This is a genomic window from Sphingomonas horti (assembly GCF_009753715.1).
Lineage (GTDB): Bacteria > Pseudomonadota > Alphaproteobacteria > Sphingomonadales > Sphingomonadaceae > Sphingomonas_B > Sphingomonas_B horti.
This window is the reverse complement of sequence record NZ_WQMS01000016.1, coordinates 273846-384166: the sequence shown is the minus strand read 5'-3', so window position 1 is coordinate 384166 and position 110321 is coordinate 273846. Positions and strand designations below refer to the sequence as shown.

Annotated in this window: 115 protein-coding genes, 3 tRNA genes and 2 pseudogenes (2 of these 120 cut by a window edge); 75 read left to right on the top strand and 45 right to left on the bottom strand. The window is 67.8% G+C overall.

Going from position 1 to position 110321, the window contains the following annotated elements:
• On the bottom strand, positions 1 to 590 hold the start of the coding sequence (locus tag GON01_RS14755; RefSeq protein ID WP_157028108.1) for a sensor histidine kinase. The gene continues 796 nt to the left of window position 1, outside the view; only the first 590 of its 1386 coding nucleotides appear in the window; the start codon lies at positions 588 to 590; its stop codon lies beyond the left edge, outside the window.
• Between the two features lie 101 nt (positions 591 to 691).
• Here GON01_RS14755 and GON01_RS14750 point away from each other — a divergent pair, with 101 nt between their 5' ends.
• The 3 genes from GON01_RS14750 to GON01_RS14740 all read left to right on the top strand — a co-directional run bounded on the left by GON01_RS14750 (position 692) and on the right by GON01_RS14740 (position 3211).
• Positions 692 to 1936 carry a threonine ammonia-lyase gene (locus GON01_RS14750; RefSeq protein WP_157028107.1) on the top strand — a complete coding sequence of 415 codons (1245 nt, stop codon included), beginning with the start codon at positions 692 to 694 and terminating at the stop codon, positions 1934 to 1936.
• 98 nt (positions 1937 to 2034) lie between these two features.
• Positions 2035 to 2790 carry an arginyltransferase gene (locus GON01_RS14745; RefSeq protein WP_181600000.1) on the top strand — a complete coding sequence of 252 codons (756 nt, stop codon included), beginning with the start codon at positions 2035 to 2037 and terminating at the stop codon, positions 2788 to 2790.
• 202 nt (positions 2791 to 2992) lie between these two features.
• Positions 2993 to 3211 (top strand): hypothetical protein, encoded by a 219-nt coding sequence (locus GON01_RS14740; protein WP_157028105.1) that lies wholly within the window; start codon positions 2993 to 2995, stop codon positions 3209 to 3211.
• 92 nt (positions 3212 to 3303) lie between these two features.
• Here GON01_RS14740 and ctrA read toward each other — a convergent pair whose 3' ends face one another.
• Both ctrA and GON01_RS14730 read right to left on the bottom strand, forming a co-directional pair.
• On the bottom strand, positions 3304 to 4011 hold the full coding sequence (gene ctrA / locus GON01_RS14735) for a response regulator transcription factor CtrA (RefSeq protein WP_157028104.1): 708 nt from the start codon (positions 4009 to 4011) through the stop codon (positions 3304 to 3306).
• Between the two features lie 233 nt (positions 4012 to 4244).
• Positions 4245 to 4320 (bottom strand) — tRNA-Ala (locus GON01_RS14730).
• Between the two features lie 199 nt (positions 4321 to 4519).
• Here GON01_RS14730 and GON01_RS14725 point away from each other — a divergent pair.
• Positions 4520 to 5518, top strand: a complete 999-nt coding sequence (locus tag GON01_RS14725; RefSeq protein ID WP_157028103.1) for a DUF2171 domain-containing protein — start codon at positions 4520 to 4522, stop codon at positions 5516 to 5518.
• A gap of 86 nt (positions 5519 to 5604) precedes the next feature.
• Complete coding sequence (locus GON01_RS14720; RefSeq protein WP_157028102.1) at positions 5605 to 6594, top strand: NADP-dependent oxidoreductase; 990 nt, start codon at positions 5605 to 5607, stop codon at positions 6592 to 6594.
• A gap of 165 nt (positions 6595 to 6759) precedes the next feature.
• Here the strand turns inward: GON01_RS14720 and ypfJ are convergent, their stop codons facing one another.
• Positions 6760 to 7647, bottom strand: a complete 888-nt coding sequence (gene ypfJ / locus GON01_RS14715) for a KPN_02809 family neutral zinc metallopeptidase (protein ID WP_157028101.1) — start codon at positions 7645 to 7647, stop codon at positions 6760 to 6762.
• An 80-nt stretch (positions 7648 to 7727) separates the two neighbouring features.
• On the opposite strand from ypfJ, the gene GON01_RS14710 reads away from it, so the two are divergent.
• The 6 genes from GON01_RS14710 (at position 7728) to GON01_RS14685 (ending at position 14246) form a co-directional block, all read left to right on the top strand.
• Complete coding sequence (locus GON01_RS14710; RefSeq protein WP_157028100.1) at positions 7728 to 8861, top strand: DUF3734 domain-containing protein; 1134 nt, start codon at positions 7728 to 7730, stop codon at positions 8859 to 8861.
• 9 nt (positions 8862 to 8870) lie between these two features.
• A complete protein-coding gene (locus tag GON01_RS14705; protein ID WP_157028099.1) occupies positions 8871 to 9656 on the top strand; it encodes a 3-hydroxybutyrate dehydrogenase in 786 nt (261 codons plus the stop codon).
• A gap of 56 nt (positions 9657 to 9712) precedes the next feature.
• Positions 9713 to 10339: a DUF4893 domain-containing protein gene (locus GON01_RS14700; RefSeq protein ID WP_157028098.1), complete on the top strand. Its 627-nt coding sequence runs from the start codon at positions 9713 to 9715 to the stop codon at positions 10337 to 10339.
• Between the two features lie 121 nt (positions 10340 to 10460).
• A complete protein-coding gene (locus tag GON01_RS14695; RefSeq protein ID WP_309503330.1) occupies positions 10461 to 11777 on the top strand; it encodes an amidohydrolase in 1317 nt (438 codons plus the stop codon).
• A complete protein-coding gene (locus GON01_RS14690; protein WP_309503328.1) occupies positions 11774 to 12679 on the top strand; it encodes a crotonase/enoyl-CoA hydratase family protein in 906 nt (301 codons plus the stop codon). The genes GON01_RS14695 and GON01_RS14690 overlap by 4 nt, the downstream gene beginning before the upstream one ends.
• 100 nt (positions 12680 to 12779) lie before the next feature.
• Positions 12780 to 14246, top strand: coding sequence for an amino acid permease (locus GON01_RS14685; protein WP_157028097.1), 1467 nt, complete (start codon positions 12780 to 12782; stop codon positions 14244 to 14246).
• A gap of 6 nt (positions 14247 to 14252) precedes the next feature.
• Here GON01_RS14685 and GON01_RS14680 read toward each other — a convergent pair.
• Together GON01_RS14680 and GON01_RS14675 are read right to left on the bottom strand one after the other, a co-directional pair.
• Positions 14253 to 14327: transfer RNA gene (locus GON01_RS14680), tRNA-Gln, on the bottom strand.
• 56 nt (positions 14328 to 14383) lie between these two features.
• Positions 14384 to 15469 carry a branched-chain amino acid aminotransferase gene (locus tag GON01_RS14675; RefSeq protein ID WP_157028096.1) on the bottom strand — a complete coding sequence of 362 codons (1086 nt, stop codon included), beginning with the start codon at positions 15467 to 15469 and terminating at the stop codon, positions 14384 to 14386.
• Between the two features lie 41 nt (positions 15470 to 15510).
• Here GON01_RS14675 and GON01_RS14670 point away from each other — a divergent pair, with 41 nt between their 5' ends.
• A complete protein-coding gene (locus tag GON01_RS14670; protein ID WP_157028095.1) occupies positions 15511 to 15963 on the top strand; it encodes a MarR family transcriptional regulator in 453 nt (150 codons plus the stop codon).
• On the opposite strand, the gene GON01_RS14665 is transcribed toward GON01_RS14670, so the two are convergent.
• The gene (locus GON01_RS14665) at positions 15960 to 16772 is read right to left on the bottom strand and encodes a pyrroline-5-carboxylate reductase family protein (RefSeq protein ID WP_157028094.1); all 813 of its coding nucleotides are present in this window, start codon (positions 16770 to 16772) and stop codon (positions 15960 to 15962) included. The two genes, GON01_RS14670 and GON01_RS14665, sit on opposite strands and share 4 nt — an antisense overlap.
• 91 nt (positions 16773 to 16863) lie before the next feature.
• Here GON01_RS14665 and GON01_RS14660 point away from each other — a divergent pair, with 91 nt between their 5' ends.
• Positions 16864 to 18027: a GGDEF domain-containing protein gene (locus GON01_RS14660; protein WP_181599998.1), complete on the top strand. Its 1164-nt coding sequence runs from the start codon at positions 16864 to 16866 to the stop codon at positions 18025 to 18027.
• A gap of 25 nt (positions 18028 to 18052) precedes the next feature.
• Here GON01_RS14660 and GON01_RS14655 read toward each other — a convergent pair whose 3' ends face one another.
• The 4 genes from GON01_RS14655 to GON01_RS14640 all read right to left on the bottom strand — a co-directional run bounded on the left by GON01_RS14655 (position 18053) and on the right by GON01_RS14640 (position 19996).
• The gene (locus tag GON01_RS14655) at positions 18053 to 18565 is read right to left on the bottom strand and encodes a type III secretion system chaperone family protein (RefSeq protein ID WP_157028092.1); all 513 of its coding nucleotides are present in this window, start codon (positions 18563 to 18565) and stop codon (positions 18053 to 18055) included.
• A gap of 118 nt (positions 18566 to 18683) precedes the next feature.
• A complete protein-coding gene (locus GON01_RS14650; RefSeq protein WP_157028091.1) occupies positions 18684 to 18956 on the bottom strand; it encodes an accessory factor UbiK family protein in 273 nt (90 codons plus the stop codon).
• A gap of 12 nt (positions 18957 to 18968) precedes the next feature.
• A complete protein-coding gene (locus tag GON01_RS14645; RefSeq protein WP_181599997.1) occupies positions 18969 to 19523 on the bottom strand; it encodes a TspO/MBR family protein in 555 nt (184 codons plus the stop codon).
• Positions 19524 to 19591: 68 nt separating this feature from the next.
• Positions 19592 to 19996 (bottom strand): DUF2147 domain-containing protein, encoded by a 405-nt coding sequence (locus GON01_RS14640; protein WP_157028090.1) that lies wholly within the window; start codon positions 19994 to 19996, stop codon positions 19592 to 19594.
• A gap of 53 nt (positions 19997 to 20049) precedes the next feature.
• Here GON01_RS14640 and GON01_RS14635 point away from each other — a divergent pair, with 53 nt between their 5' ends.
• Positions 20050 to 21234: a parallel beta-helix domain-containing protein gene (locus tag GON01_RS14635; RefSeq protein ID WP_157028089.1), complete on the top strand. Its 1185-nt coding sequence runs from the start codon at positions 20050 to 20052 to the stop codon at positions 21232 to 21234.
• A complete protein-coding gene (locus GON01_RS14630) occupies positions 21231 to 22184 on the top strand; it encodes an SO2930 family diheme c-type cytochrome (RefSeq protein WP_309503324.1) in 954 nt (317 codons plus the stop codon). The genes GON01_RS14635 and GON01_RS14630 overlap by 4 nt, the downstream gene beginning before the upstream one ends.
• Here the strand turns inward: GON01_RS14630 and GON01_RS14625 are convergent.
• Positions 22181 to 22693: a CHAP domain-containing protein gene (locus GON01_RS14625; protein WP_157028088.1), complete on the bottom strand. Its 513-nt coding sequence runs from the start codon at positions 22691 to 22693 to the stop codon at positions 22181 to 22183. The genes GON01_RS14630 and GON01_RS14625 overlap by 4 nt on opposite strands.
• 186 nt (positions 22694 to 22879) lie before the next feature.
• On the opposite strand from GON01_RS14625, the gene GON01_RS14620 reads away from it, so the two are divergent.
• The gene (locus tag GON01_RS14620) at positions 22880 to 23803 is read left to right on the top strand and encodes a bifunctional riboflavin kinase/FAD synthetase (RefSeq protein WP_157028087.1); all 924 of its coding nucleotides are present in this window, start codon (positions 22880 to 22882) and stop codon (positions 23801 to 23803) included.
• Here GON01_RS14620 and GON01_RS14615 read toward each other — a convergent pair.
• Together GON01_RS14615 and GON01_RS14610 are read right to left on the bottom strand one after the other, a co-directional pair.
• Positions 23800 to 24438: a glutathione S-transferase family protein gene (locus GON01_RS14615; RefSeq protein ID WP_157028086.1), complete on the bottom strand. Its 639-nt coding sequence runs from the start codon at positions 24436 to 24438 to the stop codon at positions 23800 to 23802. The two genes, GON01_RS14620 and GON01_RS14615, sit on opposite strands and share 4 nt — an antisense overlap.
• A 105-nt stretch (positions 24439 to 24543) precedes the next feature.
• Positions 24544 to 25521, bottom strand: coding sequence for an NAD(P)H-quinone oxidoreductase (locus tag GON01_RS14610; RefSeq protein ID WP_157028085.1), 978 nt, complete (start codon positions 25519 to 25521; stop codon positions 24544 to 24546).
• A gap of 86 nt (positions 25522 to 25607) precedes the next feature.
• Between GON01_RS14610 and GON01_RS14605 the strand changes: the two genes are divergently transcribed.
• From GON01_RS14605 to GON01_RS14595, 3 genes are all read left to right on the top strand, one after another.
• A complete protein-coding gene (locus GON01_RS14605; protein ID WP_157028084.1) occupies positions 25608 to 25805 on the top strand; it encodes a DUF1192 domain-containing protein in 198 nt (65 codons plus the stop codon).
• A 136-nt stretch (positions 25806 to 25941) separates the two neighbouring features.
• Entirely contained in the window at positions 25942 to 28263 is a 2322-nt protein-coding gene (clpA, locus tag GON01_RS14600) for an ATP-dependent Clp protease ATP-binding subunit ClpA (protein WP_157028083.1), read from the top strand.
• A gap of 16 nt (positions 28264 to 28279) precedes the next feature.
• Positions 28280 to 28534, top strand: a complete 255-nt coding sequence (locus GON01_RS14595) for an AbrB/MazE/SpoVT family DNA-binding domain-containing protein (protein WP_198159864.1) — start codon at positions 28280 to 28282, stop codon at positions 28532 to 28534.
• Positions 28535 to 28596: 62 nt separating this feature from the next.
• Here the strand turns inward: GON01_RS14595 and GON01_RS14590 are convergent, their stop codons facing one another.
• Both GON01_RS14590 and aceA read right to left on the bottom strand, forming a co-directional pair.
• The gene (locus GON01_RS14590) at positions 28597 to 29874 is read right to left on the bottom strand and encodes an MFS transporter (RefSeq protein WP_157028081.1); all 1278 of its coding nucleotides are present in this window, start codon (positions 29872 to 29874) and stop codon (positions 28597 to 28599) included.
• Positions 29875 to 30044: 170 nt separating this feature from the next.
• A complete protein-coding gene (gene aceA, locus GON01_RS14585) occupies positions 30045 to 31325 on the bottom strand; it encodes an isocitrate lyase (RefSeq protein ID WP_157028080.1) in 1281 nt (426 codons plus the stop codon).
• A gap of 195 nt (positions 31326 to 31520) precedes the next feature.
• Here aceA and GON01_RS14580 point away from each other — a divergent pair, with 195 nt between their 5' ends.
• The 4 genes from GON01_RS14580 (at position 31521) to GON01_RS14565 (ending at position 35687) form a co-directional block, all read left to right on the top strand.
• Positions 31521 to 32900, top strand: coding sequence for a helix-turn-helix domain-containing protein (locus tag GON01_RS14580; protein ID WP_157028079.1), 1380 nt, complete (start codon positions 31521 to 31523; stop codon positions 32898 to 32900).
• 374 nt (positions 32901 to 33274) lie between these two features.
• Positions 33275 to 33877 (top strand): cytochrome b, encoded by a 603-nt coding sequence (locus GON01_RS14575; protein WP_157028078.1) that lies wholly within the window; start codon positions 33275 to 33277, stop codon positions 33875 to 33877.
• 124 nt (positions 33878 to 34001) lie between these two features.
• Positions 34002 to 34943 carry a YncE family protein gene (locus GON01_RS14570; protein WP_232328864.1) on the top strand — a complete coding sequence of 314 codons (942 nt, stop codon included), beginning with the start codon at positions 34002 to 34004 and terminating at the stop codon, positions 34941 to 34943.
• A gap of 39 nt (positions 34944 to 34982) precedes the next feature.
• A complete protein-coding gene (locus tag GON01_RS14565) occupies positions 34983 to 35687 on the top strand; it encodes an NYN domain-containing protein (protein ID WP_157028077.1) in 705 nt (234 codons plus the stop codon).
• A 13-nt stretch (positions 35688 to 35700) separates the two neighbouring features.
• Here GON01_RS14565 and GON01_RS14560 read toward each other — a convergent pair whose 3' ends face one another.
• The 3 genes from GON01_RS14560 to GON01_RS14550 form a co-directional block, all read right to left on the bottom strand.
• A complete protein-coding gene (locus tag GON01_RS14560; protein WP_157028076.1) occupies positions 35701 to 36285 on the bottom strand; it encodes a L,D-transpeptidase family protein in 585 nt (194 codons plus the stop codon).
• Positions 36272 to 36988, bottom strand: a complete 717-nt coding sequence (locus GON01_RS14555) for a PEPxxWA-CTERM sorting domain-containing protein (protein WP_232328863.1) — start codon at positions 36986 to 36988, stop codon at positions 36272 to 36274. Before GON01_RS14555 ends, GON01_RS14560 begins: the two co-directional genes overlap by 14 nt.
• 203 nt (positions 36989 to 37191) lie before the next feature.
• Positions 37192 to 37509: a UrcA family protein gene (locus GON01_RS14550; protein ID WP_157028074.1), complete on the bottom strand. Its 318-nt coding sequence runs from the start codon at positions 37507 to 37509 to the stop codon at positions 37192 to 37194.
• 87 nt (positions 37510 to 37596) lie between these two features.
• Between GON01_RS14550 and GON01_RS14545 the strand changes: the two genes are divergently transcribed.
• The 4 genes from GON01_RS14545 to GON01_RS14530 all read left to right on the top strand — a co-directional run bounded on the left by GON01_RS14545 (position 37597) and on the right by GON01_RS14530 (position 40531).
• The gene (locus GON01_RS14545; protein ID WP_232328862.1) at positions 37597 to 38562 is read left to right on the top strand and encodes a LysR family transcriptional regulator; all 966 of its coding nucleotides are present in this window, start codon (positions 37597 to 37599) and stop codon (positions 38560 to 38562) included.
• Between the two features lie 65 nt (positions 38563 to 38627).
• A complete protein-coding gene (locus tag GON01_RS14540) occupies positions 38628 to 39209 on the top strand; it encodes a sigma-70 family RNA polymerase sigma factor (RefSeq protein WP_157028073.1) in 582 nt (193 codons plus the stop codon).
• A complete protein-coding gene (locus tag GON01_RS14535) occupies positions 39206 to 39880 on the top strand; it encodes an anti-sigma factor (RefSeq protein WP_157028072.1) in 675 nt (224 codons plus the stop codon). Before GON01_RS14540 ends, GON01_RS14535 begins: the two co-directional genes overlap by 4 nt.
• 96 nt (positions 39881 to 39976) lie before the next feature.
• Positions 39977 to 40531 carry a fasciclin domain-containing protein gene (locus GON01_RS14530; protein ID WP_157028071.1) on the top strand — a complete coding sequence of 185 codons (555 nt, stop codon included), beginning with the start codon at positions 39977 to 39979 and terminating at the stop codon, positions 40529 to 40531.
• 72 nt (positions 40532 to 40603) lie between these two features.
• Here the strand turns inward: GON01_RS14530 and GON01_RS14525 are convergent, their stop codons facing one another.
• Complete coding sequence (locus GON01_RS14525; RefSeq protein ID WP_157028070.1) at positions 40604 to 41578, bottom strand: glycerophosphodiester phosphodiesterase; 975 nt, start codon at positions 41576 to 41578, stop codon at positions 40604 to 40606.
• 72 nt (positions 41579 to 41650) lie between these two features.
• Between GON01_RS14525 and GON01_RS14520 the strand changes: the two genes are divergently transcribed.
• From GON01_RS14520 to GON01_RS14505, 4 genes are all read left to right on the top strand, one after another.
• On the top strand, positions 41651 to 42832 hold the full coding sequence (locus tag GON01_RS14520; RefSeq protein ID WP_157028069.1) for a glycosyltransferase family 4 protein: 1182 nt from the start codon (positions 41651 to 41653) through the stop codon (positions 42830 to 42832).
• A 121-nt stretch (positions 42833 to 42953) separates the two neighbouring features.
• Positions 42954 to 45842 (top strand): isoleucine--tRNA ligase, encoded by a 2889-nt coding sequence (gene ileS, locus GON01_RS14515; RefSeq protein ID WP_157028068.1) that lies wholly within the window; start codon positions 42954 to 42956, stop codon positions 45840 to 45842.
• 105 nt (positions 45843 to 45947) lie between these two features.
• Positions 45948 to 46451, top strand: coding sequence for a signal peptidase II (gene lspA / locus GON01_RS14510; RefSeq protein ID WP_157028067.1), 504 nt, complete (start codon positions 45948 to 45950; stop codon positions 46449 to 46451).
• Positions 46444 to 46893, top strand: a complete 450-nt coding sequence (locus GON01_RS14505; RefSeq protein WP_157028066.1) for a DUF3035 domain-containing protein — start codon at positions 46444 to 46446, stop codon at positions 46891 to 46893. The genes lspA and GON01_RS14505 overlap by 8 nt, the downstream gene beginning before the upstream one ends.
• A 97-nt stretch (positions 46894 to 46990) precedes the next feature.
• On the opposite strand, the gene GON01_RS14500 is transcribed toward GON01_RS14505, so the two are convergent.
• Positions 46991 to 47557 carry an HNH endonuclease gene (locus GON01_RS14500; protein WP_157028065.1) on the bottom strand — a complete coding sequence of 189 codons (567 nt, stop codon included), beginning with the start codon at positions 47555 to 47557 and terminating at the stop codon, positions 46991 to 46993.
• Positions 47558 to 47653: 96 nt separating this feature from the next.
• On the opposite strand from GON01_RS14500, the gene gluQRS reads away from it, so the two are divergent.
• From gluQRS to GON01_RS14425, 15 genes are all read left to right on the top strand, one after another.
• On the top strand, positions 47654 to 48505 hold the full coding sequence (gene gluQRS / locus GON01_RS14495; protein ID WP_157028064.1) for a tRNA glutamyl-Q(34) synthetase GluQRS: 852 nt from the start codon (positions 47654 to 47656) through the stop codon (positions 48503 to 48505).
• 8 nt (positions 48506 to 48513) lie between these two features.
• On the top strand, positions 48514 to 48741 hold the full coding sequence (locus GON01_RS14490) for an HIG1 domain-containing protein (RefSeq protein WP_157028063.1): 228 nt from the start codon (positions 48514 to 48516) through the stop codon (positions 48739 to 48741).
• A gap of 139 nt (positions 48742 to 48880) precedes the next feature.
• The gene (locus tag GON01_RS14485) at positions 48881 to 49450 is read left to right on the top strand and encodes a cob(I)yrinic acid a,c-diamide adenosyltransferase (RefSeq protein WP_157028062.1); all 570 of its coding nucleotides are present in this window, start codon (positions 48881 to 48883) and stop codon (positions 49448 to 49450) included.
• Positions 49451 to 49493: 43 nt separating this feature from the next.
• Positions 49494 to 50738, top strand: coding sequence for an ergothioneine biosynthesis protein EgtB (egtB, locus tag GON01_RS14480; RefSeq protein ID WP_157028061.1), 1245 nt, complete (start codon positions 49494 to 49496; stop codon positions 50736 to 50738).
• The gene (egtD, locus tag GON01_RS14475) at positions 50735 to 51697 is read left to right on the top strand and encodes an L-histidine N(alpha)-methyltransferase (protein ID WP_309503317.1); all 963 of its coding nucleotides are present in this window, start codon (positions 50735 to 50737) and stop codon (positions 51695 to 51697) included. Before egtB ends, egtD begins: the two co-directional genes overlap by 4 nt.
• On the top strand, positions 51694 to 52668 hold the full coding sequence (locus GON01_RS14470) for a M15 family metallopeptidase (protein ID WP_157028060.1): 975 nt from the start codon (positions 51694 to 51696) through the stop codon (positions 52666 to 52668). The genes egtD and GON01_RS14470 overlap by 4 nt, the downstream gene beginning before the upstream one ends.
• A gap of 70 nt (positions 52669 to 52738) precedes the next feature.
• Positions 52739 to 53608, top strand: coding sequence for a 3-hydroxybutyryl-CoA dehydrogenase (locus tag GON01_RS14465; protein WP_157028059.1), 870 nt, complete (start codon positions 52739 to 52741; stop codon positions 53606 to 53608).
• A 221-nt stretch (positions 53609 to 53829) separates the two neighbouring features.
• Positions 53830 to 54237, top strand: coding sequence for an SUF system Fe-S cluster assembly regulator (locus tag GON01_RS14460; protein ID WP_157028058.1), 408 nt, complete (start codon positions 53830 to 53832; stop codon positions 54235 to 54237).
• Positions 54237 to 55706, top strand: coding sequence for a Fe-S cluster assembly protein SufB (gene sufB / locus GON01_RS14455; RefSeq protein WP_157028057.1), 1470 nt, complete (start codon positions 54237 to 54239; stop codon positions 55704 to 55706). The genes GON01_RS14460 and sufB overlap by 1 nt, the downstream gene beginning before the upstream one ends.
• The gene (locus GON01_RS14450; protein ID WP_157028056.1) at positions 55703 to 56056 is read left to right on the top strand and encodes a hypothetical protein; all 354 of its coding nucleotides are present in this window, start codon (positions 55703 to 55705) and stop codon (positions 56054 to 56056) included. Before sufB ends, GON01_RS14450 begins: the two co-directional genes overlap by 4 nt.
• On the top strand, positions 56056 to 56898 hold the full coding sequence (gene sufC / locus GON01_RS14445) for a Fe-S cluster assembly ATPase SufC (protein ID WP_157028055.1): 843 nt from the start codon (positions 56056 to 56058) through the stop codon (positions 56896 to 56898). Before GON01_RS14450 ends, sufC begins: the two co-directional genes overlap by 1 nt.
• 100 nt (positions 56899 to 56998) lie before the next feature.
• The gene (locus GON01_RS14440; protein ID WP_181599996.1) at positions 56999 to 58123 is read left to right on the top strand and encodes a SufD family Fe-S cluster assembly protein; all 1125 of its coding nucleotides are present in this window, start codon (positions 56999 to 57001) and stop codon (positions 58121 to 58123) included.
• A 50-nt stretch (positions 58124 to 58173) separates the two neighbouring features.
• A complete protein-coding gene (locus GON01_RS14435) occupies positions 58174 to 59403 on the top strand; it encodes a cysteine desulfurase (protein ID WP_157028054.1) in 1230 nt (409 codons plus the stop codon).
• The gene (locus GON01_RS14430; RefSeq protein WP_157028053.1) at positions 59400 to 59867 is read left to right on the top strand and encodes an SUF system Fe-S cluster assembly protein; all 468 of its coding nucleotides are present in this window, start codon (positions 59400 to 59402) and stop codon (positions 59865 to 59867) included. The genes GON01_RS14435 and GON01_RS14430 overlap by 4 nt, the downstream gene beginning before the upstream one ends.
• Complete coding sequence (locus GON01_RS14425) at positions 59867 to 60226, top strand: HesB/IscA family protein (RefSeq protein WP_157028052.1); 360 nt, start codon at positions 59867 to 59869, stop codon at positions 60224 to 60226. Before GON01_RS14430 ends, GON01_RS14425 begins: the two co-directional genes overlap by 1 nt.
• Positions 60227 to 60382: 156 nt before the next feature.
• On the opposite strand, the gene GON01_RS14420 is transcribed toward GON01_RS14425, so the two are convergent.
• Complete coding sequence (locus tag GON01_RS14420; protein WP_157028051.1) at positions 60383 to 62656, bottom strand: S8 family peptidase; 2274 nt, start codon at positions 62654 to 62656, stop codon at positions 60383 to 60385.
• A gap of 113 nt (positions 62657 to 62769) precedes the next feature.
• On the opposite strand from GON01_RS14420, the gene GON01_RS14415 reads away from it, so the two are divergent.
• Together GON01_RS14415 and dapD are read left to right on the top strand one after the other, a co-directional pair.
• Positions 62770 to 63441 carry a pyrimidine 5'-nucleotidase gene (locus GON01_RS14415; protein ID WP_157028050.1) on the top strand — a complete coding sequence of 224 codons (672 nt, stop codon included), beginning with the start codon at positions 62770 to 62772 and terminating at the stop codon, positions 63439 to 63441.
• Positions 63438 to 64286 carry a 2,3,4,5-tetrahydropyridine-2,6-dicarboxylate N-succinyltransferase gene (dapD, locus tag GON01_RS14410; protein ID WP_157028049.1) on the top strand — a complete coding sequence of 283 codons (849 nt, stop codon included), beginning with the start codon at positions 63438 to 63440 and terminating at the stop codon, positions 64284 to 64286. The genes GON01_RS14415 and dapD overlap by 4 nt, the downstream gene beginning before the upstream one ends.
• 141 nt (positions 64287 to 64427) lie before the next feature.
• Here the strand turns inward: dapD and GON01_RS14405 are convergent, their stop codons facing one another.
• The 3 genes from GON01_RS14405 to GON01_RS14395 form a co-directional block, all read right to left on the bottom strand.
• On the bottom strand, positions 64428 to 64571 hold the full coding sequence (locus GON01_RS14405) for a hypothetical protein (protein WP_157028048.1): 144 nt from the start codon (positions 64569 to 64571) through the stop codon (positions 64428 to 64430).
• 343 nt (positions 64572 to 64914) lie between these two features.
• Complete coding sequence (locus GON01_RS14400; RefSeq protein ID WP_157028047.1) at positions 64915 to 65679, bottom strand: LytR/AlgR family response regulator transcription factor; 765 nt, start codon at positions 65677 to 65679, stop codon at positions 64915 to 64917.
• Positions 65680 to 65731: 52 nt separating this feature from the next.
• Positions 65732 to 66859: a sensor histidine kinase gene (locus GON01_RS14395; protein WP_157028046.1), complete on the bottom strand. Its 1128-nt coding sequence runs from the start codon at positions 66857 to 66859 to the stop codon at positions 65732 to 65734.
• A 286-nt stretch (positions 66860 to 67145) separates the two neighbouring features.
• On the opposite strand from GON01_RS14395, the gene GON01_RS14390 reads away from it, so the two are divergent.
• Positions 67146 to 69197, top strand: coding sequence for a M13 family metallopeptidase (locus GON01_RS14390; RefSeq protein WP_157028045.1), 2052 nt, complete (start codon positions 67146 to 67148; stop codon positions 69195 to 69197).
• 3 nt (positions 69198 to 69200) lie between these two features.
• Here the strand turns inward: GON01_RS14390 and GON01_RS14385 are convergent, their stop codons facing one another.
• Both GON01_RS14385 and GON01_RS14380 read right to left on the bottom strand, forming a co-directional pair.
• Positions 69201 to 70430: a threonine synthase gene (locus tag GON01_RS14385; protein ID WP_181599993.1), complete on the bottom strand. Its 1230-nt coding sequence runs from the start codon at positions 70428 to 70430 to the stop codon at positions 69201 to 69203.
• Positions 70431 to 70470: 40 nt separating this feature from the next.
• Positions 70471 to 71409 carry a DUF5996 family protein gene (locus GON01_RS14380; RefSeq protein WP_157028044.1) on the bottom strand — a complete coding sequence of 313 codons (939 nt, stop codon included), beginning with the start codon at positions 71407 to 71409 and terminating at the stop codon, positions 70471 to 70473.
• 80 nt (positions 71410 to 71489) lie between these two features.
• On the opposite strand from GON01_RS14380, the gene GON01_RS14375 reads away from it, so the two are divergent.
• Positions 71490 to 71563 (top strand) — tRNA-Gly (locus GON01_RS14375).
• 5 nt (positions 71564 to 71568) lie between these two features.
• On the opposite strand, the gene GON01_RS14370 is transcribed toward GON01_RS14375, so the two are convergent.
• The 3 genes from GON01_RS14370 to GON01_RS14360 are packed head-to-tail and all read right to left on the bottom strand — an operon-like array spanning position 71569 to position 74354.
• Entirely contained in the window at positions 71569 to 72402 is an 834-nt protein-coding gene (locus tag GON01_RS14370; RefSeq protein ID WP_157028043.1) for a PhzF family phenazine biosynthesis protein, read from the bottom strand.
• Between the two features lie 16 nt (positions 72403 to 72418).
• Positions 72419 to 73588 carry a glycosyltransferase gene (locus GON01_RS14365; protein WP_157028042.1) on the bottom strand — a complete coding sequence of 390 codons (1170 nt, stop codon included), beginning with the start codon at positions 73586 to 73588 and terminating at the stop codon, positions 72419 to 72421.
• A 4-nt stretch (positions 73589 to 73592) separates the two neighbouring features.
• A complete protein-coding gene (locus tag GON01_RS14360; protein WP_157028041.1) occupies positions 73593 to 74354 on the bottom strand; it encodes a competence/damage-inducible protein A in 762 nt (253 codons plus the stop codon).
• 87 nt (positions 74355 to 74441) lie between these two features.
• Between GON01_RS14360 and GON01_RS14355 the strand changes: the two genes are divergently transcribed.
• The 3 genes from GON01_RS14355 to GON01_RS14345 all read left to right on the top strand — a co-directional run bounded on the left by GON01_RS14355 (position 74442) and on the right by GON01_RS14345 (position 78553).
• A complete protein-coding gene (locus GON01_RS14355; protein WP_232328860.1) occupies positions 74442 to 75512 on the top strand; it encodes a DUF5694 domain-containing protein in 1071 nt (356 codons plus the stop codon).
• A 24-nt stretch (positions 75513 to 75536) separates the two neighbouring features.
• A complete protein-coding gene (map, locus tag GON01_RS14350; protein WP_157028040.1) occupies positions 75537 to 76358 on the top strand; it encodes a type I methionyl aminopeptidase in 822 nt (273 codons plus the stop codon).
• Between the two features lie 71 nt (positions 76359 to 76429).
• Positions 76430 to 78553: a PQQ-dependent dehydrogenase, methanol/ethanol family gene (locus tag GON01_RS14345; protein ID WP_232328859.1), complete on the top strand. Its 2124-nt coding sequence runs from the start codon at positions 76430 to 76432 to the stop codon at positions 78551 to 78553.
• Between the two features lie 4 nt (positions 78554 to 78557).
• On the opposite strand, the gene GON01_RS14340 is transcribed toward GON01_RS14345, so the two are convergent.
• Both GON01_RS14340 and GON01_RS14335 read right to left on the bottom strand, forming a co-directional pair.
• Entirely contained in the window at positions 78558 to 81734 is a 3177-nt protein-coding gene (locus tag GON01_RS14340) for an error-prone DNA polymerase (protein WP_157028038.1), read from the bottom strand.
• A gap of 59 nt (positions 81735 to 81793) precedes the next feature.
• Positions 81794 to 83293, bottom strand: a complete 1500-nt coding sequence (locus GON01_RS14335; protein WP_157028037.1) for a flavin-containing monooxygenase — start codon at positions 83291 to 83293, stop codon at positions 81794 to 81796.
• Between the two features lie 367 nt (positions 83294 to 83660).
• Between GON01_RS14335 and GON01_RS14330 the strand changes: the two genes are divergently transcribed.
• The 3 genes from GON01_RS14330 to murA all read left to right on the top strand — a co-directional run bounded on the left by GON01_RS14330 (position 83661) and on the right by murA (position 85991).
• Positions 83661 to 84122: a phasin family protein gene (locus tag GON01_RS14330; protein WP_232328858.1), complete on the top strand. Its 462-nt coding sequence runs from the start codon at positions 83661 to 83663 to the stop codon at positions 84120 to 84122.
• Between the two features lie 179 nt (positions 84123 to 84301).
• Positions 84302 to 84649, top strand: coding sequence for an ATP-dependent Clp protease adapter ClpS (gene clpS, locus GON01_RS14325; RefSeq protein ID WP_232328857.1), 348 nt, complete (start codon positions 84302 to 84304; stop codon positions 84647 to 84649).
• Between the two features lie 58 nt (positions 84650 to 84707).
• Positions 84708 to 85991: a UDP-N-acetylglucosamine 1-carboxyvinyltransferase gene (murA, locus tag GON01_RS14320; protein WP_157028034.1), complete on the top strand. Its 1284-nt coding sequence runs from the start codon at positions 84708 to 84710 to the stop codon at positions 85989 to 85991.
• Here the strand turns inward: murA and rnk are convergent, their stop codons facing one another.
• The 4 genes from rnk to GON01_RS14300 all read right to left on the bottom strand — a co-directional run bounded on the left by rnk (position 85992) and on the right by GON01_RS14300 (position 92281).
• Positions 85992 to 86405: a nucleoside diphosphate kinase regulator gene (gene rnk, locus GON01_RS14315; RefSeq protein WP_157028033.1), complete on the bottom strand. Its 414-nt coding sequence runs from the start codon at positions 86403 to 86405 to the stop codon at positions 85992 to 85994. It abuts the gene before it with no gap.
• Positions 86406 to 86579: 174 nt separating this feature from the next.
• Positions 86580 to 87839 (bottom strand): DUF445 domain-containing protein, encoded by a 1260-nt coding sequence (locus GON01_RS14310; protein WP_232328856.1) that lies wholly within the window; start codon positions 87837 to 87839, stop codon positions 86580 to 86582.
• A gap of 155 nt (positions 87840 to 87994) precedes the next feature.
• Positions 87995 to 91084, bottom strand: coding sequence for an efflux RND transporter permease subunit (locus tag GON01_RS14305; protein WP_157028032.1), 3090 nt, complete (start codon positions 91082 to 91084; stop codon positions 87995 to 87997).
• A gap of 12 nt (positions 91085 to 91096) precedes the next feature.
• Complete coding sequence (locus GON01_RS14300; protein WP_157028031.1) at positions 91097 to 92281, bottom strand: efflux RND transporter periplasmic adaptor subunit; 1185 nt, start codon at positions 92279 to 92281, stop codon at positions 91097 to 91099.
• 230 nt (positions 92282 to 92511) lie between these two features.
• Between GON01_RS14300 and GON01_RS14295 the strand changes: the two genes are divergently transcribed.
• A complete protein-coding gene (locus tag GON01_RS14295) occupies positions 92512 to 93231 on the top strand; it encodes an SIMPL domain-containing protein (protein WP_157028030.1) in 720 nt (239 codons plus the stop codon).
• A gap of 56 nt (positions 93232 to 93287) precedes the next feature.
• Here GON01_RS14295 and GON01_RS14290 read toward each other — a convergent pair whose 3' ends face one another.
• The gene (locus tag GON01_RS14290; RefSeq protein WP_157028029.1) at positions 93288 to 93545 is read right to left on the bottom strand and encodes a GlsB/YeaQ/YmgE family stress response membrane protein; all 258 of its coding nucleotides are present in this window, start codon (positions 93543 to 93545) and stop codon (positions 93288 to 93290) included.
• Positions 93546 to 93727: 182 nt separating this feature from the next.
• On the opposite strand from GON01_RS14290, the gene GON01_RS14285 reads away from it, so the two are divergent.
• Entirely contained in the window at positions 93728 to 94489 is a 762-nt protein-coding gene (locus GON01_RS14285) for a class II aldolase/adducin family protein (RefSeq protein WP_157028028.1), read from the top strand.
• Between the two features lie 2 nt (positions 94490 to 94491).
• Here the strand turns inward: GON01_RS14285 and GON01_RS14280 are convergent, their stop codons facing one another.
• Complete coding sequence (locus GON01_RS14280) at positions 94492 to 95292, bottom strand: DODA-type extradiol aromatic ring-opening family dioxygenase (protein WP_157028027.1); 801 nt, start codon at positions 95290 to 95292, stop codon at positions 94492 to 94494.
• 96 nt (positions 95293 to 95388) lie between these two features.
• On the opposite strand from GON01_RS14280, the gene GON01_RS14275 reads away from it, so the two are divergent.
• From GON01_RS14275 to GON01_RS14260, 4 genes are all read left to right on the top strand, one after another.
• Entirely contained in the window at positions 95389 to 95934 is a 546-nt protein-coding gene (locus tag GON01_RS14275; protein ID WP_157028026.1) for a (2Fe-2S)-binding protein, read from the top strand.
• 105 nt (positions 95935 to 96039) lie between these two features.
• Positions 96040 to 96864 (top strand): RcnB family protein, encoded by an 825-nt coding sequence (locus tag GON01_RS14270; protein ID WP_157028025.1) that lies wholly within the window; start codon positions 96040 to 96042, stop codon positions 96862 to 96864.
• Between the two features lie 63 nt (positions 96865 to 96927).
• Complete coding sequence (locus GON01_RS14265; protein WP_157028024.1) at positions 96928 to 97596, top strand: prolyl hydroxylase family protein; 669 nt, start codon at positions 96928 to 96930, stop codon at positions 97594 to 97596.
• Positions 97593 to 98018, top strand: coding sequence for a GFA family protein (locus tag GON01_RS14260; protein ID WP_157028023.1), 426 nt, complete (start codon positions 97593 to 97595; stop codon positions 98016 to 98018). The genes GON01_RS14265 and GON01_RS14260 overlap by 4 nt, the downstream gene beginning before the upstream one ends.
• A 3-nt stretch (positions 98019 to 98021) precedes the next feature.
• Here GON01_RS14260 and GON01_RS14255 read toward each other — a convergent pair whose 3' ends face one another.
• Entirely contained in the window at positions 98022 to 98504 is a 483-nt protein-coding gene (locus tag GON01_RS14255; RefSeq protein WP_157028022.1) for an SspB family protein, read from the bottom strand.
• 76 nt (positions 98505 to 98580) lie between these two features.
• On the opposite strand from GON01_RS14255, the gene hisB reads away from it, so the two are divergent.
• The 11 genes and pseudogenes from hisB to GON01_RS14200 all read left to right on the top strand — a co-directional run bounded on the left by hisB (position 98581) and on the right by GON01_RS14200 (position 104449).
• Entirely contained in the window at positions 98581 to 99168 is a 588-nt protein-coding gene (gene hisB / locus GON01_RS14250) for an imidazoleglycerol-phosphate dehydratase HisB (RefSeq protein ID WP_157028021.1), read from the top strand.
• Positions 99165 to 99485 (top strand): YciI family protein, encoded by a 321-nt coding sequence (locus GON01_RS14245; protein WP_309503305.1) that lies wholly within the window; start codon positions 99165 to 99167, stop codon positions 99483 to 99485. Before hisB ends, GON01_RS14245 begins: the two co-directional genes overlap by 4 nt.
• On the top strand, positions 99482 to 100087 hold the full coding sequence (gene hisH, locus GON01_RS14240) for an imidazole glycerol phosphate synthase subunit HisH (protein WP_157028020.1): 606 nt from the start codon (positions 99482 to 99484) through the stop codon (positions 100085 to 100087). Before GON01_RS14245 ends, hisH begins: the two co-directional genes overlap by 4 nt.
• A complete protein-coding gene (gene hisA / locus GON01_RS14235; RefSeq protein ID WP_157028019.1) occupies positions 100084 to 100800 on the top strand; it encodes a 1-(5-phosphoribosyl)-5-[(5-phosphoribosylamino)methylideneamino]imidazole-4-carboxamide isomerase in 717 nt (238 codons plus the stop codon). Before hisH ends, hisA begins: the two co-directional genes overlap by 4 nt.
• Complete coding sequence (hisF, locus tag GON01_RS14230; RefSeq protein WP_157028018.1) at positions 100797 to 101564, top strand: imidazole glycerol phosphate synthase subunit HisF; 768 nt, start codon at positions 100797 to 100799, stop codon at positions 101562 to 101564. The genes hisA and hisF overlap by 4 nt, the downstream gene beginning before the upstream one ends.
• Positions 101557 to 101901: a phosphoribosyl-ATP diphosphatase gene (locus GON01_RS14225; protein ID WP_157028017.1), complete on the top strand. Its 345-nt coding sequence runs from the start codon at positions 101557 to 101559 to the stop codon at positions 101899 to 101901. Before hisF ends, GON01_RS14225 begins: the two co-directional genes overlap by 8 nt.
• A gap of 1 nt (position 101902) precedes the next feature.
• Positions 101903 to 102100 carry a hypothetical protein gene (locus GON01_RS14220; protein WP_157028016.1) on the top strand — a complete coding sequence of 66 codons (198 nt, stop codon included), beginning with the start codon at positions 101903 to 101905 and terminating at the stop codon, positions 102098 to 102100.
• An 85-nt stretch (positions 102101 to 102185) separates the two neighbouring features.
• Positions 102186 to 102872, top strand: a complete 687-nt coding sequence (gene gmk / locus GON01_RS14215; RefSeq protein ID WP_157028015.1) for a guanylate kinase — start codon at positions 102186 to 102188, stop codon at positions 102870 to 102872.
• A 16-nt stretch (positions 102873 to 102888) separates the two neighbouring features.
• Positions 102889 to 103521: pseudogene (locus GON01_RS14210) on the top strand (UdgX family uracil-DNA binding protein); the annotation flags it as partial.
• Between the two features lie 23 nt (positions 103522 to 103544).
• Positions 103545 to 103808, top strand: a complete 264-nt coding sequence (locus GON01_RS14205; protein WP_157028014.1) for a DUF3297 family protein — start codon at positions 103545 to 103547, stop codon at positions 103806 to 103808.
• Positions 103809 to 103840: 32 nt separating this feature from the next.
• The gene (locus tag GON01_RS14200) at positions 103841 to 104449 is read left to right on the top strand and encodes a flavodoxin family protein (protein WP_157028013.1); all 609 of its coding nucleotides are present in this window, start codon (positions 103841 to 103843) and stop codon (positions 104447 to 104449) included.
• Here GON01_RS14200 and GON01_RS14195 read toward each other — a convergent pair.
• Together GON01_RS14195 and GON01_RS14190 are read right to left on the bottom strand one after the other, a co-directional pair.
• Positions 104431 to 105543 (bottom strand): TIGR03118 family protein, encoded by a 1113-nt coding sequence (locus GON01_RS14195; protein WP_181599991.1) that lies wholly within the window; start codon positions 105541 to 105543, stop codon positions 104431 to 104433. The genes GON01_RS14200 and GON01_RS14195 overlap by 19 nt on opposite strands.
• A 159-nt stretch (positions 105544 to 105702) precedes the next feature.
• On the bottom strand, positions 105703 to 107823 hold the full coding sequence (locus GON01_RS14190) for an AsmA family protein (protein ID WP_157028011.1): 2121 nt from the start codon (positions 107821 to 107823) through the stop codon (positions 105703 to 105705).
• A 148-nt stretch (positions 107824 to 107971) separates the two neighbouring features.
• On the opposite strand from GON01_RS14190, the gene rpmI reads away from it, so the two are divergent.
• Positions 107972 to 108175, top strand: a complete 204-nt coding sequence (gene rpmI, locus GON01_RS14185; RefSeq protein WP_046349202.1) for a 50S ribosomal protein L35 — start codon at positions 107972 to 107974, stop codon at positions 108173 to 108175.
• A gap of 12 nt (positions 108176 to 108187) precedes the next feature.
• Complete coding sequence (rplT, locus tag GON01_RS14180) at positions 108188 to 108565, top strand: 50S ribosomal protein L20 (protein ID WP_157028010.1); 378 nt, start codon at positions 108188 to 108190, stop codon at positions 108563 to 108565.
• A gap of 252 nt (positions 108566 to 108817) precedes the next feature.
• Here rplT and GON01_RS17465 read toward each other — a convergent pair.
• The 4 genes and pseudogenes from GON01_RS17465 to GON01_RS14160 form a co-directional block, all read right to left on the bottom strand.
• Positions 108818 to 108991 (bottom strand): annotated as a pseudogene (locus GON01_RS17465) (KTSC domain-containing protein); the annotation flags it as partial.
• 98 nt (positions 108992 to 109089) lie between these two features.
• Positions 109090 to 109773 (bottom strand): hypothetical protein, encoded by a 684-nt coding sequence (locus GON01_RS14170; protein ID WP_157028009.1) that lies wholly within the window; start codon positions 109771 to 109773, stop codon positions 109090 to 109092.
• A 99-nt stretch (positions 109774 to 109872) separates the two neighbouring features.
• Positions 109873 to 110163: a BrnA antitoxin family protein gene (locus GON01_RS14165; protein ID WP_157028008.1), complete on the bottom strand. Its 291-nt coding sequence runs from the start codon at positions 110161 to 110163 to the stop codon at positions 109873 to 109875.
• Positions 110147 to 110321, bottom strand: the 3' portion of a protein-coding gene (locus GON01_RS14160; RefSeq protein WP_157028007.1) for a BrnT family toxin. 98 nt of this gene lie beyond the right edge of the window; only the last 175 of its 273 coding nucleotides appear in the window; its start codon lies off the right edge, out of view; it ends in the stop codon at positions 110147 to 110149. Before GON01_RS14160 ends, GON01_RS14165 begins: the two co-directional genes overlap by 17 nt.

The following is a 110321-nucleotide window of genomic DNA, read 5'->3' as shown; positions in this document are numbered from 1 at the left end:
TCCGGATCGATTCGCGCGCGAAACTCGTCATAGGCGACGTCGCGCGTCTCGACGAAGCCGAGCAGCCGGTTGAGGTCGCTCGAATGGTGAATGCGGCCGGCGCGGATGTCATATTCCCAGACCGCCATGCGGCCGGCGTCCATCGCCAGACGTAGCCGGAGCTCGCTCGCGCGGAGCGCCTCCTCGACGGCCTTGCTGTGCGTGATGTCGATGCTGGCCGCGAGCACGCCGAACGGCGATCCGTCAGGCTTGCGGATGACCGAGACCGAATTGTCCACCCAGATGATCGACCCGTCGGGGCGCAAATAGCGTTTTTCGATCCGGTACGGCGTGCCGTCGCGCACCGCGGCCTCGAACAGCGGAACATTATCGGCCAGGTGATCGGGATGGGTGATCGACTGCATCGTGATCGCCAGCAGCTCGCTGCGGGAACGGCCGACCATCTCGCAGAAGCGGTCGTTGACGAGGGTGAAGCGGCCGGTCAGGTCGACTTGCGCCAGCCCCGCTGCCGTCTGCGCGAAAATCGCGGCGAGCTCCGCATCCTGCTCGGCAGCAGGCCAGCCCGGACGAGAATCAGCGGTCGACGCCATCGCTGCACTCACACTCTCATCCAGGGAGCGTATCCCAACCTGAACCGCCCCGCCAGCGCTGCGGGAATGACAGCGGCAAGGGCCGGAGCTAAGGGCCGACCATGGCCACCGCAGTTTCGCCCGCGCCCGACACGCTGCCCGTCAGCCTTGCCGACATCCAGACGGCTGCCGCGCGAATCGCCGGCTCAATCGTGCGCACGCCGACGCTGCACAGCCAGACCCTGTCGCAGATGACCGGCGCGCATGTGTGGCTGAAGTTCGAGAACCATCAATTCACCGCCGCCTACAAGGAGCGCGGCGCGCTCAACACGCTGCTGCAGCTGCCGCCCGAGGCGCGCGCGAAGGGCGTGATCGCGGCATCGGCCGGCAACCACGCCCAAGGGCTTGCCTATCATGGACACCGGCTGGGCATCCCGGTCACGATCGTGATGCCGAAGCCGACCCCGACCGTGAAGGTCACCCAGACCGAGAGCCACCAGGCGACCGTGATCCTGGAGGGCGAGACGTTCGACGCCGCCAATGCCCATGCGCGGCGGCTGGAGAAGGAGCGGGGCCTGACCTTCGTCCACCCGTTCGATCATCCCCACATCATTGCCGGCCAGGGCACCGTTGCGCTGGAGATGCTGGCCGACGCGCCGAACATCGACACGCTGCTGATCCCGATCGGCGGCGGCGGCCTGTTCTCGGGCGTGGGCACCGCCGCCCGCGCGCTGAAGCCCGGCATCGAGCTGGTCGGCGTCCAGGCCGAGCTCTACCCGTCGATGTACGCGGCGCTGAAACAGCTCGACATGGAATGCCAGGGCGACACGCTGGCGGAAGGCATCGCGGTCAAGCAGCCCGGGGCCTTAACGTCGCGCTTCGTGGCCGCGTTGGCCGACGACATCCTGCTGGTTTCCGAGCGCGACCTGGAAACGGCGGTCAGCCTGTTGCTGCAGATCGAGAAGACGGTCGTCGAAGGCGCCGGATCGGCCGGGCTGGCGGCGCTGCTGGCCCACCCCGACCGGTTCCGCGGGCGCGAAATCGGGATCGTGCTGTGCGGCGGCAATATCGACACCCGCCTGCTCGCCAACGTGCTGCTGCGCGACCTCGCCCGCTCGGGCCGGCTGGCGCGGCTGCGGGTGCGGCTGCAGGACCGCCCCGGCGCACTGTTCCACGTCGCGCGCATCTTCGACGAGCAGCAGGTCAACATCATCGAAGTCTATCACCAGCGGGTGTTCACCAGCCTGCCGGCCAAGGGGCTGATCACCGACATCGAGTGCGAGACTCGCGACCAGGCGCATCTCGACCGGCTGATAGAGGCGCTGCGCGCGGCGCACTACCAGGTCAGCATGGTCGAGCTCGCCTGACCGAAAAGAAAGTAAACAGGCTTTTCATTGAAGCTCCGGTGACGAATAAGCGTTCATGAGCAAGCGGGGACGCGATTCTCCGCTTGAGAGGGCCGGCCGTGAGCGCACCATTCCGCTTCCCGCGATTTTTCGTGACGAGCCCGAATCCATGCCCCTACCTACCGGGGAAATTCGAGCGGAAGGTGTTCACCGAGCTGAACGGCCCGCACGCCGCCGAGCTGAACGACGCGCTCAGCCGGATCGGCTTCCGGCGCAGCCAGAGCGTCGCCTACCGGCCGAGCTGCCCCGACTGCAACGCCTGCGTGTCAGTCCGCGTGGTCGCCGACGAATTCCGGCCCAGCTCCAGCCAGAAGCGTCTGCTGAAGCGGAACCGCGACCTGGAGGTGACGGCGTGCCGTCCCTGGTCGACCGACGAGCAATTCCAGCTGCTGCGCCGCTATCTCGCGTCGCGGCATCCCGGCGGCGGCATGTCCAACATGGACGAGATGGACTTTGCCGACATGGTCGAGCAGACCCCCGTCCACACTCACATCATCGAATATCGCGAGCCGCGCCAGGGCTTCGCCCCGGGGCGGCTGGTCGGCGCCTGCCTGACCGACCGCCAGGCCGACGGGCTGTCGATGATCTACAGCTTTTACGACGCCGAACATGCCGAGCGACCGGGCCTCGGCAATTTCATCATCATGGACCATATCCTGCGCGCGCGCGCGGCCGGGCTGCCTTACGTCTATCTCGGCTATTGGGTGCGCGGCTCCAAGCGGATGGCCTATAAGGCGCGCTTCACCCCGGTCGAGAAGCTCGCCGCCGAGGGGTGGGTTCGCTTCGAGCCCGAGCCGGCCGAACCCCTGTCCTGACGTCCGGCCCGCAACCGACGAGTTCCGTTCGGCACGGCCGTGGAACAGGATTCCGCATCGCGAGTTGATCTTCAGAGAAACGAGCCGGCTCCCATGATTCTGGTTAATGCCGGGAGAATGAGGGTTAATAGACTTTAGCTATATTCCAGCTGTGGTAAGTTGATGGCCTGTTAAGAGGCGCTCTCGCGTAGTGGAGGTGCTGATGCGTACGGCAACTGTTCATCCGATCGACCTTGCTCATCGCGGGTATCAGGTCGCCTATCATCCCGGAGAGACCAACCATTGCCCCGGTTGTGGGCACAGCAACTGGCTGATCGGCCGCGTCACTGCGCAGTGCGGCTTTTGCGGCACGGCGCTCGCGCTGGCGATGAGCGCCCCGGGCATGTCGCTGAACGACGACTATGTCGCGCTGGCCAGCTGACCGCACCGATACGAGCCCGTTCAGGTCGAGAAGACAAACAAAAGGCCGGCAGGTCGCCCTGCCGGCCTTTGCCGTTTCCCCGCCCGGAAATCTCACGCGGCCGCGGTGACCGGCGCCTGTTCTTCCTGCGGGTCGCGCAGCACATAGCCGCGGCCCCACACCGTCTCGATGTAATTGTCTCCGCCGCACGCCAGGCTCAGCTTCTTGCGCAGCTTGCAGATGAAGACGTCGATGATCTTCAGCTCGGGCTCGTCCATGCCGCCATAGAGGTGGTTCAGGAACATTTCCTTGGTGAGCGTGGTGCCCTTGCGGAGCGACAGCAGCTCCAGCATCGCATATTCCTTGCCGGTCAGGTGCACGCGGGCACCGTCGACCTCGACTGTCTTCGCGTCCAGGTTGACCGCGAGCTTGCCGGTGCGGATGACCGACTGCGAATGGCCCTTGGAGCGGCGCACGACCGCGTGGATGCGGGCGACCAGCTCGTCGCGGTGGAAAGGCTTGGTCACATAATCGTCGGCGCCGAAGCCGAACGAGCGGACCTTGGAATCCATTTCGCTGATCCCCGACAGGATCAGGACCGGCGTCTGGACCTTGGAGGTGCGGAGCTTCTTCAGCACGTCATAGCCGTGCATGTCCGGCAGGTTCAGGTCGAGAAGGATGATGTCGTAGTCATAGAGCTTGCCGAGATCGAGGCCTTCCTCGCCCAGGTCCGTCGAATAGACGTTCAACCCCTCGGCATTCAGCATCATCTCGATCGCTTTTGCGGTCGTCGGCTCGTCTTCGATCAGCAAAACGCGCATAACTGCGGCCCCTCGTCATGTTTGTGCGCGCGGCGACCCCGTGCGCGCCCAAGCGCCTCATTAACCAGTTAACCTTTGAGCTCCAAACGTTAATATCGAGTTAAGTCAGCGCGGTAGCTTTGGCGCGGCAGATCGGCTGCGAAACGTTGCCGATAAGCCACAGACAGCCAACGCGCGACGCCGCGCCCGGGTTCGTTCGTTTCGATCGGGAAGGCTGCCGCAGCAGGGGAAAATGGTGGAGCCGAGGGGGATCGAACCCCTGACCTCGTCATTGCGAACGACGCGCTCTCCCAGCTGAGCTACGGCCCCGCACCATGTCCTTGGCGCCGGCTGGCCGGCGCGAAGCAGGGCCCTTACTCGCGCCTCCCGCGCGATGCAACACGCTTCGTCGCATGGAGCGGGACGGATCGGAACCAAGCCGGGGCGGATGCGCTGATTCGGGCGGAAGGGCGCGGCGGCGCAGGTGCCGCCGCGGCTCATGTGCCTCAATCGAAAGGAGCATCCGGAAATGGCAGATCGGGACGACTATCGCGGCTATGGCAGCCCCAGCGACCGTTATTACGAAGGCCGCGAATATGGCCGGGGCGGCAGCGATCGCGACCGCGATTATGGCCGCCGCGACAATTGGCGCGGCAGCGACCATCGCCGCGACGACGACCGCGGCTTTTTCGAGCGCGCCGGCGACGAGATCCGCTCCTGGTTCAGCGACGACGACGATCGCGGTCGCGACCACCGCGACGACTGGCGTGGCGAGGACCGCAGCTATGGCCGGGCCAATGTGAAGCCGGCGATGCGTGACCGCGAGCGCGACTTCCGCCAGGACGCGAGCGAGCCCTGGGGCGGCGGCGACCGCGGCGGCTGGAGCAGCGACCGCGACTGGCGCGGGCGGCGCGAATCGAGCGGCGGCTATGAAGCGGCCGGCTCGCGCTACGGCGGCACGGGCGATTACCGCACGCGCGGCGGCCGCTACGAGGACCGCGGGGGCTATGGCGGCGGCCGGGCCGGCATGGGCAGCGGCGACTGGCGCGGCCAAGGCTCTTACCCGCATGACGATCATTATCGCGAATGGCGCCGCGAGCAGATGGACGCGCTCGATCGCGACTATGACGAGTATCGCCGCGAGAATCGCGACCGCTTCCACAACGAGTTCTCGAACTGGCGCAGCAATCGCCAGCAGCAGCGCTCCAGCATGCGCAACGTCCGCGAGCATATGGAAGTATGCGGATCGGATGGCGAGCATCTGGGCACGGTCGACAAGGTGGCAGGCGACCGCATCATCCTCACCAAGAGCGATCCGGCGGCGGGCGGCCATCACCACTCGATCCCCTGCTCCTGGATCCAGTCGGTCGACGACAAAGTGACGATCAACAAGACCGCAGACCAGGCCAAGGACCAGTGGCGCGACGAAGAGAACAGGCGGGCCCTGTTCGAAAGCGAGGATCAGCGCCGCGGCGAAGGCGCGCACATGCTGAACCGCAGCTTCTCGGGCACGTACGAAGACCGGTAATCTAAGCTCCTCCCCGAGCAAGCTCGGGGAGGATTTGTTTTGCGGCAGGCCCAGCCTAAGGTGTTCCCAAACACAAGGAGGACATCATGCGCGCCTGGGTGCTGAAATCGCGGCCGAAGGGGTTGCCGCAGACGAGCGACTTCGATCTCGTCGAACTGCCGGACCCGCCGCTGCAGGACGGGCAGCTGCGCGTGCGCAACCTGTGGCTGTCGGTCGACCCGTACATGCGCGGCCGCATGAACGACGTGAAGAGCTACGTCCCGCCATTTCAGCTCGGTGAGCCGATGACCGGCGGCGCTGTCGGCGAAGTGGTCGAGAGCCGCAATCCCGGCTTTGCGCCCGGCGACAAGGTGCTGCACATGGCCGGCTGGCGCGACACCGCGACGATCGGCGCTGAATCGATGCCGCAGAAGCTGCCGCCGGACATGGGCGTCTCCGATGACGTCTGGCTCCACAATCTGGGGCTGACCGGCGGCACCGCCTATTTCGGCCTGCTCCGCACCGCCGAGGCCAAGACGGGCGACATCGTCTTCGTCTCGGCCGCCGCCGGCGCGGTCGGGTCGGCAGTGGTGCAGATCGCCAAGCTGAAAGGCATGACCGTGATCGGCTCGGCCGGCGGCCCGGACAAGGTGGCCTTCGTCAAGGAGCTCGGCGCCGACGCCTGCATCGACTACAAGGCCGGCCCGGTGCTGCCGCAGCTGATGGAAGCGGCGCCCAACGGCATCGACGTCTATTTCGACAATGTCGGCGGCGAGCATCTGGATGCCGCCTTCGCGACGGCCCGCGAGCGCGCCCGCTTCGCGATCTGCGGCATGATCGACGTCTATAACGACGGCAAGCCGCAGGAACTCCGCTACATCATCCGCACGATCCCGACGCGCCTCACCATGCGCGGCTTCATCTGGACCGACTATTTCGCCGAGATCGGCACGTTCCAGCAGGAAATGGGCGCCTGGGTGACAGGCGGGAAGATCAAGGCACGGACCACCGTCCGCGAGGGGCTGGATTCCACGCTGGACGCGTTCCTGGGCCTCTTCAGCGGGGCCAATACCGGCAAGATGCTGGTGAAGCTATAATCCTCCCCTGCTTTGCAGGGGAGGGGGACCGCTCGCCAAAGGCGAGTGGTGGAGGGGCGTCCGCGCAAGCGGGCGATCAGCAGTCCTCCCCCGGCTCAAGGCCGCGGTGCGGCCCCTTCGCCGCGCTTCGCGCGGTCCCCCTCCCCGAGCAAGCTCGGAGAGGATTTAGATCGGGCCGCTGAACGTGTCGCATTGCGCGGGGTCGCCGGTCTGGATCCCCTTGCGCAGCCATGCCATCCGCTGCTCGGCCGTGCCGTGCGTGAAGCTTTCCGGCACCACCCGCCCCTGACTTGCCTGCTGGAGCACGTCATCGCCGATCTGGTGGGCGGCGCGCATCCCTTCCTCGACGTCGCCGGGCTCTAGCCGGTCCTTGTTCGCCGCCGCCCAGACGCCGGCATAGCAATCGGCCTGGAGCTCGACCCGCACCTGGATCGCATTGCCTTCCGCTTCGCCCGAGCGGGCCTGGAGTTCGTGCGCCTGTTCGAGCGTGCCCTGCAGGTCCTGGACGTGATGCCCGACCTCGTGCGCGATCACATAGGCCTGGGCGAAATCGCCGGCCGCGCCGAAGCGCTGCGACAGCTCGCGGTAGAAATCGGTGTCCAGATACACCTTCTTGTCGGTCGGGCAGTAGAACGGCCCCATCGCCGACTGTGCCGCCCCGCAGCCCGACTGGCCGCGGCCGGAATAGAAGATCAGCGTCGTCGGCGTGTAGCGGGCGCCCGATTGCTGGAAGATGCGGCCCCAAGTGTCCTCGGTACTGGCGAGCACCTGGCACGAAAAGCGGCTGGCTGCGTCGACCGAGCAGATCTGCGCCGCGGTCTTGCCGCCCGCCTGTTCCTGCGGAGAGATCGCCTGCTGGCCGCCGCCGCTGCCGAACAGCCCGAGCAGCCAGGCACCGATCAGCACCACCGCGACGCCGCCGATGCCGAAGCGGCTGCCGACCAGGCCGAGGATCAGCCCGAGGCCACCGCCTCCGCCAAACCCGCCGCCGCCGAAGCTCTGCCCGCGCTGGTCGCCGACATTGTCGCTGGTCCGGTAATCGTCGAGCCGCATGTCTTCTCCCTTCCCGCCGTCTCAATGATCGGCCGCGCAATCGGTTGCCCCTGCTTAGCCGGGAAGGTTACGGGAGCGATATGGCGGATGCGGAACCGAGTCGCAGGCGCACGGCAATGCCGTTGCCGGAGCAGGTCGCGCTGGTGTTGCAAGGCGGCGGCGCGCTCGGCTCCTACCAAGCGGGCGTCTATGAGGCGCTCGACGCGCAGGAGATCGAGATCGACCGGATCGCCGGCATCTCGATCGGGGCGGTCAACGCCGCAATCCTGGCCGGCAACCCGCCCGCGCGCCGCGTCGCGCGGTTGCGCGAGTTCTGGGAGCTGGTCACGAGCTGGCTGCCGAGCTTTCCGATCCCCGGCGACGATCACTGGCGCGAGCTGGTGCACGAATGGTCGGCGGCCTTTGTCGCAGTCACCGGCGTGCCGGGCTTCTTCGGCGCGCGATTCGTGCCGCCGATGTTCGCGGCGCCCGGGACACCGGGAGCGCTCAGCTTCTACGACAACTCGATCCTGGCGGAGACGCTCGAGAAGCTGATCGACTGGGAGCTGCTGAACACCGGGCCGGTTCACCTTTCGGTGGGCGCGGTCGAGATCGAGAGCGGCAATTTCCGCTATTTCTCCAACCGCAAGGAGCGGCTGGACGCGCGCCACATCATGGCCTCGGGCGCGCTGCCCCCCGGGCTGCCGCCGGTCGAGATCGACGGAAAGCTCTGGTGGGACGGCGGCATCGTCTCCAACACGCCGCTTTCCGACGTGCTCGACACCCAGACCGAGCCGATGCTGGTGTTCCAGGTCGACCTTTTCCCCGCCGCCGGCCCGGCCCCGCGCACGATCCTCGACGTGTTCGCGCGCGAGAAGGAGATCCGTTACTCCAGCCGCACGCGTCAGGTCAGCGACCAATTGATGAAGCTCCGCAAAGAGCGCGAGCTCGTCCGCCGAGTGCTTCGCAAGCTGCCGGCCGAGCTGAAAAACGATCCCGATGTGGAGGCGCTTCGGGCGCAGGCGGCCGAGCAGCCGGTCAATGTCGTCCAGCTGATCCACCGCGCTTCCGCCTGGGAAAGCGGCTCGCGCGATTACGAATTCTCCGCCCGTTCGATGATGGAGCATTGGACCGCGGGCCACGCCGCCGTCATGGAGACCATCGACCGGTCCGAGCTGCTCGCCCGCAACATCGTCGATGGCCGGACCGCCGCTTTCGACCTCACCCGCAAATAGGAGTTCCGTATGTTCCTCAAAGGCAAGACCGCGATCGTCACCGGTTCCACGTCCGGCATCGGCCTCGCCTATGCGAAGGCGCTGGCGGCCGAAGGCGCGGCGGTGATGATCAACGGCTTCGGCGACGCGCAGGCCATCGAGACCGAGCGCGCGAACCTGGCGGCGATCAGCGGCACCGAGGCGCGCTATTCGGCCGCCGACATGTCGAAGCCGGAGGAGATCGCGGCGATGGTCCACGACTGCGCCGAGTCGCTCGGCGGGCCGGACATCGTGATCAGCAATGCAGGCATCCAATATGTCTCGCCGGTCGACGAATTCCCGGTCGAGAAATGGGACGCGATCATCGCGATAAACCTGTCGTCGACCTTTCATCTGATGCGCGCGGCGATCCCGCACATGAAGACGAGGAAATGGGGGCGGATCATCTCGACGGCGTCCGCCCATTCGCTGGTCGCGAGCCCGAACAAGTCGGCCTATGTCGCGGCCAAGCACGGGATCGCGGGGCTGACCAAGACCGTCGCTCTGGAGACGGCGCCGCACGGCATCACCGTCAATTGCATCAGCCCCGGCTATGTCTGGACCCCGCTCGTCGAAAACCAGATCCCCGACACGATGCGCACCCGCGGGCTGACTCGCGAGCAGGTCGTGAACGACGTGCTGCTGGCGGCCCAGCCGACCAAGCAGTTCGTCCAGCCGGAACAGGTCGCCGCGCTGGCGCTGTTCCTGTGCCGCGACGAAGCGGCGCAGATCACCGGCGCCAATCTGTCGATGGACGGCGGCTGGACCGCGGCCTGATTTGAGCTGGCGCTCTCGCCCGTGTGCGGTAAGCTCGCGGGAAACGAGAGGGTCGCATGAACAAGGCTTGGCTGATCGCGGCGCTCACGCTGAGCGCCTGCGCGCATGATGAGCGAGTTGCCGCCGCCGCGCAGCCCGCACTGGACTGGCGGCGCGTCGCGACGCCGGCCGACCGCGAGCGCCTGAGCCGCTGGCGCATCGCCTTCGTCGAAGGACTGGCTCAGGCGCGAGCGAGCGGCCACGTGGCCGAAATCGCGCGCGAAGGCAAGCTGCTGGAGCCCGATGCCGGCATCGCCGACCCCCGGCCGCCAGCCGGCGACTATCGATGCCGCGTCATCAAGCTCGGCGCGAAGGGTGCGGGGGAGCTCGCCTATGTGACGTACCCCGCGTTCGACTGCCGCATCGCAGACGAAGGGGGCATTTCCAGCTTCCGCAAGCTGACCGGATCGCAGCGGCCGATCGGCATGATCCTGGACGGGGCGCAGAAGACGGTCTTCGTCGGCACGCTGGTGCTGGGGGACGAGAAGCGAGCGATCGATTATGGCCGCGACGCCGACCGCGACATGATCGGCGCCGTGGAAAGCCTGGGCGACGGGCGCTGGCGGCTGATCCTGCCCTATCCGCGCTACGAAAGCCTGATGGACGTGATCGAACTGGTGCCTGTCGGCAAGACGGGCTCTTAATCTCCGTTCGGCCCGGGCCTGTCGAAGGCCTCCCCTTGTTCTTTTGTTCAATGCCGGAAAGAAAGGGACAGCTTCGACTAGCTCAGCCCGAACCGGGTGAGTGGTCATTCTGGAGAATCTCGTGCGCGCCTTGATCCTGCTCCCCCTGCTCTTCGCCTCCCCTGCCCTGGCCCAGCCCGACAGCCTTCGCGCCGATATCGCCCGGGACATGCCCGGCCTGATCACCATCTACCGCGACCTGCACGCCAACCCGGAGCTGTCGGGGCAGGAGAAGCGGACCTCCGCCATCCTCGCGGCGGAAGCGAAGAAGGCCGGGTTCGAGGTGACCACCGGCGTCGGCGGCTATGGCGTCGTCGCGGTGATGAAGAACGGTCCCGGCCCGGTGGTGATGCTGCGCGCCGACATGGACGCGCTGCCGGTCGCCGAGCAGACCGGGCTCCCCTTTGCCAGCAAGGTCAAGGCGATCGGCATTGACGGACAGGAAACGCCGGTGATGCACGCCTGCGGCCACGACACGCACATGACTGCCTGGATCGAGACCGTGCGGCGCATGGCTGCGATGAAGGATCGCTGGTCGGGCACGTTGATCATGATCGGCCAGCCTGCCGAGGAGATAAATGCCGGCGCCTCGGCCATGCTGAAGGACGGGCTCTTCACCCGCTTTCCGAAGCCGCAATATGTCGTCGCCTTCCACGATTCCGCGTCCGGACCCGCGGGCACGATCGGCTACACGCCGGGCTATGCGATGGCCGCGGTCGATTCGGTTGATATCCTGGTGAAGGGCGTCGGCGGCCACGGCGCCGCCCCGGCCACGACCAAGGACCCGATCGTGCTTGCCGCGCGCATCGTCACCTCGCTGCAGACGCTCGCTGCCCGAGAGATCGACCCGCAGGACGCGGTGGTCGTCACGGTTGGCTCGATCCATGGCGGCAGCAAGCACAACATCATCCCGTTTGAAGTGAAAATGCAGCTGACCGTGCGCAGCTATTCGAAGGAAACGCGGGCGCACCTGCTGGACGGCATCAGGCGGATCGCGCGCGGCGAGGCGATCGCGGCGGGGATGCCCGAGGAACTGATGCCGGTCGTCTCCACCTTCGGCACGTCCGGCATTTCCACCTATAATGACGAGCCGCTGACCAACCGGCTGGGCGCGGCGTTCAAGGCGCGCTTCGGCGCGGAGCGGGTGAGCCAAGCGAAGCCGGTGATGGTCAGCGAGGACTTCCCCGAATATCGCGAGGTCGATCCCCAGCACATCCAGTCGACGATCTTCTGGGTCGGCGGCGTGCCGCAGGCGAAATGGCAGGAGGCGGGCGGCGACCCGGCGAAGCTGCCGTCGCTGCACAGCCCCTTCTGGGCGCCGGACGCGGAGGCAGTGATCGCCACCGGCGCCGAGGCGATGGTCACGGCCGCGATGGACCTGCTGAGCAAGAAGCCGTGAGCAGGTTCGAGACCATCCTGACCGAAGCTCAGGACGGCATTCTCACCATCACGCTCAACCGGCCCGATCGGCTGAACGCGTTCACGCCGCAGATGATGAAGGAGCTGATCGCCGCGTTCGACGAGGCCGATGCCGACGATGCGGTGCGCGCGGTGATCATGACCGGCGCGGGCCGCGCCTATTGCGCCGGCGCGGATCTGGGCGCGGGCGGCGCCACCTTCGACTATGCGAAGCGGCCCGACCGGCTGGAGCAAGGCTCCCCGGTTCGGGAGGACGGATCAGTCGACTATTCGCACCCCGGCGTCCGCGACGGCGGTGGCCGGCTGGCGCTCCGCATCTTCAACTCGAACAAGCCGGTGATCGGCGCGATCAACGGGCCGGCGGTCGGCATCGGCGTGACGATGACGCTGCCCTTCGACTTCCGCCTGGCGAGCGAGGCCGCGCGGTTCGGCTTTGTTTTCGCCAGGCGCGGCATCGTGCCCGAAGCGGCGTCGAGCTGGTTCCTGCCGCGGCTCGTCGGCATCTCGCAGGCGCTCGACTGGTGCTATTCGGCGCGCGTGTTCGACGCGGCCGAGGCACTGAAAGGCGGCCTGGTCCGCTCGCTGCACGCGCCCGAGGACCTGATCCCCGCCGCCCGCGCGCTCGCGCACGCGCTGACCGACCATAGCGCGCCGGTCTCGGTCGCGCTCACCCGGCAGATGATGTGGCGGATGTTGGGCGCGGAGCATCCGATGCTCGCGCACCGGCTGGACAGTCGCGGCATCTGGTCGCGCGGCCAGAGCGGCGATGCGCGCGAGGGCGTGCAGAGCTTTCTGGACAAGCGCGAGGCCACATTCCCGGACCGCGTGTCGGCGGACTTCCCGGATTTCGGGGACCTGCTCCACGATCCGGATTATCGTTGAACCGTCGTCCCGGGCTTGACCCGGGGCGCACCTTCCTTCTTCTCCCGTGCGGTCTAAAGAAGGTGGGTTCCGGCTTTCGCCGGGATGACGTGGAGGGGCGATGAGCAAGCTATTGCGCCGCAAGGCGATCGTGACCGGGGATGCGCAGCCGGCGGAGCACCGGCTCGCGCGCACGCTGTCCTGGCCGCACCTGGTCGCGCTGGGCGTCGGCGCGATCGTCGGCACCGGCATCCTGACGCTGATCGGCGTCGGCGCGGACCGCGCCGGGCCGGCAGTGCTGGTCAGCTTCGCCGTCGCCGGCGCGATCTGCGCCTGCGCTGCGCTGTGCTACGCCGAGATGGCGACGATGATCCCGGCGTCCGGCAGCGCCTATACCTACAGCTATTCGGTGCTGGGTGAAGTGTTCGCCTGGGTGGTCGGGTGGAGCCTGATCCTCGAATATTCGCTGGTCGTAGCCACGGTGGCGGTGGGCTGGTCCGGCTATGCGGTCGCGTTCCTGCACGGGCTCGGCATCCATCTGCCCGACGCGCTGACGCACGGGCCGGCGGCGGCGGGCAGCCTGATGGACGGGACCTTCCATCTGACCGCGAGCGGCGTGAACCTGCCCGCCATCTTCATTATCGCGGTAGTTGCCGGCCTGCTGATGCTCGGCACCAAGGAAAGCGCGACCGTGAATACGGCTCTGGTGGTGCTGAAGATCGTGACGCTGGCGCTGTTCGTCGCCGTCGCGCTGCCGCATTTCGACCCTGCCAACCTGAAGCCGTTCGCACCGCTCGGCTATGGCAGCGCGGCGGGGGCGGACGGCGTCAAATACGGCATGATGGGCGCCGCCGCGATCATCTTCTTCGCTTTTTACGGCTTCGACGCGATCTCGACCGCGGCCGAGGAAGCGAAAAACCCGGAGCGCGACCTTGCGATCGGCATCGTCGGATCGATGATCGCCTGCACCGCGATCTACATGATCGTGGCGGCGGCCGCCGTCGGCGCGCTCCATTATACCGCGTTCGCGAACAGCCCCGAGCCGCTGGCGCTGATCCTGCGCGGGATCGGCCAGCCGGGCGTCTCCACCATCGTCGCGGCCGCAGCGGCGATCGCGTTGCCGACGGTGCTGCTCGCCTTCCTTTACGGGCAGACGCGCATCTTCATGGTTATGGCGCGCGACGGCTTCCTGCCGACTGGCCTAGCCCGGGTTTCAAAGCGGGGCACGCCGGCGACGATCACGGCGGTAACGGCGGTGTTCGTCGCCTTCATCGCCGCAGTGACGCCCTTGGACCTGATCGCGTCGCTGGCGAACGCCGGCACGCTCTGCGCCTTCGTCGCCGTTGCCGTCTGCGTGCTGGTGATGCGGCGGCGCGACCCGGACCGGCGGCGTCCGTTCCGCACGCCGGCGGTGTGGATCATCGCGCCCGCCGCGATCCTCGGCTGCCTGTACCTGTTCACCAGCCTCCAGACGGTGACGCAGGAGAGCTTCTTCGTCTGGAACGGCATCGGGCTGCTGATCTATCTGACCTACGGCCTCGCCCGCAGCCGCGCCCAGGAACCGCACCTGGGCACGAGGTCGGCGTGAGCAGTCTGGCTGGGGCGGCAGGATTCGAACCTGCGAATGCCGGTACCAAAAACCGGTGCCTTACCACTTGGCGACGCCCCAGCAGGCGGGCGCCTCTATAGCGGCGGCTCGGGCGGGCGGAAGCCCTAAAAGCCCCGTCAGGCGACGCGCATCATCCAGCCGTGGGGGTCGGGCGCGCGGCCGAACTGGATGTCGGTCAGCTGACGGCGCAGGCTCTCGGTCAGCTGGCCGGGGCCGCCGCTGCCGATCGTCACGTCGAACCCCTCGCCTTTCACGCGACCGATCGGCGTCACGACCGCAGCAGTGCCGCAGGCGAACGCCTCGACCAGCCTGCCGCCCTTCGCGTCCTCCTGCCACTGGTCAATGCCGTAGGGCGCTTCCTCGACGCTCAACCCCTGGTCCCGGGCGAGCCGGATCAGCGAGTCGCGGGTGATGCCGGCGAGAATCGTGCCGCCCAGCGGCGGCGTGCGCAGCGTGCCGTCGGCAAAGACGAAGAAGATGTTCATGCCGCCCAGCTCCTCGACCCAGCGGCGCTCGACCGCGTCCAGGAACACGACCTGCTCGCAGCCTTGGCGGCCGGCCTCGGCCAGCGCGATCAGGCTGGCGGCGTAATTGCCGCCGCACTTGGCAGCCCCGGTGCCGCCCGGCGCCGCCCGGGTGTAGCTTTGCGAGGCCCAGAGCGAGATCGCCTTGACGCCGCCTTTCCAATAAGAGCCGACGGACGAAGCGATCACCGCGTAGATATATTCGGACGAGGGCTTCACCCCCAGGAACACTTCGCTCGCGAAAACGAACGGGCGCAGGTAGAGCGCGCCGTCGGAGATGCTCGGCACCCAATCCTTGTCGGTGCTGACCAGCGCCCGGACGGAATCGATGAAGACCTCCTCCGGCAGCTCGGGCATCGCCATCCGCTTCGCCGACTCGCGCAGGCGCCTTGCATTGGCGTCCGGGCGGAACAGCGCGACGGCCCCGTCCGGCTGGCGATACGCTTTCAATCCCTCGAAAATCTCCTGGGCATAATGGAGCACCGACGAGGCGGGATCGGTCGCGATCGGCTCGCGCGGCTGGATGCGCGCCGAATGCCAGCCCTGGCCTTCCGTGTAGCGCACCACCGCCATGTGGTCGGTAAAGACACGGCCGAAGCCGGGATCCGCGAGAAGCGCGTCGCGCTCGCCGGTTGCCAGCGGCGCGGCATTGGGATGGAACTCGAACGTCAGGCTCATGGCTCCCCTCGCAAACTTGCAGACCGCCTAGGGCGAATGGCATGGCAAGTGCAATGGCAAGCTTCCCGACTGCCCTGTTCCTGCGCGAAGCCGAAGTGCGGCGCGGGCTCGAGCTGATGTTCGACGCCCAGGCGGAGATCGCCCGCGCGATTCTGCCGATCCTGGCGGCGGCACGTCTCGGCCGTGCACACCAGCGGGCGCTCTACTTCATCGGCCGCCAGCCGGACCTGACGGTTGGCGCGCTGCTTCGGCGGCTCGGCGTCACCAAGCAGGCGCTGAACCGCGTGCTGAGCGAGTTGACCGCGCGCGGGCTGGTCGAGGTCCGCACCGGACGCGACGATCGCCGCCAGCGTCTGCTGCGCCTGACCGACGACGGCAAGGCGCTGGAGGCGGAGCTGTTCGAGGCGATGCGGGCGCGCATGGCCTCTGCCTACGCCCAGGCGGGGCAGCACGCGGTGGGCGGCTTCTGGACGGTGCTGGAAGGCCTGGCCTAGCGCGTTTCCGCCGCCATCTCGCGGCCGCGGCGATCGGCGGCGGCCAGCGTTCGGGTCAGCAGGTCGCGCAGCGCGGCGCCGTCGTCCAGCACGTCCAGCCCCTTGCGTGTCATGCCGCCGGGGCTCGCCACGCGATCGGCCAGCACCGCGGGGCTCTCGTCGGAACCGGCTGCCAGGCCCGCCGCGCCGTCGACCATCGCGGTCGCGAGCCGGAGGGCCTGATCCGCGGGCAGGCCGAGCGCCGTCCCCGCCGCAGCGACAGCGTCGATGAAGCGGAACAGGAACGCCGGACCGCAGCCGGCCAGCGCCGCCATCTGGCCGAACTGCTCCTCGTTCGCGGCCCATTCCACCAGGCCGAGCGGACGCATCAGCGCCTCCAGCTCCTTCTTGCGGCTGCCGACCTCACCATAAAGGGCGACGACGCCGCGGCCGAGGGCGACCGGCGTGTTGGGCATGGCGCGTACGACCGCGCCCGCCTTGGAAAATCGCGCGCTGAGGGTCGCCAGCTCGACGCCGGCAAGGATCGAGACCAGCATCGTCTCCCCGCCGATCGCCGCCGCCACCGAATCAGCGACCTCGCCCAGCTTTTGCGGCTTGACGCCGAGCAGAAGGACGCGCGGCGGCGCCTCGCCACGGGGCACTTGGCGCACCGTGCGCACGCCCTTGGCGGGCGACACGCCGCTCGGGCGGATGACCGTTACCCGCTCCGGCGGCAGCCCCGCGTCGAGCCAGCGTTTCAGCATCGCGCCCGCCATGTTGCCGCAGCCGACCAGCCAGATCGGCCCCAAATCCGAGAATTCCGCGTCCATGCGCTCCCGCCTATCGCGCCCGCGGCTCCTGCGCCGCAATTTTTTCATGGCCGCGGGTCAAGAAATCGGCCGCCCTGCCGTTTACCATCGCATGAGCGACGCTTCCTCCTCCGCACGCCTGGTTCCCGTCGACGGCATTCCGGGGCAGGACCGGCGGGCGAGTCCGCGCGACGATGCGCGGCAGCGCGGCAATCGCCTGACCCAGGCCGTCAAGAGCTGGTTCGGCGGTCGCGAAGAGGAAAGCAGCACGCCGGAAGCCGGCCGGCCGGAGCCGTCGATCTTCCAGCGGGTCGGCGCCTTCCTGCAGCAGAACCTGTTGGAGCCGACGCCTGCCCACTACGAGCTCGTCTATGGCTATATCCTCGAAACGGACCGGCGCCTCGTCGATGCCGTCGACCGGGCGATCATGCGCGAAGGGCTGCTGACCGCCGAGGCGGCCGAGCTGATCCTCGCGGAGGTGCGCACCGACATGTCGGCCGAGTTCCTCGCCAACCTGGTCGACAAGGCGCAGGCGGGGCTCAGCCAGATTGCCGGTCTCGCCAAACAGTCGGGCGCCGACGCCCAGGCCTATGGCCAGGCGCTCGAAAGCAAGGTCGCGGACCTGCAGGGCGGCGGCAGCGAGGAAGCGGTCAAGGCCCTGGTCCAGCTCACCAGCTCTATGATCGCGCGCACCAAGGCGGCCGAGCAGCAGCTCCGCGACGCCGGCAAGCAGATGACGCAGCTGCGCGGCAGCCTGGCCGAGGCGCGGCGGATCGCGGAGAGCGACGCGCTAACCGGCCTCGCCAACCGCCGTGCGTTCGAGAACAAGCTGCGCCGCGCGGTGCTGCAGGCACGCGAGACCGCCAAGCCGCTCGCCCTCGCCTTTTGCGACATCGACCATTTCAAGGTCATCAACGACACCCACGGCCACGACGTGGGCGACCGTATCCTGAAGTTCGTCGCCCAGCGGCTGGCTTCCGCTTCGGGCAATAATTGCTTCGTCGCCCGCCACGGCGGCGAGGAATTCGTGATGCTTTTCGAAGGCTCAAGCGCCGAGGCGGCCGGGCGAATAGTCAACGAAGTTCGCGCTGACCTGGAGGACCGCCGGCTCGTCGCCAAACAATCGGGCGAGCCGATCGGCCAGGTCAGCTTCTCGGCCGGCGTCGCCTCGCTCGGCCCCAAGGACAATGGCCGCCAGATGCTCCGCGCCGCGGACCAGGCCCTGTACCGCGCCAAGCGCGAAGGCCGGAACAGGGTGGTTGTTCTGGGAGAGTAACCCGCTTCCTAAGCGGGAGTGGACATCAAGCCTCGCCTTGCGTCTCGATCAGGGCGGCGGCGATCGCCTCGCGCGGGGTCTTGCCGCCCCACAGCACGAACTGGAACACCGGGTAATAGCGCTCGCATTCGTCGATCGCGGACTCGATCAGCGTCTCCGTCTGCGACAGCGACATGATCGGCTCGTCGCCTTCCAGGAGCGCCGCATGGCGGAACAGCACGATGCCGCTCGACGACCATAGCTCGAAATGGCCGATCCACAGCTGCTCGTTGACCAGCCCGATCGCCTCGTAGATGGCGGCGCGCTTGTCCTCGGCCACCTTGATATCGGGCAGCGCCAGGAACTGCAGCACGCGGTCCTCGTCCCGCCAGACGCCACGCAGCTCATACTCGGTCCAGCTGCCCTTGACGTTGGCGACGATCTCGTCGTCGGCCCCCCGTTCATAGGCCCAGCCGTGCGCGGAGAAGTAATTCTCCAGCATTTCGATCGGCGCGGCCGATTCACCTTCGGCTTCTTCGAAGTCTTCAAGCGTCATCATGGCCGTTCCCCGGTCGCGACCGTTTGTTGCGCTGCATGATCGCAGCGCGGAGTCTGCGCGACAAGCGGCCCGCTGTGGGCGAGTTCATAAAGCTGTGGATTGAAATGGGACAGGTTGTTCAAATCTTCGGCGGCTTCTTGGCCCCGCCGGTCCCCGCCGCCTCAAGCTTCTCCAGGCGCGCGCGCAGCGCATCCGCCTCGTCGCGCGCGGCGGCCGCCATCGCCTTCACCGCCTCGAACTCGTCGCGGCTGACGAAATCCATGCCGCCGATCCATTCGCGCATCCGCTCCTTCATCGACGCCTCGGCCTCGCGGCCCATTCCCGCAAAGGTGCCGGCAACGCCGTTCAGCATCTTCGCGAAATCGTCGAAAAAACGGTTCTCGGTCTGCATGGTCGCTCCTGATCAGTCGTCTATTTGGGTGCTGGATGCGCCGGGGACAAGCCGTTCCGCATCCGGGTTCATCCGTGCGACGTCATGATTGAGAGCGGCCGCGAAGCAGAGCCAGGCGACATAGGGTACCATCAGCCACCCCGCGACCGGCCTGACCTGAGCGAACACGACGGTGGCCGCCAGGGCAGCGACGATGATCCCGACGATCAGCCAGAAGGCTGCCGTGACCTGGTGCAGCGCGAAGAAGATCGGCGACCATGTCAGGTTCAGCCCCAATTGGAGCACGAACAGGGTGATTGCGAGCGCGCGCAGCCGGTTCCCGCGCGCATTGAGCACGATCGCGAACGCCAGACCCTGGAGAATGTAGAGCAAAGTCCAGGCGATGCCGAACACCGCGCCCGGCGGCATCGCCGCCGGCTTGTGCAGCACCGCGAACCAGCTGTTGTCGTATCCCGAACCCGCCAGCCGGCCCGACGCTATGCCGAGCAGCAGCACCAGCGGGATCGCGATGACCGCCCGCCGAAACAGCGAAAAACCGATTTGCGAACGCGACGCGATTTCCCCCACTCGTGCCTCCGTCTGGTTGCGGCGCTCGTTAGCGGGCGAAGCGCCAGAGTCAAAGGCCTAGGACTACCCTATTGGGCCCGCGTCCAGATGGCGGAGCGGCAGAGAAAGCCCATCACGCAGCCCTTTACCTTCAGCGTATCGGGGCCGAGCCGCTGGAGCGTGGTCGCATAGCTCTTGCCCGCCTTCGGATCGTAGCCGGTGCCGCGCCACACCTCGCCGTCGGGCGCGAAGCCGGTCAGCACCGCCAATCCGACCAGCGGGCGATCGCGCAAGGCCGGATCGGGATTGTTGCGGTCGGTCGGGGAGCCTTTCGGCGCGACAAGCATCTTCGCGAGACGGCCGCACAGCTTGTCCCCGCAGGGCGCGATCTCGACAATGCCGTCCCTGGCATCTGTCAGCCAGGCGCCGGTTACCGGCTGGGCCGCGAACACAGGCATCGCGACCAGCGCAAGGGCGAGAACGGGCGCTTTCATTGTGTTTGGCTGCGCCGTTGCTGACACGGCTGTCAAGCGCTAGCCTCCCACCCATGAAAGCGCTCGCCCTCGCCCTTCTCGCCACGGCGGCCCCGCTCGCCGCCAAGACCGTCACCGTCGCGCCGGGTCCCGACGCGCAGGAGCGCCTGCAGGCGGCGCTGATCGAGGTGCAGCCGGGCGATACCGTCCAGATCGCCGCCGGGCGGTACGAGCTGACCGACGGTCTCTCGCTCGACGTGGACAAGGTGACGGTCAAGGGCGCCGGCCCCGACGCGACGGTGCTGAGCTTCAAGAACCAGCAGGGGGCCGGCGAAGGGCTGCTCGTCACCTCGGACGACGTGGTGCTGCGCGATTTCGGCGTCGAGGACACGAGAGGCGACGGTATCAAGTCCAAGGGCGCCGACCGCATCGTCTACCACAATGTCCGGGTCGAATGGACCGGCGGGCCGAACGAGAAGAACGGGGCCTACGGCGTCTATCCGGTCAGCTCGACCGACGTGCTGGTCGACCGGGTGACGGTGCGCGGCGCGTCGGATGCCGGCATCTATGTCGGGCAATCGAAGAACATCATCGTCCGCAACTCGACCGCCGAGTTCAACGTGGCGGGCATCGAGATCGAGAACAGCCACAACGCCGATGTGTACGGCAACACGGCGCGCAAGAATGCGGGCGGGATCCTGGTGTTCGACCTGCCCAACCTGCCGCAGATGGGCGGCCATGCCATTCGCGTGTTCGAAAACCAGGTGGTCGAGAACGACACGCCCAATTTCGCGCCCAAAGGCAATATCGTCGCGAGCGTTCCCACGGGAACCGGCGTGATGGTGATGGCGAATGCCGACGTCTTCGTGTTCGGCAACATGTTCGCCGATAACGGCAACACCAACGTGATGCTGATCGGCTACAAGCGACCCTTCACCGACAAGAGCTACAACCCGCTGCTCCGCGGCGTGGTGGTACGCGACAACAAGCATGGCCGCGCCGGCTTCGCGCCGAGCTTTCCGGGCGGCAGCGAGATCGCCGCCGCAATGGGCGGCTCGCTACCGCCGATCTTCTGGGACGGGACCGGCACCGGCGTGATCGTCAAGGACGCGGTGCCGGCGCTGAGCCTGAACCTGCCAAGCCCTGAAGCCTCGGTCGACCAGGCGAAACCGGCGCCGGCGAACTTCCCCGATGGCCCGGTTCCGCCGGAGCCCAAGCCGGTGGTGCTGCCCGCCTCGATGGAGGCGGCGATCAAGTGAGGCTGCTCGCCTGCCTTGCAGGCTGGATGCTGGTTGCGAGCGCCGCTCCGCCGGGCGTCAACGATGCGCTGATCAGCGGCGACACGCTGCCGCCGAAGCTGTCCGACTTCGGCTTCTTCACGAACGGCAGGCCCAGCGCGCGCGTGCACCCCTATACGCTGAACACGCCGCTCTTTTCCGATTATGCCGAGAAGGAGCGCTTCATCTACGTGCCCGCCGGCAAACGGATCATGTATCGCGGCGGCGGGCCGCTCGACTTCCCGGTCGGTTCGGCGCTGATCAAGACGTTCGGCTATCCCGGTCGCACGCTGGAGACCCGCGTGCTGATGCGGCGCGCGAGCGGCTGGGTCGCGCTGCCATATGTCTGGGACGGCAAGGATGCCGAGCTGCGCCGCGGCGGCACGCGGATTCCGGTCGAGGTGCACGGCCAGCAGATCAGCTACGCCGTGCCGAACCAGAACCAGTGCAAGGAATGCCATCAGCTAAGCGGCGCGATCGAGCCGATCGGGCCCAAGGCGCGAAACCTGAGTCAGTCACTGCTGGGCGATCTGGTGAAGGCCGGCATGCTCGACCGTGCGCCCGCCATAGCCAGGCTGCCGCACTGGGACGACCCGAAGGCACCCGTAGCGGCGCGGGCGCGCGCCTATCTCGACGTCAATTGCGGTCATTGTCACAACCGCGCCGGCTCCGCGAGCAACAGCGGGCTTTATTTGACCTGGGAGGAAGCCGACCCGGTCGCGCGCGGCATCGGCAAGACGCCGGTCGCGGCCGGGCGCGGCAGCGGCGGGCTGGACGTCGCGATCGCGCCGGGCCGGCCCGACCTGTCGATCCTGCTTTACCGGATGAAAAGCACCGAGCCGGGCGTCGCGATGCCGGAGCTCGGACGCGCGATGGTGCACACCGAAGGCGTCGCCCTGGTCAGCGACTATATCGCCGGACTGAAGCCTTAGTTCACCGCCACCTGGCGCGATCCGCCCGTGGAGGCGTCGGCGAACTGCAGCGGGGCAGCCTTGGGATAGATGAAGCCGAACGTCGGATAGGTGGTGCCGCCGAGATCCCCGGCGCCTGCGTACCAGACCTTCACTTCGCTCCAGTCGCCCTCGGGCGAGACATCGACCACGCGGACGTCCTTTTCGATGCGGCCGGGCCGCGACCAATTGGCGTGGGTGACGGTGATTTCGCGGTCGGAGACGATGCCGCTGACCATCGCGACATGGCCGATCGTCATCTTGCCGTGCGGCTTCAGCACCATCACGCTGCCGACTTCCGGCGCGTGGCCGCGATCATAGCGGCCCGCCGCCTGGCCCCACCAGGTGCCCGCATTGCCGTAGATGTCGATGCCGGAGATCATCCGCGCATAGGGCGCGCACTGCCAGAATTGAGCGCTGGCCGGCGTGATCCCAAACATCGAGGCAAACAACAAAAAGGCGCCGAACACGGCGCTGCGACCGAATTTCATTGTGAAGAGTGTCCCCGCTCTCGCTGACTCGCCTGTAGGGAACGGTCGGTTTTCGAGTCATCCGCCGTGCGGCGACTCGAAGCCAACTTCCGATGAATGGCGGGAACTTTTCGGCTCGTCGGCCGTGCGCTTCGACTCGTCGGCGCTGCTTCCAACCTGGCGGCCGAATCACTATAGCCCGGCGCCATGGAGCGGCTGGACGGCGGCTCGGCGGTTCCGGCCCGCTTCAGCGGCGGAATTGTCGCGCTCGGCAATTTCGACGGGTTTCACCTTGGCCATCAAGCGGTTGTCGGGCGCGCGATCGCGCGCGCGCGCGCCGAAGGACGCCCGGCGCTGGTCGCGACGTTCGATCCGCACCCGGTGCGCTTCTTCAAGCCCGACGCGCCACCGTTCCGGCTGACCACGCTCGACCAGCGTGAGCGCCTGTTCGCGGCGGCGGGCGCGGATGCGATGGTCGTCTTCCACTTCGACGGAGCGCTGGCGGGGCTGTCCGCCGAGGCGTTCGTGGCGGAGCGGCTCGTCGCCCTGCTCGGGGCGGCAGGCGTGGTGACGGGCGAGGACTTCACCTTCGGCAGGGGCCGCTCGGGCAATGCCGCGGTGCTCGCCGAGCTCGCCGTCCGGCACGGCATCGTCGCCGAGGCGGTCGCGCCGGTCGCGCTGGACGGCGAGCCGGTGTCGTCAAGCCGTATCCGCGAGGCGCTGCAGGCCGGCGACTGCGCCACTGCCGCGCGGCTGCTGACGCGGCCCTTCGCGATCGAAGGCGCCGTGCAGCACGGCGACAAGCTCGGCCGGACGATCGGCTTTCCGACCGCCAATATCGACCTCGATCGCTATCTGCGGCCCCGCTACGGAGTCTATGCAGTGCGCGGCCGCATGCCGGACGGACGCGTGCTGGGCGGCGCCGCGAATCTGGGCATCCGCCCGAGCTTCGACCCGCCCAAGGAATTGCTGGAGCCGTATTTCTTCGGCGATCCAGGCGACCTCTACGGCCGGGTCATCGAGGTCGAGCTCCACCGCTGGCTGCGGCCGGAGATGAAGTTCGACGGTCTCGACGCGCTGAAGGCGCAGATCCAGCACGACTGCGATGAAGCGAGGACGGTCCTCGGCTAGGCGGCGAGCGCCGGCTCCGGCTCCATCACGACATGGCCGGGCAGCGCCGCCACGTCGCCCAGCCAGCGGACAAGGTTCGGATACGGCCGCAGCTCGAACCCGCCTGCCTCGGCGACATGGGTGTAGGCATAGAGGCAGATATCGGCGAGGCTGAACGCGTCGCCGGCAAGCCAGACATGGCGGGCGAGATGCTCGTCCATCAGCCGAAGCGCGGCTTCGCCGGCCGCCTGCTTGGCCGGAAGCTGCGCGCGCTGCACGTCGCTCAGCCGCTCCTCGCCCAGGAACAGGCGCCAGAATCGGAGCGTCGCGATGTTGGGCTCGTGGTTATACTGCTCCCAGAACATCCAGCGCAGCATGTCGGCCCGGGCGAAGCGGTCGTGGGGGATCAGGTGCGTGCCGTCGGCGAGCCAGAAACAGGCGGCATTGCTTTCCGGCAGGAACCGGTCGCCGACCTGGAGAACCGGAATGCGGCCATTCGCGTTGACGCGTTCGAGGAAAGCGGGGGTGCGCGTTTCGCCCTTCATGATGTCGTAATTGTGCCGGGTGAGCGGCACGTCCAGATGCGCGGCGGTCAGCCTGATCTTGTAGCAATTGCCCGAGCGTGCGTCCTCGTGAAGGATCAATTGTCCGTCCATGCCGTCCTCCGTTCGGAGAAGCGCTGTCACGCGGCGCGCGGCCGCGCCAATCAGTTTCGACGAACCGCCGATAAGCCCGGCTTATCCGCCGCCGCGGCTCGATCCTCAGACCGTCAGCACGATCTTCCCGACATGGTCGCCCGACTCCATTCGCGCATGCGCCGACGCGGCGTCGGCGAGAGGAAAGGTCGAATCGATCACCGGCTTCAGCCGCCCTTCGCGGACGTGAGGCCAGACCATGCGGTCGAGTTCGTCGGCGACAAGCTGCTTGAACTCCTTGGAGCGGGGGCGAAGCGTGGAGCCGGTGAGCGTCAGGCGGCGGCGCATGATGTCGAAGATGGGGATTTCGGCGGTCGCCCCGCGCTGCACCGCGATCGACACGTGGCGGCCTTCCTCCGCCAGGCACTGGAGGTTGCGGGGGAAATAGTCGCCCCCGACCATGTCGATCACCGCCTGCACGCCGGCGCCCCCGGTCGCGGCCTTCACCTCGGCGACGAAGTCCTGCGTCTTGTAGTTGATCGCGACTGCCGCCCCCAGTCCCCTCGCGCGGGCGCATTTCTCGTCGGACCCGCAGGTGACGATCATGCGCAGGCCAAACAGCTTCGCCAGCCCGATTGCCATCGTGCCGATGCCGCTGGTGCCGCCGTGGAGCAGTACCGAGTCCCCGTCGCCGACGAAGGCGCGCTCGAACAGATTGACCCAGACGGTGAACAGAGTCTCGGGCATCGCCGCGGCTTCGATCATCGACAGCGCCTCCGGCACGATCAGGCAGGAGCCGGCGGGCGCGACCGCATATTCGGCATAGCCGCCGCCCGCGACCAGTGCGCAGACCGGCTGGCCGATCAGCGCTTCCTCCGCGAGCCCGTTCGCGGCGATCACCTGTCCGGCGACTTCCAATCCCGGAATAGAGGGCGCGCCCGGCGGCGGCGGATAGCCGCCCTTGCGCTGCAACACGTCCGGGCGATTGACGCCGGCCGCCGCGACCTTGATCAGCACTTCGCCGTCCGCCGGACGCGGCACCGGCCGCGCGACCGGCTTCAAGACCTCGGGTCCACCCGGCGTTTCGGGGTCGATCGCGGTCATGGTTGCGGGCAGATCGATCACTGTCATCCCCAGAAAGCGTCAGCGCCCTAATTGACTTGAGGGCGCAGCGGGTCAACGTTCGGGTCATGGATCTGGACGACATCCTGCCGAAGAACCCGGGGGATCCGCTGGTGCTGCTGCTGAAGCAGGACCTCGATCCCATGTCGGTCGAGGAACTGCAGGCCCGGATCGCCGCGCTGGAAGGCGAGATTGTGCGCGCGAAGGGCAAGATCGAACGCGCGGTTAACCACCGCGCAAGCGCTGACGCTCTATTCAAGCGATGACTCGGCGCCGTGCCTGCCATCACAGCGGCCGAGCCGATGGAGGCGGTAATATGCCGGGGTTGATGAACTGGAGGCCGTCTCCGACATTAGGACAGAAGCGGTGCCCGGCACCCGCCGGGCCCCAGGAGTAACCTGAATGCCCTCTTTTGCCCCCGCGCTCGAGACCACGCTGCACAAGGCGCTGACGCAGGCGTCCAGCCGCCGCCACGAATATGCGACGCTCGAGCATCTTCTCCTCGCGCTGACCGACGATGCCGACGCTTCTAAGGTGATGGTCGCCTGCGGCGTCGACCTGGGCGAGCTGAAGGACGCGGTCACCCACTATCTCGACACCGAGCTGGAAGCGCTGCGCGTCGAGGGCGAGACCGACCCGTCGCCGACCAGCGGCTTCCAGCGCGTCGTCCAGCGCGCGATCCTGCACGTGCAGTCGTCCGGCCGCGACGAAGTGACCGGTGCCAACGTGCTCGTGGCGCTGTTCTCCGAGCGCGAAAGCTACGCCGTCTATTTTCTCCAGCAGCAGGACATGAGCCGTCTCGATGCGGTCAGCTATATCAGCCACGGGGTCGGCAAGGGCGGCACTGCGCCGGAAACCCGCGAAGTGAAGGGCGCCGAGGAGGAGAAATCGTCTCAGAAGGCCGATGGCAAGCAGAAGAGCGAAAGCGCGCTGAAGCAGTTCTGCGTCGATCTTAATGCCAAGGCCAAGGAGGGCAAGGTCGATCCGCTGATCGGCCGCGGCCCCGAAGTGGACCGCACGATCCAGATCCTGTGCCGGCGATCGAAGAACAACCCCCTCTATGTGGGCGATCCGGGCGTCGGCAAGACCGCGATCGCGGAAGGCCTGGCGCGCAAGATCGTCGAAGGCGATGTGCCGGACGTGCTGAAGCCGGCTGTGATCTATGCGCTCGACATGGGCGCGCTGCTCGCCGGCACGCGCTATCGCGGCGATTTCGAAGAGCGGCTGAAGGCGGTCGTCTCCGAGCTCGAGAAGCTGCCGCACGCGATCCTGTTCATCGACGAGATCCACACGGTGATCGGCGCCGGCGCGACCTCCGGCGGCGCGATGGATGCGTCGAACCTGCTGAAGCCGGCGCTGTCGGGCGGCGTGATCCGCTGCATCGGGTCGACGACCTACAAGGAGTTCCGCAATCACTTCGAGAAGGACCGCGCGCTGCTGCGCCGCTTCCAGAAGATCGACGTGAACGAGCCGACGGTCGAGGACACGATCAAGATCCTCGCCGGCCTGCGCTCCGCCTTTGAAGGACATCACAGCGTCAAGTACACGCCCGACGCGATCAAGTCGGCGGTGGAACTGTCGGCGCGCTACATCAACGATCGCAAGCTGCCCGACAAGGCGATCGACGTGATCGACGAGGTCGGCGCGATGCAGATGCTGGTGCCGCCGTCGAAGCGCAAGAAAGTGATCACGCCCAAGGAGATCGAGGCGGTGATCGCGACGATGGCGCGCATCCCGCCGAAGAGCGTCTCGTCCGACGACAAGAAATCGCTGGAAAGCCTGGAGACCGACCTGAAGCGGGTCGTGTTCGGGCAGGACATCGCGATCGAGAAGCTCGCCTCGGCGATCAAGCTCAGCCGCGCCGGCCTGCGCGATCCCGACAAGCCGATCGGCAACTATCTGTTCACCGGCCCGACCGGTGTCGGCAAGACCGAGGTCGCGCGCCAGCTCGCCTCGATCATGGGCATCCCGCTGCAGCGGTTCGACATGTCGGAGTATATGGAGCGCCACTCGGTCAGCCGGCTGATCGGCGCGCCGCCGGGCTATGTCGGCTATGACCAGGGCGGTCTTTTGACCGACGCAGTCGACCAGCAGCCGCACTCGGTGCTGCTGCTCGACGAGATCGAGAAGGCGCATCCGGACCTGTTCAACATCCTGTTGCAGGTGATGGACAACGGCAAGCTGACCGATCACCACGGCAAGACGGTCGATTTCAGGAACGTAATCCTGATCATGACGACCAATGCCGGCGCGTCCGACATGGCGCGCGAGGCGCTCGGCTTCGGGGTCTCCAGCCGCGAGGGCGAGGACGAGGAAGCGGTCAAGCGGATGTTCACGCCGGAGTTCCGCAACCGGCTCGATGCGATCGTGCCGTTCGGCTATCTGCCGCCGGAAGTGGTCGCCCGCGTGGTCGACAAGTTCATCCTGCAGTTGGAGCTGCAGCTGGCCGACCGCGACGTCCACATCCAGCTCGACGACGACGCCAAGAAGTGGCTGACCGCCAAGGGCTATGACAAGCTGTACGGCGCCCGCCCGATGGGCCGGCTGATTCAGGAGAAGGTCAAGCAGCCGCTGGCGGAGGAGCTGCTGTTCGGCAAGCTCGTCCATGGCGGCGAAGTGAAGGTCCATCTGAAGGACGACGCCCTCGCCTTCGAGATCGTCGGCGCCCCGCCGAAACGCCCGAAGAAGAAGGGCGGCCAGACCAAGGCGGACGTGAAGGCGTAGTTTTCCTCCGTAACGGATGAAATTGGGGCGGCGTCTGTTTGAACGGGCGCCGCCCTTCCTGTTATCCCGGGCGCCGATGGCAGTAATGTCGAAATTTGTGCAAGTCGGCGCCGAGGTTGGACTGATCCTGCCACCCGAAGCTCTTGACTGGCTGGGCGCAAAGCTCGGCGATGAACTGGCGGCTTCGATTACCCCGACGGGTCTCAAGCTCTCCATGCGGAACGCAGCCGGCGGCACCAAATCCATCTTGGCGAGTCCGGTCAGAGGCTGATCCGGAACCGGCTGGCGTCCGTCGATTTCCGCGCCTGTGGGAAGAGTTTAGCCGCACCTCGCCTAATCCTCGACGATCCTGCTTTGGTCGCGGGTTTCGGGCATGCGGAGATAGACGATCAGAGACAGGCCGATCAGCGCTGCGACATAGGCGTAGAAGCCGCGTTCGAGACCGTGGTCCTTGAGCCAGAGCGCGACCGCCTCGGCGGTGCCGCCGAAGATCGTGTTCGCGAGCGCATAGGGGAAGGCGACGCCCAGCGCGCGGATATGGGCGGGGAAGAGCTCTGCCTTCACCACCGCGTTGATCGAAGTGTAGCCGGTCACGATCAGCAGCGCGGCGCAGACGATCGCGAAGGCCGTCCAGGGATCGCGCACCGTCTCCAGCGTCGTGAAGATCGGCCAGGTGAAAACGAGGCCGAGTACGCCGAAGCCGACCATCAGCGGCTTGCGGCCGATCCGGTCCGACAGCGCGCCGGCGAGCGGCTGGGCGCACATGAAAAGGAACAGCGCCGCGGTCATGATCGTGCTCGCGGTCTCGCGGGTGAAACCGGAGGTGTTGGCGAGGAATTTCTGGAGGTAGATCGAATAGGCATAGAAGGCGAGCGTGCCGCCGGCGGTCAGCCCCATCACCGTCAGCGCCTCGCGGGGATGATCGCGGAACAGGGCGAGCGCACCGGAGCGCGGCGCGTCCGCCGCCTGCGCGTTCTCGAATGATTCCGTCTCGGCCAGGCGGCGGCGGATCCAGAAGACGATCACCGCGAGCACGCCACCGATCGCGAACGGGATGCGCCAGCCCCAGGCGTCGATCTGCGCTTCGGTCAGCACTGCCTGGAGCAACAGCAGCAGCGCGAGCGCGGTGAGCTGGCCGGCGATCAGCGTCACGTACTGGAAGCTGGACCAGAAGCCGCGATGTCTCCGCCCGGCCATTTCGGACAGGTAGGTGGCGCTGGCGCCATATTCGCCGCCGAGGCTGAGGCCCTGGACCATGCGGGCGACGACCAGGACCAGCGGCGCAACCGGGCCGATCTGCGCATAGGTGGGCGTCAGCGCGATCGCGAGCGAGCCCGTGCACATCAGCGAGACCGAGAGCGTCAGGCCCGCCTTGCGCCCCTTGCGATCGGCATAGATGCCCATCAGCCAGCCGCCGATCGGGCGCATCAGGAAGCCGACCGCGAACACGGCCGCCGCGCTCAGCAGCTGGGCGGTGCGGTCTTCCGCCGGGAAGAAGGCGTGGGCGAAATAGAGGGTGAAGGCACTGTAGGCGTACCAGTCATACCATTCGACCAGGTTCCCCGCCGAGCCGCCAAGGATGGAACGGAGGCGGTGGGGGTGAGCGGGCATTCCTGCCTTCTAAGCAGGATCGGGCAGTGTAGGACAGTCCCTTCTAAGCCGGTCCCCACCGGCTTGCCTGAGCCTGTCGAAGGCCTTTCCTTCTGCCGTCAGGAAAGAAGAAGGGAGGGCTTCGACAAGCTCAGCCAAGCCGGAGTTCAGGGCGACGGTTCGAGCAATCCTCACGCCGCGTCCTTGTTGAACTGGGCGGCCTCGGTGCTTTCCGCCAAGGCCGTCGTGCTGGCCGCGCCGCCCGAGACCGCCTGAGCGACCAGGTCGAAATAGCCGGTGCCGACCTCGCGCTGATGGCGGGTGGCGGTGTAGCCGGCGGCTTCGGACGCGAACTCGGCCTGCTGGAGCTCCGAATAGGCAGCCATGCCGCGATCCCTGTAGCCGCGGGCGAGCTCGAACATGCCGTGGTTGAGCTGGTGGAAGCCCGCCAGCGTCACGAACTGGAATTTATAGCCCATCGCGCCGAGCTCGCGCTGGAACTTCGCGATCGTGTCCTTGTCGAGCTTCGCTTCCCAGTTGAAGCTGGGCGAGCAATTGTAAGCCATCATCTTGCCCGGGTGCGCTTTCTGCACAGCCTCGGCGAACCGTCTGGCATCCTCAAGGTTCGGGTGGCTTGTTTCCCACCACAAGAGATCGGCATGCTCGGCAAAGGCGATGCCGCGCTTGATGCAGTGATCGACGCCGGTGCCTTCCTTCAGGCGGAAAAAGCCCTCGGGCGTGCGCTCGCCCGTCAGGAACTCATGATCGCGCTCGTCCACATCGGACGTGATCAGCTTCGCCGACTCCGCGTCGGTGCGGGCGACGAGCACCGTCGGCACGCCGCAGACGTCGGCGGCAAGGCGTGCGGCATTGAGGTTGCGGATATGCGCCTGGGTGGGGATCAGCACCTTGCCGCCGAGATGGCCGCACTTCTTTTCCGAGGCGAGCTGGTCCTCGAAATGCACGCCGGCCGCGCCCGCCTCGATATAGGCCTTCATGATCTCGAAGCAGTTCAGCGGCCCGCCGAATCCGGCTTCCGCATCGGCAACGATCGGCGCGAACCAGTCGCGCGTCGCGCCGCCTTCCGAATGCTCGATCTGGTCGGCACGCTGGAGCGTACGGTTGATCCGCCGGCACAGCTCCGGCCCGGCATTGGCGGGGTAGAGCGACTGGTCCGGATACATGGCGCCCGCGGTGTTGGCGTCGGCCGCGACCTGCCAGCCGGAGAGATAGATCGCCTTCAGCCCGGCGCGCACCATCTGCATCGCCTGGTTGCCGCTGAGAGCGCCGAGCGCGTTGATATAGTCTTCCGACTTCAGCAGCTCCCACAGCTTCAGCGCGCCGCGGCGGGCAAGCGTGTGCTCGATCGGCACCGAGCCGCGCAGCCGCTCGACGTCGGCGGCGGTGTAGGCGCGGCGGATGCCGTCGAAGCGGCCTTCGGGCGCGGCGACGAGATGAGCGAAGTCGGTCATGTGCAATCCTTACAAATCAAGCTGACTACCTGCCCAATGTTCACGAATGGTCGCGCAGACGATAGGTGGAACCGCCCGACTTCTGCGTTATCCTGTCGACTCACGCCGTTTGTGGTCTGTCGTTTTGTAAAGTATTGACACGCCTGGAGCCTTGTTACGATAAGAACATAGCAGGAACGAAGGGTGTAGGACAGCATGGCGAAGCTGATCGCCGGACATCAGGTGCGAAAGGCGCGGCGGCAATCGGCGCTGAGCCAGGCGGCAATGGCCGAGCAGCTGGGCATTTCGCCAAGCTATCTGAACCTGATCGAGCGCAACCAGCGGCCGCTGACCGCAGCGCTGCTGGTGCGGCTGACAGAGCTGTTCGACTTCGACCCCCGCGCACTCGCCGCGGCGGCGCCGGGCGGCGGCGCGGACGCGATCCGGCGGCGGCTGGGCGACCCGATGTTCGCCGACCTGGAAGTCGACCGGACCGAGCTGGAGGAATGGCTGGCGGTCGCCCCGGGCGGCGCGGAAGCCTTTGCGCGCGCCTATGACCGGATCGGCGGAGGCGGCGGCGTGGCGGCGGGCGCCGAAGATCCGCTCGCGGCGGTGCGGCGCGAGGTGGAGCGCTGGCGCAACCATTTCCCCGATCTCGATGCCGCCGCCGAGACGCTGGCCGACGAGCTGCGGTTATCGGCCGGGGACCTGTATGCCGCGATCGCCGAGCGGCTGCGGGTCAAGCACAGCCTGACCATTCGCGTGCTGCCCGTCGAAGTGCTGCCCGACGCGCTGAGGCGGCTCGACCTGCATGCGCGCCAGCTCCAGCTGTCGGAGATGCTCGACCCCGCATCGCGCACGTTTCAGGCGGCGTTCCAGCTGGGCGCGATCGAGGCGCGTGCGGAGATCGACGCGCTGGTGAAGGGCGCCGGCTTGTCCGAGCGCGCGGCGGAACGGCTCTACCGCCGGCACCTCTCGTCCTATTTCGCGGCGGCGGTGATGATGCCCTATGCGCGTTTCCTGCGTGCGTGCGAGGCAACCGGCTATGACCTCGAGCTGCTGCAGCGCCGGTTCGGCGCCGGATACGAGCAGGTCGCGCACCGGCTGACGACCCTGCAACGCGTCGGCGCGCGCGGCCTGCCCTTCTTCATGATCCGGATCGACCGTGCCGGGCAGGCGAGCAAGCGCTACGCCGGCGCGAGCGGCGCGGTGCTGGTGGAGGCGGACGGGCGCTGCCCCTTGTGGCGGCTGCACAACGCCTTCGACCGGCCGGGGCGGATCGAACGCGACCTGGTCGAGCTACAGTCAGGCGAGCGCTGGTTCACCCTCGCCCGCACCGTCCATCCGCAGGGCGCGCGCGCCGGGCAGGTCTCGGCGGAGTTCGTGGTGGGCCTGGGCGTGTCGGCCGAGCTGGCCGGCAGCCTGGCGCTGGCGCGCGGGCTCGACCTGACCGGCGCCGCCACCCCGATCGGCCTTGGCTGCCGATCCTGCACCCGCCCCCAATGCCCGCAGCGCAGCGCCCCACCCGCCGGGCGCGCGCTGCTGTTCAACGAACGCGAGCGCGGGCTGAGCGCGTTCAGCTTTGTCGAGGATTGAGGGGCGGCTATCGACCCATTGCGGACCTGAGCTTCTCTCCCCGTGCGGGAGAGAATAGCTTTGGTTGGCAGCTTGCTGCCTAGCAAAGCTTAGAGAGGGGTGCGGCGCTTTGCGCCGCGCGAGCCTGCGGCTCGCCCCCTCTCCCCTCTCGCCCCGGATCAAGTCCGGGGCGAGTCGCCCTCTCCCGCAAGGGGAGAGGGGAAACAGCCGCTAACCACCCCTGTCGGGCGCTGTCCGCCCCGGCTGATGTAACCGGGAACCCGCGGGAACCTGCTCTGCCTCTCCGGCATCCAACCCGACCAGGCAGCTGCAACATTTGCGGAGCCGTTGCGTTGACGGAATGAAGCGACGGGCGTGGGCGAGGGAGGACGAGCATGGCGAGCGTACCTGAGGCGACCGATCAGCACCGCGCGTTGCTGCGCTACGACAACGGCGCGGTGGCGCTGCACTGGCTGACCGTGCTGCTGGTGCTGACCCAGCTGTATCTGGGCTTCACCTTCGACAATATGGAGCGCGGGCCGGCGCGCAGCGAGCTGTTCACCTGGCACAAGACGGTGGGCGCGACGATCCTCGTCCTGAGCCTGATCCGGCTCGGCTGGCGGCTGATGCACAAGCCGCCGCCCTTTCCCGAGAGCCTGCCGCGCTGGGAGCGGATCGCGGCGGTGTGGAACCATCGCGCCTTCTACCTGCTGCTGATCCTGCTGCCATTGACCGGGCTTGCCACGATTTCGGCCGGCCATTCGGGGGTGACGAAGCTGGCGGGCGGCATCCCGCTGCCGCTGATCCCCGGGCTGCCCGAAAGCGCCGGCGACGGGCTGGGCGATGCCCACATCGTCCTGGTGTTCGTGACGATCGCGCTGGTGGTGCTGCATGTCGGCGCGGCCCTGAAGCACCAATTCGTCGACCATGCGCGTGCGTCCGGGCGGATGCCGCCGTTCCAGACCCCGGACGGCGAGCCGGTCGCGGTGCTGGACTGATAGCTGCCCGGCTTAGAAGATCCGGACGGAGAATCTGATGGACGCGATCACTCACCCCCACTGCAGCCCTTAGGGCCGGGACATGCAGGGCCGACCGACTGTCCTTCTGCTTGTTTTGGCGGCGATGGCGTCATGCGGCGGCTCCCCCGGCAAGGAACCGGCGGCGCTCACGCTCGAGCGGACGATCACCCTCCCGAACGTCTCCGGCCGGATCGACCATCTCGCGATCGATCTGAAGCATGACCGGCTGTTCGTCGCGGAGCTGGGCAACGGTAGCGTCGACATGGTCGACCTTGCCCGCGGAATCGTCGCGCATCGCATCACGGGATTCAAGGAACCGCAAGGCGTAGCCTATCTGCCCGATCGCGACGAATTGGCGGTCGCGAGCGGCGGCGACGGGACCGTGCGCTTCTATCGCGGCGCGGACGCAGTTCCGGCCGGCATCGTGCAGCTCGGCGAGGATGCCGACAATCTGCGCGTCGATCCGCGGAACGGCCGGCTGGTGGCCGGCTATGGATCGGGCGCGCTGGCGGTCATCGATCCCGCCACGCGAACGGTCGTGGGGCGGCTGATGCTGCCCGGGCACCCTGAAGGATTCAGGCTGACGGACGACACGGCGTTGATCAACGTCCCCGATCACCGCACGGTCGTGAAGGGAAACATCGCGACCGGCGCCACCGAAGCCGGCTGGCGCGCGACGCATCGCCTTAATTTTCCGATGGCGTTCGATCCGGCATCGAACAGGGCGGCGACCGTCTATCGCTGGCCGGCGCGGCTGGTGATCTTCGATGCCGGGACCGGTGCTGTCGCAAGCGACGTCGCCACCTGCGGCGACGCGGACGACGTGTTCTTCGATATGCGCCGCGATCGAATCATGGTCAGCTGCGGGACCGGCAAGGTTGAGGTGTTTGCGCGCGGCACGGGCAGTCCGCGGTCGCTCGGCACGGTGGCCACGCGCGCGGGCGCGCGAACCGCGCTGTTCGTGCCTGAACGCGATCGGCTCTATGTTGCTGTACGGGCAGCGGCCGCAGCACCGGCCGAGATCCGAATCCTGCGCCCGAACTGATCAGTTGCCCGGCGCCGCGCCGGATGCGAAGGCTGTCGCATGACCGCCGCTTCGCCAGCCGCCAACATCGCCCTCCTGATCGACGCCGACAATGCCTCGCCGGACAGCCTGGACGGGGTGCTGACCGTGCTGGCCGAGCTGGGCGCGGTCAATGTGCGGCGGGTGTACGGGAACTGGAACAAGGCGTCGCTGAAGGGCTGGGCCGCGATGACGCATGCCCATGCGCTCGACCCGCAGCAGCAGTTCGACGTCACCAAGGGCAAGAGCGCAACCGACATGCGGATGGTGATCGACGCGATGGACATGCTGCACCGCGGCCACGTCCAGGGCTTCGGCATCATGTCCAGCGACAGCGACTTCATGCCGCTGGCGATGCGGATCCGGCAGGACGGGTTGCCCGTCTATGGCTTCGGCACCGCCAAGACGCCCGAGAGCTTCCGCCAGGCCTGCACCCGGTTCATCGACGTCGGCGCGCTGACCGCAGAGGCGCAGGACGCCGCGCCCGCCGAGAAGCCGGCCGTCGACGCGCAGCTGGTCGAGCTGCTGGGGGACGCGGTGAAAGCGTCGAAGCGCGACGAGCGCGGCTTCGCGAGCCTGTCCGAAGTCGGGCAACGGGCGAGCGCGCGATCGTCGTTCGACGCGCGGACCTATGGCTATGCGCGGCTGTCGGAGCTGATCGAGGCGCTGCCCAATTTTATCGCCGAACGGCGCGACAACGGCATGTTCGTGAAGCGGATTCGCTGAGAGCGTCGCTGGATCAGACGATCACGACCGGATCGCCGACCTTTGCCTGGTCGAACAGCTTGCGCGCGAAGGGCTCGGGCAGGCCGATGCAGCCATGGGTGGCGCGGCCTTCCCGGACGTCGCTGGCATGGATCGAGACGCCGTCGCCCGTCAGCCGCAGCGTGAAGGGCATCTCTGCATCATAAAGGCTGGAGCGGTGGTCGCGGCGCTTCGCCAGGATCGGGTAGCGGCCGGCCGGCGTCGGCTTGTCCGGCGCGCCGTAGAGGATGACGGCAGTGCCGATCTCGTCGCCGCCGCGAAAGACCGAGATCAGCTGCGCCTCGCGGTCGATCCGCACCCAGAGCGGGCCGCCGGCGACGCCGGAATCGTCCCAGACGAACTCCCCGTAACGCATCGGCCCGGAGACGGCGAGCAGGCTGGCGACGGGCAGCGCCGCGCCCTCCAGCGGCAGCGGCTGCCCGGGCGTGGCGACGATGCGCGTGGCGGGGGCGATGAAGCGCGTCGCGGCGGGATCGGCATCCAGCACCGCGACGCCGACGAAGATCAGCGCGGCGGCGGCACCGCGAGAGGTCCAGCGGGCAAGGCTAGTCACGCGCATCGGTGAGGAGGAGCATGCGCCTGTGCACCAGCCGGGGCAAGGCCTGCACCGCCCGCAGCAGCGCGCGGCGGCGGCGCCAGGCGACGCCGATCGCGCCGAAGCCCAGGATCATCAGCATCCAGGTCGACGGCTCCGGCACCGCGGGCGGCGTGGGGACGGTTCCGCCGGGGCCGCCGCCGCCACCGCCGATCGTGAAGCCGCCGCCAACCGTCGTCAGCGGCGGGTTGAAAGTCTCGAAGCAGCACGGCACCCCGCCGGGCGTTTCCGCGAACAGCAGCGGCGGGCCTGCGAAGACCGGCTGGTAAACGGGCGCGAGCGCGGCCGTGTCGAAGGTGAGCGGCACCGCCGGCGGCGGCGGCGCGAGCAGCGCGCGGGGCGCCGGCCGGCGATAGCGGGGCGCGGCCCGCGCGACCGGCCGGACCGCGGCGCGCGGATGCTTGACCTTGACCAGATCGGCGCGCTGGCGAACGCCCGGCGAGCGGGCGCGGATATAGTCGGCCGCGCTCTTCACCGCCGACTGGCCGGACGCGAGCAGCCGGGCGCCGGGGCCGGTTTCCGGAGCGATGGCCAGCAATGCGCAGGCAGCCGCGAATCCCATCGCCTTGGGCGACACGATCGCGGCGCGCGCCAGACGCGCGCGGCCGCGACTGTCGACGACAAGACTGTGCCCGCCTTTCGGCGGTCTCGCGTAACCCACGCGCATGCGACCCGTTCTCCCGAGCGGCCGCCGCGAATACATGGCCCGCAGCTGGTCCCGCCGAATTGAACACGCCGCTAAACGGAAAGTTTCGTTCCGGCAACGGCCGGACGAGATTTGTCCACGATTAACCGTTTACTTGTTCCGGGCGTGCAACATGGCGGGGCGGCCGCAACTGAACGCTGCGCCGCCCCTGCTGGTCGTCCGGATTATTGTTTGGATGCAACCACGACCGCGCGATCGTTGGCGGCGATGCGGACCAGCCGGTCGCGTTCGGACGCCGCGGCGGCGCGGGCATCGTCCCGGCACCGGTCGGCGCGCGCCCGACCCTGGGGATCGGCCGAGGACGGCGTTCCGCAAACCGCGGAGGCCGCGTGGAGGATGCGCAGGTCGAGCGCCCGCACGCCGGCGGGCGTGGCGAGATCGAGCCCGGCGGTGCTGACCGCGACCCGGCCATCAGCCGGCTGGGCGATGGAGGGGCTCGCAAGGCCAAGCAGCGCGAGCGGCAGCAGAATGAGAGTCTTCATGACGGGTCTCCTAAGAGTCGAAAGGGGATCCGTCGGCGCCAACGTGAGAGGATATTTACGCCCGGGCCGGCCGCATTGTTAGCAACGATGTTGCAGACTCATTCTGCAAAAGTGCAGAATGGCGGCATGTTCGACTGGAACGACGCGCGCTATTTCCTGGCGGTGGCCGAGAGCGGCAGCACGCTTTCCGCCGCGCGGGCGCTGCACGTCAGCCAGACCACGGTCGCACGGCGGATCGCGGCGCTGGAGGACGCGCTGGGCCTGACCCTGTTCGACAAGCGTCGCGCCGGATATGTGCTGACGCCGGCCGGCGAAACGCTGCTGGCCGACGCGCGCGCGGTCGAGGCCTCGGCAGCGGCGCTGGCGGAAACGGCGGCATCGCAGAAGCGGGCCGGCGGCGGCACGGTGCGGCTGACAGCGGAGGAATCGTTCATCGTCGGCGTGCTGCCGCCGATGCTGCGCGGCCTGCGCGAGCTCCATCCCGACCTGATCATCGAGCTCGACGCCAGCGAGGAGGTCCGCGACCTTGCCGCCGGCCATGCCGACGTGGCGATCCGCATCAGCAAGAAGCTGGACGCGGCCGGGCTGGTCGGCCGCCGGATCGGCGACGATCTGTGGACGGTCTATTGCAGCCGCGCCTATGCCGATGTGCATTCGGTCCCGCGCAACCGCCGCGAACTGGCCGCGCATCCGCTGATCAGCGGCGGCGGCGGCGCGATCGGCCGCTATTACGGCGCCTGGCTGCGGCAGAACGGGTTGGAGGGATCGATCGCGATGCAGCACGGATCGGTGAGCGGCCTGCTCTCGGCGGTGCGCTCCGGCCTCGGCCTGGCGGCGCTGCCCTGCGCGATCGCGGAGACGGATCCGGAGCTGGTGCGCTGCCTGCCCCCGGCCAGCGCCGAGTCGCGGCAGATCTGGCTGCTTACTCACGAGCGGCTGCGCCACACGCCGCGCGTGCGCATCGTCATGGACTTCCTGGGCGAGCGGCTGCATGCGCATCTGAAGGCGGTCGAGGAGCGGCTGGCGCAGCCTGCGGCCCCGCGCGCCGCCTGATCCGTTGCGCCCGGCGCGGCATCGGCTAGGCTCCCGGACCGCGATTCGCTGAGGATGGGACGCGCATGGAGCTTGTGCGGACGGTAGCGCGCTCGGACGGCGACGCGGCGCGGGAGCGGCTGGTGGCCGCGATTGCCGCCGTCGCGGCCGGCGACCGGCGCGCGTTTCACGAGCTCTACCAGCGCAGCTCGGCGAAACTTTACGGGGTCTGCTGCCGTATCTTGGGCGAGGGGCAGGATGCGGAGGACGCGTTGCAGGAAGCCTATGCCAATGTCTGGCGGCGCGCCGACCGCTTCGATGCGTCGCGCGCGAGCCCGATCACCTGGCTGGCGGCGATCGCCCGCAACGCCGCGATCGACCGGCTGCGCGCGCGGGGCAGCCGCAGCGCCGCCCCGATCGAGGAAGCCTTCGACATCGCCGATGCCGCGCCCTTGGCGGACACGCTGATGGAGCAGGCGAGCGACGCGCGCCGGCTGCACGGCTGCCTGGGCGAGCTGGGCGGCGGCGAGGCGGCGCTGATCCGCACCGCCTTCCTGGAAGGCGCGAGCTATCCCGAGCTGGCCGCACGGGCCGGCGAGCCGCTGGGCACGATCAAGAGCCGCATCCGCCGCGCGCTGATCAAGCTGCGAGAGTGCTTGTGCCGATGACCGACGACGACGATCTGCTGGCCGCGGAGCACGCGCTCGGCCTGGCCGATGCGAGCGCGCGCGAGGCGAGCGATCCCGCGTTCGCCGCTGCGGTCGACGCCTGGCGGGCGCGGCTCGACCCGATGCTGGGGCCGGAGCGCGCGCCGCCGGCCGAGCTGTGGGAACGGATCTCGGCCCGGCTGCCGGCCAACGACACTGCCGACCCGGCCCGGCGCTGGCGCGTCGCCACCTTCGCGGCGAGCGCGGCGGCGGCGGTGCTGCTGCTGGGGCTGCTGGTCGCGCGTCCGGCCGGCGAAGCGCCCGCGCCTGCCCCGCAGGTCGCCGCGACCGCGCCCGCCCGGATGATGGTCGCGGCGCTGACGCCCAAGGAGGGCAAAGGCGCGCTCAGCATCACCTATGACAAGAGCGCAGGCCGGATGGTCATCAACCCTATGGGCATGGACGCGCGCGGCAGGACGCCTGAGCTATGGGTGATTCCGGCCGACGGCAGGCCGCGATCGCTGGGCGTCGTGCCTGAGAAGGCGGCGGCGGCGATGACGGTCAGGCCCGAGCATCGCGCAATGCTGGCCGAGGGCGTGACGCTGGCGCTGTCGCTGGAGCCGGAAGGCGGATCGCCGACCGGCCAGCCGACCGGGCCGGTGGTGATGACCGGGACCATGTCCGCAGTCTGATATTTTGGCCCGGCGACGCATCCGGGCCATCTGTCCCTTCGTAGCTCGGTTCAGCGGCGATCGGGAGGATGCCGCGGATCAGCAAAGGGACAATCGATGAAAGCCACTCTGAAGGCCGCAGCCGCGGCCCTTTCGCTCGCGTTCGTGGCGGCCGGCGCTCATGCCGGCGAAAAGACGGTGATGGTCGGCGGCGCGGCCATGTACCCGTCGAAGACGATCGTCGACAATGCAGTGAACTCGAAGGATCACACGACACTGGTCGCGGCCGTCAAAGCTGCCGGCCTGGTCGATACGCTGCAGGGGCCGGGGCCGTTCACCGTGTTCGCGCCGACCAACGCCGCCTTCGCCAAGCTGCCGGCCGGCACCGTCGACACGCTGGTGATGCCGGAGAACAAGGACACGCTGACCAAGGTGCTGACCTATCACGTCGTGCCGGGCCGGATGACGGCGAAGGACCTTATGGCGAAGATCAAGGCCGGCGGCGGCAAGACCACGCTGACCACCGTCGAAGGCGAGCCGCTGACCGTCTGGATGAAAGGGGGCACGCTGGTGCTGACCGATGCCAAGGGCGGCAACAGCGACGTGACCATCAAGGATGTGATGCAATCGAACGGCGTGATCCATGTGGTGGATACGGTGCTGATGCCGTGAGCGGTTTCGTCATCCCGGGCTTGACCCGGGACCCACCTTCTTCGCTCACGGCACAAGAAGGTGGGCCCCGGCTCAAGGCCGGGGTGACGATTCAAACACCGTCACCGCCTCCCCCGGAAAATCCGTGAACAGCCCGTCCACCCCCGCCGCCGCGAACATCCGCAGCTCGTCCGCCGCGCGGCCATGTTCTCGCGGATCGGCACCTTCGCGCAGCTCGGCGGGGAGGAACAGGTTTTCGGAGCGGAAGGTCCAGGGGATGACCTTCAGGCCGGCGGCGTGGGCGTCGTCGACCAGCCGCGTGGGCGGCAGCGAGCGGCCATCGGCGTCGCGGGGCACGATCAGCGCCTTGGCGGGGCCGATCGCATCGGCATAGCCGGCGATCGCCTTCAGCCCCGCGGGCGTGGCCATTGCGGCATAGCTTTCGGCGCTGCCGTCGGCGGGCGCGCCCTTTTCTTCCAGTAGCTGGACTAGTTTCAGGTCGCTCGCGGCGCGGAGCGCCTTCAGGTTGGCGACCTCGAAACTCTCGATCCAGACCGGATCGGTGCGGCGGGTCCAGCCGTGTCGGGCAAAGAGCGCCACCAGCTTCTCCTCGAGGGCCAAGCCGATCGAGGCGAAATAGCTCGAATGCTTGATCTCGGCGACGACGCCGCGGCCGCGCTCCCGCGCATAGCCGATCAGCGCGTCCAGCGTGACGATCGGCTCGTCCTTCCACGCGGTATTTGCCGGGCGCAGCTGCAGCAGCCGCTCGCGGGCGCGCAGGGTGCTCAGCTCGGCCAGCGTGAAGTCCTCGGTAAACCAGCCGGTCAGCGTCTGGCCGTCGATCGTCCTGGTCGTTCGGCGGTGGGCGAATTCGGGATGATCGGCGACGTCGGTCGTGCCGGAAATCTCGTTCTCGTGCCGGGCGACGAGATGGCCGTCCTTTGTCGGCACCACATCGGGCTCGACGAAGTCCGCGCCCTGGTCGAAAGCGAGCGCATAGGCGGCGAGCGTGTGCTCCGGCCGCTCGCCTGAAGCGCCGCGATGGCCGATGATGAAGGGCTTTCCCATTGCTTCCCCCTTCTCGCCATTGTGGAGATCGCGGAGTTGAGAACCCCGCACCACGCGACTAACAGCACGCCGATGCAAGCCAGCGACCTTCGCATCGCCATGTTCAGCGGCAACTATAATTATGTCCGCGACGGCGCCAACCAGGCATTGAACCGGCTGGTCGATTACCTGCTGCGCCAAGGCTCGCAGGTGCGCATCTATTCGCCCACCACCGACACGCCGGCGTTCGAGCCGAAGGGCGAGCTGGTCTCCGCGCCCAGCTTCGCCTTTCCGGGGCGGCCGGAATATCGCTTCTCGACCGGGCTGCCGGCGCGGCTGCGCCAGGACCTTGCGGACTTCCGGCCGAACCTGTTCCATGTCGCCGCGCCCGACGTGCTGGGGCACCGCGCGCTGGCCTTCGCGCGGCGCCGCGACCTGCCCGTGGTCGCGTCGGTGCACACCCGGTTCGAGACCTATCCGCGCTATTACGGGCTCGCTTTCCTGGAGCCGGTGATCGAGGGCATCCTGCGCCGCTTCTACCGCCGCTGCGACGCGATCGTGGCGCCATCCAATTCGATGGCGCAGCTGCTGCGCGAGCAGCGGATGAGCTATGACGTCGGCATCTGGACGCGTGGCGTGGACCGGGAGATCTTCCATCCCGGCCGGCGCGACCTAAGCTGGCGGCGCGGGCTCGGCATCGGCGACGGTGAGGTGGCGATCGGCTTCCTCGGCCGGCTGGTGATGGAAAAGGGTCTCGACGTGTTTTCGGACACGATCGACGCGCTGGCGCGGCGCGGCGTGAAGCACCGCGTGCTGGTCGTCGGCGACGGGCCGGCGCGCGACTGGTTCGAGCGGCGGCTGCCCGACGCGCTATTCGTGGGACTGCAGAGCGGCGCGGACCTGGGCCGCGCCGTCGCCAGCATGGACGTGCTGTTCAACCCCTCCGTCACCGAGACGTTCGGCAATGTGACGCTGGAGGCGATGGCCTGCGCGGTGCCCGTTGTGGCGGCGATCGCGACCGGCAGCGAGAGCCTGGTGCGCGATGGCGTCACCGGCCGGCTGGTGCGGCCGGGCTGGATCGAGGGCTTTGCCGACGCGCTGCAGGTCTATGCGACCGACGCCGGTGCCCGGCGCGCGGCGGGCGAGGCGGGCGAGAAGGCGGCGGAGCGCTTCGGCTGGGACCAGGTCAACCAGGCGTTGGTCGACACATACCTGCGCGTCCTCCGCCAACGTGCCGCCGGCGGCACCATTCCGCGCATGGGGCCGGTGCCTTGACCCAGTCGCCATCCCGGGCTTGACCCAGGACCCACCTTTCTATGCCGCACCAAAAGAAGGTAGGCCCCGGCTCAAGGCCGGGGTGACGATGGAGAAAACTTCGGCTAATCGCGCCGCACTTATGGCCGATACTCCTCCCGACTACCGCGACACCGTGTTCCTGCCGAAAACCGACTTTCCGATGAAAGCGGGCCTTGCGCAGAAGGAGCCGGCCATTCTGGCGCGGTGGCAGGCGATGGGACTCTACCAGCGGCTGCGCGAAAAGCGCGCGGGCCGCGAGCGGTTCATCCTGCACGACGGCCCGCCCTACGCCAATGGCGACATCCATATGGGCCATGCGATGAACAAGGTGCTGAAGGACATCATCGTCCGCAGCCAGTCGCTGCTGGGCAAGGACGCGCCCTATATCCCGGGCTGGGACTGCCACGGCCTGCCGATCGAATGGAAGATCGAGGAGGAATACAGGAAGAAGAAGCTCAACAAGGACGACGTGCCGCCGGCCGAGTTCCGCGCCGAGTGCCGCGCCTATGCCGCCAAATGGGTCGGCATCCAGAGCGAGCAATTCCAGCGCCTGGGCGTGATGGGCGACTGGGACGACCCGTACCTGACGATGAAGTTCGACAGCGAGGCCGCGATCGTCGGCGAGCTGCTGAAATTCGCCGAGACGGGCCAGCTCTACCGCGGCGCCAAGCCGGTGATGTGGAGCCCGGTCGAGAAGACCGCGCTGGCCGAAGCCGAAGTCGAATATGAGGACATCACGTCCACGCAGATCGACGTGGCGTTCGAGATCGTCGAATGGCCTTTCGAAGAACTCGAAGGAGCATACGCCGTCGTTTGGACGACGACCCCCTGGACGATTCCAGTCAACCAGGCGATCGCCTACGCGCCAAACGTCAAATATCAGGTGACAATCGCACCCGATGGCAAACGTTATGTCGTCGCCAAGGATTTGATTGCGAGCTTTTTCGCCCGCAACGGCTGGACATACGACGATCAAGTCTACAGCGACGACGAGCCCGAGTTTGAAGGTCACATGCTGGAAGGCGCGGTAGCTCGACACCCGATGCACCATCTGGGCGGGTTCTTCGCCAAGCCGCGCCCCTTCCTCTCCGGCGACTTCGTCACCACCGACCAGGGCACGGGTCTCGTGCACATGGCGCCCGATCATGGCGAGGACGATTTCGAGCTGTGCAAGCGCCACGGGCTGGAGCCGGTGTTCGCGGTCGAAGGCGACGGCAGGTATCGGGCGGACTGGGCCTGGCTGGGCGGCCAGGGATCGGTGATCAATCCCAAGTTCAACGCGCCGGACGGGCCGATCTGCTCCGACCTGCGCGAGGCCGGCGCGCTGCTGGCTGCGAGCGCGGACTACAAGCACAGCTATCCGCACAGCTGGCGGTCCAAGGCCAAGGTGATCTTCCGCGCGACCCCGCAATGGTTCATCGGGATGGACCGGCCGCTTCCCCCCTCCCGCTTGCGGGAGGGGCCGGGGGAGGGAACATCCGGCTCCGCGGCGTTTGAGGCAGGCCCTCCCCTTACCCCTCCCGCAAGCGGGAGGGGAAATGATCCCACCCTTCGCGAACTCGCGCTCGACTCGATCGAGCGCACCCGCTGGGTCCCCGAAAAATCGCGCAACCGGATCGCGGCGATGGTCGAGGGGCGGCCGGATTGGGTGATCAGCCGCCAGCGCGCCTGGGGGGTGCCGATCGCGCTGTATGTGAACCGGCGGACCGGCGAATATCTGCGCGATCCGGCGGTCAATCACCGGATCATCGAGGCGTTTCGCGCCGGCGGGGCGGATGCGTGGTTCCTGGCGGACCACCAGACGCTGCTGGGCCCCGATTACGACGCCGCCGAGTACGAGCCGGTCGGCGACATTCTCGACGTGTGGTTCGACAGCGGCTCCACGCACGTGTTCGTGATCGAGGCGCGCTACGGCATGGACGCGCGCGCGGACCTGTATGTCGAAGGCTCCGACCAGCATCGCGGCTGGTTCCAGTCGTCGCTGTTGGAGTCGTGCGGCACGCGCGGGCGGGCGCCTTATGCGGCGGTGCTGACCCATGGCTTCGCGCTCGACGGCCAGGGTCGCAAGATGTCCAAGTCGCTGGGCAACGTCGTCGATCCGCTGAAGGTGATGAGCGAAAGCGGCGCCGATATCCTGCGCATGTGGGTGGCCTCGACCGACTATTTCGAGGACGTCAAGATCGGCAAGGAAGTGCTGGCGGGCGCCTCCGACGCGTACCGGAAGCTCCGCAACACCTTCCGCTATCTGCTGGGCGCGCTCGATGGGTTTACGGACGCCGAGCGGACGAGCGAGTTCCCCGAGCTGGAGCGCTATATCCTGCACCGGCTGGCCGAGCTCGACCGCGAGTTGAAGGATGCGGTCAATGGGTTCGAGTTCAACCGCTATGTGCGGCGCCTGAGCGAATTCGCGAACGAGGACCTGTCCGCCTTCTTCTTCGATATCCGCAAGGATTGCCTCTATTGCGACGCGCCGTCGTCGCCGAAGCGGCGGGCCTACCGGACGGTGCTGGATGTGCTGTTCAACGCGCTGGTGCGCTGGATGGCGCCGATCATCCCGTTCACGGCCGAGGAGGTTTGGCAGACTCGTTGGCCCGGCGAGAGTGACTCCGTGCATTTCTCGGACTGGCCTGAGGTGGATGCGAAGTGGCTGAACCCGACACTGGGCGCGAAGTGGGATGCGCTCCGCGGCCTTCGCGGGCAGGTCACCGAAGCGATCGAGCCGCTGCGGCGTGAGAAGGTGATCGGATCGAGCCTCGAGGCTGTTGTCGCGATTCGTCCTGAGCTTTCAGCGGCAACACTGCTCTCGGAAAGCGAGCTCGCGGAAATGCTGATCGTCTCGCATGCCAACATAGTGCCAGAGTTGATGGGCGCGGAGCTGGAAGTGGTCCGGACTGACTTCTCGAAATGCGGCCGCTGCTGGCGGCATTTGCCGGAAGTGCCGGAGGATGGAGCGCTGTGCGCGCGGTGTTCGGAGGTGGTGAGTGGATAGTCTCCCCTCCCGCTTGCGGAAGGGGCCGGGGGAGGGCCCTTCCGCCACGCGCCTTTCGGGTGAGGCTTGCCCTCCCCTAACCCCTCCCGCGAGCGGGAGGGGAATATGACCGCTACCCGCCGCCTTGGGCTGCTGATCGCGCTCGCGATCTTCATCCTCGACCAGCTGGTCAAATGGATCATGACCGGGCCGCTCGACCTGCTGACGGTCGGCACGATCGAGCTGCTGCCGATCTTCCGCTTCCACTTCGTGCCGAATTACGGCGTGTCGATGGGCTTCCTGACCGCCGGTTCCGAGACGATGCGCTGGGCGCTGGTCGCGCTGACCGCGGCGATCGGCACCGGCGTGCTGGTCTGGCTGTGGCGTGAGCGGAACCGGTTCGACGTCGCCGCGCTGGGGCTGGTGCTGGGCGGGGCCGCCGGCAATATCCTCGACCGGGTGCGGTTCGGCTATGTCGTCGACTTCCTCGACCTGCATTTCGGCGACTTCCGCCCGTTTTTGGTCTTCAATGTCGCCGACGCCGCGATTACCATCGGTGTCCTGATCCTGCTCGGGCGCGCGCTGCTCGCGCGCCAGGCAAACGAACCCGCGGAGAATGTGAATGCGTAACGTGATTGTGCTGGCAGCCGCCGGGCTGACGCTCGCGGGTTGCGGCGGCGGCGGACTGAACCGCGCGCGGCCGGACGAGTTCGCGGTCGCGCGCCGCGCGCCCTTGGTGGTGCCGCCCGACTTCGCGCTGGCGCCGCCGACCCCGGGCGCGCCGCGTCCGCAGGAAGCCGACAGCTCCACCCAGGCGCTGGAAGCGATGTTCGGCGGCCCCGCCCCACGCAGCGCGCCGGAGCAGGCGGCGCTTGGCAATGCCGGCGCCGCCCGCGCCGTGCCCGGCATTCGCTCCGAAGTCGGCTCGCCCGAGACGACGGCGGTCGACAAGGGCGCCGTCACCCGCGACATCATCGCCGCGCCCGAGGGCGATGGCCAGGACGCGCGGGCAGCGACCACGGCAGTGACGCCGGCTCCAGCGCCCTCGCCCTCTCCGACACCGCAGAACTAACGCATCGTCACCCCGGGCTTGACCCGGGGCCTACCTGCCTTTGGTGCGAAGGAAGAAGGTGGGTCCCGGGTCAAGCCCGGGATGACGATATTGGGCGTTACGCCTGCAGCTCGACGTCCCAGTAGAGCCAGTCGCGCCAGGTTTCGTGCAGATAGTTCGGCGGGAAGGCGCGGCCATGATCCTGGAGCTGCCAGCTGGTCGGGCGATAGGGCTGCTCGTGCAGCGACATATGTGCTTCGGCGGGGGTGCGGCCGCCCTTTTTCAGGTTGCACGGCGCGCAGGCGGTCGAGACGTTTTCCCAGGTGGTGCGCCCGCCATAGGCGCGGGGGACGACATGATCGAAGGTGAGATCGCGCCCGGTGCCGCAATATTGGCAGGTGAAGCGATCGCGCAGGAACAGGTTGAATCGGGTGAAGGCGGGATATTGCGAAGGCCGCACATATTGCTTGAGCGCGATGACGGACGGCAGCTTCATCGCGCTGGTGGGACTTCGGACTTCCCGTTCATAGGATTCGATGATGTCGACCCGGTCCAGGAACACGGCCTTGATCGCGGTCTGCCAGGGCCAGAGGCTCAGCGGATAGTAGCTGAGCGGCGTATAGTCGGCGTTCAGCACCAGGGCCGGGCAGCTGTCCGGATGCCGGATCAGATCGGGATGGTACAAACGCCTCTCCCCTTTCCCTCGCCCGGGGCTTGTGCCGCGAGCGAATGACGAGGAAATGACATTGCGCCCGACTCCCCGTCAACCCGATCCACGATTTTGTCCCTAGCCTTATCCACAACACGATTTGCTCCGAGCCCGACCGGACGGCTGCACCTGGGCCATGCGATGAGCGCGGTCCTGTCCCACGACTTCGCGCGAGCGCGGGGCGGGCGGTTCCTGCTGCGCATCGAGGACATAGATTCGGGCCGTGCGCGCGAGGAGCATATCGCCGGGATCGAAGAGGATCTGTGCTGGCTCGGGCTGCTTTGGGACGGGCCGGCAGTGCGGCAATCGCGGCGGCTGGCGCTGTATAGCGAGGCGCTCGAGCGGCTGAAGCAGCGCGGGCTGATCTATCCCTGCTTCTGCACCCGCGCCGACATCGCCCGCAGCGCGACCGCGCCGCACGGGCCGGAGGGGCCGCTCTATCCCGGCACCTGCCGCGGGCTGGCCGCTCCCGATCTCGACCGGCCGCATGCCTGGCGGCTCGACATGGTGAAAGCGATGGCGCTGGCCGGGCCGCTCGAATGGTATGACGAGCAGGCCGGCATTGTCACGGCGCGGCCGGACCTGCTGGGCGACGTGGTATTGGCGCGCAAGGACGCGCCGGTCAGCTATCACCTGGCGGTGACCGTCGACGACGCTGCGCAAGGCGTGACGGACGTGATCCGCGGTCGGGACCTGTTCGCAGCTACCCACGTCCACCGGCTGCTGCAGGACCTGCTGACCCTGCCGACGCCCGATTATCACCACCACGCGCTGCTGATCGGGACGGACGGCGAGCGGCTCGCCAAGCGCCACGGAGCGATGGCGCTGGCCGACCTTCGCGCCCAAGGCGTCGATCCGAAAGAGATCGTCGCGGCCCTCCACGAAGGTCGCGCACCGCTTGGATTCCGACTTTCAGGCGACTAGATGGGGGCATGACCACCTTCCTTTGGATCCTGATGATCGCCGCCGCGATCGCCGCGCTGGTGATGCTGATCCGCGGCGTCGTCACGTTCCTAAAGACGACCGAGGCGGATCTGAAATCGGGCGGCGCCGGCCCCAGCGCGTCGGGACTGAAGCAGAACCGGATGATGATGGGCCGCATCTTCTTCCAGGCGCTGGCGGTGTTCATCGCCGCGCTGCTGATGCTGCTGATGCGCTGATCCTTCGATACGCTGTCTCGATACGCCCGCAAGCGCGCTACTCGACAGCTACTCAGGATGAACGGTTTACTTTTTCTGACGCTCGTCCTGAGTAGGACCGAGTAGCGCCCCAGGCGCGTATCGAGGGCCGTATCGAAGGATGGTCAAGCTCAACAAGATCTACACGCGCAAGGGCGACGGCGGGACGACCGGGCTGGTCGACGGATCGCGCGTGTCCAAGGCCGATGCGCGGATGGCGCTGATCGGAGATGTCGACGAGGCGAACAGCGCGCTGGGGGTGGCGGTTGCGGCATTGGACGGCGATCCGCTGGCGCGCGACCTGGCGCGCATCCAGAACGACCTGTTCGACCTGGGCGCCGATGTCGCGACTCCGGGCGAGGATTTCGCGCCGTCCGAGATGACGCTCCGCATCGTGCAAGCGCAGGTCGAACGGCTGGAGCGCGAGATCGACGCGATGAACGAAGGGCTGGCGCCGCTCCGCTCCTTCATCCTGCCGGGCGGGACGCCGGCGGTCGCGGCGCTGCACCTGGCGCGCTCGGTCGTGCGGCGGGCCGAACGGACGGCCGTCCGCGCGGCGGGCGAGATCGCACTCAACCCGGCCGCGCTCGCCTATCTGAACCGGCTGTCCGACCATCTGTTCGTGGCGGCACGGCTGGTCGCGAGCCGGTCCGGCGGCGACGTGCTGTGGGTGCCGGGCGCCTCGCGCTGATCGCGTAACGACAAAGTCGCGAACTGCGCCTATGATGGCACGGATGACGCCTGTTGCGCATCTGGGGAAAACCGACCCGCTGGCCGCGCTGTTCGCGCGCGTGCGGGGGCTGAGCCTGGACCTGGCGGCGCCGCTGTCCGACGCCGACGCCACCGTGCAGTCGATGGACGACGCCTCGCCCGCCAAATGGCATCTGGCGCATACGAGCTGGTTCTTCGAGACGTTCGTGCTGCGCGAGCTGGCGGGATACGAGCCGTTCGATCCGGCCTACGCGTACCTGTTCAACAGCTATTACGAGGCGGAAGGGCCGCGCCATGCCCGGCCGCGGCGGGGCATGCTGACGCGGCCGAGCCTGGACGAAGTGCGGGCGTATCGCGCGCATGTCGATGCGGCGCTTGCCGGCGCGCTGCCGGGGCTGGACGCGGAGGCGCGGGCGCTGGTCGAGCTCGGCTGCCACCACGAGCAGCAGCACCAGGAATTGCTGCTGACCGACATCCTTCACCTGTTCGCGCAGAATCCGCTGAGGCCGGCGATGTGGCCCGCAGAGCCTGCGCGGCCGCTCGCGCTCGTTCCAAGCGGGCCAGGGTGGACCGAATACGAGAGCGGTGCGGTCGAGATCGGCCATGCCGGGCCGGGCTTCGCCTTCGATTGCGAGGGACCGCGTCATTCGGTGCTGCTCCAACCCTACGCGCTGGCGGACCGGCCGGTGACCAACGGCGACTGGATCGCATTCATCCAGAACGGCGGCTATCGCGAGCCGCGCTGGTGGCTGTCCGACGGCTGGACCTGGGTCCAGCGCGAGGGCATCGAAGCGCCGCTCTATTGGGAGCGCGACGGGGCAGGCTGGACCAGCTTCGGCCTTGACGGGCAGCGGCCGGTCGATCCGGCCGCGCCGGTCACGCATGTCAGCTTTTACGAGGCGGACGCCTATGCCGCGTGGGCCGGGATGCGGCTGCCGACTGAAGCGGAATGGGAGCATGCCGCAGCGGGGCTCGATCCCGATGAGGGACAGTTCCTCGACGCTGCCGGGCCGGTGCGGCCGCAGGGCCACGGCCTATTCGGCGGCGTCTGGGAATGGACCGGCAGCGCCTATCGCCCCTATCCGGGCTTTCGGGCGGCCGAAGGCGCGGTCGGCGAGTATAATGGCAAGTTCATGAGCGGGCAGTTCGTGCTGAAAGGCGGCAGCTGCGCGACGCCGCGCAGGCATGTGCGGGCGAGCTATCGCAATTTCTTCTACCCGCACCAGCGCTGGCAATTCACCGGCGTGCGCCTGGCGCGGGACCTGTGAACCTGCTTGCCCCCAGCCGGGTCGACCCCGCATTCCGCGCCGATGTGCTGGCGGGGTTCCGCATGGCCAGGCGGGCGATCCCTGCGCGCTGGTTCTATGATCGCGCGGGCTCCGAGTTGTTCGAGCGGATCACCCGGCTGCCCGACTATTATCCGACGCGAGTGGAGACCGCGCTGCTGGAGCGGATCGCGCCCGAAGTCGCCGCGATGGTGGGACCGGGGCGCGCCGTGGTCGAGTTCGGTTCGGGATCGTCGATCAAGACGCCGCATTTGCTGGAGGCGATCGCCCCCGCCGCCTATGTTCCGATCGACATTTCCGGCGAATTCCTGCGCGAAAGCGCCGCCGCGCTCGCCTCCGATTTTCCGAAGCTGTCGATCCTGCCGGTCGAAGCCGACTTCATGCACCCGATCGCGCCGCCGGCAGAGATCGCGAGCCTGCCGAAGCTCGGCTTCTTCCCCGGCTCCACGATCGGCAACATGGTGGCGCGGACCGCGGTCAACCTGCTGCGCGCGATGGTGGAGACGCTGGGCGTCGGATCGATGCTGCTGATCGGCATGGACCGGATCAAGGACGTGGACGTGCTGACCCGCGCCTATGACGATGCGCAGGGCGTGACGGCGGCGTTCAACCTGAACCTGCTCCACCGCATCAATCGCGAGCTGGACGCCGACATTCCCGTCGACGCCTTCCGCCACCGGGCGATCTGGAACGACCGATATGCGCGGGTCGAAATGCACCTGGACGCGGTGCGCGACATGGCGTTCACGATAGAAGGCGAGCGCTTCACCATGGCCGCGGGCGAGACGATCCACACCGAGAACAGCCATAAATACGGCCCCCGCGACGCGCGCCTCCTGCTCCGCGCCGGGGCCTGGACGCCGATCACGGAGTGGACCGACCCCGACGACAATTTCGCGCTGATCCTTGCCGAAGCCCAGCCCCCGGGAACGGCGCCATGATGACCCTGCTGCGCGCGTGGGCGATTGCGCTTCTGATGATGGGAGCGGCCGTAAGCGCCAGGCCGCCCGCGCATGGCCCCGATCTCTCGCTTGTCGGCAGCTACGGCGCGGCCGAGGGAGATGCGACGATCTTCGAGCGCGACGGCGGGCTGTTCCTGGCCCGCAAGGACCTCGCGGACGAACCGCTCAAGCCGCTCGGCTCCGGGCGCTATCGGGCCGGATCGGCCGTGGCTGTCGTTACCGCCAACGGCCTGACCTTCGACGGCCGTACCCTCGTGCGCCGCGATTACGGGGCGGAGACCGAGGCGTCGATCCGCGCCACCGTTCGCCGCGATGGCGCCGCGCTTCGCCAGGCGGCGCTCGCGGCCACGCCGCCGGCCGAGCCCCCGGCGCAACGCGCAAGCGACCTGGTCTCGCTCGCCGGTCTGGTGCCGCACGTGCGGATCGACACGCGCTACGCGAGCACGAACAACTTCACCGGCCAGCCCATTTACGAGCGCGCCGGCGCCTATCTCCAGCGGCCCGCCGCGCAAGCGCTGGCGCGGGTCGCGAAAGAGCTTGCCCAGAAGGGCTATGGCCTGATCGTGTATGACGGCTATCGCCCCTGGTTCGCGACCAAGCTGTTCTGGGACATCGTGCCCGCGGACAAGCATGTCTTTGTCGCCGATCCGGCCAAGGGCTCGCGCCACAATCGCGGCTGTGCGGTCGATCTTGGCCTCTACGACCTGAAGACCGGCGCCGTCTCGCCGATGCCGAGCCGCTATGACGAAATGTCCGCGCGCGCTCATGCCGATTATGCGGGCGGCACCGATGCGGAGCGGGCGAACCGCGCCCTGCTCCGCGCCGCGATGGAGCGCCAGGGCTTTGCCGTGTACGACAGCGAATGGTGGCATTTCGACTATCGCGACTGGGCGGATTACCCGATCGGCACCGCCAGCTTCACGCAGATCGAGGCGGGCCGGCAGCGCTGACATGGCGGTTGCGGCGGCGCGAGCGCGGCGGCAAGAGCGCCTCCGAATCGAATTAGCGAAGGGCAGGGACATGCAGTCAGTCGGCGTCATCGGGGCCGGGCAGATGGGCGCGGGGATCGCGCAGGTCTCGGCGCAGGCGGGGTATCGGGTGTTCCTCGCCGACGTCAGCCAAGAGGTCGCGGAGAAATCGAAAGCGGGGATCGCGAAGCAGCTCGACCGGCTGATCGCCAAGGAGAAGATCGACGCCGAAGCCCGCGACGCGGCGCTGGCGCTGATCGAGCCGGTGGCGGACTATGCGCCGATGGCCGAGGCAGGGCTGATCGTCGAGGCGGCGACCGAGAACGAAGCTATCAAGCGCAAGATTTTCGAGGGCGCGGGCAAGGTGCTGGCGGCGGATGCGGTGCTGGCCTCCAACACCTCGTCGATCCCGATCACGCGGCTGGCGCAGGCGGCGCCGGACCCCGAGCGCTTCATCGGCGTGCATTTCTTCAATCCGGTGCCGGTCATGGGGCTGATCGAAGTGATCCGCGGTCTTGCCACTTCGGACGAGACGGTCGCGAAGGTGGAGGCGTTCGGGCAGACGCTCGGCAAGCGGATCGTGCATGCGAACGATGCGCCGGGCTTCATCGTCAACCGCGTGCTGATGCCGATGCTGAACGAGGCGTGCTTCGCGCTCGGCGAAGGCGTGGCGACGATCCCCGATATCGACGCCGCCTGCCAGCTGGGCCTCAACCACCCGATGGGGCCGCTGACGCTCGCCGACTTCATCGGGCTGGACACGTGCCTGTCGATCACGCGGGTGCTGTTCGACGGGACGGGCGATCCGAAATTCCGGCCGGCGCCGCTGCTGGTGAAGTATGTCGAGGCCGGGTGGCTGGGGCGGAAGACCGGGCGGGGGTTTTACGATTATTCGGGCGCGGAGCCGGTGGCGACCAGATAATCCTCCCCGAGCTTGCTCCGGGAGGGGGACCGCGCGTAGCGCGGTGGAGGGCCGACCGCGGAGCGGGCGGGAACACCCTCCCCCGGCTCAAGGCCGGGGTCCGGGCCCCTCCGCCATGCTTCGCATGGTCCCCCTCCCCTGCAAATGCAGGGGAGGATTTGGTTGACTCGGCCCGTTCCCTCCCCCACATGGCAATCCGACCAGTTTAGTCCGATTGAACCATGCGCCTGTCCAACCTTGCCGACTATGCCGTCGTGATCATGTCCGCCGCCGCGCGGGCAGGGCACGGCGCGCGGCTGTCGGCGACGGTGCTGGCGGAGGAGACGGGCATTCCGCTGCCGACGACGCAGAAGCTGCTGGGCAAGCTTGCGGCTGCAGGCCTGTTCCGGTCGGCGCGCGGCGGCGGCGGCGGCTTCGTGCTGACGCGCGGGCCGGGCGAGATCAGCCTGGCCGATGTCGTCGAGGCAGTCGAAGGGCCGATCGCGATGACGACCTGCGTCGATGAAGGCCGGCAATGCTGCGCACTCGAGGAGGCCTGCCAGGTCCGTCCGCAATGGAGCGTGGTGAACAACGCGATCCGCGGCGCGCTTTCGGGCGTGAGCCTGGCGAGTTTGAGTGGAGTGCATTGATGGCGACGCGCAACCAGGAGGCGTTCGACGTCGCCGAGAAGCTCTCCACTTATGAATGGGGCTTCACCAGCGACCTGGAGCAGGAATTCGCGCCCAAGGGGCTGGACGAAAGCACCGTCCGCTTCATTTCGGCCAAGAAGGGCGAGCCGGAATGGATGCTGGACTGGCGGCTCAAGGCGTTCCGGCTGTGGCAGACGATGGAGTCGCCGGATTGGGCCAAGCTCAACATCCCGCCGATCGATTACCAGGACGCCTATTATTACGCGGCGCCCAAGATCAAGCCGACGCTGAAGAGCCTGGACGAACTCGATCCGGAAATCCGGCGGACCTATGAAAAGCTCGGCATCCCGATCGAGGAGCAGAAGGTGCTCGCCGGCGTCGAGGGCGCGCGCAAGGTCGCGGTCGACGCGGTGTTCGACAGCGTATCCGTCGCGACCACGTTCCGCGAGGAGCTGAAGAAGGCGGGCGTCATCTTCCTGTCGATCAGCGAGGCGATCCGCGAGCATCCGGAGCTGGTCAGGAAATGGCTCGGCCGCGTCGTGCCGATCCACGACAATTACTTCGCGACCTTGAACAGCGCGGTCTTCAGCGACGGGACGTTCGTGTACATCCCGGAGGGCGTGCGCTGCCCGATGGAGCTCTCCACCTATTTCCGGATCAATGCCGAAAATACGGGGCAGTTCGAGCGGACGCTGATCGTCGCCAACAAGGGGTCGCACGTCTCCTATCTCGAAGGCTGCACCGCGCCGATGCGCGACGAGAACCAGCTCCACGCCGCCGTGGTCGAGCTGGTCGCGCTGGACGATGCCGAGATCAAATATTCGACCGTCCAGAATTGGTATCCGGGCGATGCGGAAGGGCGCGGCGGCATCTATAACTTCGTGACTAAGCGCGCGCTATGCCAGGGCCGCAACTCGAAGGTCAGCTGGACCCAGGTCGAGACCGGCAGCGCGATCACCTGGAAATATCCGAGCTGCGTGCTGGCGGGGGAGAATTCGGTCGGCGAATTCTATTCGGTCGCCGTCACCAACAATTACCAGCAGGCCGATACCGGCACCAAGATGATCCACCTCGGCAAGGGATCGCGTTCGACCATCGTCTCCAAGGGGATCAGCGCGGGGAAGTCGAACAACACCTATCGCGGCCTGGTCCGCGTCGGCCCGACGGCGGAAGGCGTGCGCAATTTCACCCAGTGCGACTCGCTGCTGCTGGGCCACGAATGCGGCGCCCACACCGTGCCGTACATCGAAGTGAAGAACCCGAGCGCCCAGATCGAGCACGAAGCGACCACCAGCAAGATCAGCGACGACCAGCTCTTCTACGCAATGAGCCGCGGGCTGGGCCAGGAAGACGCGGTGGCGCTGATCGTCAACGGCTTCGCGAAGGAAGTGCTGCAGCAGCTGCCGATGGAGTTCGCGGTCGAGGCGCAGAAGCTGCTGGGGATCAGCCTTGAAGGGAGCGTTGGGTGAGATCGCTGGCCTTGTTGCTTGCCTTGCCTTTTGTCTCTGGCTGCCAAGCTCAGTCTGCCAAGGCAGCTGTGAAAGACGCTCTCGTAGATCCCTCATCGGCCCAGTTCGATGCTGTTGGCTCGAAGGGCGATGTCACCTGTGGCTTGGTGAATTCGAAGAATCGCTTAGGCGGATACACCGGACCCAGACCGTTCATGGTGAAAGCAGGAGTGGCGGACATTGCATCAGACCCACTTCGGGCGTTGTCTGATGAGTACAAGCAAAGCTGCCCGACATCGTCGTATGACAGGATTCTTCGGGTTTCACTTGAGCAATACAATCGGGATTTCAAGGAACGGAACGGCCTGTAATGCTCCGAATCAATAACCTCCACGCCACTGTCGACGACAAGCCGATCCTGCGCGGGCTCGACCTCTCCGTGAATGCGGGCGAGGTGCATGCGATCATGGGGCCGAACGGGGCGGGCAAGTCGACGCTCGCCTATGTGCTGGGCGGGCGGCCGGGGTATCAGGTGACGGAGGGGAGCGTGGTCTTTTCTCCCCTCCCGCTTGCGGGAGGGGCCGGGGGAGGGCCTGAGCCTCACACCCCAGCGGGAGAAGGCAAGTTCCCTCCCCTAACCCCTCCCGCAAGCGGGAGGGGAATTGACCTCCTCGGCCTCGAACCCCACGAGCGGGCGGCGGCGGGGTTGTTCCTCGGCTTCCAATACCCGGTTGAAATCCCCGGCGTGTCGAACGTCCAGTTTCTGCGCACCGCGCTCAACGCCCAGCGGCGCGCGCGGGGGGAGGACGAGCTTTCGGCGGGCGATTTCCTGCGGCTCGCCAAGGCGCAGGCTGAAGCGCTCGGGCTCGACTTCGACATGATGAAGCGCAACGTCAATGTCGGCTTTTCGGGCGGCGAGAAGAAGCGCAACGAGATGGTGCAGATGGGGATCATCGATCCCCGCTTCGCCGTGCTGGACGAGACCGATTCCGGCCTCGACATCGACGCGCTGAAGGCGGTCGGCGAAGGCATCAACCGCATCATGCGCAAGCCCGACAAGGGCGTCTTGCTCATCACCCATTACCAGCGGCTGCTCGACTATGTGCGGCCCGATTTCGTGCATGTGCTCGCGGGCGGGCGGATCGTGCGTAGTGGCGGGCCCGAGCTGGCGCACGAACTGGAGCGCGAAGGCTACGGAGCGATCGCTGCATGAGCGCCGCAGGCACTCCTTTCCTTCTCTGCGCCTCTGCGCCTCTGCGCGAACCTAAATTGCAGTTCGCGCAGAGGCGCAGAGGCGCAGAGGGAGCGCTGGCGTGACTGCCCTTTCCCTTCCTTCCAGCCGTGAAGAGGCGTGGCGGTGGGCGGATTTGACCGTGCTGCCGGCGCTTGCCGATCAGGGGCCGAGCGGGGCGGGCGTGGAAGTGCCTGCGGCGCTGGGGGATGGGCCTCGGCTGGTGTTTGTCGACGGGCGGCTCGATGCGGCGCGGAGCAAGGTCGGACCGCTTGAAGTGGGTGCGGTCGACGTGCGGTCGGAGCATCCGCTGGGCAGGCTGGCGACCGGCGCCGGCTGGGCGCTGCGGCTCGGGCGGGACCATTCGGCGCCGGGGTTGGTCGAGATCGTGCATGTCGGGACCGGCGGCGCCAGCCATGTGCCAGGGCTGATCGCGCTGGAGGACGACGCGCAGGCCGCGATCGTCGAGACCTTCGTCGGCGATGGCTGGGCGAACCGGCTGACGGCCATCCGGCTCGGGCGGTCAGCGCGGCTGATGCGGGCGGTGCGGCTGGCGCAGACGAGTGGCTTTCAGTCCCTGCGCGACGAGGCGGAGATCGCGACCGGGGCGAGCCTGGTCACGACCGTGCTGGCCGAAGGCGGCGCGGGGAGCCGGATCGACGGGCATCTGCGGCTGACCGGCGATGCGGCATTCGCGGAAATGGGCGGTGCGCTGCTGACGCGGGGCGAGCAAAGGCACGAAGCGGCGGTCGTGCTGCGGCACGAGGCCGAGGGCTGCATGAGCCGCCAGACCTGGCGCGCGGTCGCCGACGACACGGCCGTCGCGAGCCTTGCGGCGCGGGTGGAAGTCGCGCGCGTGGCGCAGAAGACGGATGCCGAGCAATCGCTGCGCGGCCTGCTGCTGAGGCGCGCGGCAACGGTGAATTTGAAGCCGGAGCTGGAGATCTTCGCCGACGACGTGAAATGCGCGCACGGGGCGACCGTCGGCGAGCTGGATGCGCGGGCGTTGTTCTATCTTGCGAGCCGCGGCGTGCCGCCGGCCGAAGCGCGGGCGCTGCTGACGCGGGCGTTCGTGGCGGATGCGCTGGAGCGGATCGGGGTGGACGAAGTGCGGGAGGGGTTTGCGGCCGAGGCGGATGCGTGGCTTTCGAGCCCCTCTCCCCAGCGGGGAGAGGGAGGGGCCCAAGCCGAAGGCTTGGGAGGGTGAGGGCAATGGATCATCCGCTCACAGACCCTCACCCTCCCATTGCTGACGCAATGGGCCCCTCCCTCTCCCGAAACGGGAGAGGGGCTGAAGCCTTAGACTTGCTCGCCGACTTCCCCGCGATTCCCGGCGGCTGGGCGTATCTCGACACGGCCGCGACCGCGCAGAAACCGCAGGCGGTGATCGACGCGATCGCGCGCGCCTACGACACCACTTACGCGACGGTGCACCGCGGCGTGTACCAGCGCTCCGCCGACATGACGCTGGCCTATGAAGCGGCGCGCAAGCGAGTGGCGCGGTTCATCGGGGCTGCGTCTGCGGACGAGATCGTGTTCGTGCGCGGGGCGACCGAAGGGATCAACCTGGTCGCCGAGAGCTGGGGCGGGTCGCAGCTGAAGGCAGGCGACCGCATCCTGCTTTCAACCCTGGAGCATCATTCGAACATCGTGCCGTGGCAGCTGCTGCGGGACCGCACCGGCATCGAGATCGACGTGGCGCCGTTGACCGGCGACGGGCGGATCGACCTGGACGCGGCCGAGGCGATGCTGACCGAGCGGCACAAGCTCGTGGCGCTGGCGCATGTGTCGAACGTGCTCGGATCGGTGCTGGACGCGAAGCGGGCGGCGGCGATGGCGCATCGGGTCGGGGCGAAATTGCTGCTCGATGGCTGCCAGGCGGTGCCGCGGATGGCGGTCGATGTGGCCGAGATCGGCTGCGACTTCTACGTGTTTTCTGCGCACAAGCTCTACGGGCCGACCGGGTTCGGCGTGCTCTGGGCACGGGGCGAGATCCTCGATGCGATGCCGCCGTGGCAGGGCGGCGGCGCGATGATCGATCGCGCCACGTTCGAGCGGACGACCTATATGCCCGCGCCGGCGCGGTTCGAGGCGGGGACGCCGCATATCGTCGGCGCCCTGGGGCTGCATGCGGCGATCGACTATGTCGAGGCGATCGGGCTGGACGCCATCCACGCGCACGAATCGGCTTTGGTGCGGATGACGCGCGAGCGGCTGGGGGCGATCAACTCCGTGCGGCTGTTCGGGCCGGACGACAGCGCCGGCATCGTCAGCTTCGCGATCGAGGGGGTGCATCCGCACGACGTCGGCACCATATTGGACGAGGAACGCGTCGCGATCCGCGCTGGGCATCATTGCGCGCAGCCGCTGATGGACGCGCTGGGCGTCCCCGCCACCGCGCGGGCGAGCTTCGGGGTCTATAACAGCGCCGCCGACGTGGACGCGCTCGCGCGCGGGATCGAGCGCGTGACGAGGATTTTCGGATGAACGAGCAGAGCCGGATCAGAGTCGAGGAAGTGGACGCGGTTTCCCCGCCGCCCAAGGCGCGGGTCGAGGATGCGGCGCGCGACGGGTTTGAGCGCAAGAGGGACTATCTCGCCGGGTTCCTCAGCGAGAAGCCGGCCGAGCTGTCGGGGCATGAGCCGGGCGGCGAGCTGTACGAAGCGGTGATCCAGTCGCTGAAGGAAATCTACGACCCCGAGATTCCGGTGAACATCTACGATCTGGGGCTGATCTATGGCGTCGACATCTCGCCCGACGGGCACACCGCGATCACGATGACGCTGACCACGCCGCACTGCCCGGTCGCGGAATCGATGCCGGGCGAAGTCGAGCTGCGCGTCGGCGCGGTGCCAGGGATCGGCGATGTCGAGGTCAGCCTGGTCTGGGACCCGCCCTGGAACCCGGCGCAGATGTCGGACGAGGCGAAACTGGAATTGGGAATGTTGTGATGGGGACCGTCACTACCACCCGTCCCCGCCCGCAGGCGCTGATCCTGACCGCCGGTGCCGAGGCGCGGATCGCGGCGCTGATGGCGAAGGCGCCGGAAGGGGCGATCGGCGTCAAGCTGTCGACGCCCAGGCGCGGCTGTTCCGGCCTCGCCTATTCGGTCGACTATGTGACCGAGGCCAAGCCGCTCGACGAGCGTATCGAGACGCCGGGGGGCACCTTGTTCGTCGACGGCGCGTCGCTGCTGTACCTGATCGGCAGCCGGATGGACTGGGTAGAAGACGATTTCACCGCCGGCTTCGTGTTCCAGAACCCCAACGCCAAGGGCAGCTGCGGCTGCGGTGAGAGCTTTACCGTTTAAAATCCTCCCCTGCTCTTGCAGGGGAGGGGGACCATGCGAAGCATGGTGGAGGGGCCCGAAGCGAAGCGGAGGGTCTACTTCGCGCTGCGCGCTCAGCCCCTCCACCACTCGGCTTCACCGAGCGGTCCCCCTCCCCTCGCTTTGCGAAGGGAGGATTTAGAACCCCACCCGCCACCTGAAGGCGGCACCCATATCGTCCGGGGCGGCGGCGAAGTTGCCGGGGTCGCGACGCCAGAACAGGTTCGCGTCCATGCGGCCGCCCAGCAGCATCCGCGCATAGCTCGCTTCCACGTCGATCTCGCGGCCGGTGGGGGCGAGGTTCAGCCGCTGGTTCGCATAGCCGACGGCGCCGCTTTCATAGTCATAGCTGACCGGCAGACGCAGGCCGAGCCCACCGCTGGCGACGCGGAGCGGTTGGGCGAGGCGGAAGCCGAACCGGTCGCCTGATCCGAAGATTCCGGTCTTGGCGATGTCGAGGCTGAACGCGTTGCTGCGGATCGTGGCGCGTCCGGTCATCAGCCCGGCGGCGGGCGCGCTGGTCCAGCCCTGGCGCGCGGCGGCGGCGAGCGACCAGCCGCCGCCGGCCTGCCAGTCGGCGCGAAGATCGGCGAACCAGCTCGACGAGCCGCCGCCGCCGAACAGCGGCCCGAAATGTGCGCCGAGCAACGTGCGATCCTCGGTCAGCCGGGTCATGCCGCCGCTGAGCCGAAGCGCGCCGAAGCGCCGGTCGGCGCCGAGGCTGACCAGCGAATAGCGCGAGCGGAACCAGGGATCGCGCACGCCGGGCAGGCCCTGGTAAAGCAGCCCTTCCCCGCTTTCCGCGCCGGCAGTGACGCCCAACTGGCCGAAGCTGTGCCGCAGCGTCGCCGCGCGCTGGCCGGTGCGGTCGAAGCCGAGCGCGTCGCCCGGGCCGCGCGCGACCAGGAAGGCGGGCTCGGTCTGGCCGGTCAGCTGGCCGGCGACGCTGGCGCCGCTCTGGCCGAAGCCGAAAGCGATGCTGGTCCGGGGATCGATGCGGCTGGCGATCATGCCGGCGGTCGCGCGGGCGCGGATCGCGTCGTTCTGGCTGAGCGACAGCCGGCGCACGGCCGCGCCGCCGGGCGTGTCGGCGATCGACACTGCAACGATCGCGCCGTCGGCGGAGAGCGATGCACCGCGGAACGACTGGCCGAGCGTGGCGGCGAGGCTCGAGCGCGGCTGCGCGCGCCGGACCGCTTGGGCGAGGTCGACCGCATAGGCGCGGCTGAAGCTGTCCAGAACGATGGCGCCCATACCGGTCTGCGCGGCGTCGCCCATCGCCGGCGACAGGGCCGCGCTGGACCCGGCGAGATCGACCGCGACCTTGGCGCCGGCCAGCGACGTCGCGCCGCGCGGGGCGAAAGCGCGGCCGACATCGAGTCCGCCGCGGCCATAGACCGGATCGGTGCCCGCGGCGCCGAGATCGTCGGCGCTGTCGAACAGCAATTGCACGATCTGCGCGCCGGTCAGGTTCGGGAAGGCCTGGGCGAGCAGTGCCACCGCCCCCGCCACATAGGGAGCGGAAAAGGACGTGCCGTCGTAAAGGAAGGCCCGCCCGGTCTGGTCGAACGAGCGCACCTCGACGCCGAGCGCGGTCAGATAGGTGTTGGCGGTGATGCCGGCGCGATTCGAGAAGCTGGCGATGTTGCGGTTGGCGTCATAGGCGCCGACGACGATCACCTGCCCGCGCGCAATGCCCTCGGCCGCGACCTGCGCGAGGTCGGTCGGGTTGGCGGCGCTATCGTTGCCGGCCGAGATCACGATCACCATGCCGGCCGCGGTCGCGCGATCGATCGCGTTGCGCAGGGTCAGGTTCGCGGCTTCGCCGCCGAGCGAGATGTTGGCGACGCGGGCGCCTTGGGCGACCGCAATGTCCAGCCCTCGCGCGATCGCGCTGTCGCTATGGGTGCAATCGCTCGCGCAGCTTCCCGGCGTGTCGCTGCGCAGCGCCAGCAGCGTGGCGTTGAAGGCCATGCCGTGGATCTCGGCATCGTTCTTGGCCGCGAGCAGGACCGCCGAGACCGCGGTGCCATGGCCGTCATCGTCGCCCAGCCCGCGCGAGCCGGCGACGTCCTGCGACGCGGCCGAGATGCGGCCGGCGAATTCCGGGCTGCTCGGATTGACGCCGCTGTCGATGACCGCCGCGACGACGCCGGCGCCAGTCGCGCCGGCTTGGTAGGCGGGGATCGCGTTGGCGAGCTCGAGGCCGCTCGATCGCTGATATTCAGCGGTTCGGAAATTGACCGGCGGCGGCGTGGGAGTGGGGGTCGGCGTCGGGACGGGCGTCGGCGTCGGCGTGGGCGCCGGAGGCGGCGCCGGAATCGGGGTGACGCTTCCGCCCCCGCCGCAGCCGCCCAGCAGCAGCACAGACAGGACGAGGCCCGATGGCCCGTGCGCGACACGCTTGCTCATACGGAAACACCCCTGATCCGATCGCCTCCGCGGTAGCGCGGCGGCGCTTGCCTTGTGGTTAACACGCGCGTGGCAATTTGCGGCCGCCCGGGGCGGCGGCTAGGGCGCTCGCGATGCTGCCGGCGCTTGCCCATATCCGCAACTGGATCTTCGATCTCGACAATACGCTGTACCCGGCGTCGGCGGACCTGTTCGGCCTGATCGACCAGCGCATGACCGAATTCATCCAGGAGCTGCTGGGACTCGACTGGACCGCCGCGCGGACGCTGCAGAAGGACTATTTCCACGCCCACGGCACTACCCTGTCTGGCCTGATGGCCGAGCATGGCGTCGATCCGCACCGGTTCCTGTCCTATGTCCACGATATCGAGATGGACGTGCTGACCGAGGACCGGTGGCTGGTCGAGGCGGTCGCGCGGCTGCCCGGCCGCAAGTTGATCTTCACCAACGGCGACGCCGATTATGCGGGACGCGTGCTGGCCCGTCTGGGGCTGGGGGAGAGCTTTGAGGCGATCCATGACATCCATGCCTGTGCCTATACGCCCAAGCCGCACCCGCAGGCCTATCGCGCGATGGCCCACGGTTTCGGCATCGACCCCGCCCGATCGCTGTTCGTCGAGGACATGGCGCGCAACCTGAAGCCCGCCAAGGCGATCGGGATGACGACGGTCTGGGTCAACAATGGCTCCGAACAGGGGCGCGAGCCGGACGATCGCGCCTATGTCGACTACGAAACAACGGACCTCGGCGCGTGGTTGCACGAGATTCTGGGAGACGAAGCATGACCGAGCGCGCGGCGCTGACCGACACGATCGAGGCTGCCTGGGAAAGCCGCGACCAGGTGGGCCCCCAGACCGTCGGCGACGTGCGCGCCGCCATTGCCGAAGCGCTGAAGCTGCTCGATCGCGGCGAGGCGCGGGTCGCCGAGCCCGACGGCCAGGGCGGCTGGCGCGTCAACCAGTGGCTGAAAAAGGCGGTACTGCTGTCGTTCCGGCTGCACGACATGGAGCTGATTCCCGGCGGCCCGGGCACCGCCAGCTGGTGGGACAAGGTGCCGAGCAAATTCTCCGGCTGGAGCGCGGCCGACTTCCGCGCGGCGGGCTTCCGCGCGGTACCGGGCGCGGTCGTTCGCCACGGCGCCTATGTCGGCCGGGGCGCGGTGCTGATGCCGAGCTTCGTGAACATCGGCGCGCATGTTGGCGAGGGGACGATGGTCGACACCTGGGCGACGGTCGGCAGCTGCGCTCAGATCGGCCGGAACGTCCATATCTCCGGCGGCGCCGGGATCGGCGGCGTGCTGGAGCCGTTGCAGGCCGGCCCTGTCATCATCGAGGACGGGGTGTTCATCGGCGCGCGCTCCGAAGTCGCCGAAGGCGTCGTGGTCGGCGAAGGCGCGGTGCTGTCGATGGGCGTCTATCTCGGGGCATCGACCAAAATCGTCGACCGCGCCACCGGGGAGACGTTCATCGGCCGCGTGCCGCCTTATGCCGTGGTCGTGCCAGGCACGCTTCCGGGCAAGCCGCTCCCCGACGGCACGCCGGGTCCGTCGCTCTATTGCGCGGTGATCGTCAAGCGCGTCGACGCGCAGACGCGCGCCAAGACGGCGATCAACGAGCTACTGCGGGACTGAAGGGGGCAGGTCGGCGACTTATTACCAAACATTCGTCACCCCGGCCTTGAGCCGGGGTCCCGCTGCCTTTTGCCAGAAAGAAGAAGCGGGATCCCGGCTCAAGGCCGGGATGACGATGGGGAATCCATCACTATGTGAGTTTTAGCGCAATTTGCTGCGCGCGTGCTCGCGCTCGATGCGGCGGCGGCGGCGGGTCTTCCAGCCGGTCTCGTAATAGATGGCGCCGCCAAGGGCGACCGCACCTCCGGCGACCAGAGCGAGGACAAGCAGAACCGATTCTTCCACGTTTTACCTGTATGCGTACCCGTTGTCGGGGTCGATTACCGGCAGAGCGTTACCGGATCAACAAGGCGACGTCCGCAGTTGGTCGCATCGCGGCGCGGCTTCGTCGATGCGCCGGCACGTTGATCGGCTTTTCCGCCACCGCCGTCGAGGCGCCGGTGCACGCGCGGATTTCCGCCCTATGGGCCGGTCCGCCGCTGAATGGGCAGCGGCGAATCGCAAGGGAAACACGCGATGAAGGCAGATTATCTCCGCAGCACGGCGACCTGGCTCGCCGCCATGTTCGTCGGCACGATGTTGGTCGCCGCGACCACCTCGTTCGCGGGCATCGCCTGAGAATGGCGGCTCAGGGCAGGCCCAGCTTTTCGGTCAGCGTATCGATATAGCTGGGCCCCACCTGCACATGGGCGCCATCGTCGAGCACCAACGTGAGGCTCCGATTGGCGCGGCGGACTTCCGCCACCTTTTCCGGCCGCACGAAGGCCGAGCGATGCACCCGCATCAGCCCCGTCCCCTCAAGCTTCTCTTCCAGGGCCGACATCGTCGCCCGCAGCATGTGGCTGCGCGTTTCGGTATGCAGCAGCACATAGTCGCGCGCCGCCTCGATCCAGCCGATCGAGTCGGTCGGAACCCAGCGCTGCCCGTGCCGCTCCGGCACCCAGAATCCCTCGTCGCTGCGGGCCGCGCCGCCCCTGGCGCGCAGGCTCTCCACTTCCTCCAGCAGCTTGCCGCTCTGTTCCGCCTGTTCGCGCAGCTCGCGGCGGCGCCGGGCGCGTGTCACGGCCTGGCGCAACCGGTCGAAACGCACCGGCTTCAGCAGGTAATCGGCCGCATCGACCTCGAACGCGTCGGGCGCATAATGTTCGTGCGCGGTGACGAAGATGATTTCCGGCCGCTTGTCCGGCTCGAGCGCCGCGGCGGTGCGCAGGCCGTTGCGGCCCGGCATCTGGATATCGAGGATCACCAGGTCGGGCTGAAGCTTCTCGATCTGTTCCAGCGCCATGTCGCCGTCGGTGGCCTGACCGACCACGTCGACCTCGTCGATGTCCGCGAACAATGTGCGCAGCCGATCCAGCGCCAGCGCCTCGTCGTCGACGACCAACACCCGCATGCCCGCAACCCCCAATGCTTTGGCGACCTTATCGATCAGGAGCGGATCAGGCTCAAGCCCTTGCGGGAAGGCGGATCGTGGCTGCGAAGCCGCGGTCGCGGGCTGCGCTGACAAGCGAGGCCGCGTCGCCGTACAGCGCGCTCAGCCGCTGCCGGACATTCTGTAGGCCGACGCCGGTTCCGACCCCCGCGACGGCATTGCCGCTGGCGCGGCCGTCATCCTCGACCGTCACGACCAGCTCGTCGTCCTCGCGTCGGCCGGTCACGCGGATCACGACCGGCTCCAGCGAGGGCGCGACGCCGTATTTGATCGCATTCTCGATCAGCGGCTGAAGCAGAAAGCTCGGGATCGGCACGTGGCAGGCGTCGCTCGCGCAGTCGATCTCGACATGGAGACGGTCGCCGAAGCGGATCGATTCGATCTCCAGATAATCGTCGATTAGCGCCAGCTCCTGGTCGAGCGGGACCAGCTCGGTCGGGTCCGAGGCCAGCGAGGCGCGCAGGAAGCTCGACAATTTGTCGGTCATCAGCTCGGCTTCCTCGTTCCGCCGGGTGACGATCATCGCGGAGATCGCGTTCAGCGTGTTGAAGAGGAAATGCGGGTTGAGCTGGTAGCGAAGCGCCGCCAGCTGCGCGTGCTGCGCTGCCGACAGCGCCCGCGCCAGCTCCTGCGCCTGCAGCACGTCATGCCGGCGCGAGCTGACCAGGTGAAACAGCGCGACGTTGACGCCGAAGACGCAGACATAATTGAACGTCGCGCGATACGCGCGGCTGAGGTCGGTCGGCAGGTTTTCCCAGGCCGTGTCGATCCGGTTGGCGATGAAGCCGGTATAGATCAGGTCGAACGTTACCTGGATCACCGAGACCGCGAGGACCGACGCGGCAAGCACCAGCGTACGCGGCACCAGGTTCCAGTCCCGCGAGGCGCGGAACACCGCGAACAGCGGCAGCGCCAGCACCATCGAGACGATCAGCGTCACTTCGTCGAGCGCGACGCTGGTCCAGCCTTCGCCGGCGTGCCGCTCAAGGAAGATCGGCAGGTAAATGAGCGCCACGAACGACCAAAGCGCGACGGTAAGCGAGATCGCCTCGCGCCACCCTGCTTCGCGCATGGTGGGCTGGACCTGGGCCTCGGCAGACGGCGCGGATGCGATCAGCGACATCCAGTCAGCCTGCAGCACTGTTGCCAAAACGCGCCTGCCTCACTCGAAAACTGATAACGGTCAAGGCTGTCGCGCGACTGTGCCGAACGCCACAGCGATGGGACAAAAGCGACATTCCGGGCGACGAGAATGACTCCGAGAGCCAGTTTCGCCTGTGATTGAACCATCCTGCCCCTCCCTCTCCGTCAGCCGGGTTCTTCGACAAGCTCAGGACAGGCTTGACCCGGGCCCCACCTTCTTCTGAATTGCGACAGAAGAGCAAGGTGGGCCCCGGATCAAGTCCGGGGTGACGAGGGAGGGCCGATTGACCAAAAAGCTGGTGATTGCGGCAGCAGCCGCGTTGGCGGTCCCCGTCATTGCCGCGCCGCTATATCCGCCGTTCGGCCTGGACCTGACCGCGTTCGACAAGAGTGTGAAGCCGGGGGACGATTTCTTCGAATATGCGAACGGCGCCTATCTCGCCCGCACCACCATCCCCGCCGACCGGCCGGCGCAGAGCCGGCGGCTCGAAATGACCGACCGGATGGAGGCCAATCTGCGCCAGCTGCTCGACGAGGCGGCGGGAAGCGCGTCGGCTTCCCCGCGCACCGACCGGGGGAAGGTCGGCACCTTTTACGCGGCCTTCATGGACGAGGCGCAGGCCGACCGGCTGGGGGCGGCGCCGCTGAAGCCGGAGCTGGACGCGATCCGCGCCGCCGCCGACCGCGCCGCGCTCGCCCGGCTGATGGGCCAGGCGCCGAGCGGCCTTTACCCCAGCCTGTTCGGCGTCTTCATCGACAGCGACCTGAAGGACCCGAGCCGCTACGCCGTGTATCTGGGCCAGTCCGGCCTCGGCCTGCCCGACCGCGATTATTATCTGAAGCCGGAGCTGGCGGCGAAGAAGGACGCCTATCGCGCCTATGCGGCGCGGCTGCTGGCGCTCGCGGGCTGGCCGGATCCGGCTAAGGCGGCCGACGCGCTGGTCGCCTTCGAAACCCGCGTCGCGGAGGCAAGCTGGACCAAGGTGCAGCAACGCGACCTGACCACCCAGTACAACCCGATGGCGCCGTCCGCGCTGGCGAGCTTCGCCCCGGGCTTCGACTGGACGCCTTTCCTCGACCGCGCCGGAATCGCGGGCAAGCCGATGCTGGTGGTGGCCGAGAAGTCCGCGTTCCCGAGGCTGGCCGCGATCTATGCCGACACGCCGATCGACACGTTGAAGGCGTGGCTCGCCTTTCGCGTCGCCGACGCGGCCGCGCCCTATCTGGCCAAGCCGTTCGTGGACACGCATTTCGATTTCCGGCTGAAGGAACTGACCGGACAGGCGGCGCCGCAACCGCGCTGGAAGCGGGGCGTACGCGCGGTCGCCGGCGGCGATTGCGGCGCGGAGCCGGCAAGCTGCTTCGGCACGCTCAACTGGGCGGTCGGCGAGCTTTATGCGGCGCGCTATTTCCCGCCCGAGACCAAGGCCAAGGTGACCGAGTTGGTCGGCAACCTGAAGCTGGCGATGCGCGGCCGGATCGAGCGGCTCGACTGGATGGGCCCTGAGACCAAGGCGGAGGCGCTGAAGAAGCTCGACACTTACACGATCAAGGTCGGCTATCCCGACACGCCGCAGCGCGACTATTCCGGCGTGGTGATCCGCCGCGACGACCTGCTCGGCAACGTCCGGCGCGCGGCGGCGAACGACTGGGCGTTCGTGCTCAAGCGCAGCGCTGGACCGGTTGACCACGGCGCCTGGCAGATGACGCCGCAGACCAACGACGCCTATAACGGATCGCTCCGCGACATCGTGTTTCCGGCCGGCATCCTGCAGGCGCCGATCTTCGACGCCGATGCCGATCCGGCGATCAATTATGGCGCGATCGGCGGCGTGATCGGGCACGAGCTGACCCACGGCTTCGATGACCAGGGCCGCACCATCGACGCCGCCGGTGCGCTCCGCGACTGGTGGACCGCCGCCGACGCCGAAGCGTTCAAGGCGCGCGCGAAGATGCTGGGCGACCAATATGCGCAGTTCGAGCCGGTGCCCGGTTTCCATATCAATCCGGGCCTGACGATGGGCGAGAATATCGCCGATCTGGGCGGCCTCGCGATCGCGCTCGACGCCTATCACGCGTCGCTGAACGGCAAGCCGGCGCCGGTGATCGGCGGCCTGACCGGCGACCAGCGCGTTTTCCTGGGCTGGGCGCAGGCCTGGGCGGGCAAGATGACGCCCGAGGCAATCCGGCAGATGACCGTCAGCGACCCGCACAGCTTCCGCAAGTTCCGCGTGAACGGCCCGGTCCGGAACATCGACGCCTGGTATGCCGCCTTCGGGGTCAAGCCGGGCGACGCGCTGTACCTGAGCCCGGACAAGCGGGCGCGGATCTGGTGAGGATCAGAGCGCGTCGAAATCGATCGGCTGGTGCCGGTCAAGGGCACGCGTAACGGAGGGCATGGGATATTTGAGGCCGGTGGCGCAGTTGAACAGCACGCATTCGTTGCCGGCGCCGACCCAGCCCTCCGCCAGCGCCTGACGGTAGGCGGCGAGGGTCGCGCCGCCTTCGGGGCAGAGCAGCAGCCCGTCCTGCCCGGCCGCGTCGGAGACGGCCTGCAGCGTCGCCTCGTCCTCCACGGCGATGGCGCGACCGCCGCTCTTGCGCACTGCGTCGAGGATCAGGAAGTCGCCCAGCGCCTTGGGCACGCGGATGCCGGCGGCGATCGTATGGGCATTCTCCCAGCGCTCGGCATGGTCGGCGCCCTCGTCGAACGCCTTGACGATCGGCGCGCAGCCGGCCGCCTGAACCGCGAACATCTTCGGCCGCTCCGGACCGATCCAGCCGAGCGCTTCCAGCTCGTCGAAGGCCTTCCACATGCCGATCAGGCCGGTGCCGCCGCCGGTCGGGTAGAAGATCGCATCGGGGAGTCGCCATCCGAGCTGCAGTGCCAGCTCCAGCCCCATCGTCTTCTTGCCTTCGATCCGGTACGGCTCCTTCAGCGTCGACAGGTCGAACCAGCGGCCCTGGCGCGTGCCCTCGGCGACGATCGCGCCGCATTCGTCGATCAGCCCGTTGACGCGCCAGACGCGGCCGCCCTGCAGCGCGATCTCGCGGACATTGGCCTCGGGCGTGTCCTCCGGGCAGAGGATCACCGTCTCGATCCCGGCGCGGCTGGCATAGGCAGCGAGCGCGGCGCCGGCATTGCCGTTGGTCGGCATCGCGATCCGCGTGACGCCCAGCGCCTTCGCCATCGACACCGCCATCACCAGCCCGCGCGCCTTGAACGATCCGGTCGGCAGCCGCCCTTCGTCCTTGACCAGCACCCGCGCACCGCCGGCGCGCGGGATCGGGATCAGCGGGGTCTCGATTTCGCCGAGACTGACGATGTCGCCAGTGCGGCGCACCGGCAGCAGCTCACGCCAGCGCCAGAGGTCCGCCGGCCGCGCCTCCGCGTCGTCGCGCGACCAGTCGCGCGCCAGCCGCGCCAGATCGTAGCGGACCAGCAACGGCTTGCCCGCCCGCGACAGCTGGTGGAGCGTGTCGGCCGGATAGCGCTCCCCCCTCGCTGAGCATTCGAGATGAGTGACATAGGTCGGCCGCTCGGCGGTCAGGTTCACATCGCTACGCATCGGGCTGCTTTGACGACGCCGTGCGGCTCGCGCAAGCGGTTCAGCCGTGCAGCGGCCGCGGGACACCGGGCCGGCCGAACGGACATTCGAGCGCCGCGCGGTCCCAATTCCCGCAATCCGCGGCTGCCTCATAGCTGGCCTGGAGGAAATCCATCAGCATCGCCTCCGGATCGGGCGCGCTTCTGACGGTCTCGTACAGCAGAATGAACTCGCCGAACGTCTCGTCGAACGCCGCCCCAGCCGGCATCGGCTGGCCCCGGAAGCCGGACGGTTCCGGATAAGCGTAGGAATAGAAGGCGGCGTGCGGATATGCGTCGTTCCCCGGCCAGAAACCGGCGCTGCTGACCTCGTGCGAATAGGCTTCGCGGGTGATGCGGTCCGGGAGGCCAGGCACGCCGCCCGGATGGAGCGGCGCCGTGCGGCCGGAGAAGCGCGTCGCCGCCAGGTCGAAGCTGCCCCAGAAGAAATGGACCGGGCTTGCCTTGCCGATAAAGCCGCTGCGGAACAGCCTGAACACGCGACCGGCCTGGACGAGCGCCCGCCAGAAGCGCCGGGCGGCATCGGCATCGTAGCTCGCATGCAGCCGATCTTGCGCGAAGGGGATCGGGTCGGCGACTTCGTTCGGCACGGCGTGGATTGTCACCTTGACGCCAAGCAAGGCCATCGCGCTCATCACCTCGTCATGGAACTGCGCGACCGTTTTCGGCCGCAGCGCGACCATTTCCACGCCCCCTCCGCTGCTACGGCAGACGAGCCGATGATCCAGAAAGTCGAACTCGATGTCGATCGCCTGATCGCCGGCCGGAATCGCCGAAGTCGTGAGCCCGCGCGCGGAGAGGTACAGCGGCACCTGCCAGCTATGGTTCAGCCACGGTGTCAGCGCCAGCCGAACCTTGCCGACGATCTGCGTCCAAAGCTGCAATGTCGCGGCGGTGTCCCTCCAGCTGGCATAGTCAAGCCGGGGCCAGGCTTCGTCCATCGTCTCGCCCTTTCTATCGCCGTCCTGCCGCCGCGTGTTGACGACCGAGGCGCCGGCATGGCACTGGGCCGCCCACCCAAGCGGGTATAGTTCAATGGTAGAACATCAGCCTTCCAAGCTGAATACACGGGTTCGATTCCCGTTACCCGCTCCAGCCCTTCAGAACGTCGCGCTGCCCCGGAACAGGGTCTTTGTCGCGCCGCCGATCCAGACCTGGCCGTCCGCCTGTTCGACCGCGACGCGGCCGGTGCGGCCCAGGCGCGTGCCTTGGGCGGCGACATAGGGGGCGGCGACGCGGCCGCTCTCCAGCATCCACTGCGCGACCGAGGCGTTCAGGCTTCCGGTCACCGGGTCCTCAAGCAGGCCGCCGAACGGGTCGCTGAAGATCGCCCGGACCTCATAGGCCGCGTCATGACCCGGCGGGTACGGCCCGATGACGCCGATCTCCATGCGCGACGGATGGTGGCGCGCCGGTTCGAGCGACAGCGCTTCCTCGGCCGAGCCGACCAGTACTGCCGCCCACCCGGGGCCATTGTCCGCCCAGGCCGCATCGACGATGCGGTTGCGCGCGATGCCCAGCACGCCGGCAATCTGGGCGAGCTTGCCCTCGTCCACCGGGCCGGAGCGGATCAGCGGGGGCGCCGCGAAAGCGAGCCGCCCGCCGGCGCGGCGGATCGGCACCAGGCCCGCGCCGCATTCCTGCACGATCCTGTCCAGGTCGCGCGGCGTGCCGCCCGCTTCCAGCCACGCATGCGCGGTGCCAAGCGTCGGGTGGCCGGCGAACGGCATCTCGCGGTCCAAGGTGAATATGCGGACGCGGTAATCGGCCTCCGGGTGGGCGGGCGGCAGCAGGAATGTCGTCTCGGACAGGTTCAGCCAGCGGGTGATGCGCTGCATCTGGACCGCGTCGAGACCGGCCGCGTCGTGCACCACCGCGACCGGGTTGCCGCTGAAGTCGGCCACTCCGAACACATCGACCAGGCTGAAATCCATTGCGTCGCTCCTTCGCTCAGCGGACCGCTTCGACCAGCCACCGCGCGGCCAATTCCTCCTGGCTCGGGCTCAGCCGGGCGCGGAAGCCGGGCGCGAGCTCGCGAGCGCGGCGCTGGAAGCTGTCATTCTGGTAGAGCTGGCGCAGCGAGGTCGCGAAGGCCTCGGGCTGGACGGAGCCGGCATAGACATGACCGCCCAGTTGCATCCGCGTGATGGCTTGGCCGGTCAGCGCCTTTTCCAGGTCATAATGGACGACCACCACCGGGACGCCAGCGGCCAGCGCGCTGCTGACGAAGCCGAGCCCGCCATAGGTCATCACGACGCGGGAGCGCTCGGCGATCCGGGCGAAGGGGATCGGCGCCGGCTCGACCGCGAAGCCCAGGCGTGCGAGCTCCGCCTGCTGCGCCTGCGACGCACCCTGCGCATGGACGCGAACTGGCAGGCCCGATCGCGCCAGCCCGTCCCAGAGCGCCGGCGTGCGCAGCAATGCCGCATCCGCATAGAGGAAGACTTCGTCCCCGGCCGCGGCCTCGCCGACAGGATGGGCGACGGACGGCGCGACCACCGGCTCGCGCCGCCACTTCGCATAAACGTCCAGCTCCACGAACGTGCCGGCGAGCGCGTGATCGGCGGCGAACATCTGGGGCAGGTGCGCAAGCGGATCCAGCCCCGTCGCCGCCATCGACGCATTGACCGCAGCGAGTACGCCGGCTTCGCCATAGGCCGCCGGCTGGCCGGTCAGGCTGGGGAATTCGGCCAGGTGCCCCGGCACCGAATCGAACGCCAGGCCCATGGCGAGCGTCGGGACCCGGCCGCGCGCCGCGCACAGCAAGGCAGGCGCGAAGTCGGCGGCGACCGCATCCGGCAGCACTGCGTCGAGCATTCGGCGCCAGGCCTCGACAAGCACCGGCAACGTTCCCGGAATGTCGAGCCCGACTCGAACCAGGATGTCGCCCATCGTGTTCGGCATCGGCCCGCCCAGCGCGCCGACATTGCCGAGCAGGCGCGGCCAGATCGGCGCCTGCCAGAGCTGCACGTTCGGCGGCAGGTCGAAATCCCGGCTCAGGCGCTGAGCGGCCAGGACAACCTCATGCCCCTCCGCAGCCAGGCGCCGAGCCACATCGGCCATCCGCACCAGATGGCCGCGATTCGCCCCAAGCTCCCAGCCCAGCAGGTATTTCGCCATCGGCTCAGATGCCGCCGTCGACGGTTTCGCGGCCAGCGGCCATGAGACGAGCGGCCAAATCGGCGCGGCAGGCGCCGAGCGTGGCGGCGTCGGTGGACCGGATCACGAAATTGGCGCCCGTCCTGCCTTCGCGGAAAAATGGATAGCTACCGATCTGGCAGCCGGGATGTGCCTTCTCGGTCGCGCCGAGCAGGTCCGCCACTTCGCTCTCCGCCACCCAGCAGCCGATCGTCTCGGAAAGCAGCGGCCGCCCCCCTTCCAGCGTGCCGGACAGCGCATCGAGCATCATCGCGGTGATGGCGGGGACGCCCGCCATGATGAAGATATTGCCCCAGCGGATGCCGGGCGCGCCCGACATGCGGTTCTCGATCAGCTCCGCGCCTTCGGGTACCCGCGCCATCCGCAGGCGCGCGTCGGTGATGCCGCCGCGACTGATGTAATAGCGCTCCAGCATCGCCCGCGCGCGCGAGTGCACGACCACCGGCACGCCCACCGCCTCGGCGATCGCATCGACGGTGATGTCGTCATGGGTCGGGCCAATGCCGCCGGTGGTGAACAGATAGTCATGGCGCGCCCGCAGCGCGTTGACGGCCTCGGCGATCGCCACTGCCGCGTCGCCGACCACCCGCACCTCGACGAGCCGGATGCCCTGCAGGTTCAGCCACAGGGCGATCTGCGCGATGTTCTTATCCTGGGTGCGCCCGGACAGAATCTCGTCGCCGATCACGACAAGCGCGGCGGTCCAGATGCGTTCGGCGGCGGCCATGCCCCGCCTTAGCGCAGGGCCCGAAACGCGCAACAACTTGCGGCGGGTGCTCTATGCATATAACACACCCATACAGGAGGGCCGGGAATGCTTGGACTCGAGCGGTTGGGGATGATCGTTTCGGCTTTGATGCTGCCGGGAGCGGTCGCCGCCGCGCCGCTGGTGGGGCCATGGCCGGTCGACGATCCGAGCGAAGTGCTGGTGCTGGGGACACCGCACCTTTCCGGTATCGAGACGCTGAAGCCCGAGTGGCTGGACCCGCTGCTCGACCGACTGGAAGCATGGAAGCCGCAACTGATCACGATCGAGGGCCTCTCCGGGCCCGAATGCTATCTGCTCAGGCGCTATGACAAGAGCTGGCCCGATACGGCGAGCGACTATTGCTCGCGCACCGAAAGCCTGGCCGCCTTGGCAGGAAAGACGACAGGACTCGACATGCCGGCGGCCGAAGCGGCGGCCGAGTTGGCCTTGGCGAAAATGGGGCCGGATGCGATCCCGGCCGCGCATCGACATCTTGCCGCGCTGTTCTCTGCGGCCGGCAACGTAGGGTCGGCGGCCGTGCAGTGGCTGCGGCTGCCCCCTGCAGAGCGGCGGGCCGGGGACGGCGTCGACGAGGCGCTTGCCAAGACACTCGACGAGCTGATCGTCCGCCGTAACGAGAATTATCTGATCGCCGCCACGCTCGCAGCCCGGCTCGGCCTCGAGCGGGTCTATCCGACCGACGATCATCTGTCCGACCGCGTCCAGGCAGAAGCCCCGCCGGGACAGGACAGGGCGATGCAGGCGATCTGGAGCGGCGAGCGCCCGCCGCTCGCGCGCCAGGCGCAGGCGATGGAGAAAGCACTGGCCGATGGCGCGTCGCTGCTGGCCTATTACCGCTTCATGAATCGCGCCGATGTCGGCGAGGCGTTCGTGCGCGCGGACATGGGCAAGGCGTTCGCCACGCCCTCACCCGAGCATTTCGGCCGCCGCTACGTCGCCTGGTGGGAGACGCGCAACCTCCACATGGTGGCGAACGTCCGCGCGGCGATGGGCCACTATCCGGGGCAGCGCGCGCTGGTGATCGTCGGCGCGACCCACAAGCCCTATTTGGACGCCTATCTGGGCATGATGCATGAAATCCGGCTGGTGCCGGCCGCGCAGGTTCTGGGAAAATAAAGACGCGGCGACTATATCCGCGCCATGACCAGCTATATCGACGCGGATTCCGCCTCCACGCGCACGAATGCGATCAAGCTGCACGGGCCCGAGGGGTTCGAGGGGATGCGCCGGGCCGGGCGGCTGGCGGCCGAGATCCTGGACGCGATCGCGCCGCATATGGTGCCGGGCGTCAGCACCGAAGCGATCGACGAGATCATCCGCGAGCACACGCTGCGCGGCGGCGCGGTGCCGGCGACGCTGGGCTATCGCGGCTACACCCATTCCAGCTGCATCTCGATCAATCACGTCGTCTGCCACGGCATCCCGTCGGAGCGGACGCTGAAGGACGGCGACATCGTCAATGTCGACGTGACGCCTTTGCTCGACGGCTGGCACGGCGACACCAGCCGCATGTATCTGATCGGCGATGTCGGCGTGAAGGCGCGGCGGCTGGTCGACGTGACCTATGAAGCGATGATGCTGGGGATCGAACAGGCGAAGCCCGGCAACCGGCTGGGCGATATCGCGCACGCGATCCAGTCCTTCGCCGAAAAACACCGCTATGGCGTGGTCCGCGATTTCTGCGGGCATGGCGTGGGGCGGCTGTTCCACGACGCACCGGAAGTGGTGCATGCCGGCCGGCCAGGGACGGGGCCGGAACTGAAGCCCGGCATGTTCTTCACGATCGAGCCGATGATCAATATCGGCCGGCCCGACTGCAAGGTGCTGGAGGACGGCTGGACCGCCGTAACCCGCGACCGCTCGCTCTCAGCCCAGTTCGAACATTCGGTCGGGATCACCGAAACCGGCTGCGAGATCTTTACAAAAAGCCCCGCCGGCCTGGATAGGCCCCCCTACTTCTAACAGGCGCGCAAAAAGCCGTAGCAAATCGCAACCCAATGCAGCACATTCCTTCAAAATTGAGGGGAGGCGGCATGCGGGCAGTGGTTGCGGCGGCGCTGGTGCTGGGCGCGGCGGCTTATGCGCAGACGGGAGTGAAACCGGGCGCGAAGGTCGACGGGGCGTATCTGACCCAGGGCGGCGATGGGACGGACTGGCCTTCCGCCGGGCGCGATTATGCCGAGCAGAGGTTTAGCCCCCTTAGCCAAATCAACGATGCGACGGTTGGCCGCCTCGGCATCGCCTGGTTCGCTGACCTGCCCGACGCGCGCGGCGTCGAATCGACGCCGGTGATGGTCGACGGTGCGCTGTACGTCACGGGTCCCTGGTCGAAGGTGTTCGCCTATGACGCCGTGACCGGAAAGCCGCGCTGGAGCTTCGACCCGCAGGTTGCCGGCGACAAGGGCGTGCAGGCGTGTTGCGATGTGGTCAATCGCGGCGTCGCGGTGTGGAAGGGCCGGCTTTATCTCGGCGCGCTGGACGGGCGGCTGATCGCGCTCGATTCCGCAACCGGCAAGCCGATCTGGAGCGTGCAGACCACCGATCCCGCCACGCCCTACACGATCACGGGCGTGCCGCGGGTGGTGAAGGACATGGTGATCATCGGCAATGGCGGCGCCGAATTCGGCGTGCGCGGCTATGTCACCGCCTATGACGCAGCTACGGGGAAGAAGCGCTGGCGCTTCTACACCGTGCCGAACCCGACCGGGCAGCCGGACGGCGAAGCGTCCGACCCGATCATGGCGAAGGCCTTTGCGACCTGGAGCGCGAACGGCCAGTGGAAACAATCGGGCGGCGGCGGTACCGCATGGGACGCGATCGTCTATGACCCCGCGCTCGACCAGCTCTATATCGGCGTCGGCAACGGCAGCCCCTGGAACCACCAGGTGCGCAGCGAAGGCCAGGGCGACAATCTGTTCCTGTCGTCGATCGTCGCGCTCGACCCGAACACCGGCGCCTATAAATGGCATTACCAGGAAACGCCCGGCGAAAGCTGGGACTATACCGCCACCCAGCCGATCGTCCTGACCGAGCTGGGCGGGCGCAAGCTGCTGCTGCACGCGCCGAAGAACGGCTTTTTCTTCGTGATCGACCGCGAGACAGGCAAGCCCGTGTCCGCCGACATGTTCACGGCGGTCAATTGGGCGACCAGCTATGATCCGAAGACCTGGCGGCCGATCGAGAATCCGGACGCGCGCTACGGCGCGAACGGCAAGCCGTTCCTCGCGGCGCCCGCCCCGATCGGCGCACACAGTTGGCAGCCGATGAGCTTCTCGCCCATGACCGGGCTCGTTTACCTGCCGGTCAACGACATCGGCTTCGGCTATATCCCGCCGCTGTCCGCTAAGGACGCGGCGCGCGAGGCGATCGGCTTCAATGTCGGCGCGAACATGAGCGAGGGCATGCTCCCGGCCGACCCGGCCTTCATCAAGGCGGCGATCGCGGCGACCAAGGGGGCGCTGGTCGCCTGGGACCCGGTCGCGCGCAAGGCGCGGTGGCGGGTCGACTATTCGACGCCGTGGAACGGCGGCACGCTCGCGACCGCCGGCAATCTGGTGTTCCAGGGCACGGCGCTGGGCGAGTTCCGCGCCTATGCGGCGGACACCGGCAAGCAGCTCTGGTCGCTGCCCGTCCAGTCGGGCGTGCTCGCGGCGCCCTCGACCTACAGCATCGACGGCGTGCAATATGTCGCGTTGCTGACCAGTCGCGGCGGAGCCTGGGCGTTGACCTCGGGCTATGCCGGAGGCGCCGCCAACAAGGTGCCGAGCATCCCGCGGCTGATCGTGCTGAAGCTGGACGGCAAGGGCCGGCTGCCGGCACTTCCATCCGGCATGGCGATGAGCTTCGATCCGCCGCCAGCCACGGCTCCGGCGGCGCAGGTGGCGCAGGGCAAGGCCGTGTTCGGACGCTTCTGCCAGGTCTGCCACGGCGCCAACGCGGTCAGCGGCGGCGTGACGCCGGACCTCCGCCATTCCGGCGCGCTCGGCGACGCGGACACGTGGAAGAGCATCGTCATCGACGGCGCGCTGCACGACCGCGGCATGGTCAGCTTCGCGAAAGTGATGAGCCCCGCCGATGCGGAAGCGGCACGCGCCTATGTGATCGGAGAGGCCAACTGGGCCAAGGCGCACGATCCGGCGATTTTGGGGACGAAATAGAGGTTCAGTGGAAATCGCGGGTCTTCACCCGGATCAATTCGCCGCGATCCGGCGAGCCGCCATGGGTCGCGCCATCGCCGCGGCCAGTGTGGTGCGGGAAGTCCATTTCGCCGACCTGGCGCAGCAGCTGCGTCGAATCCTCGATCCGGTCGCTGACGATGTGGATCACCTTGCCCTCGATCTGCAGCCGTCCATGCACCGTGATCATCGCCGATCCCATGATCGCGCGCCGTTGCCGCTCGAAATCGCGCTGCCAGACGATGACGTTGGCAATGCCGGTCTCGTCCTCGATCGTGATGAAGCAGACATTGCCTTTGCCGGGTCGCTGGCGGACCAGGATGATGCCGGCGACGGTCACTCTTGCGCCATCCTTCAGGGCGGCAAGCCGGCCCGCCGGCACGATGCGCTGGCGGCCCAGCTCCGGCCGGAGGAAGCGCAGCGGATGGTGGCGGAGCGATAGCTGGATCGCGCCATAATCCTCGACCACCTCCCGCCCTTCCGCCATGGGGCGAAACGTGGCGGCGGGCTCGCGGCTTTCGACCGCCTTGAACAGCGGCAGCTCGGTATAGCCAAGGCCTTTCACCTGCCAGAGCGCCTGACGCCGGTCGACGCCCAGGCAGGCGAACGCATCCGCTTCGGCCAGCCGCTCAAGCGCCGCGACCGGCACGCCCGAGCGATGCCAGGCGTCCTCGATCGATGTGAAGGGACTGTCCATCGCAGCGGTCGCGATCAGCGAGGCGTGTTGGTTCGAAAGGCCTTTGACCAGCCTCAGGCCCAGACGAACCGGCTTGCGATCCGCATCTCCTTCCAGCGTGCAATCCCAGCGGCTCGCATTCACTGAAGGCGGCAGCACCCCCACGCCATGCGCGCGCGCGTCGCGGACGATCTGGGCCGGCGCGTAGAAGCCCATCGGCTGCGCGTTGAGCAGCGCGGCGCAGAAGATTTCCGGATGATGGTATTTCATCCAGCACGACGCGTAGGCGATCTTGGCGAAGCTGGCGGCGTGGCTCTCGGGAAAGCCGTAGCTGCCGAAGCCTTCGATCTGCTTGAAGGTGCGTTCGGCGAAGTCGCGCGCATAGCCGTTCGCGAGCATGCCGCCGACCATCTTGTCGCGGAATTTGTCGACCCCGCCCCTGGACTTGAACGTCGCCATCGCGCGGCGGAGCTCGTCGGCCTCGACGGCGCTGAAGCCCGCGCCCACGATCGCGACTTTCATCGCCTGTTCCTGGAACAGCGGCACGCCCAGCGTCTTTTCGAGAACGTCCTTCAGCTCCTGCTTCGGATATTCCGGCTCTTCCTTCCCTTCACGCCGCCGCAGATAGGGATGGACCATGTCGCCCTGGATCGGCCCCGGGCGCACGATCGCGACCTGGATGACGATGTCGTAGAATTTCCTAGGCTTCAGCCGCGGCAGCATCGACATCTGCGCCCGGCTTTCGATCTGGAACGCGCCGAGCGTGTCGGCCTCGCAGATCATGTCATAGACTTGGGGATCGTCGACCTGCATTTCGGGCGAGGCGAGCGTCAGGCGCTGCCCCTTGTGCTCGTGCAGCAGGTCGAACGCGCGGCGCATGCAGCCGAGCATGCCCAGCCCCAGCACGTCGACCTTCATGATCTTCAGCTCTTCGAGATCGTCTTTCTCCCATTCGACGACGCGCCGATCCTCCATCGTCGCGGGCGCGATGGGTACGAGGTCGTCCAATCGGTCGCGGGTCAGCACGAAGCCGCCCGGATGCTGGCTCAAATGGCGCGGCGTGCCGATCAGCTGGCGGCTCAGCTCCAGCGTCAGCGCCAGCCGCGGCTCGTTGAGGTCGAGGCCGAGCTGCTCGACATGGCGCTCGGCGACGCCATCGCTCGACCAGCCCCAGACCTGGCCCGAAATGGCCCCCGTCACGTCCTCGGGCAGCCCGAGCGCCTTGCCCACCTCCCGTACGGCACCCCGCGTGCGGAAACGGCTGACCACGGCCGCCAGCGCGGCGTGGGAGTGGCCGTAGGTCTCGTAGATCCACTGGATCACTTCCTCGCGCCGTTCATGCTCGAAATCGACGTCGATGTCGGGCGGTTCGTCGCGCGCGTCGGAGAGGAAGCGTTCGAACAGGAGCTGGTGCTTGACCGGGTCGATCGACGTGATGCCCAGCACGAAGCAGATCATCGAATTCGCCGCCGACCCCCGGCCCTGGCACAGAATGTCCTGGCTGCGCGCGAACTGGACGATCGAATGGACGGTCAGGAAATAGGGCGCATATTGCCACTTCGCGACCTGCTCCAGTTCCTTCGTCAGCAGCGAGCGATGGGATTCGGGCGGATCGCCACGGTAGAGATCGTCGAGGGCCTTGCGCGTCATCCGTTCCAGCGCGTCCTGCGGGCTGCGGCCGGACATCACGATTTCGTCGGGATATTGATAGCTGAGCTCGCGCAAGGAGAAGGTGCAGCGTTCGGCGATATCGGCGGTGGCGCGCACGGCGTCGGGAAAGCGGGCGAACAGCCGTTCCATTTCCTTTGGGCTCTTCAGATGCCGGTCGGCATGGCGTTCACGACGGAAGCCGAGCTCGTCGATCGTGCAATGCTCGCGGATCGCGGTCACCACGTCCTGAAGCACCCGCTTGTCCGGACTGTCGTAGAGCGCGTCGCCGGTCGCGACCGGCCGCACGCCATAACGCCGGGCCAGCGCGTCGAGCCCATGCAGCCGCATCGCCTCGCCCGGCCGACGGCGATGGGCAAGCGCCAGATGCGCGCGATCACCGAAGATGTCGGCCATCTGGGCAAGCGCGATTCCGGTCACCCGATCCGCCTCGTCCGGCACCAGCGCCGCGACCAGCCCGTGGCTCCAGGCCGCGACGTCCTCCCAGTGAAGGAAGCATTGGCCCTTCTCGCCTTTCCGGCGGTCGATGCGACCCTTGCCGATCGTCAGCAGGCGGGTGAGGCGGGACCAGGCGGGCCGATCCTCGGGCCAGACCAGCAGGCCGGTCCCGTCCATCAGGTCCAGCCGGCAACCGGCGACCAGACGCACGCCGGTCGTGTCGCTGGCGCAGAGCGCCTTGACCAGCCCCGCGACCGTGTTCCGGTCTGTGATCCCGAGCGCCTCGTATCCGAGCAAGGCGGCGGCCGCGAACAGCTCCTCCGCGCTGGAGACGCCGCGCAGAAAACTGAAATGCGTGGAGACGTTGAGTTCCGTGTACATGGCCCGATTCGCCGGACCAATTACACCTTTGTTCTACCTATGTTCCAGCCTGATCCGGCCTACTCCGCCGCCATCAGCTCCTGTGCTGCTTCGCGTTTGACCGCGCCGGCCTTGCGGAAGGTCATCGCGCCGTCCTCGACCTTGCCGAATTTCAGGTCGAGCATGTCGAGCGCGTAATTCTGGTGGACGCGCCAGGGACGCTTCGATCCCTGCTTCGGAAGGGTGTCGAGCGCGCGCTGGACATAGCCGGAGGTGAAGCTGAGCCAGGGCTGTTCCTCGACCTCGGGATCGTCGAGCACCGGCGTCGCGATCTGGGTGCCGGTGCGGTCCATGTGGTTCAGCAGCCGCGCGACGTACATGCAGGTGAGGTCCGCCTTCAGCGTCCACGACGCATTGGTGTAGCCAAACGACGTCGCGAGGTTCGGCACGCCCGAGAACATCATCGCCTTGTAGGTCATGGTCCGCGACAGCGCGACGGGTTCGCCGTCGACCACGAAGCCGACGCCGCTCAGCAGCTGGATGCTGAGGCCCGTCGCGGTCACGATGATGTCCGCCTCCAGCTCGCGGCCATCCTTCAGCAGGATGCCTTTCGGCGTGAAGCGGTCGATATGGCCCGTCACCACCTCGGCCGAGCCATCGCGGATCGCCGCGAACAGATCATCGTCGGGCACGAGGCAGAGGCGTTGGTCCCAGACATTATAGCTGGGCGTGAAATGCGCCATGTCATAGCCTTCGGGCAGCAGCGCCCTCACGCGTTCCAGCACCCAGGCATTGACCCCTTCGGGGTTGGTGCGGGTCTTCTTGTAGAAATACATGCCGAGCAGCACGTTCTTCCAGCGCGTCAGGCCATAAGCGAGCTTCGACGGCAGCACTTTCCTGAGCGCGTTCGCGACTTTGTCCTGGCTGGGGCGCGAAACCATGTAGGTCGGCGAGCGCTGCAGCATCGTCACATGCGCCGCGTCCCTGGCCATTTCCGGGATCAGCGTGACCGCGGTCGCGCCCGATCCGATCACGATCACGCGCTTGCCTTTATAATCCAGATTCTCGGGCCAATGCTGCGGATGCACGATCTGGCCGCGGAAGTCGGCGCGGCCCAGGAAGTCCGGCGTATAGCCTTCGCCGTAGTTATAATAGCCGCTGCACATGAAGAGGAAGTTGGCCGAATAAGTCGCCGGCTCCTTGTTCGGGCCGCGCTCCACCTCGACCGTCCAGCGCGCGCTCGCCGAATCCCACGACGCGCGCTGCACCCGGTGCTGGTAGCGGATATGCCTGTCGATGCCGTAATGCTCGGCCGCTTCGCGCAGATATTTCTTGATCGAGGGACCGTCGGCGATCGCCTTGGCTTCCGTCCACGGGCGGAAGGAGAAGCCCAGGGTATGCATGTCTGAATCGGAGCGGATGCCCGGATAGCGGAACAGGTCCCAGGTGCCGCCAAGATCGTCGCGCGCTTCCAGGATCACGTAGCTCTTGCCCGGGCAATAGGTCTGCAGGTGATAGCCTGCGTCGATGCCGGAGATCCCGGCGCCCACCACCAGCACGTCAACCGATTCGACCGTCATGCCCGCATCCTTCCTGACGTTTACGTAAACCGCGCGACGAAGCACGTCCAGAGGAAGGTTACTCGGGAGATGCGGCATCGCCGGCCGGGAACCCCGTCAATTGTGCACTGCACAAAAATCCCTTGAACTTCGCGCGCCGATCCTATATTGTGCACTGCAACATAACGATCGGGGAAGTTCGTTTCCGATGAGCAAGGACAGCAAGGCCGCGGCCCCGAAGGCCCCATCTGCCAAGAAGGCAGCTCCTCCCAAGGCCGTTCAGCCGGCCGCGGAGAAGGCGATGACCGCCCCGGCGGCGATCGCGGCCGCCACCGTCGAATCCCAGCCGGTCGCGACGCCGGCCGAACCGAGCACGAAAGGACCGACCATGACCGACACCGTCAACAACACCGCCCAGAACTTCGCGCAGGACGCACAGGCTCGCGCCACCGAATTCTTTGGCGACGTCAACGCCCGCACCAAGGCGGCCGTCGAGCGCTCGACCAAGCTGGTCGAGGAGCTGAACGAGTTCAATAAGGGCAACATCGAAGCGCTGGTCGAATCGGGCCGCGTCGCCGCCAAGGCGGCCGAGACGCTCGGCCAGCAGGCGGCCGAGACCGCCCGCAAGAACTTCGAGCAGACCACCGCTGCCCTGAAGAACTTCGCGTCGGCCAAGACCCCGACCGAATTCTTCCAGCTGCAGAGCGAGTTCGCGCGCACCGCGTTCGACCAGCTGATCGCCGAGACCTCGAAGAACAGCGAGACGCTGCTCAAGGTCGCCGGCGACGTGTTCCAGCCGATTTCGAACCGCTTCGCCGTCGCGGCGGAGAAGTTCAAGGCTGCCGCGTAACCGTAGCGTAGCTTTCATCAGCCGGCTCCCCTTCCCCTCTTGAGCCGGTCGACTCTGACGGCCGCCCCTCCCCCGGGGCGGCCGTTTTCGTTTGTGCGGTTAATGGCGGGTGCCGGGCCTTGCCCGAGGGAGCCGGCTTGCCATATTCTGCGTTCGCCATGCGTGACACGGATTTCAAAATGATCGATCGCCCGACGCTCATGGCAGGCGAGGGCCAGGACGATGATAGCGGCACCGGCGTCGGGGTCGCCACGCGCACCCGTGCCAAGGCCAAGAAGCCGTCGCTCTACAAGGTGCTGATGCTGAACGACGACTATACGCCGATGGAGTTCGTCGTGCTGGTGCTGCAGAGCTTCTTCAAGATGAGCATCGAGGACGCGACTCGCGTGATGCTCCACGTCCACCAGAAAGGCGTCGGCGTCTGCGGCATCTTCTCCTACGAAGTCGCCGAATCGAAAGTCAGCCAGGTCATCGACTTCGCCCGCCAGAACCAGCACCCGCTCCAGTGCACGCTGGAAAAAGCGTAAGGCGGCGCTGATCTCCCCCTCCCTAGAAGGGCGGGAAAAGTATCGCTAAGCGCTCCCCATGGATCGCATCATCATCCGCGGCGGGCGGCCGCTCGAGGGCCGCCTACCGATTTCCGGCGCGAAGAATTCGGCGCTGACGCTGCTGCCCTGCGCGCTGCTGACCGACGAGCCGCTGACGCTGCGCAACCTGCCGCGGCTGGCCGATGTCGACAGCTTCGGCCACCTGCTCAACCAGCTCGGCGTGTCAACGACGGTCGAGGGCACGCGGCCCGAGGATTTCGGCCGCGTGATGACGATGCGCGCGACCAGCCTGACCGCGACGATGGCGCCGTACGACATCGTGCGGAAGATGCGCGCCTCGATCCTGGTGCTGGGCCCGATCCTTGCCCGCGCCGGCGAAGCGACGGTTTCGCTGCCCGGCGGCTGCGCGATCGGCAACCGGCCGATCGACCTGCACCTGAAGGCGCTGGAGGCGCTGGGCGCGAAGCTGGAGATGAGCGCCGGCTATGTCCGCGCGGTGGCCCCTGGCGGGCGGCTGCCGGGCGGCAATGTCGCGTTTCCGATCGTCTCCGTCGGCGCGACCGAAAATGCCGTCATGGCGGCGGTCACCGCCTCCGGCCGCACGACGATCGAGAATGCCGCCCGAGAGCCCGAGATCGTCGACCTGTGCCGCTGCCTGATCGCGATGGGCGCGCGCATCGACGGAGTCGGCACGGAGACGCTGGTGATCGGCGGCGTCAAGGAGCTCCACGGCGCCACCTATGCGGTAATGCCGGACCGGATCGAGGCCGGCAGCTATGCCTGCGCGGTCGGCATCACCGGCGGCTCGCTGGAGCTGGCCGGCGCCCGCGCAAGCGAGATGCGCGCGACGCTCGCCGCGCTGCAGGAGGCGGGGATCGAAATCGAGGAGACGCACGACGGCCTCAAGGTCACCGCCGACAAGCCGCTGAAGCCGCTGACGCTGTCGACCGCGCCCTATCCGGGCTTTGCGACCGACATGCAGGCGCAGTTCATGGCGATGCTGACGCTCGCGCACGGCTCCAGCCTGCTGACCGAGACGATCTTCGAGAACCGCTACATGCACGTGCCCGAGCTCGCGCGCATGGGCGCCGACATCCAGGTCACCGGCCGCTCGGCGGTCGTGCGCGGAGTCGAGGGGCTGAACGGCGCGCCGGTGATGGCGACCGACCTGCGCGCGTCGATGAGCCTGATCATCGCGGGGCTTGCGGCCAAGGGAGAGACGCAGGTCCGCCGCGTCTATCACCTCGACCGCGGCTATGAGCGGCTGGAGGAGAAGCTCTCCGCCGTCGGCGCCGAGATCGAGCGCGACGGCGACGGGTGATCAGTTCGGCCGGCGGACGGCCATGATGCGCAGCCGGCGGGTCGTGCCGTCGCGATCGGGCCAGTCGATGGCCTGGCCTTCGCCCAGGCCGATCAGCCCCGCACCGACCGGCGTCAGCACGGAAACGCGGCCGGCCTGAATATCGGCCTGACCCGGCAGGACGAGCGTCACCGTGCGCAGCCGGTGCGTGCTTTCATCGAGAAAGTCGACTTCCGAGCCGAGCGTCACGGTGCCGGCCGGAAGGGCGTCGGCGCTGTGCGTTTCGGCGCGTTCGATCTCGCCGAGCAGCATCGCCGCGACCGCGGGGCTATGCCCTTCGACCTGCAGTGCAAGATCGACCAGCATGTCGCATTCGCTGTCGATCAGATGGACCGGCGGACGCGCGACGCCGCGCGCCGGACTCGTGGTGGCCATTGAAATTCTCCGAAAAATAACTCGTCCCGCAAGCACGCCCCCGGCAGGCCGGGCAGGGCCTGCGGGGCTCAGGCGCGTGCGGCGCTCTGGCTCCCGTGCACGCAAAAACGCGTGAAAAGACGGACAACGAACATCGCGCCAAGATGGGGACGAATGGTCGCCATGTCAAAAGAATCAGTGCAGCCAGATCTCGAAAGCGTGAATGGCGAGACCGACCAGACCGCCGACCAGCGTGCCGTTGACACGGATATACTGGAGATCGCGGCCGACCGCATCCTCCAGCCGCCGGGTCACGGTCCGCGCGTCCCAGCTGCGCACGGTATCGCTGACCAGGCGCACGACGCTGGCGCCGTAATTGGCCGAGAAGCCGACCGCGGCGCGGCGGGCAAAGCGATTGATCGTCACGCGCAGCCGCTCATCCTGCTGCAGCGTCTCGCCGAGCTGACGGAGCGCGTCGCCGAATTTGCCGCCCATCGCCGAGCGCGGGTTACGGGCGGCGCGGAGCAGCGCGGCGCGACCCTGTTCCCATAGCCCGTCGATCCAGCGGCGCATCGCTTCGTTGTCGAGCAATTCGTCGCGGATTTCCGCGACACGGCGCTGCATCACCGGATCGAATTGCAGATCCTCGGCCAGCCGGGCGAGCCCGTCCTCGGCGCGCATCCTGACCGGGTGCCCGGCATCAACGGCCATGTCGTCGAGCAGCCGCATCAGCCCGTCGATGATCTTGTCGGCCAGCGTTTCGTCGAGCCCGGTCCAGCGCAGGATCGAGCCGGCACGGTCATGGATCATCTGGCGGATCAGATGCTCGTTCGCATCCAGCGTCCGCGCGGCCCAGCGGATCAGCCCTTCGAGCACGGGAATGTGCCGGTCCTTCGCGATCGCCGCCTGCAGCGCCTGGCCCAGGATCGGCGCGAGGTCGACCGCGCGCACGCGGCGATCGATCGCGTCCTTGACCATCCCGCCCAGCCGTTCCGGATCGAGCGCCTCCATCACGTCGGCGACAAGGCGGGTCCCGGTCTCCCGGATGCGGCCTTCCTGCGCGGGCGGCGTGGCGAGGAAGCGGCCGACCGCGCTCGCCACGTCCACTCGCCGCATGCGGCGCGCGACCACGCCGGGGATCAGGAAATTGTCCTTCAGGAACGCGGCCAGCGTGTCGCCGATCCGGTCTTTGTTGCGCGGCACGATGGCGGTGTGCGGGATCGGCAGCCCCAATGGGTGGCGGAACAGCGCCGTCACCGCGAACCAGTCCGCGAGGCCGCCGACCATCGCCGCTTCGGCAAAGGAACGGACGAAGCCCCAGGCCGGCTGTCCCGGCTCCAGCGCGCGGGCGATAAAGAACACGCCCGCCATCAGCACCAACAGGCCGGTTGCGACGATCCGCATCCGCCGCGGCCCGGTTGCGGTGCGCGTCACGAAGGCTTGCGGCGCAGTCATTGCCCTACCAAAGCGCGGGAGGCATCGGAGTTCAATCGCCTTCGACTTCGTCCGGCCCGAGCCTGCCGAAGGCCTCCCTTTCTCCTCTGCGCCGGGAACGAAGGGAGGGCTTCGACAAGCTTAGCCCGAACGGAGCGGGGCTTGTACGCGGCGCGTCACTCGGCTGGCTGGTGGGCGGGGCGATCGTCGCCAGGCTTGAAGGTGAGCAGCCGCCCGAATTTTGGCCCCATCCACTTCTCGAAGCTGTCGGCGAGGCTGAAGGCGGCCGGCACGATCACCAGCGTCAGCAGCGTCGACAGGATCAGGCCCCCGATCACGGTGATGCCCATCGGCTGGCGCCACGCGCCGTCGCCGGTCAGCGACAGCGCCGTGGGGATCATGCCGGCGACCATCGCGACCGTCGTCATCACGATCGGCTGGGCGCGCTTGTGGCCCGCGTCCATGATCGCCTCGAACTTCGGCACGCCGTGCGACATCTCCTCGATCGCGAAGTCGATCAGCAGGATCGAGTTCTTCGCGACGATGCCCAGCAGCATCAGCAGCCCGATGAACACCGGCATGGAGATCGGCATGCCGACCAGGTGCAGCGCCAGCGCACCGCCCAGTGGGGCCAGCAGCAGCGAGCCCATGTTCACGAACGGCGGCATCACTCGCTTGTACAGCAGCACCAGCACCGCGAAGACCAGCAGCACGCCGGAGATCACGGCGATGATGAAGTTGTTGATCATCTCCATCTGGAACTTGCTGTCGCCGGCCTGGATCTTCTGCACGCCGTCGATCTTGCCATCCAGGATCGCCTTCATCGTCGGCAGCGCGTTGAGCTTGGCCATGGCCTGGCTGGTGACGACGCCGGGCGCCAGGTCGGCCCCGACGACGACGCGGCGGATCTGGTTGTAGCGGCGGATCGTGGTGGGGCCGGCGCCGAACTTCACGTCGGCAACGACCTTCAGCGGCACCGAGCCGCCATTGGTGGTCGGCACCGGCAGGTTCTCGATCGTCGACAGGTCGCGGCGTGCATCCTCGTCCAGCGCCACGCGGATCGGGATCTGGCGATCGGACAGCGAGAATTTCGCGCTGTTCTGGTCGATGTCGCCCAGCGTCGCGATCCTGATCGTCTGGCTGAGCGCCTGAGTGGTGACGCCCAGATCGGCGGCGAGGTTCATGTGCGGATGGATGATGATTTCCGGCCGCTTCAGGTCGCCCGCCGGGCGCGGCGCGCGCAGCTCCGGAATGGTCGCCATCTCCGCGACCAGCTTGTTCGCGACCGCCTCCAGCTTCACCGGATCGTCGCTGCCCAGCATGATGATGATGTCACGCCCGAAGCCGCCGCCAGACTGCGACTGGAAATTGACGCGGGCGTCCGGGATCTGCTGGAACCTGGGCGCGATCTTGCGCTCCCATTCGACGCTCGAGATCGGACGATCCTTCTTCAGCGTCAGATAGATGGTCGACTGGGTCGGGTTGACGTCGGCGAACGCCGCGTCGACCTCGGCCGTGTCGGCGGTCAGCATAGACGACACCTGCTCCGTCACCGCGCGCGTCTGCTCGAGCGTGCTGCCCGGCACCATCTCGATCTGGACCTGGCTGTAGTCCTGGTCGATCGTCGGCTGGAACGTCATCGGCAGCGTCGCGAATGCGAAGATCGTCGCCGCGAACGCGCCGCCGCCGCCGATCAGCAATGTTTTCCAGCGATGGCGCACGCACCAGGACAGGATCGACATATAGCGGTCGATCAGCCAGCCCTCGCCGTGCGAGGCTTTGCCGTGCGCCTTCAGGAAATAGGCCGCGATCATCGGCGTGATCAGTCGCGCGACCGCAAGGCTCAGCAGCACCGCGATCACCACGGTCATGCCGAACTGGATGAAGAACTGGCCCGAAATGCCCGGCATCAGGCCGACCGGCAGGAACACCGCGACGATCGACATGGTGGTGGCGAGCACGGCAAGACCGATCTCGTCCGCCGCGTCGATTGCGGCCTGATAGGCGGACTTGCCCATCCGCATGTGGCGGACGATGTTCTCAATCTCCACGATCGCATCGTCCACGAGCACGCCGGCGACGAGGCTGAGGGCCAGAAGCGAGATGGTGTTCAGCGTGAACCCCATCATGTCCATGAACCAGAAGGCCGGGATCGCCGACAGCGGGATCGCCAGCGCCGAGATGATCGTCGCCCGCCAGTCGCGCAGGAACAGGAACACGATCAGCACCGCCAGGACCGCGCCTTCGATCATCGCGTCGATCGAGCTGTGATACTGCCCCTTGGTGTATTCGACGCTGGTGTAGAGCTGCTTGAACTTGACCTTCGGATTCTGCTTCTGGAGCTTGTCCAGCACCTTCATCGCGTCGTCATAGACCGTGACGTCGGACGCGCCCTTGGCCTTTGTCATCGAGAAGCTGGTGACCTGGCGGCCGTTCATCATCGAAAGGTTGCGCTGCTCCCCATACATGTCACGCACATCGGCGACATCGGCGAGCTTGACCGTGCGGCCGCCGCCCACGGCGATCTGGGTCTGGCCCAGGTCATAGGCGTTGCGGGCGTTGCCGAGCACGCGCACCGACTGCTCGGCGCCGGCGATCTCGGCGCGACCGCCGGCCGCGTTCAAATTGACCTGTCGGATCGCCTGGTTGACCTGCACCGCGGTCAGGCCCTGCGCCTGCAGCTTGGCGGGATCGAGGATGACGCGGATTTCGCGGCTGACGCCGCCGCCGCGCTGGACCGCGGCCATGCCGGACACGGAGAGCAGCTGCTTGGCGACGGTGTTGTCGACATACCAGCTGAGCTCTTCAAGCGTCATGTCGGTCGCTTCGACGCTGAAATAGGCGATCGGGCCGCCATCGGCGTCCATTCGCGTGACCTGCGGCTCCAGGATGCCGTCCGGCAGCTGGCTGCGAATCTGGTCGACGGCGTTGCGCACGTCGTTGACCGCGCGGTCGACCGGCGTGCCGATCGTGAACTGCACGATCGTGAAGCTCTGCCCTTCGTCGACCCTTGAGGAAATGTCTTCGACGCCGCTGATCGCACGCACCGCCGCCTCGACGCGCTGCGTGATCTGCGTCTCCATTTCAGTCGGCGCCGCACCCGGCTGGCTGACCGTGACGGTGACGCCAGGGAAGGCGACGTCCGGCATCTGGTTCACGTCCATGCGCATGAAGCTGATCAGGCCGGCCAGCGTCAGCGCGACGAACAGAACGATCGGCGGAACCGGGTTGCGGATCGCCCAGGCGGAGATGTTGCGGAAGCTCATCGAATGTCTTCCTTAGCGGCCGGCGGCCTGGCGGTGCGGCTTCACCGCCTGGCCGGGGTTGAGGAACGCACCAGCCGACAGCACGACCCGCTCGTTGCCGGTCAGGCCGCTGACGATCGCGATGCCCTTGGCGCTGACCTGCCCGGTCTTGACCGCGCGGCGCTGCGCCTTGTCATTGGCATCGACGATATAGACGAAGTTGCCGCTGGGATCGCTGAGCACCGCCGATTCGGGCAGCACCGGCGCGTCGGTCTGGCCGGTGACGATCTCCGCCTGCGCGAAGCCGCCCGGCCGAAGCGCGGGATCATAGGAAAGCGCGATGCGGGCGATGCCCTGCCGGCTTTGCGGATCGATCACCGGCGCGACCTGCCACACCTGGCCGTGGAAGGATTCGGCCGATCCGACCGGCGTGACGGTCGCGGTCGCGCCGACATGGACCTTGGCAAGGTCGGTTTCCGACAGCTGCGCCCGCAGTTCCATCTCGCCGCCCTTGGCGAGGCGGAACAGCGCGCCGCTGCCGGCGCCGACCACCTGGCCGGGCTCGACCGCGCGCGTCAGCACCAGGCCCGCGGCCGGGGCGCGGATGTCCAGCCGCCCGGTGCGCGCCAGCGATTCGCGATACTGCGCCTCGGCGACGCGGACCTGGGCATTGGCCTGGTCGCGGGTCGCGAGCTTGCGATCGACATCGGCCTTGGAAATGAAGCCGCGGCCGACCAGCTGCTGCGCGCGCGCCAGTTCCTGCTCCGCCAGCCGCGCATTGGCGCGGGCGACGTTGATCTGCGCCTGCAGCGCCGCGCTCTGCTGGGCCTGGACCGAGCGCTCGATCGTCGCGAGCACCTGGCCCGCGCGCACCCAGTCGCCCGGCTGCACCAGCACGCGCGTGACTTCCCCACCCTCGCCGGCGACGCCGACCGGCATGTCGACGCGCGCGGCCATCGTGCCGGTTGCCGACACGGTGCCGGCGACCGGCTGCCGGCCCGGCGTGACGACCGTCACCTCCGGCGCCTGCGCCTTCGCGCCCTGCGCGGCGACGGGACCGGCCGGCTCGCTCTTGCGGCCGAACATGAAGAAGGCCAGCGCCACCGCCAGCGCGATCACGACCGCGCCGATGATCAGCGCACGCCGCCGCCGCGGCGCGCTGTCGCCATCGATCGGCGTGGCGGTCTCGTCGGACCGGAAGCTCGTTTCGTAGTTCATGTTCACTGGCCTTCCGCCCCGGCGGTTATCATTTGTCGGAGCTGTGTTACATCAATAACTCACCAGCCTCAAGGCCGGAAAATCGCAATTCGTGCGGTTCCGCGATATCGGGGCCGGACGCGCGCGGCGCGCTATGTAGGCGCATGATGCGGTCGAAGGAAGACACACCGGTTAAGCCCCGATGCAGGGGCCGGACGCCATCTGGGCCGCGACATGACAGACGAAGGAGCATGATCATGAAGTCCATCGCCACCCTCGCGCTCTCGGCCCTTGCCGCGCCCGCGCTCGCGCAGACGATGCCGGTTCCGGTCCAGACGATCAGCGGCACGGTCCTGGACGTGACGGCCGAAGGCCAGTCGACGCGGACGCCCGACCTCGCCACGATCAGCGCCGGCGTCGTCACCCAGGCGGCCGATGCGGCCGGGGCGATGCGGGAGAACGCGACGCGGATGGAGCGCGTGATCGCGGCGCTGAAGCGCGCCGGCATTGCCGACAAGGACCTGCGGACCGCCAGCATCTCGCTGCAGCCGCAATATCGCTACGGCGAAAACCAGCCGCCAGTCATCACCGGCTACCAGGCGTCGAACTCGGTGACAGTGAAGTTCCGCGACATCGGCAAGGCGGGCTTGATCCTCGATGCGCTGGTCGCGACCGGCGCGAACCAGATCAGCGGGCCCGATCTCGGCCTCGACAACCCGGCGGCGGCGATGGACGAGGCCCGGCTGGACGCGATCGCCAAGGCGCGCGCCCGCGCCGACCTCTACGCGCGGGCGGCCGGCCTGAGCGTGAAGCGCATCCTGTCGATCAGTGAGAACACGATGGAGACGCCGCGGCCGCTACCGGTGATGATGCGGGCGCAAGGCATGGTGGCCGAAGCCGCGAAGTCCCAGATCCTGCCGGGCGAGCAGGAGCTGCGCGTGAACCTCTCGGTCCGCTTCGAACTGCAATAAGGAAAGGGCCGGGCAAATGCCCGGCCCCAAAACGCTCTTCCCGATGCGCGTCCTTGTTAGCGGACGCTACCGCGGCGGAAGAGATTGACGATCGCCAGCAGGATGACGGCACCCAGCAGCGAAACAAGGAAGGAATAAAGATTCAGGCTGGCACTGTTGATCGATCCGCCTGAAAAGATCAGGCCACCGATGAACGCGCCGACGATGCCGACGATGATGTTCAGGAAAATGCCCTGTTGTGCGTCGGTCCGCATGATGATGCTGGCCAGCCAGCCAATGATGCCGCCAACGACAAGCCATACGATGATATTCATTGCGTCCTCCTGTCCGAACCCAGAGTCTTTAGTTTGCAATCGCCAGTGTTGAACTGCCAGCTTAGACGCTCAAAAGGCCGCAACGGTTCCGCAACGGACGCGCGATTGTTTCGCTTCCATCAGTTGCCGCTCGATTGCGAGCGGCGCGCACGCGTGCGATAGTCGCGGAAAAGGAGAAGGCGATGGCGACGGCGGTGCTGCGCAATTCCCAGATCAGCGAGGCCGAATGGCAGGCGCGGCAGGAGCTTGCCGCCTGCTACCGGGTGTTCGCGATGCTCGGCTGGGACGAGATGATCTACAACCACATCACGGTGAAGGTGCCGGATGAGGAGGACGCGTTCCTGATCAACCCGTTCGGGCTGCATTTCAGCGAGGTGAAGGCGTCGAACCTGGTCAAGATCGACATCGACGGCAACAAACTGGACGACAATCCCTATCCGGTGAACCTGGCCGGCTTCGTCCAGCACAGCGTGTTCCACCGGAACCTGCCGGACGCGCATTGCATCATGCACACGCACACCACCGCCGGCATGGCGGTCAGCTCGCTGGAAGGCGGGCTGCAGCCGGTCAATTTCTACGCCGCCAACTTCATCGGCCAGATCGCCTATCACGATTTCGAAGGCGTGACCGTCCGCTCCGAGGAAGGCGCGCGGCTGATCGAGCATCTGGGCGACAAGCGCGCGATGCTGCTGAAGAATCACGGCATCCTGGTGATGGGCCGCACCCTGCCCGAGGCCTTCATCAAGCACTGGTCGCTGCAGCGCGCCTGCGAGATCCAGATGGCGACGCTGTCGATGGGCAAGCCGCTGACGATCCCGCCGGAGGTGATCGCCGTGCACCAGCGCGACCTGTCGAAGGTGCAGATTCCCGGCGGCGCCGGCCGCGCCGATTTCGACGCGATGGTCCGCCGGGTCGACAAGATCGACACCAGCTGGCGCGAGTAAGGTCAGCCGAAGCGGTAGCCGCTGACCGTCCAGCCGAGCACATGGCCGGTGAAGTCGGCCCGCGCCGGATCGTCGCCGCCGGCGCCGAGCGCCACCATCAGCGGCAGCAGATGCTCCTCGCGCGGATGCGCGAAGCGCGCGTGCGGCAGCGTCTCCCAGGCGGCGACGCGCGCCGCCCTGCGCACCGGATCAGGATCGGTGACGGCATCCGTCAGCGCCGCGTCCCACGCGTCGGCGCGCCCGGTCACGTGCGGCCCGCGCTCCCGCAGATTGTGGAAGCTCATCCCCGACGCGGCGATCAGCACGCCTTCGTCGCGCAACGGAGCCAGCGCGCGCCCGAACGCGATGTGCGCCTCCGGGTCGAGATCGGCCCGCAGCGACAGCTGGGCGAGCGGAATGTCGGCGCCGGGCACCGCGACCTTCATCGGAATGAACACGCCGTGATCCCAGCCGCGTGTCGCCTCCGCGCCGACGGGAAAGCCGGCCGCCTCGATCAGGGTCCTGGCGCGGGTCGCGAGCTCAGGCGCGCCCGGCGCGTCCCAGCGCAGCCGGTAGGTGTGCTCGGGAAAACCGTAATAGTCGTAGAGCAGGCCCGGCCGGGCGCCGCTGTGCACCGTTGCCTGTGCCTCCTCCCAATGGCCGGAGACGAGCAGGATCGCGCGCGGCCGCTCGGGCAGGCTTTCGACCAGTCCGGCCAGATAGTCCTGCATCGGCTGCCACATCGGATCGGGCGGGCCGCCCTGCGGGTCCATGAAGAAGCACGGGCCGCCGCCGTGCGGGATGAAGAGCGTCGGGAATTTCATGGACGATGATATCTGGCCCGCGCCCCGCATCGACAACCGTCCGCGCGGAAACGATGCGTTTCGCTTTTATGCCCGCGGCGCTAAGCCTTGGCCGGCATGACGAAGTTCACCGTCAACAACCAGCCGGTCGAATATTTGCTCGACCCGGAAACGCCGTTGCTCTGGGCGCTCAGGGACGCGTCGAACCTGACCGGCACCAAATATGGCTGCGGCACCGGCGAATGCGGCGCGTGCACCGTCGACATCGACGGCGAAGCGGTGCCGAGCTGCCGCGTCTCGATCGCCGCCTGCGAAGGGCGGTTCGTGACCACGATCGAAGGGCTGTCGCGCGACCGCAGCCATCCCGTCCAGCAGGCGTTCGCGGCGATGAACGTCGTGCAGTGCGGCTATTGCATCCCCGGCATGGTGATGGCGGCGGCGGCGCTGCTGAAGCGCAAGCCGATGCCCGCCGATGCCGATATCGATGCCGCCATCACCAACATCTGCCGCTGCGGCATCTATCCCCGGCTGCGCGAGGCGATCCGCCGCGCGGCACAGGCGGCGCAGGGCCAGGCGCTGGTCGGGGCGCCGCCGCCCGGGATCGATCCGGCCGGCGCCGCGCACGCGGTTCCCGCGCTGACGCCCCGCGCTCCGGGCGGCTAGCTTTCGCTTTGCTTTCAGCCCGGTTCAGCCACGACTCATCGCCAGCGGCGCATATCGGGATCAACGTCCGCGGCGTATGGCTGCGGGGGGTGAGGAGATGAACAGATGCGCAAGCTGATCGCCGCGTTGCTCGCCGCGGCTACCGTCACGACACCGGCCCTGGCGCAGCGCGGCCGTGATCCGGGCGGCGGCGGCTTCCAGGCCGCGCCGGAGCGGACCGTCGCGCAGGAACGCCGGGCCGAACGCCCAGCCGCCCAGGCCCAGCGTCGCGAGGCGCCGCGCCAGCAATTCCGCCAGGAACGGCGCGAGGACCGGCAGCAATTCCGCCAGGAACGGCGGCAGGACCGCCAGGATTTCCGGCAGGAACGGCGCGACGACCGCCGCGACTGGCGGCAGGGCGACTATGCCAACCGCCAGCAATTCCGCCGCGACCGTGCCGACGACGTGCGCGACTTCCGCCGCGACCGCGCCGAGGATCGCCGTGATTTCCGCCAGGATCGCCAACAGGACCGGCGCGAGTGGCAGCGCGACCGCCAGGACTGGCAGCGGGACCGCAACCAGTGGCAGGATCGCAACCGCTGGCAGAATCGCGACGGCTATCGATGGAACGGCAACGGCCGGTGGGACCGGGACTGGCGCCGCGACCAGCGCTATAGCTGGCAGGACTGGCGCCAGCGCAATCGCAACTCGTACCGATTCCCGCGCTACTACGCGCCGCGGGGCTGGAGCCACGGCTATAACCGCTTCTCACTGGGCGTGATCCTGAGCGCGCCGCTGTTTTCGCAGAGCTACTGGATCAACGATCCGTTCCAGTATTCGCTGCCGCCCGCCTACGGCCCGTATCGCTGGGTGCGCTATTATGACGACGCGCTGCTGGTCGATATCCGCACCGGCGAAGTGGTCGACGCGATCTACGACTTCTTCTGGTAAGTTCGATGGGAGCCGGAGCGATCCGGCTCCCATTTTGCTCTTTGCCTGCTAGGGATTCGCGCGATGACTCCCGAGCAGTTCGCCCTCCAGACATCGCCGGAGCGCGCCCGGATCGGCGCCGAAGTGGGCGTCCGCCTTGCCGCCGCCGGCGTCCAGTCCGTCCGCAGCCCCGGCCTCACCCTCTGGTATGTCGAGCAATTCCTCCCGCTCGCCGACTGCGCCTATCTGGTCGACCAGATCGAACGCGACCGCCAGCCGTCGACGCTGCTGTCCGACTCGCAGGACGAGAATTTCCGCACCAGCGACAGCTGCAACCTGAACCGGTGGGACAAGCGGGTTCGCGCGATCGACCTGCGCATCTGCGACCTGATGGGCCTGCCCGAACGCCACGGCGAGACGTTGCAGGGGCAACGCTATGCGCCCGGCCAGTATTTCCGCACCCATCACGACTTCTTCCACACCGACCAGAGCTATTGGCCGGAGCAGGAGAAGACCGGCGGCCAGCGCACCTGGACCGCGATGATCTTCCTGAACCAGCCCGAGGCGGGCGGCGAGACGGCTTTCGAGGCGGCCGGCCTTACCGTCAATCCGCGCACAGGCATGCTGCTGATGTGGAACAATATGGACGCGACCGGCGCGCCAAACCTCTATGCCGCGCATGCCGGCCAGACCGTCCACGCCGGAGTCAAATATATCGTGACCAAGTGGTTCCGCGAGGGAAATTGGTTTTGAGCGGCGTCGAGATCCGGGAGGCGCGATGTCATTGCGGCGCGCTGCGGCTGCGCTGCGAGGGCGAGCCGCTCAAGGTCTCGCTCTGCCACTGCCGCGACTGTCAGCGGCGAACCGGCAGCGCGTTTAGCGTCGCCGCCTTCTTTCCGCGAAACGCGGTCACGACCGTCGCAGGCACAGCCCGGCGCTTCAGCCGCGGCTCCGCCAGCGGCCACGACGTCGCATTTCTATTCTGCCCCGATTGCGGCACGAACCTGTGGTGGGAGCCGGCGCGCCTTCCGGGTCTGATCGGTGTTGCCGCCGGCGCGTTCGCCGACCCCGCCTTTCCGGCGCCGGCGCAGGCCGTATGGTGCGTGGACCGACACCCCTGGATCGCGCTGCCGGAGGCAGTCGAAGAGCACGAGCGCAACCCCGTCCGGCGCTGATCCCTATTTCTTGCGGCCGAAATCAATCGTGACGACGTTGGAGCCGTCCTCGGCCGGCGTGACGGTCGGGCCGTCATTCTCGGCCTGCTCGTGCGGCTCGGGCCCGCCTTCATCGCCCTGAGCCTGGAATTGCAGCGCGAAATTGACCGCCGGGTCGACGAAGCCGGTCACCGCCGCGAAGGGAATCGACAGCTTGGCGGGCACCTGGTTGAAGGAGAGCCCGACCTCGAAATGCTTGTCGGCGACCTTCAGCTCCCAGAATTTGTTCTGGAGCACGATCGTCATCTCGTCGGGAAAGCGCTCGCTCAGGTGGCGCGGCATCTCGACGCCAGGATGCGCGGTCTTGAAGGTGATGTAGAAATGATGATCGCCCGGCAGTCCGCCGGTCTGCTCGACCTCGCCCAGCACGCGGCCGACCACGGCGCGAAGCGCTTCCTGCACGATCTCGTCGTACGGAATCAGGCTGTCCGGCGGAGTCTCGCTCATGGACGGACTCGTAGCCTTGGCGCTGAACCGGTCAAGCCATGTTGCAATGCGGGACAGTTGTTCGCATGAGGATTCCATGCGCGCCGCCACGGTGAACCGAAACACGGCTGAGACGAAGATCGCCGTCGCGGTCGATCTCGACGGCACCGGCAGCTATCGCGTCGCGACCGGCATCGGCTTTCTCGACCATATGCTGGAGCAGCTGAGCCGGCATTCGCTGATCGACCTCGACGTCAGTGTCGAGGGCGACCTGCACATCGACCAGCACCACACGACCGAGGATTCGGCCCTTGCGATCGGCGAGGCGGTCTCGAAGGCGCTGGGCGACCGTCGCGGGATCATGCGCTACGGCACCGCCTATGCGCCGATGGACGAGGCGCTGACCCGGGCCGCGGTCGACGTTTCAGGCCGGCCTTTCCTGGTCTGGAAGCTCGCTTTCACCCAGGAGAAGCTCGGCGAATGGGATGCCGAGCTGGTCGAGCATTGGTTCCACAGCTTCGCCCAGACCGCCGGCCTGACACTGCACATCGAGAACCTCTACGGCCGCAACAACCACCATCTGGTCGAGAGCGCGTTCAAGGCCGTCGCCCGGGCGCTGCGGCAGGCGGTCGAGATCGATCCCCGCAAGGCCGATTCCGTGCCGAGCACAAAAGGCGTGCTGTGAGTTCCGAAGGATCGGTTCGCGCCGACGCGCCGCTGTGCGTCGTCGTGCTCACCTATGTGCCCGACCTGAGCGCGGTCGATGCGGTGCTGGATCTTCATCTCGAATGGCTGCGCCGGCAATATGCGGAGGGCCGGGTACTCGCCTCCGGGCGCCGCAGCCCCCGCACCGGCGGCGTCCTGATCTGCCGCGGCGAGAAGGATACGATCGACCGTCTCGTCGCCACTGATCCGTTCGTCACCAGCGGTGTCGCGACGGCGGACGTGATTTCCTTCACGGCGTCGATGGTGGCGCCAGGCCTCACCGGGCTGGTCGGATGAGCACCGTCGCGCTGATCGATTATGGCGCGGGCAATCTGCGATCGGTGTGGAACGCGCTGAAGGCGGCCGGCGCCGGATGCGTCGAGGTGACCGCCGACCCGGCTTCGGTCCGCGCCGCCGACCGGATCGTGCTGCCCGGCGTGGGCGCATTCGCTGCGGCGATGGGAGCGCTGTCGGGCATAGCCGGAATGATCGAAGCCCTGAACGCGGCCGTGCAGGAGAAAGGACGCCCCTTCCTCGGCGTCTGCGTCGGCATGCAGCTGATGGCGGAGCAGGGCGAGGAACATGGCGAGACGCGCGGCCTCGGCTGGTGCGGGGGCACGGTCCGGGCGATCGAGCCGCACGCGGACCTGAAAGTCCCGCACATGGGCTGGAACGACGTGCTGCCGACCGCGCCTCACCCGCTGATCGCCGCCGGGGAAGCCTATTTCCTGCACGCCTTCGCCTATCAAGGCGCGGACGTGCTCGCAGAGACGGATCACGGCGGCCCGCGCGCCGCCGCGATCGGCCGCGACAACATGATCGGCGTGCAGTTCCATCCCGAAAAGAGCCAGGTTTACGGTCTGGCGCTCCTCCAACGCTTCCTGGAGTGGAAACCATGATCGTCTTCCCTGCCGTCGACCTCAAGGCTGGCCAGGTCGTGCGGCTGGCCGAGGGGGACATGGCGCGGGCGACCGTCTATGCCGACGATCCGGCGGCGCAGGCCGAGCGGTTCGCCGCAGCGGGGGCCGACTGGCTGCACGTCGTCGACTTGGACGGCGCCTTTGCCGGCGAGAGCGTCAATGGCGAAGCGGTGCGCGCAATCGGCGTCACCTTCCCGGGCAAGATCCAGCTGGGCGGCGGCATCCGCTCCCGCGCGAGCCTGGAGCGCTGGTTTCGCCTCGGCATCGACCGCGCAGTGATCGGCACCGCCGCGCTGACCAATCCGGATCTGGTGAAAGACGCGGCGCGGGACTTTCCGGGCCAGATCGTCGTCGCCGTCGACGCGCGCGACGGCATGGTCGCGACCCAGGGCTGGGCGGACGTATCCGACGTGCCGGTGATCGATCTTGCCCGCCGCTTCCAGGATGCCGGCGTCGCCGCTTTGCTGTTCACCGATGTCGGCCGCGACGGGCTGCTGAAAGGCGCCAATGTCGAGGCGACCGCGGCACTGGCGGCGGCGCAATCGCTGCCGGTGATCGCCAGCGGCGGCGTCGCAGGCCTCGAGGACATACGCGCGCTGAAGGCGTGCGCGGGGATCGAAGGCGTGATCGCCGGCCGCGCGATCTATGACGGTCGGCTTGACCTGGCCGAAGCCATTGCGGCGGCGCGATGACCGTCCGCGTCCGCGTCATCCCCTGCCTCGACGTCGCCGGCGGACGGGTGGTGAAAGGCGTCAATTTCGTCGACCTTGAGGATGCCGGCGATCCGGTCGAGCAGGCGCGCGCCTATGACGCGGCCGGAGCCGACGAGCTCTGCTTCCTCGACATCACCGCCAGCCACGAAGCGCGAGGCACGATGGTCGACGTGGTCCGCCGCACGGCGGAGGTGTGCTTCATGCCGCTGACCGTGGGCGGCGGCGTGCGATCGGTCGAGGACGCGCGCGCACTGCTGCTCGCCGGCGCGGACAAGGTCGCGGTCAACTCCGCCGCGGTCGAGCGGCCCGAAGTGATCGCCGAGATCGCGGACCGCTTCGGCAGCCAGTGCGTCGTCGCCTCGATCGACGCGCGGGGCGTCGCGCGCGGTCGCTGGGAAGTCTTCACCCATGGCGGCCGGCGCGCGACCGGGATCGACGCCATCGCGCATGCGGTGAGCCTGGCGGAACGGGGCGCCGGCGAATTGCTCGTCACGTCGATGGACCGCGACGGCACCCAAGGCGGCTACGACCTTGCCTTGACCCGCGCGATCGCCGACGCGGTCTCCGTGCCTGTGGTCGCGAGCGGTGGCGTCGGCGAGCTCGACCACCTGGTCGAGGGGATTCGCGACGGCCATGCCTCCGCCGTGCTCGCCGCCTCGATCTTCCATTTCGGCCATCACACGATCGCGCAGGCTCATGCCGCGCTCGCCGCGGCCGGCTATCCGGTGCGCTCCCATGGCTGACGACCGCCTCGCCCGCCTGACCGCGACGATCCGCGCGCGCCGTGGCGCCGATCCGGACACCTCCTATGTCGCACGCCTGCTCGCTCAGGGTCGCGAGCGGATCGCGCAGAAGGTCGGCGAGGAAGCGGTCGAGGCAGTGATCGCCGCCACGCGGGGCGACGCCCAGGCCCTGAAGGGCGAAGCGGCGGACCTTGTATTTCACCTGGCGGTTCTGCTCGACAGCCTCGGGCTCGGTTTCGACGACGTGCTGGACGAGCTGGAACGGCGCGAAGGCGTCGCCGGCCTGGCGGAGAAAGCGGCGCGCTCGGGCGTTTCCCGGGCGAAGCGAGGAGATTGAGATGATCGGCAAGATTATCGGCGCGCTGGTCGGCCGCGAGATCGATCGGCGCGACGGCAAGGGCGGCGCCAAAGGCGCGCTGCTCGGTGCCGCAGCGGTGGGCGCGATGCGCCGGCTGGGGCCGCTCGGTCTCGCGCTCGGCGGCGCCTATGTCGCCAAGAAGGCGCTGGACCGGCGCAAGGAGCGGTCGAATCCGTAGCCGCTTCCTCCGCTCGTCCCGAGCGGAGGCCTGGGTCGCGGCCCAGATATGTTGACCTCTGCCCGACTCTTCGCCACGAGCGGCCATGCTTCGCCCGACGACCCTGCTTTCTTCCCGCGCCGACGATCCGCATAAATTCCGCCGCCGCGGCGTGCTGTTCGTGCTCTCCTCCCCTTCGGGAGCGGGCAAGTCGACCATATCGCGCATGCTGCTCCAGGCCGATCCGCTGCTGCGCATGTCGATCTCGGCGACCACCCGCGCGATTCGGCCGGGCGAGCGGGACGGCGTCGACTACCACTTTGTCGATCTGCCCCGGTTCAAGGAAATGGCATCGGCCGGCGAGTTCCTCGAATGGGCGCATGTGTTCGGCCACCGCTACGGCACCCCGGCCAAGCCCGTCGACGAGATCCTCGCCTCCGGCAACGACGTGCTGTTCGACATCGACTGGCAGGGCGCGCAGCAGCTGCACCAGCTGGCCGGCGGCGACGTGGTCCGCGTGTTTATCCTGCCGCCCTCAATGGCGGAGCTGGAGCGGCGGCTGCGCGCCCGCGCCACCGACAGCGACGAAGTGATCGATGCCCGCATGTCGCGCGCGGCCAGCGAGATCGGCCACTGGGACGGCTATGACTATGTGCTGGTCAACGACGACGCCGTCCGCTGCTTCGAGCAGGTCCGCACCATCCTGCAGGCCGAGCGGCTGAAGCGCAGCCGCCAGACCGGGCTGATCGGCTTCGTCCGGAAGCTGACCGCTCCCCCCGAAGCGCAGGGCTGAACCCTCCCGCCCGCCGCGGCGTTGTCCGGGCGTGGTGAGCAACAGCCAAAGGGCGTGGGAAGCGCTGCGCGAGGAAGCGACGGTCTGCACGCGCTGCCATCTCTACAAATGCGCGACCCAGACGGTGTTCGGCGAAGGTGCGGTGAGCGCGAAGCTGATGCTGGTCGGTGAGCAGCCGGGCGACCAGGAGGACCTGGCCGGCCAGCCCTTTGTCGGTCCGGCGGGGCAGATGCTCGACCGCGCGCTCGAAGAGGCCGGGGTGGAGCGCGGCACCACCTACGTCACCAATGCGGTCAAGCATTTCAAGTTTGAGCAGCGCGGCAAGCGGCGCATCCATTCCAAGCCCAATGGGCCGGAGATCGAGGCCTGCCGCTGGTGGATCGACCAGGAACGGATGCTGATCCGCCCGCCGGTGGCCGTCGCGCTGGGTGCGACCGCGGCACGGTCGCTGCTGCACAAGGTCGTCACCATTTCCGGCGCACGCGGGCGGCCGATCAAGCTGGAGGACGGCGGCGAGTGCTGGGTGACGATTCACCCGAGCTATCTCCTTCGCCTGCGGGAAAAGGCGGACAAGGCGCGCGAATATGCGCAATTCGTCGCTGACCTGCGCACCGCGAACGCCCGCGCCGCGGCGCTTGCGGCGGCCTAGGGCTCACGGCTAAAGGCGCGGCCATGACCGACACGCCTCCCGACCGCCTCTCCAACGACCCGCGCAGCCCGCATTACGACGCCGACGTGCTCGGCCGCGGCATCGGCATCCGCTTCAAAGGCGCCGAGCGGAGCGACGTGGAGGAATATTCGGTTTCCGAAAACTGGGTGCGCGTCGCGCTGGGCAAGAAGATGGACCGGCACGGCCGGCCGCTGACGATCAAGCTGACCGGCCCGGTCGAGCCTTATTACCTGACGACGCCGGACGAAGACGCAAGGGGAGCCTAGGAACCCGATGGGGCCCGGTGCGTCTGCCGGGCATGGCTCTTTCCGCAATCGCGCTCAACTGCACGCTCAAACCCGAGGGTGAATCCTCCACCGACCGCATGATCGGCCTGATCGCCGGCGAGCTCGCGAAGCACGACGTGCGGCTGGCGGAGACAATCCGCGTCGCCCGTCACGACGTGAAGCCGGGCGTCACGTCGGACGAAGGCGCCGGCGATGCGTGGCCGGCGATCCGCGCGAAAATCCTTGCCGCCGACGTCCTGATCCTCGGCACGCCGGTCTGGCTGGGCCAGATGTCGAGCATCGCCAAGCGCGTGCTGGAGCGGATGGATGCGTTCCTGGGCGAGACCGACGATCAGGGCCGCACGCCGGCCTATGGCAAGACGGTGCTGGTCGGCATCGTCGGCAACGAGGACGGCGCCCACAGCATCACCGCATCGCTGCTGCAGGCGCTGAACGATGTCGGCTTCAGCGTCCCCGCCGCCGCCGCGACCTATTGGGTCGGCGAAGCGATGGGCAAGACCGATTTCAAGGACCTGCCCCAGGTCCCCGACAAGATCGCGGCCACGGCCAGGGCGGCCGCGTCCAACGCGGCCCACCTTGCCCGCCTGCTGAGGCGCGAAACCTATCCCGGCAGCAGCTGAGCGCGGTCCTTACGGATCCGCGCGCCGGCGCACGCGAAGCCGGCAAGCATCAGCGCCCAGGTCGCCGGCTCCGGCACCGCCGTCAGCTGGCCGAACAGGCCGTGCTCCTCGTCGCCGATGCCGGCGGTGAAGTAGAGCGCGGCCGGATCGACGCCCACGCCGCCGGTGCGGAACGCCAGGCTCCACAGATAGGGCATGCGGAACGGGTCCGCCCCCGTCGCCAGCATGCCCAGATAGGCGCCGTCGCTCTCGCGGAAGGCGTTGATGAAGCCGTCTTCTTCCGCGAAATTGCCGATCAGGATCGCACCGCCGTAAGCGCCGAACCCCGCGGGCGCCTTGGCCACGCCCCAAGGCGACAGCAGGTTGCCGCCGGTCGCGAACCGCCGCACGAACGCGCCGTCGGTCGTGAAGATATCGACGACGCCGGTGCCGAGCGGGGCCTCGTCGGCATCGGGCCCGGGCGGAGCATAGGTCACGTAGAGCTGCCCGCCGACATTGACGATGTTGAACGGAGCGAGACCGGCCGGAAGATTGGGATCGACGAAACCGGACGACGAGGTCAGCATGAAGGCAGAATCGAAGACGTCCACGCGGCCTTGGCCGGCATTGGCCGCGTAGAGGCGGTTCTGCCCGCCGCTGGTGCTGCCCATAGCCAAGCCCGTGTAGATGGCGCCCGGTGTAATCGCGGCCACGGCGGCATTGGTGCCGAGTCCGTTGTTCCAGCCTGAAAAGGTGCCGTTCAGATTCGCGAAGATGAAATTCGCCTTGGCCCCGTCGGCGGGCAGCACGAAGTCGGTCGTCGGATTGAACACCTGTCCGGTCGGTCCGCTCGGGCCGCCCATGCTGCCGGGGATCGTGACCGTCAGCCCCTGCTTGGCGCCGAAGCCGTTGTAGAGCGTCGCCTTTCCCACGCCCTGGTCCGAGATCCAGAACGGGCTGCTCGCGGAGAAGGACATGCCCCAGGGGTTGATCAGGTCGGCATCCTGGGTCGCGGCCGGCGCGAAGCCCTGGCTGGCGAGGAACATCTGATCGTCGGTGACCAGGTTGATCTGAGCGACTGACTGGTTCGCGGCGGAAGCGGAACTCGCCGCCATCAAGGCTGCACAGGACGCGCCGAACAGAGCGGCACGCCGACGCGATGCGGGATGCATGCGCATGGGACCCTCCTTTATGCGCCCGGCTGCGAAAGGATGCCGGGCGAGTCGCGTCCCCGCTCGCGCGCGCTTATATCATGACGGCGGGGTAGCGGCGATTCAGAAGATGCCGAGGAATTTCTTGCGCTGCTTCTGCCGCTCCTCGGGCGAGCGCTTGCCGGACTTGGACTTGGCGGTGGTGCCGTTGCCGACATCATCGCGGGGCTCGCCGCCCCGGGTGCGCTGGGCGCTGGCATGGGCGCCGGCCAGAACCGGGCCGCAGGCGGCCGACTTGGCGTCGCCGATATCGACGAAGGCAAGGACGCTGGCGAGCGGCGACACGACTGCGCCGAGGCCCAGCCCGGCGCCGCCGCGCGCGATCAGCTGCGGGCTGATCACGTCGAGGCTCGGTGCCGCGAAATAGCCGCCGATGCCGACCGGGCTTTGCCCCGAGAACAGGCTGAAGCGCTTGCCATCGGCGCGGATGCGCAGGTCCAGCGCCTCGTTCTTGAAGCTGAAGCCGCCGCGGCCGAGGATCACGTTCTTCTTCGTGTCGATCAGGATCGGATCGGCCGCCGCGATGCCGTTCCGCACCGTGAAGGCGATCAGCCCGCAATTGATCTCGACCGGCTCCTTCAGCTTCTTTTCCCACATCTTCCAGATGAAGGTGCCGATATCGAGCTCCGACAGCTGCACGTTGCGCGCCCAGAGCGATCCCTGCGGCATGATGATCGCGATGCGGCCGTCGGAATTGCCGAGCCATTGGCGGATGCTGTCGCCCGGCCCCGCCAGCCGCGCGCGCGCCTTCAGCGTGCCCGTCGTGCCCGCTTCCTCGACGCCGAAGCCCTTCAGCAGCCGCCCCATCGGCGTCGGCGACAGCCGCAGGTCGAGATTGGTGAAGACCGGCTTGCGGCGCGCATCGATCGAAACGTCCGACGCGACATGGCCGCGGTCCAGATCGAACGTCAGCGGCGACAGCTTCAGCAGGCTGTGATCGAGATCGAGCGTCAGGTCGATGTTGGAGATCGGCCATTTGTCGCCCGCGATCCGGCGGACCGTCCAGTGCACGTCGGCGTCGAAGCCGCGGATCGCGTCGACCTTCAGCGGCGCGTCGGGGAGGATGCGCGGCGTGCCGCCTTCCGTCCGCACCACCTTGCCGCCATTGGCGTCGAGCCGCTCGGGGTCATAGCCGACGAAGGGGCCGGCATCGATCATGTCGAGGCTTTGGGTCGACAGCTCCGCGTCGAGCTTCAGACGGTCCTTCAGCGCCACGGTCAGCCGGCCGGCCAGGTCGCTGTCGCCGAACCGCCCGCGCAGCCGGGTGAAGCGCCATTCGCCGTCCTGCTTGGTCAGCACCGAACGGAGATTGTAGGCGCGGGTGTCCGGCACCGCGACGCCGATGAAGTCGAACAGGTTGGCGAGGTTGTAGCCATGGACGCGGAAATCGAGCGGCACGCCCTCGATCCGCGTCGCGCCCGGCAAGGTGCCGGACACGTCGAGCACCGTCCGCGCTGCTTCCGCGTGCATGCGGAACCGGTTCTGGCCGCCGGTGACGGTCTCGTTCGGCGACAGCAGGCTGCCGGACAGGGTGAAGGGACGATCGCGCAGCGACCCGTCGCCGGAGAAGCGGATGTCGCTGGCGAAGCGCGTGTCCTGCGCGCGCACCGTGTCGATGCCGATATTGGCCGACAGCTGCATGCGCGGGTCCGAATAGCGGATGCGCGTGCCCAGGATCAGCGCGCGGCGGATGTCCGGCAGCTCCAGCGGCTTGCCGGTGGGCTTGCCGAGCGTCCAGCTGTTCTGCTTGCCGTCCGCGCTCCATTCGAGGTCGAGATTGCCGCCCAGCAGCATCAGCCAGTCGGCCCGCTGCCGGCCGAAGATCAGCGGGATCGTCTTGATGTCGCTGTCGATCAGCTTCGACTTCAGGAAATAGGGCTGCTTCGCCCATGCCGGATTGGTGATCGTCAGCCCTTCGGCCAGGAACTTGATGTCGATCGGATTGAAATAGAGCTGGAAATCGCCCGCCACGCGGACGTCGCGCAGCGCCGCGCGGCTGGCATATTTCTCGAAGCTGTGCTTCAGGAACCGGCCCTTGGTCACGTAGAGCACGGTCCAGGCGAGCAGGATCAGGCCGACGATCGTCGCCAGCACGGCGACCAGGCTGGCCGCCGCCGTGGTGACCGGATCGCGACGGATCGGATGCGCTTCGTCGAACGCGCCGGGCCGGGCCATCTCGTTCATAACGGGGGTCAACCCCTTTGCGCCGCTTCCGGTTGCAATTGCGCCGCTCTCCCGCTAGGAGCCGCCGCTTCGCGATAAGGAAGGACTGCCCGGCCAGTGTGGGCTGCCGTGGCCGTCCATAATCGTCGAACACATCGAAAGGACGAAAATGCCCAAGCTCAAGACGAAGAGCGGTGTGAAGAAGCGCTTCAAGATCACCGCGACCGGCAAGCTGAAGCACGGCGTGGCCGGCAAGCGCCACCGCCTGATCAGCCACAACGGCAAATATATCCGCCAGAACCGCGGCACCTCCGTCCTCTCCGACGCCGACACGGCGACGGTGAAGGCCTGGGCCCCCTACGGCCTGAAGTAAGGAGGACCGACAATGGCACGTGTGAAACGCGGCACCACGACGAAGGCGAAGCACAAGCGCATTCTGGATCAGGCGAAGGGCTATTACGGCCGTCGCAAGAACACGATCCGCATCGCGCGCCAGGCGGTCGAGAAGGCCGGCCAATATGCCTATCGCGACCGCAAGGTGAAGAAGCGGAACTTCCGCGCGCTCTGGATCCAGCGCATCAACGCCGCCGCCCGGGCCGAAGGCCTGACCTATGGCGTGTTCATGCACGGCCTGAAGCTGGCCGGCGTCGAGCTGGACCGCAAGGTCCTGGCCGATATCGCGATGCACGAGGGCGAAGCCTTTGCGGCGATCGTCGCCCAGGTGAAGGCGGCCCTGCCGGAAGGCGCGCGCGTCGCGGCGTAAGCCGGGCGCAAGGCTGACGAAACAGGGACGGGCCCGGCGCGACACGCTCCGGGCCCGTTTTCTATTGGGCTCACACAAAGCCACGAAGGCACGAAGATGCCCGGCGCACTTCTTCGTGTCTTCGTGATCTTCGTGTGAGACCATTCTTCTATCTCTGATCCAATTGCGGACGCACCGCCGCGAGGCCGTCGCGGCTGATGCGATAGGGTCAAGCCGGCACCAGCAGGGGCCCCGATAGGCGTAGCGGCCGCGGATGTGATCCTGGAAGAAGCGGCCCTTCGACTCCGCCGCGACGAAGTCCGCATGCACGCGCGGCGGCACGCCCGCATAGCTGTACCATTCGCCGCTGGTGAACCGCACGAACAGCGTGCGCGTGGCCGCGTCGTACTCGATCTGTGCGACGGCTTCGGATTGGACGAGCACCATGCGGCATCAACTCGCCGGATGTGGGCGTCGTTGCAGCGCCGGCGCTTCGAAAGGTCACGAAAGGTCGCACTGGCCATGGCCGTTCGGCGCCTGCCTGCTCACCCGTCGGCGGCGGTGTCGGTGAGGGCGTCGAGCTGGCCGGCGAAGGCGCCCCGCGCCTCGGCCTGCGGGTCGGCAGCGTCGTCGCGGCGTTGCTCCCACGGCGCGGCGTAGCGTCTGGGATCGAGCCGGGCGAGCAGCCACATCAGCAGCTTGTCGCTGGGCATCCGCTTTTCGGCGACCAACTCGCCGTCGTGCCAGACCTGCTCGGTGCGGCCATTGATCGCCCGATCGAAGGCAAGCGCGGACAGCCGCCCGACGGCGAGCCGCTCCGCCACGTCCCAGGCGGCGGCGAAGCCGGGCGAACGCACCCGCAGCTGATAGGCGGAGCGCGCCGACAACCGCGCGGCGCTGCTCGCCAGATGAACCGATCCGGTTTCCGCGAGGCAGGACAGGAAGACGCGCTGCCGCTCCGCGCTCCACCCGGCGAGCCGCTTGCGGCTGTCTTCCAGCGGGATCCCGTCAAATGGCTGCGCGGCGGGCGGCTCGCCTTCCGCCGGTGCATCGGAGGGCGGCAGCAGGTCGGTCGGCCAGGCGATCTCCTGCTCGGGCGCCGGCACCAGCGACAGACGCGGCCCGCCCGTTTCGTCCGCCGCCTGACCGACCGCTGCGACCCGGTCCTCCGCCTTGCACCAGGCGTCGAACTCCTCGACCGTCATCTCCCGCGCCGCCTGCCTGCCCATATTGCTGCTCCCGTTGATGCAAGGAGTCGCGATCTTATCCCATTTGGTTCGATGTAGGACAGGGAATTCTTGCGAGTCGCGTTCAGGTCGCGGCAGTCCTCAGCCCGCCCTCCGCTCCTCGCGCTCAACATATTCGCGAAGGGCGCGATTAATGCGCGTCTGGTAGCCCTTTTCCTGCCCCGGATGCCGTTTGAACCAGTCGACGACATCGGCATCGAGGCGCAACGTGAGCTGCTGCTTGACCGGCCGGTAGAATTTGCCGCGCACGGCGTTCGACCAATCCGTCACTTCGGGAATGTCGGACGTGTCGATCGTATCGTCCGGCATCGCTGCAAGTGCCGCGAGTTCGTCGCGCAGATGCTGCGGGAGCTCTTTACTCGCCTTCTTCATAGTTCCGCCTTTCGTGCGGCGTCGCCCGCCGCGCACTGATGATACGGCCGTCGCTCTCATCATCCGGCCAGGTATGGACCACGAACAGCACCACGCCTCCAACGGCGCCAAGCGACTGCCAACGATCTCCGTCCGGATGTGTATCCGGCTGCGACAGG

Coding starts and splice junctions, on each gene's coding strand:
- GON01_RS14610 (WP_157028085.1), bottom strand. CDS start 25,521: ATGACCGCGATCGACCCCGAAACGCCGGGTGGACCCGAGGTCTTGAAG.
- GON01_RS14545 (WP_232328862.1), top strand. CDS start 37,597: ATGTTGCAGACTCATTCTGCAAAAGTGCAGAATGGCGGCATGTTCGAC.
- clpS (WP_232328857.1), top strand. CDS start 84,302: ATGATCGATCGCCCGACGCTCATGGCAGGCGAGGGCCAGGACGATGAT.
- GON01_RS14530 (WP_157028071.1), top strand. CDS start 39,977: ATGAAAGCCACTCTGAAGGCCGCAGCCGCGGCCCTTTCGCTCGCGTTC.
- ileS (WP_157028068.1), top strand. CDS start 42,954: ATGGCCGATACTCCTCCCGACTACCGCGACACCGTGTTCCTGCCGAAA.
- GON01_RS14170 (WP_157028009.1), bottom strand. CDS start 109,773: ATGGGCAGGCAGGCGGCGCGGGAGATGACGGTCGAGGAGTTCGACGCC.
- GON01_RS14200 (WP_157028013.1), top strand. CDS start 103,841: ATGGCTCTTTCCGCAATCGCGCTCAACTGCACGCTCAAACCCGAGGGT.
- GON01_RS14625 (WP_157028088.1), bottom strand. CDS start 22,693: ATGAAATTCGGTCGCAGCGCCGTGTTCGGCGCCTTTTTGTTGTTTGCC.
- hisF (WP_157028018.1), top strand. CDS start 100,797: ATGACCGTCCGCGTCCGCGTCATCCCCTGCCTCGACGTCGCCGGCGGA.
- GON01_RS14655 (WP_157028092.1), bottom strand. CDS start 18,565: ATGATGACGCTTGAAGACTTCGAAGAAGCCGAAGGTGAATCGGCCGCG.
- sufB (WP_157028057.1), top strand. CDS start 54,237: ATGGCGACGCGCAACCAGGAGGCGTTCGACGTCGCCGAGAAGCTCTCC.
- GON01_RS14700 (WP_157028098.1), top strand. CDS start 9,713: ATGAACAAGGCTTGGCTGATCGCGGCGCTCACGCTGAGCGCCTGCGCG.
- hisA (WP_157028019.1), top strand. CDS start 100,084: ATGATCGTCTTCCCTGCCGTCGACCTCAAGGCTGGCCAGGTCGTGCGG.
- GON01_RS14490 (WP_157028063.1), top strand. CDS start 48,514: ATGACCACCTTCCTTTGGATCCTGATGATCGCCGCCGCGATCGCCGCG.
- GON01_RS14725 (WP_157028103.1), top strand. CDS start 4,520: ATGGCAGATCGGGACGACTATCGCGGCTATGGCAGCCCCAGCGACCGT.
- rnk (WP_157028033.1), bottom strand. CDS start 86,405: ATGGCCACCACGAGTCCGGCGCGCGGCGTCGCGCGTCCGCCGGTCCAT.
- GON01_RS14290 (WP_157028029.1), bottom strand. CDS start 93,545: ATGAATATCATCGTATGGCTTGTCGTTGGCGGCATCATTGGCTGGCTG.
- GON01_RS14605 (WP_157028084.1), top strand. CDS start 25,608: ATGGATCTGGACGACATCCTGCCGAAGAACCCGGGGGATCCGCTGGTG.
- GON01_RS14330 (WP_232328858.1), top strand. CDS start 83,661: ATGACCGACACCGTCAACAACACCGCCCAGAACTTCGCGCAGGACGCA.
- GON01_RS14380 (WP_157028044.1), bottom strand. CDS start 71,409: ATGGACGAAGCCTGGCCCCGGCTTGACTATGCCAGCTGGAGGGACACC.
- map (WP_157028040.1), top strand. CDS start 75,537: ATGACCAGCTATATCGACGCGGATTCCGCCTCCACGCGCACGAATGCG.
- GON01_RS14295 (WP_157028030.1), top strand. CDS start 92,512: ATGATCATGAAGTCCATCGCCACCCTCGCGCTCTCGGCCCTTGCCGCG.
- GON01_RS14275 (WP_157028026.1), top strand. CDS start 95,389: ATGACGAAGTTCACCGTCAACAACCAGCCGGTCGAATATTTGCTCGAC.
- aceA (WP_157028080.1), bottom strand. CDS start 31,325: ATGACCGACTTCGCTCATCTCGTCGCCGCGCCCGAAGGCCGCTTCGAC.
- GON01_RS14470 (WP_157028060.1), top strand. CDS start 51,694: ATGATGACCCTGCTGCGCGCGTGGGCGATTGCGCTTCTGATGATGGGA.
- dapD (WP_157028049.1), top strand. CDS start 63,438: ATGACCGAGCGCGCGGCGCTGACCGACACGATCGAGGCTGCCTGGGAA.
- GON01_RS14255 (WP_157028022.1), bottom strand. CDS start 98,504: ATGAGCGAGACTCCGCCGGACAGCCTGATTCCGTACGACGAGATCGTG.
- GON01_RS14340 (WP_157028038.1), bottom strand. CDS start 81,734: ATGTACACGGAACTCAACGTCTCCACGCATTTCAGTTTTCTGCGCGGC.
- GON01_RS14465 (WP_157028059.1), top strand. CDS start 52,739: ATGCAGTCAGTCGGCGTCATCGGGGCCGGGCAGATGGGCGCGGGGATC.
- GON01_RS14750 (WP_157028107.1), top strand. CDS start 692: ATGGCCACCGCAGTTTCGCCCGCGCCCGACACGCTGCCCGTCAGCCTT.
- egtB (WP_157028061.1), top strand. CDS start 49,494: ATGACGCCTGTTGCGCATCTGGGGAAAACCGACCCGCTGGCCGCGCTG.
- GON01_RS14270 (WP_157028025.1), top strand. CDS start 96,040: ATGCGCAAGCTGATCGCCGCGTTGCTCGCCGCGGCTACCGTCACGACA.
- GON01_RS14425 (WP_157028052.1), top strand. CDS start 59,867: ATGGGGACCGTCACTACCACCCGTCCCCGCCCGCAGGCGCTGATCCTG.
- GON01_RS14660 (WP_181599998.1), top strand. CDS start 16,864: ATGAGCGACGCTTCCTCCTCCGCACGCCTGGTTCCCGTCGACGGCATT.
- GON01_RS14650 (WP_157028091.1), bottom strand. CDS start 18,956: ATGCAGACCGAGAACCGTTTTTTCGACGATTTCGCGAAGATGCTGAAC.
- GON01_RS14165 (WP_157028008.1), bottom strand. CDS start 110,163: ATGAAGAAGGCGAGTAAAGAGCTCCCGCAGCATCTGCGCGACGAACTC.
- GON01_RS14415 (WP_157028050.1), top strand. CDS start 62,770: ATGCTGCCGGCGCTTGCCCATATCCGCAACTGGATCTTCGATCTCGAC.
- GON01_RS14670 (WP_157028095.1), top strand. CDS start 15,511: ATGGCAAGTGCAATGGCAAGCTTCCCGACTGCCCTGTTCCTGCGCGAA.
- GON01_RS14590 (WP_157028081.1), bottom strand. CDS start 29,874: ATGCCCGCTCACCCCCACCGCCTCCGTTCCATCCTTGGCGGCTCGGCG.
- ctrA (WP_157028104.1), bottom strand. CDS start 4,011: ATGCGCGTTTTGCTGATCGAAGACGAGCCGACGACCGCAAAAGCGATC.
- clpA (WP_157028083.1), top strand. CDS start 25,942: ATGCCCTCTTTTGCCCCCGCGCTCGAGACCACGCTGCACAAGGCGCTG.
- GON01_RS14525 (WP_157028070.1), bottom strand. CDS start 41,578: ATGGGAAAGCCCTTCATCATCGGCCATCGCGGCGCTTCAGGCGAGCGG.
- GON01_RS14640 (WP_157028090.1), bottom strand. CDS start 19,996: ATGAAAGCGCCCGTTCTCGCCCTTGCGCTGGTCGCGATGCCTGTGTTC.
- GON01_RS14635 (WP_157028089.1), top strand. CDS start 20,050: ATGAAAGCGCTCGCCCTCGCCCTTCTCGCCACGGCGGCCCCGCTCGCC.
- GON01_RS14580 (WP_157028079.1), top strand. CDS start 31,521: ATGGCGAAGCTGATCGCCGGACATCAGGTGCGAAAGGCGCGGCGGCAA.
- GON01_RS14520 (WP_157028069.1), top strand. CDS start 41,651: ATGCAAGCCAGCGACCTTCGCATCGCCATGTTCAGCGGCAACTATAAT.
- GON01_RS14565 (WP_157028077.1), top strand. CDS start 34,983: ATGACCGCCGCTTCGCCAGCCGCCAACATCGCCCTCCTGATCGACGCC.
- GON01_RS14685 (WP_157028097.1), top strand. CDS start 12,780: ATGAGCAAGCTATTGCGCCGCAAGGCGATCGTGACCGGGGATGCGCAG.
- rplT (WP_157028010.1), top strand. CDS start 108,188: ATGGCACGTGTGAAACGCGGCACCACGACGAAGGCGAAGCACAAGCGC.
- GON01_RS14435 (WP_157028054.1), top strand. CDS start 58,174: ATGGGCCCCTCCCTCTCCCGAAACGGGAGAGGGGCTGAAGCCTTAGAC.
- GON01_RS14460 (WP_157028058.1), top strand. CDS start 53,830: ATGCGCCTGTCCAACCTTGCCGACTATGCCGTCGTGATCATGTCCGCC.
- gmk (WP_157028015.1), top strand. CDS start 102,186: ATGCTTCGCCCGACGACCCTGCTTTCTTCCCGCGCCGACGATCCGCAT.
- GON01_RS14615 (WP_157028086.1), bottom strand. CDS start 24,438: ATGGACGGACAATTGATCCTTCACGAGGACGCACGCTCGGGCAATTGC.
- GON01_RS14190 (WP_157028011.1), bottom strand. CDS start 107,823: ATGAACGAGATGGCCCGGCCCGGCGCGTTCGACGAAGCGCATCCGATC.
- sufC (WP_157028055.1), top strand. CDS start 56,056: ATGCTCCGAATCAATAACCTCCACGCCACTGTCGACGACAAGCCGATC.
- ypfJ (WP_157028101.1), bottom strand. CDS start 7,647: ATGCGGCTCGACGATTACCGGACCAGCGACAATGTCGGCGACCAGCGC.
- GON01_RS14720 (WP_157028102.1), top strand. CDS start 5,605: ATGCGCGCCTGGGTGCTGAAATCGCGGCCGAAGGGGTTGCCGCAGACG.
- GON01_RS14385 (WP_181599993.1), bottom strand. CDS start 70,430: ATGCGTAGCGATGTGAACCTGACCGCCGAGCGGCCGACCTATGTCACT.
- GON01_RS14560 (WP_157028076.1), bottom strand. CDS start 36,285: ATGCGCGTGACTAGCCTTGCCCGCTGGACCTCTCGCGGTGCCGCCGCC.
- GON01_RS14310 (WP_232328856.1), bottom strand. CDS start 87,839: ATGACTGCGCCGCAAGCCTTCGTGACGCGCACCGCAACCGGGCCGCGG.
- GON01_RS14675 (WP_157028096.1), bottom strand. CDS start 15,469: ATGAGCCTGACGTTCGAGTTCCATCCCAATGCCGCGCCGCTGGCAACC.
- GON01_RS14740 (WP_157028105.1), top strand. CDS start 2,993: ATGCGTACGGCAACTGTTCATCCGATCGACCTTGCTCATCGCGGGTAT.
- rpmI (WP_046349202.1), top strand. CDS start 107,972: ATGCCCAAGCTCAAGACGAAGAGCGGTGTGAAGAAGCGCTTCAAGATC.
- GON01_RS14665 (WP_157028094.1), bottom strand. CDS start 16,772: ATGGACGCGGAATTCTCGGATTTGGGGCCGATCTGGCTGGTCGGCTGC.
- GON01_RS14705 (WP_157028099.1), top strand. CDS start 8,871: ATGTTCCTCAAAGGCAAGACCGCGATCGTCACCGGTTCCACGTCCGGC.
- GON01_RS14360 (WP_157028041.1), bottom strand. CDS start 74,354: ATGGCCGCCGCCGAACGCATCTGGACCGCCGCGCTTGTCGTGATCGGC.
- GON01_RS14280 (WP_157028027.1), bottom strand. CDS start 95,292: ATGAAATTCCCGACGCTCTTCATCCCGCACGGCGGCGGCCCGTGCTTC.
- lspA (WP_157028067.1), top strand. CDS start 45,948: ATGACCGCTACCCGCCGCCTTGGGCTGCTGATCGCGCTCGCGATCTTC.
- GON01_RS14220 (WP_157028016.1), top strand. CDS start 101,903: ATGATCGGCAAGATTATCGGCGCGCTGGTCGGCCGCGAGATCGATCGG.
- GON01_RS14305 (WP_157028032.1), bottom strand. CDS start 91,084: ATGAGCTTCCGCAACATCTCCGCCTGGGCGATCCGCAACCCGGTTCCG.
- GON01_RS14285 (WP_157028028.1), top strand. CDS start 93,728: ATGGCGACGGCGGTGCTGCGCAATTCCCAGATCAGCGAGGCCGAATGG.
- GON01_RS14365 (WP_157028042.1), bottom strand. CDS start 73,588: ATGGCGAAATACCTGCTGGGCTGGGAGCTTGGGGCGAATCGCGGCCAT.
- GON01_RS14555 (WP_232328863.1), bottom strand. CDS start 36,988: ATGCGCGTGGGTTACGCGAGACCGCCGAAAGGCGGGCACAGTCTTGTC.
- GON01_RS14620 (WP_157028087.1), top strand. CDS start 22,880: ATGGAGCGGCTGGACGGCGGCTCGGCGGTTCCGGCCCGCTTCAGCGGC.
- GON01_RS14535 (WP_157028072.1), top strand. CDS start 39,206: ATGACCGACGACGACGATCTGCTGGCCGCGGAGCACGCGCTCGGCCTG.
- hisH (WP_157028020.1), top strand. CDS start 99,482: ATGAGCACCGTCGCGCTGATCGATTATGGCGCGGGCAATCTGCGATCG.
- GON01_RS14265 (WP_157028024.1), top strand. CDS start 96,928: ATGACTCCCGAGCAGTTCGCCCTCCAGACATCGCCGGAGCGCGCCCGG.
- GON01_RS14225 (WP_157028017.1), top strand. CDS start 101,557: ATGGCTGACGACCGCCTCGCCCGCCTGACCGCGACGATCCGCGCGCGC.
- murA (WP_157028034.1), top strand. CDS start 84,708: ATGGATCGCATCATCATCCGCGGCGGGCGGCCGCTCGAGGGCCGCCTA.
- GON01_RS14575 (WP_157028078.1), top strand. CDS start 33,275: ATGGCGAGCGTACCTGAGGCGACCGATCAGCACCGCGCGTTGCTGCGC.
- GON01_RS14345 (WP_232328859.1), top strand. CDS start 76,430: ATGCGGGCAGTGGTTGCGGCGGCGCTGGTGCTGGGCGCGGCGGCTTAT.
- GON01_RS14335 (WP_157028037.1), bottom strand. CDS start 83,293: ATGACGGTCGAATCGGTTGACGTGCTGGTGGTGGGCGCCGGGATCTCC.
- GON01_RS14595 (WP_198159864.1), top strand. CDS start 28,280: ATGAAATTGGGGCGGCGTCTGTTTGAACGGGCGCCGCCCTTCCTGTTA.
- GON01_RS14430 (WP_157028053.1), top strand. CDS start 59,400: ATGAACGAGCAGAGCCGGATCAGAGTCGAGGAAGTGGACGCGGTTTCC.
- GON01_RS14505 (WP_157028066.1), top strand. CDS start 46,444: ATGCGTAACGTGATTGTGCTGGCAGCCGCCGGGCTGACGCTCGCGGGT.
- GON01_RS14570 (WP_232328864.1), top strand. CDS start 34,002: ATGGCGTCATGCGGCGGCTCCCCCGGCAAGGAACCGGCGGCGCTCACG.
- GON01_RS14300 (WP_157028031.1), bottom strand. CDS start 92,281: ATGAACTACGAAACGAGCTTCCGGTCCGACGAGACCGCCACGCCGATC.
- GON01_RS14420 (WP_157028051.1), bottom strand. CDS start 62,656: ATGAGCAAGCGTGTCGCGCACGGGCCATCGGGCCTCGTCCTGTCTGTG.
- GON01_RS14400 (WP_157028047.1), bottom strand. CDS start 65,679: ATGCGGGTGTTGGTCGTCGACGACGAGGCGCTGGCGCTGGATCGGCTG.
- GON01_RS14710 (WP_157028100.1), top strand. CDS start 7,728: ATGGCGGATGCGGAACCGAGTCGCAGGCGCACGGCAATGCCGTTGCCG.
- GON01_RS14195 (WP_181599991.1), bottom strand. CDS start 105,543: ATGGCGGCGAGTTCCGCTTCCGCCGCGAACCAGTCAGTCGCTCAGATC.
- hisB (WP_157028021.1), top strand. CDS start 98,581: ATGCGCGCCGCCACGGTGAACCGAAACACGGCTGAGACGAAGATCGCC.
- GON01_RS14355 (WP_232328860.1), top strand. CDS start 74,442: ATGCTTGGACTCGAGCGGTTGGGGATGATCGTTTCGGCTTTGATGCTG.
- GON01_RS14205 (WP_157028014.1), top strand. CDS start 103,545: ATGACCGACACGCCTCCCGACCGCCTCTCCAACGACCCGCGCAGCCCG.
- GON01_RS14370 (WP_157028043.1), bottom strand. CDS start 72,402: ATGGATTTCAGCCTGGTCGATGTGTTCGGAGTGGCCGACTTCAGCGGC.
- GON01_RS14550 (WP_157028074.1), bottom strand. CDS start 37,509: ATGAAGACTCTCATTCTGCTGCCGCTCGCGCTGCTTGGCCTTGCGAGC.
- GON01_RS14540 (WP_157028073.1), top strand. CDS start 38,628: ATGGAGCTTGTGCGGACGGTAGCGCGCTCGGACGGCGACGCGGCGCGG.
- GON01_RS14485 (WP_157028062.1), top strand. CDS start 48,881: ATGGTCAAGCTCAACAAGATCTACACGCGCAAGGGCGACGGCGGGACG.